Annotated in this window: 91 protein-coding genes, 2 tRNA genes, 1 other RNA gene and 1 pseudogene (3 of these 95 cut by a window edge); 62 read left to right on the top strand and 33 right to left on the bottom strand. The window is 61.2% G+C overall.

All coding sequences use genetic code 11. The features are described from left to right. On the bottom strand, positions 1 to 9 hold the beginning of the coding sequence (locus VJS90_RS10645) for a GNAT family N-acetyltransferase (RefSeq protein ID WP_324121614.1). Its footprint begins 444 nt before the window's first position; 9 of the gene's 453 nt are visible here — the first part of the coding sequence; the start codon lies at positions 7 to 9; its stop codon lies beyond the left edge, outside the window. Next, a protein-coding gene (locus tag VJS90_RS10650; RefSeq protein ID WP_324121615.1) for an MFS transporter crosses the window boundary here: on the bottom strand, positions 1 to 1213 show its 5' portion. It extends 8 nt beyond the left edge of the window; the window shows 1213 of its 1221 coding nt (coding positions 1-1213); it begins with the start codon at positions 1211 to 1213; its stop codon lies beyond the left edge, outside the window. The genes VJS90_RS10645 and VJS90_RS10650 overlap by 17 nt, the downstream gene beginning before the upstream one ends. Then, complete coding sequence (locus VJS90_RS10655; RefSeq protein WP_324121616.1) at positions 1210 to 2361, bottom strand: ATP-grasp domain-containing protein; 1152 nt, start codon at positions 2359 to 2361, stop codon at positions 1210 to 1212. The genes VJS90_RS10650 and VJS90_RS10655 overlap by 4 nt, the downstream gene beginning before the upstream one ends. A 3-nt stretch (positions 2362 to 2364) precedes the next feature. Then, positions 2365 to 3615 carry an aminotransferase class III-fold pyridoxal phosphate-dependent enzyme gene (locus tag VJS90_RS10660; RefSeq protein ID WP_324121617.1) on the bottom strand — a complete coding sequence of 417 codons (1251 nt, stop codon included), beginning with the start codon at positions 3613 to 3615 and terminating at the stop codon, positions 2365 to 2367. Further along, positions 3612 to 5021 (bottom strand): hypothetical protein, encoded by a 1410-nt coding sequence (locus VJS90_RS10665; RefSeq protein ID WP_324121618.1) that lies wholly within the window; start codon positions 5019 to 5021, stop codon positions 3612 to 3614. Before VJS90_RS10665 ends, VJS90_RS10660 begins: the two co-directional genes overlap by 4 nt. Before the next feature lie 10 nt (positions 5022 to 5031). Further along, entirely contained in the window at positions 5032 to 6021 is a 990-nt protein-coding gene (locus tag VJS90_RS10670) for an iron-containing redox enzyme family protein (protein WP_324121619.1), read from the bottom strand. Positions 6022 to 6032: 11 nt separating this feature from the next. Beyond that, positions 6033 to 7010 carry an iron-containing redox enzyme family protein gene (locus VJS90_RS10675; RefSeq protein WP_324121620.1) on the bottom strand — a complete coding sequence of 326 codons (978 nt, stop codon included), beginning with the start codon at positions 7008 to 7010 and terminating at the stop codon, positions 6033 to 6035. 866 nt (positions 7011 to 7876) lie between these two features. Between VJS90_RS10675 and VJS90_RS10680 the strand changes: the two genes are divergently transcribed. Genes VJS90_RS10680 through VJS90_RS10695 form a run of 4 tightly spaced genes read left to right on the top strand, consistent with a single transcriptional unit; the run spans position 7877 to position 13780 of the window. Next, positions 7877 to 9238, top strand: a complete 1362-nt coding sequence (locus tag VJS90_RS10680) for an NtaA/DmoA family FMN-dependent monooxygenase (RefSeq protein WP_324121621.1) — start codon at positions 7877 to 7879, stop codon at positions 9236 to 9238. A 9-nt stretch (positions 9239 to 9247) separates the two neighbouring features. After that, on the top strand, positions 9248 to 11353 hold the full coding sequence (locus tag VJS90_RS10685; RefSeq protein WP_324121622.1) for a TonB-dependent receptor: 2106 nt from the start codon (positions 9248 to 9250) through the stop codon (positions 11351 to 11353). A 10-nt stretch (positions 11354 to 11363) separates the two neighbouring features. Further along, positions 11364 to 12710 carry an LLM class flavin-dependent oxidoreductase gene (locus VJS90_RS10690; RefSeq protein ID WP_324121623.1) on the top strand — a complete coding sequence of 449 codons (1347 nt, stop codon included), beginning with the start codon at positions 11364 to 11366 and terminating at the stop codon, positions 12708 to 12710. Beyond that, entirely contained in the window at positions 12707 to 13780 is a 1074-nt protein-coding gene (locus tag VJS90_RS10695; RefSeq protein ID WP_324121624.1) for an ABC transporter substrate-binding protein, read from the top strand. Before VJS90_RS10690 ends, VJS90_RS10695 begins: the two co-directional genes overlap by 4 nt. Before the next feature lie 7 nt (positions 13781 to 13787). On the opposite strand, the gene VJS90_RS10700 is transcribed toward VJS90_RS10695, so the two are convergent. Together VJS90_RS10700 and VJS90_RS10705 are read right to left on the bottom strand one after the other, a co-directional pair. Beyond that, a complete protein-coding gene (locus VJS90_RS10700) occupies positions 13788 to 14867 on the bottom strand; it encodes an endonuclease/exonuclease/phosphatase family protein (protein ID WP_324121625.1) in 1080 nt (359 codons plus the stop codon). A 60-nt stretch (positions 14868 to 14927) separates the two neighbouring features. Then, a complete protein-coding gene (locus VJS90_RS10705) occupies positions 14928 to 15584 on the bottom strand; it encodes a hypothetical protein (RefSeq protein ID WP_324121626.1) in 657 nt (218 codons plus the stop codon). A 155-nt stretch (positions 15585 to 15739) separates the two neighbouring features. On the opposite strand from VJS90_RS10705, the gene VJS90_RS10710 reads away from it, so the two are divergent. The 3 genes from VJS90_RS10710 (at position 15740) to VJS90_RS10720 (ending at position 18506) form a co-directional block, all read left to right on the top strand. After that, complete coding sequence (locus VJS90_RS10710; RefSeq protein WP_324121627.1) at positions 15740 to 16477, top strand: DUF2076 domain-containing protein; 738 nt, start codon at positions 15740 to 15742, stop codon at positions 16475 to 16477. Positions 16478 to 16566: 89 nt separating this feature from the next. Continuing rightward, the gene (locus tag VJS90_RS10715; RefSeq protein WP_324121628.1) at positions 16567 to 17046 is read left to right on the top strand and encodes an NYN domain-containing protein; all 480 of its coding nucleotides are present in this window, start codon (positions 16567 to 16569) and stop codon (positions 17044 to 17046) included. A 131-nt stretch (positions 17047 to 17177) separates the two neighbouring features. Then, complete coding sequence (locus tag VJS90_RS10720; protein ID WP_324121629.1) at positions 17178 to 18506, top strand: DEAD/DEAH box helicase; 1329 nt, start codon at positions 17178 to 17180, stop codon at positions 18504 to 18506. A gap of 120 nt (positions 18507 to 18626) precedes the next feature. Here VJS90_RS10720 and VJS90_RS10725 read toward each other — a convergent pair whose 3' ends face one another. After that, positions 18627 to 19874, bottom strand: a complete 1248-nt coding sequence (locus tag VJS90_RS10725) for a TIGR03862 family flavoprotein (RefSeq protein ID WP_324121630.1) — start codon at positions 19872 to 19874, stop codon at positions 18627 to 18629. Positions 19875 to 20023: 149 nt separating this feature from the next. Next, entirely contained in the window at positions 20024 to 20938 is a 915-nt protein-coding gene (locus VJS90_RS10730; RefSeq protein ID WP_324121631.1) for a histone deacetylase, read from the bottom strand. Between the two features lie 121 nt (positions 20939 to 21059). On the opposite strand from VJS90_RS10730, the gene VJS90_RS10735 reads away from it, so the two are divergent. From VJS90_RS10735 to VJS90_RS10745, 3 genes are all read left to right on the top strand, one after another. Continuing rightward, the gene (locus VJS90_RS10735) at positions 21060 to 21629 is read left to right on the top strand and encodes a GNAT family N-acetyltransferase (RefSeq protein WP_324121632.1); all 570 of its coding nucleotides are present in this window, start codon (positions 21060 to 21062) and stop codon (positions 21627 to 21629) included. 102 nt (positions 21630 to 21731) lie between these two features. After that, positions 21732 to 22601: an acyl-CoA thioesterase II gene (tesB, locus tag VJS90_RS10740; RefSeq protein ID WP_324121633.1), complete on the top strand. Its 870-nt coding sequence runs from the start codon at positions 21732 to 21734 to the stop codon at positions 22599 to 22601. After that, positions 22598 to 23188 (top strand): HAD family hydrolase, encoded by a 591-nt coding sequence (locus VJS90_RS10745; RefSeq protein WP_324121634.1) that lies wholly within the window; start codon positions 22598 to 22600, stop codon positions 23186 to 23188. Before tesB ends, VJS90_RS10745 begins: the two co-directional genes overlap by 4 nt. 227 nt (positions 23189 to 23415) lie before the next feature. Here the strand turns inward: VJS90_RS10745 and VJS90_RS10750 are convergent, their stop codons facing one another. Next, positions 23416 to 24138, bottom strand: a complete 723-nt coding sequence (locus VJS90_RS10750; protein WP_324121635.1) for a FadR/GntR family transcriptional regulator — start codon at positions 24136 to 24138, stop codon at positions 23416 to 23418. Between the two features lie 430 nt (positions 24139 to 24568). Between VJS90_RS10750 and VJS90_RS10755 the strand changes: the two genes are divergently transcribed. Together VJS90_RS10755 and gudD are read left to right on the top strand one after the other, a co-directional pair. Continuing rightward, a complete protein-coding gene (locus tag VJS90_RS10755; protein ID WP_324121714.1) occupies positions 24569 to 25822 on the top strand; it encodes an MFS transporter in 1254 nt (417 codons plus the stop codon). Positions 25823 to 25848: 26 nt separating this feature from the next. Beyond that, complete coding sequence (gene gudD, locus VJS90_RS10760) at positions 25849 to 27216, top strand: glucarate dehydratase (RefSeq protein ID WP_324121636.1); 1368 nt, start codon at positions 25849 to 25851, stop codon at positions 27214 to 27216. A 298-nt stretch (positions 27217 to 27514) separates the two neighbouring features. Here gudD and VJS90_RS10765 read toward each other — a convergent pair whose 3' ends face one another. After that, complete coding sequence (locus VJS90_RS10765; RefSeq protein WP_324121637.1) at positions 27515 to 28396, bottom strand: LysR substrate-binding domain-containing protein; 882 nt, start codon at positions 28394 to 28396, stop codon at positions 27515 to 27517. Positions 28397 to 28497: 101 nt separating this feature from the next. On the opposite strand from VJS90_RS10765, the gene VJS90_RS10770 reads away from it, so the two are divergent. The 3 genes from VJS90_RS10770 (at position 28498) to VJS90_RS10780 (ending at position 32858) form a co-directional block, all read left to right on the top strand. Further along, positions 28498 to 29448, top strand: coding sequence for a 2-hydroxyacid dehydrogenase (locus VJS90_RS10770; RefSeq protein ID WP_324121638.1), 951 nt, complete (start codon positions 28498 to 28500; stop codon positions 29446 to 29448). A gap of 63 nt (positions 29449 to 29511) precedes the next feature. Continuing rightward, entirely contained in the window at positions 29512 to 30855 is a 1344-nt protein-coding gene (locus tag VJS90_RS10775; protein ID WP_324121639.1) for an MFS transporter, read from the top strand. Between the two features lie 602 nt (positions 30856 to 31457). Continuing rightward, entirely contained in the window at positions 31458 to 32858 is a 1401-nt protein-coding gene (locus VJS90_RS10780; RefSeq protein ID WP_324121640.1) for an amino acid permease, read from the top strand. A 239-nt stretch (positions 32859 to 33097) separates the two neighbouring features. Here the strand turns inward: VJS90_RS10780 and VJS90_RS10785 are convergent, their stop codons facing one another. Further along, positions 33098 to 33646 (bottom strand): lipocalin family protein, encoded by a 549-nt coding sequence (locus VJS90_RS10785; protein ID WP_324121641.1) that lies wholly within the window; start codon positions 33644 to 33646, stop codon positions 33098 to 33100. 206 nt (positions 33647 to 33852) lie between these two features. Between VJS90_RS10785 and VJS90_RS10790 the strand changes: the two genes are divergently transcribed. Beyond that, complete coding sequence (locus VJS90_RS10790; RefSeq protein WP_414704930.1) at positions 33853 to 34158, top strand: DUF6482 family protein; 306 nt, start codon at positions 33853 to 33855, stop codon at positions 34156 to 34158. A 259-nt stretch (positions 34159 to 34417) separates the two neighbouring features. After that, the gene (locus VJS90_RS10795; RefSeq protein WP_324121643.1) at positions 34418 to 36181 is read left to right on the top strand and encodes a sensor domain-containing diguanylate cyclase; all 1764 of its coding nucleotides are present in this window, start codon (positions 34418 to 34420) and stop codon (positions 36179 to 36181) included. Between the two features lie 15 nt (positions 36182 to 36196). Here VJS90_RS10795 and VJS90_RS10800 read toward each other — a convergent pair whose 3' ends face one another. From VJS90_RS10800 to VJS90_RS10810, 3 genes are read right to left on the bottom strand one after another with little or no spacing between them, the layout of a single operon-like run. Continuing rightward, positions 36197 to 37603, bottom strand: coding sequence for a TolC family protein (locus VJS90_RS10800; protein ID WP_324121644.1), 1407 nt, complete (start codon positions 37601 to 37603; stop codon positions 36197 to 36199). After that, the gene (locus tag VJS90_RS10805; protein ID WP_324121645.1) at positions 37600 to 39762 is read right to left on the bottom strand and encodes a peptidase domain-containing ABC transporter; all 2163 of its coding nucleotides are present in this window, start codon (positions 39760 to 39762) and stop codon (positions 37600 to 37602) included. The genes VJS90_RS10800 and VJS90_RS10805 overlap by 4 nt, the downstream gene beginning before the upstream one ends. Beyond that, positions 39759 to 41027, bottom strand: coding sequence for an HlyD family secretion protein (locus tag VJS90_RS10810; protein ID WP_414704931.1), 1269 nt, complete (start codon positions 41025 to 41027; stop codon positions 39759 to 39761). Before VJS90_RS10810 ends, VJS90_RS10805 begins: the two co-directional genes overlap by 4 nt. Before the next feature lie 501 nt (positions 41028 to 41528). Between VJS90_RS10810 and VJS90_RS10815 the strand changes: the two genes are divergently transcribed. The 8 genes from VJS90_RS10815 to VJS90_RS10850 all read left to right on the top strand — a co-directional run bounded on the left by VJS90_RS10815 (position 41529) and on the right by VJS90_RS10850 (position 50162). Continuing rightward, entirely contained in the window at positions 41529 to 43130 is a 1602-nt protein-coding gene (locus tag VJS90_RS10815) for a (2,3-dihydroxybenzoyl)adenylate synthase (RefSeq protein WP_324121646.1), read from the top strand. Beyond that, a complete protein-coding gene (locus VJS90_RS10820) occupies positions 43127 to 43411 on the top strand; it encodes a phosphopantetheine-binding protein (protein WP_324121647.1) in 285 nt (94 codons plus the stop codon). The genes VJS90_RS10815 and VJS90_RS10820 overlap by 4 nt, the downstream gene beginning before the upstream one ends. A 65-nt stretch (positions 43412 to 43476) precedes the next feature. Next, positions 43477 to 47457, top strand: a complete 3981-nt coding sequence (locus VJS90_RS10825) for an amino acid adenylation domain-containing protein (protein ID WP_324121648.1) — start codon at positions 43477 to 43479, stop codon at positions 47455 to 47457. After that, positions 47454 to 48980: a hypothetical protein gene (locus VJS90_RS10830; RefSeq protein WP_324121649.1), complete on the top strand. Its 1527-nt coding sequence runs from the start codon at positions 47454 to 47456 to the stop codon at positions 48978 to 48980. The genes VJS90_RS10825 and VJS90_RS10830 overlap by 4 nt, the downstream gene beginning before the upstream one ends. Next, a complete protein-coding gene (locus tag VJS90_RS10835; protein ID WP_324121650.1) occupies positions 48977 to 49441 on the top strand; it encodes a hypothetical protein in 465 nt (154 codons plus the stop codon). Before VJS90_RS10830 ends, VJS90_RS10835 begins: the two co-directional genes overlap by 4 nt. Then, entirely contained in the window at positions 49438 to 49623 is a 186-nt protein-coding gene (locus tag VJS90_RS10840) for a response regulator transcription factor (RefSeq protein ID WP_324121651.1), read from the top strand. The genes VJS90_RS10835 and VJS90_RS10840 overlap by 4 nt, the downstream gene beginning before the upstream one ends. A gap of 64 nt (positions 49624 to 49687) precedes the next feature. Further along, on the top strand, positions 49688 to 49945 hold the full coding sequence (locus tag VJS90_RS10845) for a hypothetical protein (protein ID WP_324121652.1): 258 nt from the start codon (positions 49688 to 49690) through the stop codon (positions 49943 to 49945). 22 nt (positions 49946 to 49967) lie between these two features. Continuing rightward, positions 49968 to 50162: a hypothetical protein gene (locus VJS90_RS10850; protein ID WP_324121653.1), complete on the top strand. Its 195-nt coding sequence runs from the start codon at positions 49968 to 49970 to the stop codon at positions 50160 to 50162. 268 nt (positions 50163 to 50430) lie between these two features. On the opposite strand, the gene VJS90_RS10855 is transcribed toward VJS90_RS10850, so the two are convergent. Beyond that, positions 50431 to 50757 carry a DUF2388 domain-containing protein gene (locus tag VJS90_RS10855; RefSeq protein WP_324121654.1) on the bottom strand — a complete coding sequence of 109 codons (327 nt, stop codon included), beginning with the start codon at positions 50755 to 50757 and terminating at the stop codon, positions 50431 to 50433. A 589-nt stretch (positions 50758 to 51346) separates the two neighbouring features. On the opposite strand from VJS90_RS10855, the gene VJS90_RS10860 reads away from it, so the two are divergent. Further along, complete coding sequence (locus VJS90_RS10860) at positions 51347 to 53758, top strand: TonB-dependent siderophore receptor (protein ID WP_324121655.1); 2412 nt, start codon at positions 51347 to 51349, stop codon at positions 53756 to 53758. Between the two features lie 214 nt (positions 53759 to 53972). Here the strand turns inward: VJS90_RS10860 and VJS90_RS10865 are convergent, their stop codons facing one another. Together VJS90_RS10865 and VJS90_RS10870 are read right to left on the bottom strand one after the other, a co-directional pair. Continuing rightward, complete coding sequence (locus VJS90_RS10865; RefSeq protein WP_324121656.1) at positions 53973 to 54218, bottom strand: hypothetical protein; 246 nt, start codon at positions 54216 to 54218, stop codon at positions 53973 to 53975. A gap of 208 nt (positions 54219 to 54426) precedes the next feature. Continuing rightward, positions 54427 to 54735, bottom strand: coding sequence for a chorismate mutase (locus VJS90_RS10870; protein ID WP_324121657.1), 309 nt, complete (start codon positions 54733 to 54735; stop codon positions 54427 to 54429). A gap of 786 nt (positions 54736 to 55521) precedes the next feature. Between VJS90_RS10870 and VJS90_RS10875 the strand changes: the two genes are divergently transcribed. The 3 genes from VJS90_RS10875 to VJS90_RS10885 all read left to right on the top strand — a co-directional run bounded on the left by VJS90_RS10875 (position 55522) and on the right by VJS90_RS10885 (position 59731). Then, complete coding sequence (locus VJS90_RS10875; protein ID WP_324121658.1) at positions 55522 to 55779, top strand: hypothetical protein; 258 nt, start codon at positions 55522 to 55524, stop codon at positions 55777 to 55779. A gap of 106 nt (positions 55780 to 55885) precedes the next feature. Further along, on the top strand, positions 55886 to 58144 hold the full coding sequence (locus VJS90_RS10880) for a hypothetical protein (protein WP_324121659.1): 2259 nt from the start codon (positions 55886 to 55888) through the stop codon (positions 58142 to 58144). Positions 58145 to 58147: 3 nt separating this feature from the next. After that, positions 58148 to 59731 carry a DUF2357 domain-containing protein gene (locus tag VJS90_RS10885; RefSeq protein ID WP_324121660.1) on the top strand — a complete coding sequence of 528 codons (1584 nt, stop codon included), beginning with the start codon at positions 58148 to 58150 and terminating at the stop codon, positions 59729 to 59731. Positions 59732 to 59757: 26 nt separating this feature from the next. Here the strand turns inward: VJS90_RS10885 and VJS90_RS10890 are convergent, their stop codons facing one another. After that, a complete protein-coding gene (locus VJS90_RS10890) occupies positions 59758 to 60633 on the bottom strand; it encodes a helix-turn-helix transcriptional regulator (RefSeq protein WP_324121661.1) in 876 nt (291 codons plus the stop codon). A gap of 201 nt (positions 60634 to 60834) precedes the next feature. Here VJS90_RS10890 and VJS90_RS10895 point away from each other — a divergent pair, with 201 nt between their 5' ends. The 6 genes from VJS90_RS10895 (at position 60835) to zorD (ending at position 71136) form a co-directional block, all read left to right on the top strand. Continuing rightward, positions 60835 to 61887: an ADP-ribosylglycohydrolase family protein gene (locus VJS90_RS10895; RefSeq protein WP_324121662.1), complete on the top strand. Its 1053-nt coding sequence runs from the start codon at positions 60835 to 60837 to the stop codon at positions 61885 to 61887. Between the two features lie 228 nt (positions 61888 to 62115). After that, a complete protein-coding gene (locus VJS90_RS10900; RefSeq protein WP_324121663.1) occupies positions 62116 to 62853 on the top strand; it encodes a hypothetical protein in 738 nt (245 codons plus the stop codon). A gap of 460 nt (positions 62854 to 63313) precedes the next feature. After that, the gene (zorA1, locus tag VJS90_RS10905) at positions 63314 to 65506 is read left to right on the top strand and encodes a type I Zorya anti-phage system protein ZorA1 (RefSeq protein ID WP_324121664.1); all 2193 of its coding nucleotides are present in this window, start codon (positions 63314 to 63316) and stop codon (positions 65504 to 65506) included. 13 nt (positions 65507 to 65519) lie between these two features. Beyond that, positions 65520 to 66263: a type I Zorya anti-phage system protein ZorB1 gene (gene zorB1, locus VJS90_RS10910; RefSeq protein ID WP_324121665.1), complete on the top strand. Its 744-nt coding sequence runs from the start codon at positions 65520 to 65522 to the stop codon at positions 66261 to 66263. Then, positions 66260 to 67888: a type I Zorya anti-phage system protein ZorC gene (zorC, locus tag VJS90_RS10915; RefSeq protein WP_324121666.1), complete on the top strand. Its 1629-nt coding sequence runs from the start codon at positions 66260 to 66262 to the stop codon at positions 67886 to 67888. Before zorB1 ends, zorC begins: the two co-directional genes overlap by 4 nt. Next, positions 67888 to 71136: a type I Zorya anti-phage system protein ZorD gene (gene zorD, locus VJS90_RS10920; protein WP_324121667.1), complete on the top strand. Its 3249-nt coding sequence runs from the start codon at positions 67888 to 67890 to the stop codon at positions 71134 to 71136. Before zorC ends, zorD begins: the two co-directional genes overlap by 1 nt. Positions 71137 to 71268: 132 nt before the next feature. Here zorD and VJS90_RS10925 read toward each other — a convergent pair whose 3' ends face one another. Beyond that, positions 71269 to 71571, bottom strand: coding sequence for a hypothetical protein (locus VJS90_RS10925; protein ID WP_324121668.1), 303 nt, complete (start codon positions 71569 to 71571; stop codon positions 71269 to 71271). Positions 71572 to 72719: 1148 nt separating this feature from the next. Between VJS90_RS10925 and VJS90_RS10930 the strand changes: the two genes are divergently transcribed. The 6 genes from VJS90_RS10930 (at position 72720) to VJS90_RS10955 (ending at position 82570) form a co-directional block, all read left to right on the top strand. Then, the gene (locus VJS90_RS10930) at positions 72720 to 72974 is read left to right on the top strand and encodes a DUF4258 domain-containing protein (RefSeq protein ID WP_324121669.1); all 255 of its coding nucleotides are present in this window, start codon (positions 72720 to 72722) and stop codon (positions 72972 to 72974) included. Positions 72975 to 73004: 30 nt separating this feature from the next. Then, positions 73005 to 74765, top strand: a complete 1761-nt coding sequence (locus VJS90_RS10935; RefSeq protein WP_324121670.1) for an N-6 DNA methylase — start codon at positions 73005 to 73007, stop codon at positions 74763 to 74765. Between the two features lie 94 nt (positions 74766 to 74859). Further along, on the top strand, positions 74860 to 77259 hold the full coding sequence (locus tag VJS90_RS10940) for a type I restriction-modification system subunit M (protein ID WP_324121671.1): 2400 nt from the start codon (positions 74860 to 74862) through the stop codon (positions 77257 to 77259). Further along, positions 77256 to 78452 (top strand): restriction endonuclease subunit S, encoded by a 1197-nt coding sequence (locus VJS90_RS10945; RefSeq protein WP_324121672.1) that lies wholly within the window; start codon positions 77256 to 77258, stop codon positions 78450 to 78452. The genes VJS90_RS10940 and VJS90_RS10945 overlap by 4 nt, the downstream gene beginning before the upstream one ends. A gap of 298 nt (positions 78453 to 78750) precedes the next feature. After that, on the top strand, positions 78751 to 81858 hold the full coding sequence (locus tag VJS90_RS10950; RefSeq protein ID WP_324121673.1) for an HsdR family type I site-specific deoxyribonuclease: 3108 nt from the start codon (positions 78751 to 78753) through the stop codon (positions 81856 to 81858). Next, complete coding sequence (locus VJS90_RS10955; protein WP_324121674.1) at positions 81848 to 82570, top strand: SprT family zinc-dependent metalloprotease; 723 nt, start codon at positions 81848 to 81850, stop codon at positions 82568 to 82570. The genes VJS90_RS10950 and VJS90_RS10955 overlap by 11 nt, the downstream gene beginning before the upstream one ends. A gap of 138 nt (positions 82571 to 82708) precedes the next feature. Here the strand turns inward: VJS90_RS10955 and VJS90_RS10960 are convergent, their stop codons facing one another. Further along, a complete protein-coding gene (locus VJS90_RS10960; RefSeq protein ID WP_324121675.1) occupies positions 82709 to 83008 on the bottom strand; it encodes a hypothetical protein in 300 nt (99 codons plus the stop codon). 19 nt (positions 83009 to 83027) lie between these two features. Next, positions 83028 to 83999 (bottom strand): annotated as a pseudogene (locus VJS90_RS10965) (integrase domain-containing protein); the annotation flags it as partial. 938 nt (positions 84000 to 84937) lie between these two features. Here VJS90_RS10965 and VJS90_RS10970 point away from each other — a divergent pair. Next, entirely contained in the window at positions 84938 to 85195 is a 258-nt protein-coding gene (locus tag VJS90_RS10970) for a hypothetical protein (RefSeq protein WP_324121676.1), read from the top strand. 2 nt (positions 85196 to 85197) lie between these two features. Further along, entirely contained in the window at positions 85198 to 85470 is a 273-nt protein-coding gene (locus tag VJS90_RS10975) for a DUF3077 domain-containing protein (RefSeq protein ID WP_324121677.1), read from the top strand. Between the two features lie 387 nt (positions 85471 to 85857). Here the strand turns inward: VJS90_RS10975 and ssrA are convergent. The 5 genes from ssrA to VJS90_RS11000 form a co-directional block, all read right to left on the bottom strand. After that, positions 85858 to 86249: a transfer-messenger RNA gene (gene ssrA / locus VJS90_RS10980) on the bottom strand. 98 nt (positions 86250 to 86347) lie between these two features. Beyond that, complete coding sequence (locus tag VJS90_RS10985) at positions 86348 to 86644, bottom strand: hypothetical protein (RefSeq protein ID WP_324121678.1); 297 nt, start codon at positions 86642 to 86644, stop codon at positions 86348 to 86350. A gap of 110 nt (positions 86645 to 86754) precedes the next feature. Then, entirely contained in the window at positions 86755 to 89565 is a 2811-nt protein-coding gene (locus tag VJS90_RS10990; RefSeq protein WP_324121679.1) for an FAD-binding and (Fe-S)-binding domain-containing protein, read from the bottom strand. A gap of 83 nt (positions 89566 to 89648) precedes the next feature. Next, a complete protein-coding gene (lldD, locus tag VJS90_RS10995; RefSeq protein ID WP_324121680.1) occupies positions 89649 to 90794 on the bottom strand; it encodes an FMN-dependent L-lactate dehydrogenase LldD in 1146 nt (381 codons plus the stop codon). A 67-nt stretch (positions 90795 to 90861) separates the two neighbouring features. Continuing rightward, a complete protein-coding gene (locus VJS90_RS11000) occupies positions 90862 to 92526 on the bottom strand; it encodes a lactate permease LctP family transporter (protein WP_324121681.1) in 1665 nt (554 codons plus the stop codon). A 252-nt stretch (positions 92527 to 92778) separates the two neighbouring features. Here VJS90_RS11000 and VJS90_RS11005 point away from each other — a divergent pair, with 252 nt between their 5' ends. Next, complete coding sequence (locus tag VJS90_RS11005) at positions 92779 to 93546, top strand: GntR family transcriptional regulator (protein ID WP_324121682.1); 768 nt, start codon at positions 92779 to 92781, stop codon at positions 93544 to 93546. 425 nt (positions 93547 to 93971) lie between these two features. Here VJS90_RS11005 and smpB read toward each other — a convergent pair whose 3' ends face one another. Continuing rightward, positions 93972 to 94454, bottom strand: coding sequence for an SsrA-binding protein SmpB (gene smpB / locus VJS90_RS11010; RefSeq protein WP_324121683.1), 483 nt, complete (start codon positions 94452 to 94454; stop codon positions 93972 to 93974). A gap of 172 nt (positions 94455 to 94626) precedes the next feature. Here smpB and VJS90_RS11015 point away from each other — a divergent pair, with 172 nt between their 5' ends. Then, a complete protein-coding gene (locus VJS90_RS11015; protein ID WP_324121684.1) occupies positions 94627 to 95061 on the top strand; it encodes a type II toxin-antitoxin system RatA family toxin in 435 nt (144 codons plus the stop codon). A 70-nt stretch (positions 95062 to 95131) separates the two neighbouring features. On the opposite strand, the gene VJS90_RS11020 is transcribed toward VJS90_RS11015, so the two are convergent. Beyond that, positions 95132 to 95656 carry an outer membrane protein assembly factor BamE gene (locus VJS90_RS11020; RefSeq protein ID WP_324121685.1) on the bottom strand — a complete coding sequence of 175 codons (525 nt, stop codon included), beginning with the start codon at positions 95654 to 95656 and terminating at the stop codon, positions 95132 to 95134. 97 nt (positions 95657 to 95753) lie between these two features. Between VJS90_RS11020 and fur the strand changes: the two genes are divergently transcribed. Beyond that, on the top strand, positions 95754 to 96158 hold the full coding sequence (gene fur / locus VJS90_RS11025) for a ferric iron uptake transcriptional regulator (protein ID WP_324121686.1): 405 nt from the start codon (positions 95754 to 95756) through the stop codon (positions 96156 to 96158). 67 nt (positions 96159 to 96225) lie between these two features. Here fur and recN read toward each other — a convergent pair whose 3' ends face one another. Next, positions 96226 to 97899: a DNA repair protein RecN gene (gene recN / locus VJS90_RS11030; RefSeq protein WP_324121687.1), complete on the bottom strand. Its 1674-nt coding sequence runs from the start codon at positions 97897 to 97899 to the stop codon at positions 96226 to 96228. 213 nt (positions 97900 to 98112) lie between these two features. Between recN and grpE the strand changes: the two genes are divergently transcribed. From grpE to VJS90_RS11070, 8 genes are all read left to right on the top strand, one after another. After that, on the top strand, positions 98113 to 98667 hold the full coding sequence (grpE, locus tag VJS90_RS11035) for a nucleotide exchange factor GrpE (RefSeq protein WP_324121688.1): 555 nt from the start codon (positions 98113 to 98115) through the stop codon (positions 98665 to 98667). A gap of 101 nt (positions 98668 to 98768) precedes the next feature. Further along, entirely contained in the window at positions 98769 to 100691 is a 1923-nt protein-coding gene (gene dnaK, locus VJS90_RS11040; protein ID WP_324121689.1) for a molecular chaperone DnaK, read from the top strand. A gap of 209 nt (positions 100692 to 100900) precedes the next feature. After that, a complete protein-coding gene (dnaJ, locus tag VJS90_RS11045) occupies positions 100901 to 102028 on the top strand; it encodes a molecular chaperone DnaJ (RefSeq protein WP_324121690.1) in 1128 nt (375 codons plus the stop codon). A gap of 12 nt (positions 102029 to 102040) precedes the next feature. Continuing rightward, positions 102041 to 102844 (top strand): 4-hydroxy-tetrahydrodipicolinate reductase, encoded by an 804-nt coding sequence (gene dapB, locus VJS90_RS11050; protein ID WP_324121691.1) that lies wholly within the window; start codon positions 102041 to 102043, stop codon positions 102842 to 102844. 261 nt (positions 102845 to 103105) lie between these two features. Further along, positions 103106 to 104242: a glutamine-hydrolyzing carbamoyl-phosphate synthase small subunit gene (carA, locus tag VJS90_RS11055; RefSeq protein ID WP_324121692.1), complete on the top strand. Its 1137-nt coding sequence runs from the start codon at positions 103106 to 103108 to the stop codon at positions 104240 to 104242. Positions 104243 to 104349: 107 nt separating this feature from the next. Next, positions 104350 to 107571 carry a carbamoyl-phosphate synthase large subunit gene (gene carB / locus VJS90_RS11060; protein WP_324121693.1) on the top strand — a complete coding sequence of 1074 codons (3222 nt, stop codon included), beginning with the start codon at positions 104350 to 104352 and terminating at the stop codon, positions 107569 to 107571. Continuing rightward, complete coding sequence (gene greA, locus VJS90_RS11065; protein WP_324121694.1) at positions 107568 to 108044, top strand: transcription elongation factor GreA; 477 nt, start codon at positions 107568 to 107570, stop codon at positions 108042 to 108044. Before carB ends, greA begins: the two co-directional genes overlap by 4 nt. After that, the gene (locus tag VJS90_RS11070) at positions 108022 to 108468 is read left to right on the top strand and encodes an MFS transporter (RefSeq protein WP_324121695.1); all 447 of its coding nucleotides are present in this window, start codon (positions 108022 to 108024) and stop codon (positions 108466 to 108468) included. Before greA ends, VJS90_RS11070 begins: the two co-directional genes overlap by 23 nt. Positions 108469 to 108480: 12 nt before the next feature. On the opposite strand, the gene VJS90_RS11075 is transcribed toward VJS90_RS11070, so the two are convergent. Further along, on the bottom strand, positions 108481 to 108789 hold the full coding sequence (locus VJS90_RS11075) for a YhbY family RNA-binding protein (protein WP_324121696.1): 309 nt from the start codon (positions 108787 to 108789) through the stop codon (positions 108481 to 108483). A gap of 103 nt (positions 108790 to 108892) precedes the next feature. Here VJS90_RS11075 and rlmE point away from each other — a divergent pair, with 103 nt between their 5' ends. From rlmE to VJS90_RS11115, 8 genes are all read left to right on the top strand, one after another. Then, positions 108893 to 109516: a 23S rRNA (uridine(2552)-2'-O)-methyltransferase RlmE gene (gene rlmE / locus VJS90_RS11080; RefSeq protein ID WP_324121697.1), complete on the top strand. Its 624-nt coding sequence runs from the start codon at positions 108893 to 108895 to the stop codon at positions 109514 to 109516. A 211-nt stretch (positions 109517 to 109727) separates the two neighbouring features. After that, entirely contained in the window at positions 109728 to 111632 is a 1905-nt protein-coding gene (gene ftsH / locus VJS90_RS11085; RefSeq protein ID WP_324121698.1) for an ATP-dependent zinc metalloprotease FtsH, read from the top strand. 8 nt (positions 111633 to 111640) lie between these two features. Continuing rightward, positions 111641 to 112492: a dihydropteroate synthase gene (folP, locus tag VJS90_RS11090; protein WP_324121699.1), complete on the top strand. Its 852-nt coding sequence runs from the start codon at positions 111641 to 111643 to the stop codon at positions 112490 to 112492. Positions 112493 to 112509: 17 nt separating this feature from the next. Continuing rightward, positions 112510 to 113850 (top strand): phosphoglucosamine mutase, encoded by a 1341-nt coding sequence (glmM, locus tag VJS90_RS11095; protein WP_324121700.1) that lies wholly within the window; start codon positions 112510 to 112512, stop codon positions 113848 to 113850. Between the two features lie 65 nt (positions 113851 to 113915). Further along, positions 113916 to 114671, top strand: a complete 756-nt coding sequence (gene tpiA / locus VJS90_RS11100) for a triose-phosphate isomerase (RefSeq protein ID WP_324121701.1) — start codon at positions 113916 to 113918, stop codon at positions 114669 to 114671. 3 nt (positions 114672 to 114674) lie between these two features. Continuing rightward, positions 114675 to 115067 (top strand): preprotein translocase subunit SecG, encoded by a 393-nt coding sequence (gene secG, locus VJS90_RS11105; protein WP_324121702.1) that lies wholly within the window; start codon positions 114675 to 114677, stop codon positions 115065 to 115067. A gap of 20 nt (positions 115068 to 115087) precedes the next feature. Continuing rightward, positions 115088 to 115173: transfer RNA gene (locus tag VJS90_RS11110), tRNA-Leu, on the top strand. Between the two features lie 98 nt (positions 115174 to 115271). Beyond that, a tRNA-Met gene (locus tag VJS90_RS11115) sits at positions 115272 to 115343 on the top strand (it continues 5 nt past the right edge of the window).

The following is a 115343-nucleotide window of genomic DNA, read 5'->3' on the forward strand; positions in this document are numbered from 1 at the left end:
GGTGTCCATGAAGCCCTTCCTTAAGTGCGGGATCGTCTTGCCTGCGATAGAGGGCCACCAGGGCCACCGCCAGTGCCGCGAGCGCGCAGTTGATATACCAGAACAGGGTGAAGTCGCCCGACGCGGCGAAGCGGCTGGCGATCCCATTACCTGCCACTGCGCCCAGCAGCCCCATCAGGCCCAGCACACCGAAGCCCGCGGGGAGCAGATCTACCGACAGGCCTTTGCTGAGCAAAGCATCGATCGCAGGATCAATGGTGATTTCGCCGAGCGTAAATAGCAGCACGCTGATCAGGAACAGTGGCTGGACGGAGGATTCGGCCAAAAGCCAAAACGCCATCAACATCAAGCCGAAGCCTAGGGCCAGGGTGAGATACACCGACAGTTGCTGCGACAGCCACTTATTGAGGGGAATCTGCAGCGCCAGCACTGCAGCGGCGTTCACCCAGAATACATGGGCCACGGCATCCGTACCCCACGCGCTATCGGCGACCAGGGGAAACGCATACTCCAGCTGAATGTAGTGGAATTGGTAGCACAGGGTGACGATCATCAGGGTCATGGTTAGTGGCATGCCTACGACGGCACGTACGGCCTTGCCGAAGCCGGGCTTCGGCAAGTCAATGCGTTCGGGGGACGTCGATGGAGCGCGTACGCCCCGGAGGACCCACAGCGCCACGACCTGAATGCATGCTGCGAACGCGAAGAACGCAAATGCTGTTTGGTCGATGAGCGCGGCCCCAAGGGAGCTGCCCAACGCTACACCGAGGTTGTTGACCGTACTTCTGAAGGAAAATAGCAGGTAGTGGTTGTCACCCGGCGTCAGCGCAACGAGGGCGGCCTTCGCCGCGGGAGTGAAGAACGCTTTGCTCATGCCCAGCGCCAGGCTTAGCGCGCAAAGGGCAGGCACTGAGGACACTCCGGTGGCGAACAGGACGTAGGTGGCGATCTGCAAGACCAAGCCGACCTTCATCGTGAGTAAGGGGTTTGTTCGGTGGCTCAGGTAGGCCCCCGCAAACGATGCCACGTATTGTCCCGTCAGAAATAGCGTGAGCTGCCCCGCGGCGAAGGCCGGGGATTGCCCAAGTACCTTGACTAGGTACACCACGAAGAAGGGAATGACCGAAAAGTAACCCAGTGCGGTGAGGAACTGGACCAGTACGACGCGCCGTGCGTCGCTCGGCATGGAGACCAGCAGGGAGCGCAGACTCATGGGGCTGCTATGACCTGGATGTGGTCGATTTCCAGATTCAGGCGTTCCTCCAGTAGATGCCGGTTGGGCGCCGAGACGATGATGCCGCCATGACGATGGAACGAGTCGGTCATGTCCTCGATTCTGTCACCGGGCGCAAGGTTCATCTCGAGCCAATGAATGTACTCGGCACTGTTCTCAGGCAGGTGGATCGACTGTATGGTGCCTGCTGGGAAGTCGAAATAGCCGATGGCGGCGCAGCCTCGGCGGGCGAGTGTCACTTGCATCGTCTCCCCGAGCAGTAGCCGGGCGTGGGCGGTTATCATGTCGAAACCCGTCGCTATCTCCACTAGATTCCAGATACGGTCGCCTCCCGGGCGGTTATGGCATTCGATGATCTCGATCGCCTCGCCGTCGACCTTGAATTCCAGGTGGCCCGGGCCGTCGGTAAGGCCGATAACATCCAGGCAGCGGTCGATATAATCCCGTTGGTTTTCGGACAGCCCGGGTGATTCGGGATCGACCAGGTGCCCGAGCTCCACCAGCCCGCTTACCCCACCCAGGCGCTTCTCTGTCACGGCCAGTAAATGGTGTACCCCATTGATGCTAAAGGTCTCGCAACTGAATTCCTCTCCTGGTACCCAGGTTTCGACGATGTAGCGTCGGTTTGCTGCGAGGGTCACGGTGGCGCCGGGCTCGACGCGCTGCACGTCGCGGCTGCCGGTCCCATCCACAGGCTTGACCACTAGGGTACCGTCGCCTTCATTGTGCAGCCTGGTATCGGATGCGCTGGTCCGTCGCTCGAAGAAGGCGACCTTGGTGAGCCCGTGGCGGCGCAAAGCCTCGCGCGTCAATAGCTTGTTCCGGGAAACCAGTGAGACGTTTAGCGACGGGGCCGCGATATCCAGGACCCGCCCGATGATCGCCGCCGGGACGGTGCCAAGTTCGGTGAACGACAGCACCGCCCGCAACGGCGTTGATGCGTCGATAGCGATGGCCCTGAACAGCAGGCCAGGGAGGTCGTCGAAATCCGCTAGGTGGATTTCGCACGGTGCCATACGTTGCCAAGGAGTCAGTCGGTTCGTTTCAGTTAGCACAATGACCGATGGCGCCACGGCCATGACTTTATGCAGGTAGTCGTCTGTGGGGCCGAGCAATAGCAGGCTCATCGATCATCCTTGCAAGTCGAGGGTCAGTTCGGAAAACACGTACGAGAACTCGTCTAGCGCGTCCTGGCTGACGTTCAGCGGCACGATCAGTTTCAGAACAGCGGGATCATGCTGGCAGATCGTGGTACAGACCTGATTGAGAAAAAGCGAGTGCCACAGGTTGAAGCAGGTCTCGGTATCCCGCATGCGGATGAAGAAGCAAGCGCCGAGTACGGTTACATCCTCGATCACGTCCGGACAACGTGTCGCGCAAGCGCGGAGTTGCCCGCCAAAGCGCTCCAGTGGCGCCAGCGCATCGTCAGGTCGAAGGTAATCGTCGAGCAGGTCCAAGACAGCGCTGGCTAGGTTCAGCGCCAAGTTGTTGTTCGCGAAGGTACTGCCGAGGATCTTCTGGCAACCGGCCCGGGCGAAGAGTTTGTCGAACAGCAGCGTCCGTAGCATCAATTGGGCACTGGGTATCATGCTCCCGGTCAGCGCTTTGGCCAGCAACAGCACGTCGGGCCGTTCACGCCAGCCCAGCGCCTGCATCGCCGAATAGGCGCCGCAGCGACCCAACCCAGAGAACACTTCGTCGACGATGCTGACTGTGCCGAACTCCCGGCACGCCCGGAGCAATTGGTCCGCTTCGTCGGCAGCGCAGGTACGACCGCCGCCCATGGTCTGGACGGGTTCGATAAGCAGGGCGGCGATGTCCTTATGGGAGACCAGCGCCAACGCCTGGTCGATCTCCTCGAAGAACACCACCTCCAGGTCGGGGCGCAGCATCTCGAAATCCACTTGATGGGCCGGCTGATCGCTAAGGTGAAGGGTCAAAGCACTGTTGCCATGGAAGCAGCCCCGCCGGACCAGTACCCTTCGCCGTGAGGTGTGTAACAGCGCGGCCTTGACCGCTCCTTCCACCGCTTCGGTGCCCGTGGTCAAGGTGCACAGCTTCCACGAGCCGTGCAGTTCGATACGGTCAACCAGGCGCTCCGCCAGTAAGGCGGCCCCGGTGCAGATACCCAGTGGCGCCCCGGTGGGCAGGTCCTGCTGGATCAGTGCCACCAGTCGCTGCTGGACCGCTTCATTGTTATGCCCGAGGATCGAAGTGCCGTAGTGCCCGACGAAGTCCAGCCAGCGTTTGTCTTCGTTGTCGTACAGGAACTCGCCTTTAGCCCGAAGGAATACCGGGGCCCCGCCCAGTTGCTGCAATTGGGCGACCCAGTGCGGGTTCACCAGTGCCTGGTATCGTTCCAGTGCGGTCGACGGGATCACAGGAAATCTTCCATAGCGAAATTGAGGGGCGGGCGGCGGTTGACGACGTGGAGGCGGTGCAATTCTTCCCAGGCACGGTGAGTCAGCTCTAACAGCAGGGCGTAGGCCGTGGCGGTGGACCGTTGCTGTGCCACGCTCAGTTCGCCCACTTCGCACAGCATGATCCTCGAGATGTACTGGTGGGCCAGTTTGTCGTTCAACTGCTCATGCTTGCGTGATGGGCGGTTGTTGAAGGCAGGGGTGCTGCTGAATTCCGCGGAGAGGGCGTTAAGCAGGTTTTCCTGACCTGGCAGCCCTTCGGTAATGGTGGCTGCTGCGAAGTACGACACCACGTCGCAGGTCGCGAAATAGGTATAGAAGTCGCACAACAACTGGGCGAAAGGTGTCGGTAGTGCCGTGTGCAATGCCTCTTCGCTCATGCCCAACGATTTGCAGGTTTTGAGCTCATAAAGCTCATGTCCGGCCTCTTCCATGTAGTAGCGGCGCGCAAGCTTCTTCAGCGGCCGGGGCAGTCGCTGGGCGATGGCCGGGCAGATCAGGTCGATAAACCGGTCGGTTATGTAGTACTCCTGGGCGTAGCTTGCGGCGATCAGGGCGTCGCGGCGATCGTTCTCGTCGTTGAACGAGGCACGGTATTGGTTGCTGCTTTGCTCGGCTAGGAAATCCAGCCCCCAACGTTCCAGACGGATGGCTAGGTTCAGACCCGAATCCTCAGCATGGATAGGCAACACGCTCACGCAGAGCTTCTGCGCACCCGGCTGTTGGCTGCGCACTAGCAGCCAGGTTAGTACCGACAGGCATTTGCGCACTTCGCCCACCCAGAACGCGCTGAGTTCCACGGTAACCTCGCGCGGCGGCTCGCCCAGTAGCCGCTCAAGCAGCAGGGTGGCTGCGGAAACTGCGGGCGGACAGATGACCGTCCAGCTCTGTAGAGATACGCGGGCATAGACCAGGTAGACGTTCGGGCTACTGGTGTACAAAGCATCGAAAGGGCGCGGCGAGCTGTCGGCAATTAGGTCCAGTAATTCACGTGCAACTTCGGGGTTGGTGAAGCCGTGCCGTTGCAAGGCCAGCCCGGCTTCCTCAAGGGCCTGCCGCAACAGTTCGTGTTTCGTCGCGAGGGTGTGTTCGGGAGCCGATTCCCTGATCAAACCGGCATCGTCGAGCACCGAAACAATGTCCTGGAGCTGCGGGTCAGCCATTTTCTGCTGCAGTGCCTGCCAGTGCTCGCTGTCTCCACGCATCAGACCCTTCAATGTCACGTCGAGCAACGCCATGGATTCGGAAGACAATGCGAACTCGGAATCTTTTTCCCCAATCTCAACCGTTCCTCTTTCCGGGTTTGAATGAAAATAGCCGACGTTGAGGAACGGTTTGCGGTAATTGCCAATGGACCACTTTTCCATGTCGGCTTCCTCAAGTGAACAAGCGAAGTGTTACGACCGACTTGTAGTGCGAGCAGATCTGGCTGTCCCAGCGTCCCATCAGTTCGAGCAGCGAACAGGTGTGGACCAGCGTCACTCGGGCTTCCTCCTCAGAGATCGCCGGGAAGTGGCACAGTAATTCATTGGTGATGTTGCCGTGGCCTCCGGATTCGTTGACGTTGGAGTGCCCAATAATCGGGCCCCAGAACGCCTTGGGAACGTCTAGGCGCTGGCAGGATTCGATGAACAGTTCGTTGAATTCCGGATAGGGCTCTTCAAACAGAAACAGCGCGCTGATGAACGACAACAGATGCTGGCGGGCATATACACCGAGCGAAGAATAGATCGAGAAGGTTGAATCCAGAGGCGTCAACTGCCCGAGCTTGTGCTTGTCGATCCCCACCGCGTGCAGAGCATCGGCTAGCAGCGATTCATGATCATGCTCTTCCAGGAACAGCTTTTTGACCCCTTGGTACACCTCAGAGCTCGTGTGGTGGGCCATCGCCGGCGAGATGACTTTCGGTGCTTGCTTGACGATGTGGTAGTACTCGATGGCGAAGCCGATGAGTTGAGAGCGCGTGACACTCTGGTCCCTCATGCGGGTATACAGCGGCGAGTCGCCCTGTTTCCGGTGGAAGCTGGCGATAGTGGCGTTGAGTTTGCGCGTGAACTCCTTACCTGAAAGTACCCCGACAGGCTTGGGGTAGCGGCTTTCAGTCAGCAAATAGTGCTTGTCCAGGTCGACGATAAGCGCGGCTACCGACTCCGCCTCGAAGCGTGCTTCGTGCTTGCGGTAGAGCTCGTCGGTGCTGAGGCAACCCGTTTTCAGGTCGGTCAGCAGCTCCATCAAGCTTGCTTCCTGCGGATCCTGCAGCACTACGCTCTGCAGCCGGTAGTCCAAATGATGGCTGTTACCTACCTGAGTATGCAGGACGCCTGCCCGGAACTTGGGATAACGAAATCGTTGGCTATGGGTTTGCATCCGGGCGCTCCTTATGGGTTGACTGGTCGGAGAAGGGTGTCGGTGGTCGAATAAAAATCCCAAACGGCGGAGTGGAAGTTGTTGTACAGCTCCACGAACACATGGGTGTTGGATTTCATGCTGCGCAACTGGTCTGCGGTCACCACGGGTATTTCGGCGAACAGCTCCCGAGTAAGTACGCCGTGCTCGGCGCTGATATTGATGTTGGCGTGGGCCAGGATCGGGTCAATGAACGCTTTGTCGATCTTTCCGCTGGCCTGCATTGCCAGGATGTAGCTGTCGACCTCGATGTCCTTGCCCTCGAGAATGCCCATGGTGGTGAAGAAGAACAGCGGATCGGTCGCTGCCCAATAGGCCAGTGCATTGCACAGAGCCAGGGTTTCCGGCAGTGGCACCGATGCGCGTATCTGCTGCCGGGTGAGACCGAGCGTACTCAGCGCTTCGAAGATGAGTTCATCGTGCCCATACTCCTCACCGTAGAACTCGTTCATCTTCAATCGGGCTTTTTCCGACGCCACATAATTGAGTACCGGGGAGTCGAACCAACTTTCCCGATAGAGAAAGTTAAAATTCTCGATGGCCATGCCGTAATAAACGTTCGCCGACACGTGCTCCGGCGTCTGCAATGCGTGCCAGAACTTGTTTGTATAGAGCATCTTGTAAAGCAACTCGGCCTGAAGGTCCTCGATGATGAGTATGGCTTCATCACCGGTCATATACCGTTCGCCGGAGTTGACTCGGTAGGCCAGGTTGCTCTCGGCAAGCGACTCCAGCAAATCCCCCACTTCTTGGCTAGGTAAGGCGCGGTTGAGCGCACAGACTTCGTCCAGTGTCCTGGATCCGTCGCATAGTGCGAGCACTTGGTTCCACTGGGCGGTGTCTCCTGTCAAACCGCTTATTTCATGCTCGTTGTCTGAGAACGAAAACGTTCTCGCCGCGGGGTCATGACCCTCTTTGAACCGGCCAAATGCGACAAAGTTATCGCTCATTCCAATGCTCCTCGTCGAAAAGGAAAGCCGGGCATTGTGCCCGGCCAGTGACGTCCTGTTACAGATGAGCGGCCATAAGGATCGGGCGCTGAGTTTTGGCCTTGATCACAATTTTCTTGCTGGAGGTAGCAACTTTCTTTTCCGATTTGGCAACGGTAGTCGACATGGTTATATCCCTTAATTAGTGGTAGTGCCGGTCCGGTCCGATACATGGCGGGCATATAGTCAAACATCGAGATTTCTAATACCGGCGCAACTATTTAAGCACTAGGTGAAGAAAATAAAATTGCTTTTATGAAAGCTTTCTGACACAAGATTTGGAAAATTCTTCCAAACCTTGCGGCGCCCAATCCAGCGGCGACAGGTATTGCAGCAGTTCTCCGGCTAAAGCCTTGCCGGTTTCGCCCGGCGCCTCGGTGGCTTGCTCTTCGTGGCGCCGTCGTCAATGTTTCCGCCCAAACCAGCGTGGGATGATTGGATGACTGTCAAACATGGGCGGAAATAAACCGAAATCAGTCAATGTTGCTCGTGCAGGTTGGCTGTCGATGCTACTTGAGCGTGGCGACCGTAACCTTCAATGAAATGGGAGCCTATAGCTTGTCAATGTGTCGGAGTGTCAGGTGATACCAAGCATTACTGGCCCGAAGATCCTCTTGTCGCCGAGGCAACCGCACGGGCCAAACCGCGAGGAACGTAGCCTGGAACGATGCGCTAATCGCATAAAGGCAATTGATAGTTATGCGTTTTGTTGAATTAGCTTATGCCTGATAGGTCTTTTACATGATCTGGATATCCTTTTAGCTTCTAACGCGACCCGACCCCATTCCTGGCGGAGGTGACACACCCACCACCAGGAAAGCGCACTCATGGCTTCGCAAAACCAGTTGCATCTTGGCCTGTTGTTCAATTCACCAGGCAGCGATTCCGGTATCGCCCAGGTCGATAGCAGTGGCCAATCGACCTTCAGTAGCCTGTCCGGTTACCTCGAGACCACGCGCCAGCTGGAGCAGGCCTGCTTCGATTTCGTGATGGTTGCCGACCAGGCCTATCAGGACAGCGCCCACCCTCAACCACCGCGTCCCGAGCCGATTACCCTGTTCTCGGCGCTGGCAGCCGTGACCACCCACATCGGCCTGGTGCCGACGGTGTCGAGCACCTTCACCGCGCCGTTCAACCTGGCGCGGCAGATTCTTTCGCTGGATCAGCTCAGCAATGGCCGCGCAGCGTGGAACGTGGTGACGTCGAGCATTGGTGAAGCCAACTTCGGCGACACCCCGCTGCCTGGGCATACGGAGCGGTATCGACGAGCGCTGGAGCATGTCCAGGTAGTGCGCAAGCTCTGGGCGTCGTGGCAAGACGACGCCATCAGCACCAACTCCTCCGGCAAGCTCAGCGTCGATCCTTCGCGGGTGCATCGTATTGATCATCGCGGCGAGTACTATCAGGTTGCCGGCCCGTTGAACGTGGCGCGCTCCGCCCAAGGTGAGCCAGTGCTGTTCCAGGCCGGTTCATCGACCGACGGCAAGGCTTTCGCAGCACATTTCGCCGAGGCGGTGTACACCGCCCAGCACCACATCGGGCAGGCTCGGCAGTTGCGCGACGATATCCGCGACCAGGCCAGGCTGCTGGGCCGCAACCCCGCCCACGTGAAGATCCTGCCCGGGCTGAGCACGGTCATCGCCGACAGTGACGAGGCCGCTCGCCGGCTCAATGACACCATCGTCGAGGCGTTCGGCGCCGAAATCTGGTCGGCGCTGGAAAAACAGCTTGGCGGCATCGACCTGGGCGGTTTTGATCTTGACCGGCCGCTGCCGATCGATCGACTGCCGCCGGTGCTTTCGATCGAGGGCCGGCAAAGCCGATATGACGTGTTCCGCCAGTTCGCCGTGGAACAGCGCTGGACCTTGCGCCAATTGCTGGAACTGCAAGGCGGTTCGGCAGGCCATGGACGCATCGTAGGCAGTCCGAAGCGGGTCGCCGACCATATTCAGCAGTGGTTTGCCGAAGGTGCCTGCGATGGCTTCATCGTGATGCCCGGCCATGGCCCCGACGGCGCGCAGCTGTTCGCTGAGCAGGTAGTGCCGCTGCTACGCCAACGCGGGCTGTTCCGCCACCAATACACCAGCGACACCCTGCGCGGGCATCTCGGTCTGCCTTTCCCGCGTAGCCGCTATGGCGCGCAACTCGCCGCAAACGCCGTCTACAGCCATTCATCCCTCTCACGCTGAAGAGTCCTCATGCCCAACCATTCTTTGACCCTCCTGACCCTGGCCGTGGGGCTGGGTTCGCTGGACGGTGTGCTTGCCGCGACCGTCGCCGCCGAACCCGATACCAGACTCCAGACCGTTGTGGTCCAGCGCGAACGACTTTCCAGCACCGACGAGGCCGAGCAGAAAGTCCGAGCGATTCCTGGGGGAGCCAGCGTCGTCACCGCGGCAGAAACCGAGCAAGGTACCGCATCGGCGCAAAACATCCTCGCTTACCAGCCGGGGGTATTCGTGCAAAGCGTGGGAGGAAATGACGGCATTCACGTGTCCATCCGGGGATCGGGGATTCTGTCCAACGTCGGCAACATGCCGCTGGGGGTGAAATACCTGATGGACGGCTTGCCACTCACCGGACCCGGCGGTGCCTCGTATGAGCTGTTCGAGCCGCTGGGCCTGGCGCACACCGAAGTGCTGCGCGGTGCCAACGCTTTCGAATATGGCGCGCTGAGCCTGGGAGGGGCGATCAACTTCGTCAGCAAGACCGGCCTGAGCAACCCCGGCACTCGCCTGCACCTGGAAGGGGGCAGTTTCGACTATCACAAAAGCCAGTTCTCCACCGGTGGCACGCTGGGCAATGCCGACTACTACATCAACCTGACGGAGTCGCGCCGCGACGGTTTCCAGGACCAGACTTTCAAGAAGTCTAAGGGCTTGAGCTCGAATTTCGGCTACCGCTTCAGCCCGGAACTCGATACCCGGGTGTTCCTGCGCTACCGCGAGGAGTATCACCAAGCCTCTGGCGCCCTGACCAAGGCGCAGTTGCGCAACAACCCGGAGCAGAACAACGCCGCCGTGCTCGCCAGCCGTAACCTGGTGGACAAGTACGGCTCGTTCCAGATCGGCAGCAATACCACCTGGCGGATTGATGACGACGCCCGCCTGGAAGTCGGCCTTGGCTACTACAAACTGCCCCAGCGCCTGAACGTGTACAGCACCACCCCAAGCAGTTCGGACTACCGCGACACCAGCCTGAGCCTTCGCTACACCCGCTACGACAGCGTGTTCGGGCTGGACAGCGAGTCCACCGCGGGCTGGTTCTTCACCGACCAGACCACCGGACGCACAGATACCTACGCACGCAATGCCGACGGCACGCTCAGGCGTACCAAGTACAACCGCTACAAAGGCTCGTACGACAATGTGTTCAGCCTCGGCAACACCCTCGACCTGACGCCGCAGGTCAGGCTGTTCAGTGGCCTGTCAGCGGTCAATGTCCGACGCAATATCGCCATCGAGCAGTCGGCGGCGCCGATCAACGCAGGTCAGCAGGGCGATCTGGATGACAACGACTGGAGCCTCGCACCACGCCTGGGAATTACCTGGCAGGTCATCCCGGAACTGCAGCTGTTCGCCAACGTAAGCCGTTCGTTGAATCCGGCGGCCACCTGGCAGTATTCGCCGTCCACCTTCAGCACCTCGCTCAATTACGTCAAACCACTGGTCAACCAGAAAGCCAACACCGCCGAGATCGGCTTGCGTGCCACGGGCAAAACCTATGACGCCAGCCTGGCCGTCTACCGCTCATGGGTTCGCGACGAGTTGCTGACCGTGGAGCTGGCGGCCCAGACGGCCACGACGGCGGCATTGACCAGTGCGTTCAACGCCAGCCCAACGATTCATCAAGGCATTGAGGCAGGGCTGACCAACACCTTGTGGGAGCGCGGCGGCAACCGGGTCACCCTGCGTCAGGCGTACACCTTCAGCGATTTCCACTATCGACACGATGATACTTTCGGCGACAACCAGCTGCCCGGCGTGCCACGCCACTTCTACCAGGCCGAACTGCGCTACCAGCAGCCCACCGGTTTCTACGCCGGCCTCAACCTGACGGCGGCGTCCAGCTACTACGTCGATTTCGCCAACACCTACAAGTCCGATGGCTACGGCATTCTCGGCGCGCGCCTGGGTTACGACACCGGCCGACACTGGTCGGTGTTCCTTGACCTGACCAACCTCGCCGACAAGGCCTACGCCTCGGCCAACACCACGGTGTACAACGCCGCCGGCAGGGATGTAGCGGCGTTTTACCCGGGCGATGGACGTTCGGCGGTGGCCGGTATCACTTACGATTTCTGAGGTCTTGAGCATGAGCAGACAACTGAAACTGGGCGCATTCCTGTTCGCGCCAGGCAACCATGCAGGCGGCTGGCGTCACCCTTTGGCCCGCCCTGAGACGGACATGGATTTCGATGCCTATGTGCATCTGACCCGTACCGCCGAGCGCGGTCTGTTCGACACGGTGTTTTTCCAGGACACCGCTGCCGTGCCCAGCGATGCCTTGAGCGATGGCGGGCGCACCGGCTTTGGCCGGGCGGCGTATCTCGAACCGGTTTCGCTGATCGCGGCGCTTGCAGCCGTGACCCGCCATATCGGCCTGATCTCCACGGTCACCACCAGTTACAACGAGCCCTATAACGTGGCGCGGCGCATCGCCACGATCGACCACATCAGCGGCGGCCGCGCGGGTTGGAACCTGGTTACCTCGCAGATCGAGGATGAAGCAGGCAATTTTGGCCTCGACCACCATCCGCGGCACGCTGATCGTTACGCCCGCGCCGAGGAATTTCACGATGTCGTGCGTGGCCTCTGGGACAGTTGGGAAGACGACGCGTTGGAGCGAAACAAAGAGGACCGTTATTTCGATCCGCAGAAGGTCCACCGGCTGGATCATGAGGGCGAGTATTTTCGCGTTCGCGGCCCGCTCAATGTCGCTCGCACACCGCAAGGCCACCCGGTGGTATCCCAGGCAGGCGCTTCCGAGGCCGGTCGCGAGCTGGCGGCGCGCACGGCTGACCTGGTGTTCACCGCTGCGCTGACCCTGGAAGAAGCCCAAGCCTTCTACCGTGATGTGAAGGACCGCGCCCGCAAGCATGGCCGCGATCCGGAGCAGATCAAGATTCTGCCGGGGCTGTTGCCAATTGTCGGCCGCACCGAGGAGGACGCCAGGGCCAAGTACCAGGAGCTGCTCGACCTGCTGCCTGCCGACCTGGGCATCAAGCCCATCGCCCGCCTGGCCGGTACGCTGGATCTGTCGGAATTTCCACTGGACGGCCCGCTGCCGGAGCTGCCGCCCAACAACTCGGCCCACGGGCGGCAGAAGTTGCTGGTCGACCTGGCGCGCCGCGAAAACCTGAGCATCCGTCAACTGGCCCAGCACTTTGCCTGCGCTGGTGGCCATCAGGTGGTGTACGGCACCGCGGCAACCATTGCCGACCGTATGCAGGAATGGCTGGAGCACGAGGGAGCAGACGGCTTCATTATCCAGTTTCCTTATTTTCCGGCGCCGCTGGAGGACTTTGTCGACCTGGTGGTTCCAGAGCTGCAACGACGAGGCATTTATCGGCATGACTACGAGGGCAACACGCTCCGGGACAGTCTCGGGCTGGAGCGTCCCTCGCACCCGGCGCAGCGTGCTCAGCAGGTTCCATCATGAAGCCCGTCGGCTGGTGGCTGGCGATGGTCGTTCTCGGCCTGCTCGGCGGCTGCGAGAAACCCCCGGAAAAGACGGCGGCGAATGGCGCACCGGATCTTTCGGGCGTGGTATTGCGCGTGGGTGCGCCGAACAAGATCGGCAGCAAGCCCTACCTTGAAGCCGCAGGCCAGTTGAAGGATGTGCCCTATCAGATCGAGTGGTCGGAATTCTCCGCCACGCCCGCACTGCTGGAATCTCTGCGCAGCGGCCATATCGATCTGGGCGGCAACGGTGGCGCGACGGGGATCATTTTCGAGGCCGGCAATGGCAATGCCGATGGTGTCAAGGTGATTGCCTCAGGCCGGCCGCTTGATGCGACACAGGAGGACGGCAGCGCCGCGCTGCTGGTGCGTGCCGATTCGCCCTACCGCTCGATGACTGACCTCAAGGGGGCGCGTGTCTCGGTGATGCGAGGGTCTGGTACCCAGTACCTGCTGGGCCAGGTGCTGGACAAGGCGCACTTGGGCTTCAATGACATCCAGCTTCTCAACCTGACCAACGACGCTGCACTGGCGGCATTGGTATCGGGACATATCGATGCCTGGGGCATCTGGGATCCGCAGTTGACGGCTTTGCTGCGTAGCCGCTCCGATGTGCGTCTGCTGGGGTGGGTAGGCACCCGCGGCGACAGCTACGCCATCCAGTACGTATCGACTCAGTCGCTGGCCGACCCGCTGAAAAGCGCTGCCATCGAAGACTTCCTCAAGCGCCTGGCGCGCTCGACAGTGGCAGTCGGCACCAATCCTGAACAGTGGGCAGCGCTAAGCGCCAGGCAAGTGCGGGTCGATGTGCCGGTGATGAAGGAAATCGCGGAGCGCACCAAGACCCGTTACGGTCTGGATGAAGAGCAACAGAGGAACCTGGAAGCGGCATTTGCCCGCGAGGCCGATTACTGGCTGGCGCAAGGTGTGATCCAGCAACGGCCGGATATCGGGCAGCTGTTCGATCTGCGCTTCAATGCGGCGATGCGTGAAGCAACCGGGCAGCAGGTGAGCAAGGAGGCTACTCAGGCTGTCAGCAAGGCGCCCTGAGGTTGGCTCACGGCCGCGCGGGCAGCACCAGCCGCGCGCTCACGGGCAGGTGATCGGAGATCTGCAGCGTATCCTCCTGCAGCACCCGCGCCCCGAGTCGCTGCAGCTTGGGGCTGTGAAACAGGTAGTCGAGCGTGCGGTCCGGGCCGTTCACGGCGGGATCGTTGGGATAGTGCGTCAGCCACGCCTCGCGCTCGGCGCCGCTGGCCTCGGCATTGCTGGGGATCATGGGGTATTTGTCCCACAGCTGGTGCAGGTCGCTGTCGGCGGGATAGCGGGCGTGCAGTTCGGCCGGCAGGCGTCGGTGCTGGCCCAGCGGCAGGAGGTTCAGGTCGCCGCCAAGCAGCCAGGGTGTGCCCTGGCCTTCCAGGCGATCGAGCACCTTGGCCACGTGCGCCACCTGCCGGAGCTGCACGTCGCTACCGGGCTGGTAGGGCGACAGCCGGGTGTTGATCACGGCCAGGCGGCTGCCATCGCTAAAGGGCAGGTAGCTGACCAGCATGGCCGGCTGCGGCTGCAGCAGGCGCGACAGGGCGTTGTCGGCGGTGTTGGGCAGTTGCAGGCGTTCGGCCTTGTCGATGGGGTAGCGGCTGAGGGTCGCAAGGGTACGGCCTGCGCTGCCGAACACACGCGGGTCCGGGACGAATCCGGCTTTCCAGTCGTAGGCCTGCGCCGTGCACGGGTACAGGTCGGCCAGGCGTCCGCGCAACAGGGCCAGCTGATCCTGGTGATCGGTGGCCCTGGCGTTGTTGTCGAGCTCCTGGAGCATCACCACGTCGGGGTGCTCGGCGCGGATCACCCGGGCGACCTCATCAAGGTTGTAGGCCAGGTCTTCGTGGGTGGGGCGGGTGTCTTCGCCGCGGCCCTGGTCGTACCAGAACACGTAGCGCTTGCCGGCCAGGTACTGGACGTTCCAGGTCATCACCTTGAGTACCTGGCCGGGCAGCAGGGGCTTGGCCGCGCCCTTGCAGGCGACGGCAACGGCCTCGCGGGCTTCGGGGCGCCAGCCCAGCTGGCTGGCCAGCAGCCAGAGCAGGGCGAACAGCAGAAGGAGGATCAGCAGGACGTTGCGCAGTAGTCGGGTCATCGGCTCGGCTTGTCGGTGCAAAGGCCCCAGCATAGCCGAGCCGTTCGTCGTCCGGCCAGGTCAGGCGCCGTCCTGGGCCTCGCGCAGCATGAACAGCCGGTACAGCACCACGCTGCTGAACAGTTGCAGGAAACCGCTGAGGCTGTCCATGGCCAGTTGCACCGCGGGCCCGGGCTCGGGGAACAGGGTCAGCAGCAGGGCGTCGATCAGCCACAGTGGCGCCAGCACGGCGAGCACGCACACCAGGATCTGCCAGAAGTGCCCGGTGGTCATCCGCGCGCTTTCGCGCATCGAGGCCACCACCGGCAAGCCGCGCAGCACCAGCAGGTACTCGGCGAACACCAGGTTGATCATCACCCAGATGCCCGGCAGCACGAACAGCGCCAGGCCCGCCATGATCAGCAGCGAGCTGATCAGGATCATCAGCGCCAGGGTCGGCCAGAGCTGCACGGCGCGGGCGAACAGGTCACGCTTGGGCGTCTCCAGGCCGTTGCTGCGGGTGTCCAGGTAAAGGATCAGCGCCGCGCTGTACAACGGGTAGAACAGCAGGCTGACCAGCAGGCCGTAGGTGGGCGATGCGGCCTCACCCAGCTGGCGGTAGAGCACCTGGGTGCCCAGGGCCTCGAGCACCACCAGTGGCAGGCACAGCTGCAGGATGCCGATCAGGTGGCAGCGGAAGAAATACAGGGAGTCGCGCAGAACACTCAGCGGATTCATCAGGTCAACATCGCATGGCAGTAAAAGCAGGGCGTCACTTTAGCCCAGGCGTTGGCCGAGCTGAAAAAACTTTCATGCGCCCGGTGATTGAATCGGGCAGCCCGGCCCCCATCTTTTAACCTGTCCGATGTCCCGGTTCTTGTACGAGGTAACCCATGAACACTGAAGAGCAAACCCTGATCGACGGCCTGTTTACCCGGCTCAAGCAGGCCGAGGACCCTAAACAGCCACGTGATGCCCAGGCCCAGTCGCGCATCGACGAGCATGTGCGCCAGCAGCCGGGCGCGCCGTACTACATGGCCCAGGCGATCCTGGTGCAGGAGGCCGCGCTCAAGCGTCTGGACGAGCAGAACAGGCAGCTGGAGGCCGAGCTCAAGCAGGCCCGTGCGCAGGCGCAATCCCAGGCCGCGGCGCCTGGACAAGGGGGTGGATTTCTTTCGAGCATCTTCGGCGCTGGCAGCCGTACGCCGGCCCCTGAGCCGCAGCGCCCGGCCTCTGCGGCGCCGGCGGGGGGTGGCGGCTGGCGCGAGCCGGCGCGTGGGTTCAGCCAGCAGCAGCCGCCTGCGTATGGTGCTGCTCCGGCGGCGGCAGGCCGTGCGGGGGCGGGCAGCTTCCTGGGTGGTGCGCTGCAGACGGCTGCGGGCGTGGCCGGTGGCGTGATGCTGGCGCACGGCATCAGCAGCCTGTTCGAACACGGAGGGCAGCCTGAAGAGATCGTCGAAGTGATCAAGGAAGAACCCGCGCCGGCCAGCGACAGCGGTGGCTGGAACCAGGACGACCAGCAGCATGTGGCGGACCAGGGCGGCTATGGCGGTGACCAGGGCGGGTTTGCCGATGGCGATCAGGGCAATGATGACGGTGGGTTCTTCTCGGATGACGATACGTTTGTCTGAGGGTTAGGGCATACTGCGGCCGCGGCCTGGCCCCACAGGATTCACAGGACCCACACGGTCCGAACCCATCACCTCATGAGGAACACCCGGTGAAAAAGATCGCGGTATTCGCCGACGTGCAGAACCTCTACTACACCGTGCGCCAGGCCTATGGCTGCCACTTCAACTACGCCGCGCTATGGGCCGATATCAGCCAGCAGGGCGAGATCGTCGAGGCGGTGGCCTATGCCATCGACCGCGGCGACAGCAAGCAGCAGCAGTTCCAGCAGATCCTGCGCAATCTCGGTTTCACGGTCCGGCTCAAGCCCTACATCCAGCGCAGCGATGGTTCGGCCAAGGGCGACTGGGACGTGGGCATCACCCTGGATGTGATCGACGCCGCCGCGCGGGTGGACCAGGTGGTGCTGGCCTCCGGAGATGGCGACTTCGACCTGCTGCTGGAGCGGGTCATCCAGCGCTATGGCATCGAGACGGTCGCCTATGGCGTGCCCGGTCTGACCGCCAACTCCCTGATCCGCGCCGCTGACCGCTATGTGCCCATCGAAGGCAAGCTGCTGCTGCGCCACTGATACCGGCCCGCCGCAAGGCGCCGAAGGTCCGAAACGGACGAACCGCCGAAGCACCAGGCATGCAAGTGATGGGGCAGGGCAGGGCTTTGCGGTAGACTGCCGCCTTTGCTGAACCCCCTGACGGTATTGCCATGACTTTCGCCAAACTCGGCCTGATCGAACCCTTGCTGCGCGCCTTGCAGCACCTGGACTACAACACCCCGACCCCGGTCCAGGCCCAAGCCATTCCTGCCGTGCTGGCCGGCCGCGACCTGATGGCCGCGGCCCAGACCGGCACCGGCAAGACCGCGGGCTTCGCCCTGCCGGTGCTGCAGCGCCTGACCATGGAAGGCGCCAAGGTGGCGAGCAATTCGATCCGCGCGCTGGTGCTGGTGCCGACCCGCGAGCTGGCCGAGCAGGTGCATGCCAATATCCGCGAGTACGCCGAGCACCTGCCGCTCAGCACCTACGCGGTCTACGGGGGCGTCAGCATCAATCCGCAGATGATGCAGCTGCGCCGTGGCGTAGACCTGCTGGTCGCGACGCCCGGCCGTCTGCTCGACCTGTACCGGCAGAACGCCGTGAAGTTCGGTCAGGTGCAGATGCTGGTGCTCGATGAAGCCGACCGCATGCTCGACCTGGGCTTTGCCGAAGAGCTGCAGGCGGTGTACGCCGCGTTGCCGCGCAAGCGCCAGACCCTGCTGTTCTCGGCCACCTTCTCCGACGAGATTCGCGTGCTGGCGGGGCTGGCGCTGATCGATCCGGTCAGCGTCCAGGTCAGCCCGCGCAACACCGCCGCCACGACGGTCAAGCAGTGGGTCGTGCCGGTCGACAAGAAGCGCAAGCCCGAGCTGTTCATGCATCTGCTGCGCAAGCAGCGCTGGTCGCAGGTGCTGGTGTTCGCCAAGACCCGTAACGGTGTCGACCAACTGGTCGAGCGCCTGCGCGAAGAAGGGGTGAATGCTGACGGGATCCATGGCGATCGTCCCCAGGCCACCCGCCAGCGTGCGCTGGACAGTTTCAAGGCGCGTGAAGTGCAGATCCTGGTCGCCACCGACGTCGCGGCCCGTGGCCTGGACATCGACGACCTGCCGCTGGTGGTCAACTTCGACCTGCCGATCGTGGCCGAGGACTACATTCACCGCATCGGCCGTACTGGCCGGGCTGGCAACACGGGCGAGGCGATCTCGCTGGTGTGCGCGGACGAGGTGAACATGCTCGCGGCGATCGAGACGCTGACCCGCAAGGTGCTCCCGCGCCATGAAGAGCCCGACTTCGTGCCTGATCACCGGGTGCCGGAGACCGATGCCAATGGCCAGGTGGTGAAGAAGCCGAAAAAGCCCAAGAAGCCCAAGGAAAGCAGCGCCAAGCGTGGCCTCGGACGGTGGATGGACAGTGCCGAGAACATCACCGAGCCGTTGGTGAAGCCGGTGCGTCGCGTGCCGACGTTCAATGGCGGCCCGAAAAAGCGCAAGCCCTGAATCGGTTCTGGCAGGTGCAGAAGATACGGTGAGCCCCAAGTGCTGCTGTGCTGGCGCAGCCTGGCACTTGGGTGGAGCAACTGTCTGTGTTCCCTGCCGACATCGCACAACGCACCCGGCTCAGGATTGCACCTGCTCCAATGACCACTTCGCCGCAGCCAGCCCCGCACGCCGGCCGCTGGCGAAGCAGCCGGTGAGCAGGTAGCCGCCGGTTGGGGCTTCCCAGTCGAGCATCTCGCCGGCACAGAATACGCCGGGCAGCTGCCTGACCATCAGGCCCGCATCCAGCGCCTCGAAACGCACCCCGCCAGCACTGCTGATCGCTTCATCAAGCGGTCGAGCCCGCACCAGGGTGATCGGCAATGCCTTGATCGCCTGCGCCAGCAGGGCTGGACTGGCGAACGTCTCGCGGTCCGTCAGCTCACGCAGCAACGCGGCCTTGACACCGTCTATCCCCAACTGCCCGTGCAGGTGCCTGGCCATGGACCGCGAGCCGCGGGGCTTGGCCAGGGCCTGTTCGATCTTGTCCACAGGCCGGTCTGGCAGCAGGTCCAGCAGTAGCGTCGCGTGCCCGTCCCGGTTGATTGCATCACGCACCGGCGCCGACCAGGCATAAACCAGGCTGCCCTCAACCCCTTGCGCGGTCAGGATGAACTCACCCTTGCGCGCCACGCTGCCGGGCATGCTCAGGGCGATGTTCTTGAGCGGCGCGCCGGCGAACTTGTCCTTCAGCAGATCACTCCAGCCCGCGGCCTCGAAACCGCAGTTGCTGGCCTGCAACGGCGAGATATCCACACCCCGCGCAGCCAGCAGCGGCACCCAGGCACCGTCCGACCCCAACCGCGCCCAGCTTCCACCACCCAACGCCAGCACCACGGCGTCGGCCTGTACCAGCAGTTCACCCTGTGGATAAGCTAGCCGCAACGCGCCATGGCCGTCCCACCCCAGCCACCGGTGACGGGTGTGGATAACCACGCCGCTGTCGCGCAGCCGCTTGAGCCACGCGCGCAGCAGCGGCGCGGCTTTCATGTCGGTGGGGAATACCCGGCCGGAGCTACCGACAAAGGTTTCGATGCCCAGCCCGTGAATCCACTCACGCAAAGCGGTGGCATCGAAGTCCTGAAGGAGCCCGTCGAGCGCATCACTGCGCTCGGCATAGCGTGAGACAAAGGCGGGGTAGGGCTCGGAATGGGTGATGTTCATGCCCCCCACCCCCGCCAGCAGGAACTTGCGGCCCACGGACGGCATGGCATCGAACACCTGCACCGCAACACCCGCCTCGGTCAGGGCTTCGGCGGCCATCAACCCGGCAGGGCCGGCGCCGATTACAGCGACGAGGGGACGGGCAGGGGAGGAATGGTCGGTCATGGCGGGCTGCAGGCTGTGGAAAAGAGCCGGCATTCTAGCGCAGCACAGCCCCCGCAAGCACTGATCAAAAAACGTACAGAGCCTTGTACGTCAGGCAGTTAAAGGCCTGGAGCCTGTTTCGCTCAGGTTATCCACAGGCGGTTCCACAGTCATTGTGTGTAACCCAGTACCCGGCTGGCGCTGTGGTGCAGGATGCCATGGCGTTGCGCCAGGGCCTGGCGGTCCTTGCTGTAGCCGCCGCCGATCACCCCCACCACCGGAATATCACGCCCCAGGCAATGGCGCAGCACGCACTCGTCGCGGGCCGCCACGCCGTCGTCGGTAAGTTGCAGGTAGCCCAGGGCGTCATCCTTGTGCACGTCCACGCCGGCGTCGTACAGCACCAGGTCCGGCTGGTACAGCGGCAACAGGTAGTTGAGCGCATCGTCCACCACCTTGAGGTACGCTGCGTCGCCCATGCCGCGGGGCAGGGGAATGTCCCAGTCGCTGTGGGCCTTGCGCGCGGGGAAATTCTGCTCGCAGTGCAGCGACACGGTGATGGCATCCGCTGTGTCCTGGAGAATACGCGCGGTGCCATCGCCCTGGTGCACATCGCAATCGAAGATCAGCACCCGATGCACGCGCCCCGCTTCGAGCAGGTAGCGGGCGATCACCGCCAGGTCGTTGAAGATGCAAAAGCCCGCGGGATGATCGTAGTGGGCGTGATGCGTGCCACCGGCGAGATGACAGGCGATACCGTGCTCGAGCGCAAGCTCCGCCGTCAGCAACGAGCCGCCGACGGCGCGCACGGTGCGCCGGGCCAGCGCCTCGCTCCAGGGCAGGCCAAGGCGGCGCTGGTCCTCGCGTGACAGTTCGCCGTTCATGTAGCGCTCGATGTAGCCGCGGTCATGGGCCAGGGCGAGGATGTCGTTGGGGCACACCTGCGGGCGCAGCAGCGCCTGGTCGGTGGTCAGCCCGCTGTCGATCAGGTGGTCGCGCAGCAGGCGGAACTTGTCCATGGGAAAACGGTGGTCCGGGGGGAAGTCCGGGCTGTAGTCATCGTGGTAGATCAGCGGCAACGGCATGGCGGTTTCACAATCAGGGCATGCCTGGATCTTGCCAGCAGTGGGCGCCCGTGCGCCATCCTTTGGGTCGTCGGCCGGGCCATCAGCGCTTACACTTGCAAGGACGATGAGGAGCGGTCGCATGAAGCCCATTCTGAAGCTGGAAAGTGCCCGGCTGGTACTGCGCCAGTGGCGTGACGATGACCTGGACGAGTTCGCCGCCATGAGCGCCGATCCCCAGGTGATGCGCTATTTCCCGGCGCCGCTGACGCGCCTCGAAAGCGCCGCGCTGATCGGCCGGATTCGTGGGCACTTCAATGAATACGGCTACGGCCTGTGGGCACTGGAACGTACCGACAGCGGCGCCTTCATCGGCATGACCGGCCTGCTCAACGTGAACTTCGACGCGGCCTTTGTCCCGGCCGTGGAGATCGGCTGGCGCCTGGCGCGCCGTCACTGGGGCCTGGGCTATGCCAGCGAGGCCGCCTGGACCTGCCTGCGCTGCGCCTTCGCCCAGTTGCACCTGGACGAGGTGGTGTCGTTCACCAGCGACAGCAACCTGCCGTCGCAAAAGGTCATGCAGGCCATCGGCATGCAGCAGGACCTGGCCGGCAGCTTCGAGCATCCGCGCCTGCCCCCTGGCCATCCGCTGCGCCCCCACGTGCTCTACCGCATCGACCGTGACCATTGGCAAGCCACCCTGCGCCCGTGAATTGGTCGAACAGGCGGGGCGGCACCGACAAACCCTGTATCATTTGCGCCCATAATTCACGCAGAACCGCTGCGCTGTCGTGCCTTGCTAGGAGAACCCTGAATGAGCCATGTGTTGGACGACCTGGTCGAGCTGTTGAGTCTTGAATCCATCGAGGAAAACCTGTTCCGCGGGCGCAGCCAGGACCTGGGTTTCCGTCAGCTGTACGGCGGGCAGGTGCTCGGCCAGTCGCTGTCGGCTGCCAGCCAGACGGTCGAGGCAGACCGCCACGTGCACTCGCTGCATGGCTACTTCCTGCGTCCAGGCGATGCCAGCATGCCGGTCGTGTACTCGGTGGACCGTGTGCGCGATGGTGGCAGCTTCAGCACCCGGCGGGTGACGGCGATCCAGAAGGGCAAGCCGATCTTCACTTGCAGCGCCTCGTTCCAGTACGACGAGGAAGGTTTCGAGCACCAGGCGCAGATGCCTGAAGTGGTCGGCCCGGAGAACCTCGCCACCGAGGTGGAGCTGGCCCGCAGCCTGGCCGACCAGCTGCCTGAGCGCATTCGGGACAAGGTGCTGTGCGACAAGCCCATCGAGATCCGCCCGGTCACCGAGCGTGACCCGTACAACCCCAAGGCGGGCGATCCGGTGAAGTACGTGTGGTTCCGGGCCGACGGCACGCTTCCCGACGTTCCTGCCTTGCACAAGTACCTGCTGGCCTACGCCTCTGACTTCGGCCTGCTGACCACCTCGCTGCTGCCCCATGGCAAATCGGTGTGGCAGCGCGACATGCAGATCGCCAGCCTCGACCACTCGCTGTGGTTCCACCGCAACCTGCGCGCGGACGAGTGGCTGCTGTACGCCACCGACAGCCCGTGGGCCGGCAACGCGCGCGGCTTCAACCGCGGCAGCATCTTCAACCGTGCCGGCCAGCTGGTGGCCTCCTCGACCCAGGAAGGCCTGATCCGTCACCGCAAGGACTGGGCATGAGTCTCTCGCAGATGCGCAACTGGGTGTTCGACATGGACGGCACCCTGACGGTTGCCGTGCATGACTTCGCCGCCATCCGCGTGGCGCTGGGGATCCCGGCCGAGGATGACATCCTCACCCATCTGGCCGCGTTGCCCTCGGATGAGGCCGCGGCCAAGCATGCGTGGTTGCTGGAGCACGAGCGCGATCTGGCGGTGGCGTCCACGGCGGCGGCGGGGGCGGTCGAGCTGGTGCGGGAACTTGCGCAGCGCGGGTGCCGGCTGGGGATTCTGACGCGCAATGCCCGGGAGCTGGCGCATGTGACGCTGGAGGCGATCGGGCTTGCGGATTGTTTTCCGGTCGAGCATATCCTGGGTCGTGACGAAGCCGCGCCCAAGCCGAGCCCTGATGGCTTGCTGAAGATTGCCCAGGCCTGGGGCGTGGCGCCGGATGAACTGGTGATGGTTGGGGATTACCGCTTCGACCTGGATTGCGGGCGCGCTGCGGGAGCCAGGACGGTGCTGGTGAACCTGCCGGACAACCCCTGGCCTGAGCTGGCGGACTGGCATGCGGCGGATTGTGGGGCGTTGCGGGCGTTGTTGGCCTGAGGGTCGGTGGTTGCGTTCGGTGTTCCCTGCGGTTGTCGCCTAACCCGGTAATCATGTGCCCCGGTGAGGGCGCAGCCCTCACCGGGGCGCAGGATTACAAGTTCGTGCGATGCTGGCAGGGGACAAGGAAAGTTGCTTCCAAAGCGCCCTGCTGCGCAAGACAAAGAAGCGTCAGGGCCGACTTGTCGGACCGCCGAACCCCAGCGAAACGGCCGCTACCGACACGACTACCCACCCTCCGGCAACAACCGGTCCCGGCTATTGGACAAATGCAAACAGATCGCGGCGCGCGCGGCATCCGGGTCCTGGCGGCGAATGGCATTCAAGATGGCCTCATGCTCAAGGTTGGCCAGATACGCCTGGCGCGCCAGGTTCGCCCCCGAGCGCTCCACCTGGCCCATCCGGTTGCGCGGGATCAGCGCATTCCCCAACTGCATCATCATCTCGGTGAAGTACACATTCCCTGTCGCTTCGGCGATCAGCAGGTGAAACCGCCGGTCGGCCTCGATGCAGCTGTCGCCCGCGGCAGCGAGATCCTGATAGTCGTCCAGCGCCTGACGCATCTGCAGCAGATGCTGCTCGCCCCGGCGCAGCGCGGCGAGGGCGGCGGCCTGGCCTTCGAGGCCGATGCGCAGCTCCAGCAGGTCGCGCACGCTGCCGGCGCTCTCGGCGCCCACCCGCAAGCCCGCCTGGGCCTGGCGTTCGATGACGAAGGTGCCGATCCCGTGCCGGGCCTCCACCAGCCCTGACGCCTGCAGCTTGGACAGCGCTTCGCGGACCACCGTGCGGCTGACGCCATGCTCGCGGACAAGGGTATTTTCGGACGGCAGCCTGTCACCCGGCTTGTACGTGCCCAGCAGGATCCGCTGGGTCAGGCTGGACACCAGATCGTGGGCGCGGCTGTGGCCGCGCTTGCGCGAGGGCGATGGGTTCAGGGCAGGTATGTCCATGTCAGACGCTCCGGAGATCAGACAAGCAGGGCGGCATGAAGAGGATGCTAGCAACACAGCTTGTACGACAACCTATTTTTTCAAATTATTTTTCGTGGCGATTTCGATGGTGCGATAAGAATGTAGCAACTTGTTTCGTCGGTGATTGACGATTTTGCATGATTTATCAGCTTGTATAACGCTACATCCTGACCGTTCGGCATCTTGTCGTACAACTCGCCTGCACATATTCTTTCCGCCAAGCATGTCAGACAACTCACGGCTACTGCCTCCAGCCTTTGATCTGAACCTGCACTGACCCGCACAAAAACAATTAGTGGGAGATACGCCAGTGAACGACCCCCTCGTTTCGCCTGCGCAGCGTGGTGATGACACGCTCGCCAGCGCCGTAGCCAAGGTCAAGCGCCATGTGCTGCCGCTGTTCGTCATCATGTTCATCGTCAACTACCTGGACCGCGTCAACATCGGCTTCATCCGTCCGCACCTCGAAAGCGACCTGGGCATCAGTGCCGCGGCCTACGGCTTTGGCGCCGGGCTGTTCTTCATCGGCTATGCCTTGTTCGAAGTGCCGTCGAACATGCTGCTGCAAAAGGTCGGTGCCCGCATCTGGCTGACGCGCATCATGTTCACCTGGGGCCTGGTGGCCACCGCCATGGCGTTCGTGCAGAACGAAACCCAGTTCTATGTGCTGCGGTTCTTGCTGGGCGTTGCCGAAGCCGGCTTCTTCCCGGGCGTGATCTACTACTTCACCCGCTGGCTGCCTGGCGCCGAGCGCGGCAAGGCGATCGCCATCTTCCTCAGCGGCTCGGCGTTTGCCTCGCTGATCTCCGGGCCACTGGCCGGAGCGCTGATGCAGGTCGAGGGCCTGGGCATGCACGGTTGGCAGTGGATGCTGTTCATCGAAGGCATGGCCTCGGTGGCGCTGTGCTTCTTCGTCTGGTTCTGGCTCGACTCCAAGCCGCACGATGCCAAGTGGCTGACCCGCGCCGAGCAGGACGCACTGGTCGACACCATCGACCGCGAGCAGCGTGAGCGTGAGGCACAGGGCGCGGTCAGGCCATCGATGTGGACCCTGCTCAAGGACCGCCAGATCGTGCTGTTCTGCGTGATCTACTTCTGCATCCAGCTGACCATCTACGCCGCGACCTTCTGGCTGCCGAGCATCATCAAGCGCATGGGCGACCTGAGCGATCTGCAGGTGGGCTTCTTCAACTCGATCCCCTGGCTGATCTCGATCATCGCCATGTACGCCTTCGCCGCCGGCTCCGCGCGCTGGAAATTCCAGCAGGCCTGGGTGGCCGCCGCGCTCATCGTCGCAGCCACGGGCATGTTCATGTCCACCACCGGCGGGCCGGTCTTCGCCTTCGTCGCGGTGTGCTTCGCGGCCATCGGTTTCAAGTCGGCCTCGGCGCTGTTCTGGCCCATTCCACAAGCCTACCTGGATGCGCGCATCGCTGCCGCGGTCATTGCGCTGATCAACTCGGTGGGCAACCTGGGCGGCTTCGTCGCGCCAACCACCTTCGGCCTGCTCGAGCAGCACACCGGCTCGATCCAGGGCGGGCTGTACGGTCTGGCCGTGACCTCGGTACTGGCGGCCATCGTGGTGTTCTTCGCCCGCACAGGTCCCAAGTCGTCTTCTTCCAATGACATCAAGCCGCGCTCGACCCTGAGCCAGTCCCACTGAACCTGCAGGAGAACAAGACCTTGAACATGCAGACTCAACCCCAGTCCCTCGGCAGCACCCAGGTCCACACCGGCACGCCGGTGGTCACAGAACTGCGCGTGGTGCCAGTGGCCGGCCATGACAGCATGCTGCTCAACCTCAGTGGCGCCCATGGCCCGTACTTCACCCGCAACATCGTGGTGCTGCGTGACAGCGCCGGCAACACCGGCGTGGGCGAAGTGCCGGGCGGCGAGAGCATCCGCCAGACCCTCGAAGATGCCCGTCCCCTGGTGATCGGCCAGCCGATCGGTCATTACCAGCGCGTGCTCAACAGCATGCGCAACACCTTCGCCAACCGCGACGTCGCCGGGCGGGGCCTGCAGACCTTCGACCTGCGCATCACCGTGCACGCGGTCACCGCCATCGAGGCCGCGTTGCTCGACCTGCTCGGCCAGCACCTGGGCGTGCCCGTGGCGGCATTGCTGGGTGAAGGCCAGCAGCGCGACGCGGTGAAGATGCTCGGCTACCTCTTCTATATTGGTGACCGCAGCCGTACCGACCTGGCCTACCGCGGCGAAGCCGAAGCCGACAACGACTGGTTCCGCCTGCGCCATGAAGAGGCCCTGACCCCCGAGGCCGTGGTGCGCCTGGCCCAGGCCGCGAAGGACCGCTACGGCTTCAGCGACTTCAAGCTCAAGGGTGGCGTGCTGCGCGGCGAAGAGGAAATGGAAGCGGTGACGGCCCTGGCCGAGCACTTCCCCGAAGCGCGCATCACCCTCGACCCCAATGGCGCCTGGTCACTGCGCGAGGCGATTGCCCTGTGCCGCGACAAGCATCATGTCTTGGCTTATGCCGAGGATCCTTGCGGTGCCGAGAACGGCTACTCGGGCCGTGAAGTGATGGCCGAGTTCCGCCGTGCCACCGGGCTGCCGACCGCCACCAACATGATTGCCACCGACTGGCGGCAGATGGGGCATGCGATCCAGCTGCAGTCCGTGGACATCCCGCTGGCCGACCCGCATTTCTGGACCATGCAAGGTTCGGTGCGCGTGGCGCAGATGTGCAACGACTGGGGCCTGACCTGGGGCTCGCATTCGAACAATCACTTCGACATTTCCCTGGCCATGTTCACCCAGGTCGCGGCGGCGGCGCCGGGCGAGATCACGGCCATCGACACCCACTGGATCTGGCAGGACGGCCAACGCCTGACCCGCGAGCCGCTGCGCATCGTCGATGGCCATGTGCGTGTGCCGGAGCGTCCGGGGCTGGGGGTGGAGCTGGATGAAGACCAGCTGGCCAAGGCTCATGAGTGCTACCGCAACATGGGGCTCGGCGCGCGGGATGACAGCGTGGCGATGCAGTTTCTGGTGTCCGGGTGGGCGTTTGATAACAAGCGGCCTTGCCTGGTGCGGTGACTGATCGGGGCTCTTCTCTGGCACGTTGGAGCGCCCGCTCCCACAGGTGCTCGGCTGCGCCGGGCACTGCTGCGTCTGGGACTGCGAGGCAGTCCATTGTGGGAGCGCGCCTTGTGCCGGAACGCCGGACCGCGCGATCGAGGGCGTAGCCCTCGCCGGGGCACAGGATCACAAGATTGTGCGATGCCGGCAGGTTACAAGACAGTTGCTGCCACAGGGCCCGGTGAGCCGGGCCGCTGACCTTTAGCAGAAGATAGTTGCCGCAGGTCGAGAGCCGTCCAGTCAGCAGGCCCATGGGCTAGCTAAAGAAACCCTGGGTCATCTCCACAAAAGCCCCCAACACCGGATTCGGACTGTCCCTGCAATACGCCAGAAAGATCTCCGCCTGCTGCTCCGTTTCCAGCAGCGGCCGGAACACCACCTGCTCCATCCGCAACGCCTGGGCCGACGCTGGCACCACCGCGCACCCAAGCCCCACATTCACCAGCCCGATGATCGAATGCGTCTGCCCCATTTGATGCACATAGCGCGGTTGCACCCGATGCCGGGCAAACAGGTTGGCAATACGGTCATGGAAATAACGACCCTCACTGTCGGTGTACATCACGAACGGCTGGCCGTCGAAGTCGCCCGGGCTCAACTGTGCACGCCGCGCCAGCGGGTGATCAGCGGGGAGGGCGGCCACGAAAGGCTCGCTCTTGATCGGCACGTACTCGACCCGCGCGCTGGGCACCACCTGACGCACGAACCCGATATCGATCAGCCCGGTTTCCAGCGCATGCACCTGGCTGCTCGACACGCGTTCGCTCAACACCAGGTCGATGTCCGGCAGCTGCGTGGCGGCGTGCACCAGCAACCGGGGAATCATGCTGTAGGCCCCGACCGCGGTGAACCCGAGCGTCAGACGCCCGGCTTCGCCATGGGCAATGCGGCGTGCCGACTGCGCGGCCAGTTCGGCGGTTTGCAACACGCGCCGGGCATCTTCAAGAAAACTCTGCCCGGCCGGCGTCAGCCGCGCCTGGCGGTTGTTGCGCTCGAGCAGCAGCACGCCCAGGTCATGTTCCAGCAGCTGGATCTGCCGGCTCAGCGGTGGCTGGGTCATGTGCAGGCGAGTCGCCGCGCGGCCGAAATGCAGCTCCTCGGCGACGGCAACAAAACAACGCAGTTGGTGAAGTTCCATGATTCAAAACCTGAATTATTCGATCCAGTATCTATATTAGACCTGTATCGATTGCCGTCCTAGCATCGGAATAACCCACTCGAACCGCCGGACACCATGCAATGAACAATCACAAGAACGACGTGCTGCTCACCCAACCCGTGCCGGACGCCATCGATCAGGCACTGGTGCAGGATTACACGGTGCATCGCCTGTACCAGCACAACGACCCGCAAGCCCTGCTGGCCGAAGTCGGTCCGCGCGTTCGGGGCGTGGTCACCGGCGGCGCCAAGGGGCTGTCGAACGCCCTGATGGACCAGCTGCCAGCACTCGAGATCATCGCCATCGCCGGCATCGGCACCGACGCGGTCGACCTGCCGAAGGCCGCCGGCCGCAACATCTACGTCACCACGACCCCGGGTGTGCTGACCGACGACGTCGCCGACATGGCCATCGGCCTGATCATCTCGACCCTGCGCCGCCTGGGCGAGGGCGAGCGGCTGGTGCGCAACGGCCAATGGGGCCAGGTCAACCTGCCACTGGCGCGCAAGGTCAGCGGTATCAACCTGGGCATCGTCGGGCTCGGCCGGGTCGGCGACGCCATCGCCCGGCGCGCCGCGGCGTTCGACATGCGCATCGCCTACACCGACCTGCAGGAACAACCCGCCAGCGGCTATCGCTTTGTCGGCGACCTCACCGAACTGGCGCGCTCGGTGGACGTGCTGGTGCTGGCCGCCTCGGCCGACGACGGCAAGGCCATCGTCACCGCCGAGGTGCTCGAAGCCCTGGGTCCGGACGGTTACCTGATCAACGTCGCCCGCGGCAAGCTGGTCGATGAAGACGCCCTGGTCGAGGCCCTGCGCGAGCGGCGTATCGCCGGTGCCGGCCTGGATGTGTTCGTCGACGAACCCAACGTGCCGCCCGCGCTGCACGACCTGGACCACGTCAGCCTGCAGCCGCACCGCGCCAGCGCCACCTTGCAGACCCGCCTGGAGATGGGCCGCATGGTGCTGATCAACCTGGCCGCCTGCTTTGCCGGCGAGCGGCCCCCGCACCGGGTGACCCGAGACTAGCCGAGCGCGCCACCTTCCTCCTGACAAGAACAATCGCTTCCAGCGAGAAGCAAGAGGGTCATCATGAATACCAAGTCCGCCATTGCCACGCCGGTCGAGCAAAGCACCGTGGGACGCCACCGCTTTCTGGTCCTGGCACTGATTTTCGTCATCACCGTCATCAACTATGCCGACCGCGCCACCTTGTCGATCACCGGCACCGAGGTGCTGGCCGACTTGAGCCTGGACCCGGTCATGCTTGGCCTGATCTTCTCGGCGTTCGCCTGGGCCTACGCGCTGGGGCAGGTGCCCGGCGGCTGGCTGCTGGACCGCTACGGCGCGCGGCGGGTGTATGGCATCAGCCTGATCCTCTGGTCGCTGTTCACCCTGATGCAAGGCACGGTGGGCTGGATGGGCCTGGCCGGGGCATCGGCGGCGGTGGCGCTGTTCTCGATGCGCTTCATGCTTGGCCTGGTCGAGTCGCCGGCGTTCCCCGCCAACTCGCGCATCGTCAGCTGCTGGTTCCCGACCCGCGAGCGCGGCACCGCTTCGGCGCTGTTCAACTCGGCGCAGTACATGGCGGTGGTGGTGTTCGCCCCGCTGATGGCGTGGATGACCCATGCCCTGAGCTGGGAGCAGGTGTTCGTCTGGATGGGCGTGCTGGGGCTGGTGCTGAGCGTGGTGTGGTTCCGCCTGTATCACGAGCCGCTCAGCGCACCCGGGCTTTCCAGCCGCGAGCTGGAATACATGCGTGAAGGCGGCGCCCTGGTCGATCTCGAACAGGATCGCAAGCTGGCCAAGAGCAAGCCGACCCGTGACGAAGTGATGCAGCTGTTCACCAGCCGCAACCTGTGGGCGGTGTACCTGGGCCAGTACTGCATCACCGCGCTGACCTACTTCTTTATCACCTGGTTCCCGATCTACCTGATCAAAGGCCGCGGCATGACCATCATGGAAGCCGGCTGGGTGGCCGCGTTGCCGGCGATCTGCGGGTTCACCGGGGGGATTCTGGGCGGGTTGCTGTCAGACTGGCTGATCAGCCGCGGCGTGCACCCTTCAAAAGCCCGCAAGACACCGTTCGTGATCGGCATGGGCTTGTCCACCGTGCTGGTGCTGGCCAACTACGTCGATGCCAACGCCGCGGTGATCATGCTCATGGCTCTGGCCTTCTTTGGCAAAGGTTTCGCGGCGGTGGGCTGGGCCGTGTTGTCCGATGTGGCGCCGAAGAAAATGGTCGGCCTGTGTGGCGGCGTGTTCAACGGCATCGGCAACATCGCCGGCATCGTCACCCCGCTGGTGATTGGTTATGTGGTCGCCACCACCGGCTCGTTCCACAACGCACTTTGGTTCGTCGCCGCCCATGGCGTGCTGGCGATCTTCGCTTACCTGTTGCTGGCCAGGCGCTTCGAGCGTACCGGGCAGGCGTAGGCAGACGCCTGGCAACAGGGCCCCGGTCATGACCGGGGCTTTTTTTTGGTTGTTCATGAAGTCGAGCGCCGCAACATATGGGGAGGCAGCAGTCTTCGTACCCTGCCGCCATCGCATGATCCGTTGAACTTTCGCCCCGGCAAGGGCTTCGCCCTTGTTTCGCGGCACAAGGCACGCCCACAGGGCCCGGCGCTGCCGGGCCGGGGGTGTGAGGTCCCTGCTCCGCGTAGCAGTCCTCCAAAACCGCTGCGCAGGTTTTGTATCCGGGATCGCGAAGCGATCCCTTGTGGGAGCGGGCTTGTCCCGCGATGCGCCGCGCGGGCGGCGCTCGATCTCAACGGCGACACAAGTCTTTCTTCACGCATGACGCCCTCAGACAACCCTTGTCGTGATCAAACAGCCCCGTGGCGTTTTCAAGTAATTTCCGTACGGGGCGCACGGCTTAAAGTGGACCCCGCATTTCATCCACGCGCCGCTCTGAAACGTGATCAGGTCAACAACAGAGCGTGAGCGGCCGTGTCTATCATCCGTTCTTTCCAAGGAGGCCCTTTCGCCTACGCCTGCCCGTCCTTTCCTGTGTCAGCAAAAAGAGAACAAGATCAATGAACACCGTGGGATCTGATGGTAGTAACCTTGCGCAAGGTTTCAAACCACGTCATGTGACGATGCTGTCGATTGCCGGCATCATCGGCGCGGGACTGTTCGTAGGCTCCGGGCACGCCATCGCGGCGGCGGGGCCAGCCACCATAATCGCCTACCTCGTCGCCGGGACCCTGGTCGTCCTGGTCATGCGCATGCTCGGCGAAATGGCCGTTGCCAACCCCGACACCGGCTCGTTTTCCACCTATGCCGAACAGGCCATCGGCCGCTGGGCCGGGTTTACCATCGGCTGGCTGTACTGGTGGTTCTGGGTGCTGGTGATCCCCATCGAGGCGCTGGCCGCCGGGCATGTGCTGAACAACTGGTTCCCGGAGGTCGGCAGCTGGTTCTTCGCCCTGCTTTCGGTCGTGCTGCTGGCGGGCACCAACCTGTTCAGCGTGGCCAAGTACGGCGAGTTCGAGTTCTGGTTCGCCATTCTCAAGGTCGCGGCGATCATCGGCTTCATCGGGCTGGGCTTCAGCGCCCTGATGGGCTGGCTGCCCGACCGCGAAGTCAGCGGCCTGAGCACGCTGATGCAAGACTACGGCGGCTTTGCCCCCAACGGCGCGTCGGCCGTGGTCGGCGCCTTCATCACCGTGATGTTCAGCTTCATCGGCACCGAAGCCGTGACCATCGCCGCCGCCGAGTCCAACAACCCGGCACGCAACATCGCCAAGGCCACGCGCTCGGTGATCTGGCGGATCAGCACCTTCTACCTGCTGTCGATCTTCGTGATCATCTCCATCGTCCCGTGGAATGACCCGCAACTGGCCGTGGTGGGTTCGTACCAGCGTGCGCTGGAACTGATGAACATTCCCTACGCCGCGTTCCTTGTCGACTTCGTGGTGCTGGTCGCCGTTGCCAGCTGCATGAACTCCTCGATCTACATCGCCTCGCGGATGATGTACTCGCTGGCCAAGCGCGGCGAAGCCCCGGCGATGTTGAACAAGACCTCCCGCGTCGGCGTGCCCCGCGCCGCGGTGTTCGGCAGCACCCTGATCGGCGCCGCCATCGCCATCCTCAACTTCTTCGCGCCCAAGGGCGTGTTCGAGTTCTTGCTGGCGAGTTCGGGCGCCATCGCCTTGCTGGTGTACCTGGTGATCGCCATCTCGCAGTTGCGCCTGCGTAACCGCATGCAGCGCCAGAACATCGAGATCCCCTTCAGGATGTGGCTGTTCCCCTGGCTGACCTGGGCGGTAATCGTGTTCATCAGCTGCGCGCTCGGGGTGATGATGTTTACTGAAGAGCACCGCGCCGAAGTGACCTCGACCATTGGGTTGGCGCTGGTGATCTCGTTCCTCGGCATTGTTTCATCGCGCCGGCATCAGGGCAGGGAGGCGGTGGGGGCGCGGTCGATGGGGTGACGAAGGCGTGGTGTTTTTTTACAAAGAACTCAGGGGTCTGACAAACCACTAGGTGATCTGAAACAGCATCCGGAGGTGTGACAAAGTAGTCAGAGGCCTTGGAAAGCCTCCATAGGCCGGATAAAGCATCCATGGGCCTGAGAAGGCCCCTGGATGCCGGACAAAGCATCCATGGGCCTGAGAAAACTGTGGGAGCGGGGACGCAGGACTGTCGTGTTATCCGATCCCGGCAGGGAACCCTAATCCGCCTCCCGCCAGATCAACTTGCTGGTGTCATACCCTTGCTTGCGCGCCTGCGCCAACAACTCATGCCGAGTCTGATCATTCACGATCGGCGTGCGCGACAGCAGCCACAAATACTCACGATTCGGATGCCCCACCAGCGCCACCCGATAATCGTCATCATGGAACAACACCCAATACTCACCCTTGGTCACCGAAGGCAGCAGCCGGCTGAACCAGTTATCAAACTGCACCCACAGCTTGTCAGTTCTGCCCGGCACTTGCGGCTCTGCGATCCCCTTGGCCTCAGTCCACTCCCCATCCTCATCACGGCAACGGTTGTCGACATCCACCCGGCCATCCTCACGCACGCCATACCGCGCCTCGGACTGCACGCAATTGCGCTGGAAGAACATCGGCAACCGCGCCAACTCGTACCAGGTGCCCTGGTAGCGCTGCAGGTCCACCTGCATCGTCGTCGGAGCGGACTCAGGGTCATCGCCAGAATTCACACACCCAGCCAACGCCAGGGTCAGGCAGGAAAGCAGCAGCAGCGGACGCTTCACCTTGGATTCCTCCTCGGGTTATCGGACCAGGACCACCTCCGTCGGAGGAGGGGGTTTCAGATTCGATGCCGGTCCGGCTGGAAAGTTGAGTTTTGATGACACGCACACACACCGGCGCTACGGCTTGCCAGCGAACAGGCCAGCCCTGACACTGCAAATCTCCGCACCGGGAACCAACGCCCCAGGAGCAATCCATGACCACAGCGATCACACTGAAAACCCTGATCCAGCATGCCACGCAGGGCACAGTCCGCGAACTGGAGCTGCTATCAATGGAAGGCGGCTTCTACCTGCTCCGCGCGCAGCTGACCCACGAAACCTGTAGTGTAGTGACCGAGCAAGGACACCCCCTCAAGCTCCGATCCACCACCGAACTCCGCGACCATCTCCACGCCTTCCCAGCCCTACCGTGCGTACTCGTTCAACAGGTAGCACACGACGAAATGTGCGGTCATCGCGAAGACGATGTAGCGCCCCTGCGTATCCCTTTCACCCTCGGGCAACAATTTTGATCACTAAAAGCACGCCCGAGTCCCAGATTGATAGATTGAGTAAATCACCACCTCCTTTGCCGTTCGTCGGCTGATCCCCGATCGTCCTACGCCAGCACAGAAAAAGGCGCGCGCAATCGCATCAAACCCGACCAATGGTGCTGCCTGACCATCCACCCCCCAGTAAGTTTCATATAAAAGTTTGATGGCTAAATAATGGCTCTCCCGCGCGCTTTCTGAGATTCTTCCCAACCAAGACTCGATGAATTCCAGGTTCCGCATGGCCAGCAGCGCTCCGATTCCCTTCAATGAAAAAGACCGGCTGGCCCGCGTGACCGAGATGTGCGTCATGGCACAGGAAAGCGACGCCGAGCTCGACGCCCTCGTCTCCATGGTGTCCCAGCGCTTTTCGATGCCCATTTGCCTGATCTCGATCGTCAGCGCCCGCCAGCAGTGGTTCAAGGCCAAGGTCGGCGTCGACAGCGACAGCACCTCGCGGGACGTGTCGTTCTGCGCCCATACCATCCTCGGCGACGCGCCGCTTGAAATCACCGACGCCACCCTTGATTCGCGGTTCACCGCCAACCCGCTGGTGACCGGCACCCCCGGCATCCGCTATTACTGTGGCGCCCCGCTGATCACCGAAGACGGCTTCGCCATCGGCAGCCTCTGTCTCATCGACACCGTCCCGCGTCCGGCCATGAGCCAGCAGGACCTCGCCGCGCTCGTCGGCTTCGCCGCCCTGGCCATGAAAATGCTCACCGGCATCCGCCTGCGGAATTTCCTCGACCAGCCCACCGGCCTGTGGAACCGCGTGCGCCTGGAATACGATGTGGCCAACCACCTCGCGCAAAAGGGCGACTTCGTCCTGCTGGCAGTCGACATCATGCCGGTCAAGACCCTCAACGACATCGTCAAGGCCCTGGGCTACAACTACGCCCACGACCTCACCCTGCGGGTGAAAAGCCTGATCGTCGGCGAGCTCGGCAGCGGCATCCAGCTCTACAAGATCAGCCCGACACGCTTCGGCATCATCCTCCCCGGCACGGTCGACATCAGGCGCGTCTGCGGCGAGCTCGTGCAGGCTCTGCTGCCACCCGTCGAATGCCACGGCATTCCCGTCTCGCTGGATGCCGGCATCGGCGTGCTGCCCGTTTCAAGCAACGGCAGCCATGACCTGGAATGGTTGCGCTGGGTGGTCAACGCCGCGGAAGACGCCCGCCACAGCGCCCGCCGCTGGTCCTACTACGACCCCGAAGTCGACGCCACACAGCGCCGCGCGTTTCTCCTGCTCAGTTCACTGTCCCAGGCCCTGGCAAGCCCCGACCAGTTCCGCCTGGCGTTCCAGCCCCGGATCGACCTCGCGTCGGGCGAATGCCGCTCCGCCGAAGCGCTGCTGCGCTGGCGGCACCCGGAGCTTGGCGACATTTCCCCGGCCGAATTCATACCCCTGGCGGAGAAAACCGCGCTCATCACCGACATCAGCCTGTGGGTCATGGCCTCGGTGGTTCGTTATCTCAAGCAGTGTCCCGTGCGTGATTTGGTGGTCAGCATGAACGTGACCGCCCGCGACCTGGAAAGCTGCGCCTTCATCGACAGATTGCTTGAAGAGCTGGCCACCCACGGCGTCGACCCCACCCGCATCGAGCTGGAGTTCACCGAAAGCGTGCTGATCGAGCACCCCGAGGTGGTCGACCAGCAACTGCAGCGTGCCCGGCGCGTGGGCATCAGCGTGGCGATCGATGACTTCGGCACGGGGTACAGCAACTGGGCGTACCTGAGCCGGATTCCGGCGGCGGTGGTGAAGCTGGACAAGACGCTGATCCAGAAGATCTTTGCCAGTGAGAAGGATGCGTTGCTGGTGAGGACGCTGATCGATCTGGCGGGGGAGCTTGGGTATCGGGTGGCGGCGGAGGGGATCGAGACGGTGGAGGTGCTGGAGCAGGTGAAGGCGTGGGGGTGTGCGGAGGCGCAGGGCTTCTACCTGGCACGGCCGATGGCGGTGAGTGACTTCGAGCGCTGGCATCGGGCGCAGGTGCCCTGAGCCCCGTGGTTGGTGTCACGGCTCCTCTGCCTCAGGGACATGCTGGAGCCTCCCGAGTGCGGCCGCAAGCCGGATTCGGGCGATCTGCCAGCCACTCCAGGACTGGTTGTACTGGGTCTGAGCGGAGGCGTAGGCAGAAAGCGCGTTGAGAACTTCGACCATGCTGCCGACTCCGGCCTGATAGCGGCCTTGGACAACATCGAGGGTCTGCCGGGATTGTTCGAGCAACTGACGCGTCAACACGGTCGAGCGGGTCTGGACTGATAGCGCCTGGTATTGCTCCCAGGCATCCAGGGTCACCTGCTGTTGAGTGTCGGCCAGTTGCGCATTCGCGGCTTCCACGCGGCTTTGCGCCGAGCGGATCCGGTAGGTTCTGTCGAAACCGTCGAAAATCGGTATTTCCAGCTGCAGGCCGATGCTGTTGTCGCGCTCCGCCGTATTGCCATTGTAGGCCGCTGCCTGGCGCGTATGGCTCCGGTTCAGGCCTGCGGTCAGCGACAGGCTCGGCCGGCCGTCGGCCTTGCTTTGGGCGAGCCCAGCCCGGGCGGCTTGCAGGCGTGCCTGGGCTGCGATGACCTGTGGATGATCGCGTTGGGCTATCTGCAGGAGTTCATCGATACGGTCCGCGAATCTTGCCTCCAGTGACATTCGGACCGGATCGAGGCTCGCCAGCTGCAGCCTGGCCTGAGGCCCGTAGCCCATGCGCAAGGCCAGGGTTCCCAGCAGGCTGCTCAAGCTGCCGGCGTCCTGGGTGGACTGGAGCCTGGCCTGGGTAAGCGCGGTCTCGGCTTGCAAGCGGTCTGCCAGCGCCGCTGCCCCTCCACGGTACTTGGCGTCGGCCGCCTCAAGGTTGCGCGAGGCGGCCTCAACCACGCGTTGCGAGGCCTCGGCGCTGTGCTGCGCGGCCTGCGCCTGGAAGTACAGCTGCGCGGCCTCGACGCTACGGGCCTGGACAACCGAATCGCGGCTGGCCTGCGCCGCGACCAGCAACTGATCGGCGTTGCGCAGGGCGGCTTCGCGCCGGCCGAAGTCGACCAGCAGCCAGGTCAGGGTGAGGCCTGCGTTCTGTCGCTTGCGCGTACCTTCGCCAGACATGTACGGAAGCTGCCGGTCAATCCGGCTGCGGCCGGTGCTGCTGTCCACGCTGGCGCTGAGTCGAGGCAGGTAGGCTGCGCGGGCAATGCCGGTGGCGGCGGCTTCAGATTTGATATCGGCCCAGGCCACGCGGCCTTGGGGATCACGGCAGACAATGGCATCCACCACCATGGACAGCGTCAGCGGATGCCCAAGGTCGATGGGGCTGCAGGCGGCGTTTCGATCGATGCCGTCGAGTGTGCGCAGTACATCGGCGCCGTGTGCCGAGGCGATGATCCCGCATCCGGGCAAAAGCAGGCAGAGTACCGGTATCCCGAACCGCCTCATACGGACTCTTGAAGATGCTTGGCCTGACGCCGCTGAACATAGTTTTGGGCTGACTCGTCGATGGCGATGCGGCCCGCGCGCAGCATGATCACCCGGTCGGCCGTCGCGATGGTTTCGGGGCGATGGGCAATCATCAGGCGAGTGATGTTGAGTGCGCGAATGGCCAGATTGACGCGATGTTCGTTGCGAGTGTCGAGATGGCTGGTCGCCTCGTCGAGCAGCAGTATCGCCGGCTTCTTGTAGAGCGCGCGCGCAAGCAGCACGCGCTGCTTCTGTCCCCCGGACAACGCCGAGCCCAGCTCACCGATCAGTGCGTGATAGCCCATCGGCATGGCTGCGATATCGTCGTGCACGGCGGCGATCCTGGCGCACTCCATCAACCAGTCCATGTCCGGTTGCGGGTCGAACATGCAGATGTTGTCCGCGATGGAGCCGGCGAACAGCATGTCGTCTTGCGAGACCGTGCCAATCAGGCCGCGAACGGCGCCTGGCCCCATCTGCAGGGTGTCGATACCGCCCAGGAGTATCCGTCCTTCCTCGAGCTTGAGCAGGCTCAACAGAAGATTGAAGAGCGTGCTCTTGCCGCAGCCGGAAGGGCCGATGAACACCACCGATTGCCCCGCCTCGATGCGCAGGTCGATCCCGTCGAGGATCCAGGGCTCTTGCGGTGAGTAGCGGAAACGAACCTGCTCCAGGCAAACGTGCAGGTCTTTGCGTTCAGGCTGGACCTGGCGAGGCTGCGCTGGCTCGGCCTCCACGGGATGCAGGGCGATGTCAGCCAGGCGCTCTGCATGCAAGTGCAGCATCCTGATCTCGAAGTAGCGGTCCACCAGGCTGCCGACACGGTTGTCGAACTGCATCTTGTAGGCGGTGAAGGCCATCAGTGCGCCAACGGTGAACTGGCTGTCCATGACCAGCGAGGCGCCCAGCCAGATCACCAGGACGTGTTCGATCCCGAACAGCAGTCCATTGATTTGCTGATAGACCAGCTGCAGCTTCTGGGTGCGAATACCCGCGTTGATCTGCTCGACCAGCAGGGCCAGCCACGCGGACCGGCGCTCCGGTTCGCGCTGGAACAGTTTGAGCGGGCCGATGCCGCGAATGGTCTCCAGCATATGGCTCTGTTGCCGGGCGGCATGCACGATCTGCTGCTCGCTGGCGTCTTTCAACGGGCGATACCAGATCCAGCGGCCAATCGCGTAGAGCACCATCGCGCCGATCGCCACGGCAGCCAGCATGGGGCTGTACAGCAGCATCAGGCCCAGGGTCGCCACGGACATCAATCCGTCCAGCACCGCGGCGATGAAAGCACTGGTCAGTGTCTGCTGTATCGCGTCCAGCGAGCCGAAGCGGGAGGCCACATCACCCAGGTTGCGACGGGCAAAATAGTCGCTTGGCAGCTTGAGCAGATGAGTAAAGATGTTGGCTTTCCACTGCACCGCGACCTGTGTGCCCATGTGAAGCAGCACCCAGGCGCGAACCGCGCTGGTAGCCTGCTGCATCAGCAGCAACGCACCGAATCCCAGTGCCAGTGTCGTCAGCAGTTGCCGGTCTTCGCTGACGATCACCTGGTCGATTGTCCATTGCAGAAACAGCGGACTGACCAGCGCGAAGACTTCCAGCACAAGGGCCAAGGAGAGGATCTGCAGCAGGGACCGGTACAGTCCGCTGATCTGCCCGACCATTGCCGAGATGGCCACCTTGGGGGGCGCCTTTCTGGTTTCGAAGCCTTGATCGGGCCAGAACTCGACCGCCACGCCGGTGAAGCGCCTGGAGGCCTCGGCCATGTCCACGCGGCGTAGTCCCCAGGCAGGGTCGTGCAAGACCAGGGCATCGGCCTCCACCGACTTGAGGACCACGAAGTGGTTGAAGTCCCAATGCAGCACGCACGGCGTGCGCAGGTGCGAGAGCTCCTCCAGCTCCAGGCGCATGGCCCGGGCATTGAGCTTCAGCCGTTGGCCATGATCCATCAGTTGGCGAAGCGAAGCGCCCTTGGGGGACACGCCCAGATCGAGCCGCAAGTGGCGTAGGTCGACGTGATGGCCATGATACCCGGCCACCATCGCCAGGCAGGCAATTGCGCATTCGCTGGTCTCGGTCTGCAGCACCACCGGCAATTGGCGCCCTAGCCGAAGCGCCAGGCGATCAGTCAGCTTCATGATGCCCCCTTGAGTTTGCCGGTCAGGCTCAGCAGCGGGTCCAGCACCCATTCATACAGCCGCCGCGTGTCCCGAAGCACGTCGGCTTCAAGCAGCATGCCGCTCTGCAAGCCATGCTGCTGCCCATAAGCGAACATCATCTGCTGCGCCAGGCGCACCCGGATGCGATAGTGCTGTTCGCCATCCTGGCCGCTGCCAGGCACGCTGCCGACCATGGTCGCAAGATCGTTGAAGGCCACGCTGGCGCGCGATATCGACAGCACCGTTCCTCGCTGCTGGCCGAATTTCTGATAGGGGAAGGCCTCGAAGCGCATCAGCACCTGATCGCCAGGCTCGATGAAACCGATGGTACGGCTGGGGGCGTACAGTTCTGCCTCGAGCGCGGCGCCGGCGGGCACGATGCTCATGAGGTTGCGGGTGCTGTCGACGGACATGCCCACCTCGGCAAACACCGCGGTGGCGATGCCGCTTTCCGGCGCCTTGATCACGATGTCGCGCCTGGATTCACTTTCGACCCGTTCCTGCCTGAGGGCGGCGACTTGCTGGTCGAGATCGTTGAGGGCGTTGGCCTGCCGATCCGCCAGGGCGTCGAGCTCTCTGCTGCTTTCGCCTAGCTGTTGCGCGAGCCCCAGGCGATCCCGGGTCAAACCGTGCAGGGCTTGGCGCTGCGCCAGCAAATCAGCTTCACGTTGCTGGAGTTGGTCGGTGGAGATGTACCCCTTGTCCACCAGTTCGCGATAACGCCTCACAGCATCAAGCGCCAAGGCTACGCGCTGTTGCTGTTGGCCTTGCTGCTCGTCCAGGACGGCGATTTGCCGACGCTGGCTGGCCAGCTTGGACGCCAGCACCTCCCGTTCGCTTGCCTGCAGCCGCTGAAGACTGGCGCTCTGGGCACTCAGGCCAGCCAGACGCTGGTCGAGCTGGCGGGTGATGCCCGCCTGGACGGCCCCCAGGTCAGTGACATAGCGTTCGCTGCTCAGGGCCAGCAGGGGCTGGCCACGCTGCACCGGCTCGCCCTCCTGGACATAGCGCTCCAGGACTACCCCGGCTTGCGGCGCATAGACCTTCACTTGCCCCGTCGCGGGCACCAGTTGACCGGCAACGGTGCTGCGCTGCGTGTAGGAACCGAGACAAAGAAAGGCGATGACGATGGTCGCCATGGCGAGCGCCAGAGCGGTGAATACGGCGAAGGACAAGGGCCTGACCAGAATGATCATTCCCAGGCCGTCGTGGCCCTGCCGGGCGAGCGCCGCAGGGCGAAACAAAGAGCTGTTATCGGCCATGGAGAGCTGCTCCACGAACAGCCCGCCGGTCATGTAGCCCACGACCGGATACAGCGAGATGCCAAATCAAATTCCACTCCGTGGATTAAACAAATCTTCCCTGGTCCCGTTGGCCGTTCCACTTTCTGCTGGCCGGGCTAATAGCGGGGCGGATACTACCCGTACGTCCATGATCATTTCAAGCATTGTCATGAAGACTGAACTAGTGACAATTAATTGGTCGGGTTGACAATTGGTTTTCGACTACCAATACTTGCGAAAAAACGAAAACCGGATTGCCTGAATAAATGGACTTTCAAATACCCAGGCGCTCGACAAGGATTGTCGGAGCGGGCGCAGTTGCATCTTTCGAATTTCACTTCTCACCCCGGCGTCAAACAGGGGTGCGTGCATGAAACGGTTTACTCAAGTATTCGTCCGCAGGTCGCGGCGGGCTGATTCAAGTGCAGGGTCTGCGCCACTGAGTTCAATGGCGGTGTGCAAATGAATATTCCATTTACACCCTGGCCTGCCGCCGTGGCGCAGCACTATCGAGACAAAGGCTATTGGGCGGGCGTGCCGCTGTTCGAGATACTCTCGCGGCAGAGCCAGGCGCAGCCCGATGCATTGGCAATTATCGATGGCGATAACCACCTGAGCTATGCCCAGCTGAAGACGGCCAGCGAGAGACTGGCGGCTCATCTGGAGCAACACGGTATAAGCGCGGGCGATACCGCGTTGATTCAACTGCCTAATCAGGCAATGTTCTACATTGTTTTCTTTGCCTTGCTGCGAATTGGCGTGGTGCCGGTCAACGCGCTCTACAGTCATCAGCGCCTGGAACTCGAAGCGTTCGCCAAACAGATCCAGCCCAGACTTCTGATCGCTTCACATGGGCATCCGCTGTTTCGCGATACTGTATTCATCGACACACTTTCCAGCCGTCACCAAGGCCTGGTCGCGCTGCTGTGCGACCTGCCCGGCGGTGGCGGTCTCGAGGCCTTGATCGATCAGCCCGCGCCGCCCCCGCGACAGCAGCCGAGCCCTGCCTCGGAAGTCGCGTTCTTTCAGCTTTCCGGGGGCAGCACGGGCACGCCAAAGCTGATTCCGCGTACCCACGATGATTACTTCTACAGCGTGCGCCGCAGTGCCGAAATCTGCCGCCTGAACGCCAGCCATCGATTCTTGTGCGCATTGCCCGCGGCACATAATTACCCGCTCAGTTCTCCCGGCGCGCTGGGTTTTTTCCATTGCGGCGCGGCGGTGGTGCTTGCTCCCAGCCCGGAACCCTTGAACTGCATGGCCCTGATCGAACAGCACCAGGTCACCCACGTGGCCTTGGTGCCATCGGCGCTCGCGCTCTGGCTGGACGCGGCGGAGGTGAGCTCGAGCCAGCTGCACTCGCTGGAGCTGGTGCAGGTGGGCGGCGCCAGTCTGAGCGAAGCCTTGGCGCGTCGCGTGCCTGCCGAGCTGGGTTGCGCGCTTCAGCAGGTATTCGGCATGGCCGAAGGCATGGTGGCCTATACCTCGCTGGACGACGGCGAGCTGCGCTATGCCAGCCAGGGCTATCCAATGAGCGATGACGACGAAGTCCGGGTCTATGACGCGTTCGACCAGCCTGTGGCGCATGGGCAGGTCGGCATGCTGGCGACCCGTGGACCGTACACGATCAGGGGATACTTCCAAAGCCCCGAGCACAACGCTCGTGTATTCGACTCGGAGGGTTTCTATCACACCGGCGATCTGGTCAGGCGCGAGGCAGACGGCCGTCTTACCGTGGTCGGGCGCACCAAGGACCAGATCAACCGGGGCGGTGAGAAGATCGCGGCCGAGGAAGTCGAGCACCTGATCTGCAGCCACCCGCAGGTCCGGCAGGCTGCCCTGATGGCCTACGCCGACGCGCTGATGGGCGAGAAGAGCTGCGCGGTGCTTGTCGGTAGCGTGCCGCTGACCTTGGTGCAGCTGCGGCGTTATCTTCGTGAACAGGGGATCGCCGAGTACAAGCTGCCTGACCGGGTCGAATACACCCATCAGTTGCCGCTGACGCCGGTTGGCAAGATCGACAAGCGAGCACTGAGACAGCAACTCGCCGAGGCCTTGTCATGAGCTTCGCGCAGGGTAACTCCATGCCCAGGGCAGGCGGCATCTGCCATGCCCAGCTCAAGGGCGAGCTCGAGCAGTTGCTCTGCCCCACCGGAGAGCACATCGATGAGGATGAAAACCTGTTCGACTATGGGCTCGATTCCTTGCAGATCATGAAATTCCTGCAGCAGTGGCGGGGCGCCGGGGTGTCGGTGAAATTTGAGCAACTGGTGTTGCAGCCCACGCTGCACGGTTGGCGCAAGGTTATTGACGAGGCCAGTCGCCACTGTGAGACGGTGGCATGAGCGCATGCGAGCACGGACAGGCTTGCATCTGAAGCAACAGGGACACGGAACGCGCGGAACTCGAAATGGACTTCATTCAGAACCAGCCCTTGCTCAATGACGCTCAGCAGGGGATCTGGTACGCATCATTGGCGCGCAACAGCTCGACGCTCTATTCCACCGCGCAGGCGCTGGAGTTGCGTGGGGCGCTCGAGCTGGATCGGTTGGCAACCGCCATCGACAGCGCGCTCGAAGAGTGCCAGACACTGCATTACGCCAGTTTCAGTGTCACCGAGTCGCGCAGCGCGACCCATGAGGGCGCCGCGCCGCGCGTGCGGGTGCTGGACTTGCGGGCCCGCCGGCAGCCGGCGCGCCTGGCCCAGCGGCTCATGCGCAAGGCGCTCGAGCAGGCTGATGACCCGCTGCAGCCTCACCACCAGCTGCATTGTCTGCTGATTGCCAGTGATAGCCATGCGTGGTGGTTCTCAAGGGTTCACCATCTGGCGTTCGACGCCTATGCCTATCACCTGATGCACCGGCGCGCTGCCGAGCATTACCAGGCGGAGATCATGGACAGTACGGTTGGCCCCTCGTGGTTCACCACCGCCAAGGAGGTGCACGACAGTGGAAAGGCCTACCGCGAGAGCGAGCGTTACGCCCAGGACCGGGTTTTCTGGCTGGACCGGCTGGGTAATGCCCCCGCGCCTACCTTCATCGAAGCCGCCGGTACCAGGAGCAGCGGTCGATGCCACAGCGTGAGCGGGGAAATCGAGCCGGCGCTCGCGAATCTTCTGCACACCTGCGCCAGCGACATGAGCCTTCCTCTGCCCGATGTGCTGCTTGGCGCGATCGTCACCTATCTGGCGCGCCTCAATGGCGTCAGCGACATTGTCGTAGGGCTTCCGGTCAGTGGACGGCGTGACCCGGCCACCATTCGCGCGCCGCTCACATGCAGCAACGTCATGCCCCTGGTCTTGCACCTGGGTGAACGTCCCACCCTGCTTGGCTGCTGCACGGCTACCCGGGACGCGCGGCGCATGGCGCTCAAACACCAGCGCTACCGCGGCGAGTGGATCGCCCGGGAGCTCAACCGCGTCGGCGATGCGGCGCCCCTGCATGGCATCGAGATCAACCTGGTCACGGCGCAGCCGCTGGTGGAGCTCGGTCCGGTTCAGCATGAGGTCCATCACCTTCGCACCGGGCCGGCGCGTGACCTGAATGTTCATCTGGAGCTCGACGCCGAGCAGCGACTGTCCAGGATTCGTCTTTTCGGCAATTGCCTTGTGCACACCGAGGCTGATCTGCGGCTTCATCTCGAACGGATTACAGGGTGGCTCGCCCTGGTCGCACGCTCTGCGCATGTTTGTTTGCCGGAGCTGCCTGTGACCACCCCCGCGGAGCTGCGCAGGATCGAGCAGTGGAACCGTACCGGCCGACCGCTGGGCAGCGAAAGCATCACGCAGCTGTTTGAACGGCAAGCCCTCGTCGCTCCCAGGCAGCCCTGCGTGGAGGACGAGCGGCAGGTACTGGATTTCGCCGAGGTCGAGCAGCGCTCTCGAGCCCTGGCGCACGTGCTGGCGCGGCAGATTCCCGGCATCGAGGGCAAGGTGATAGGCGTCGCCATCGACCGCTCGGTCGAGCTGCTGCTGGTAGCGCTCGCGGTACTGAGGGCAGGGGCAGTGTTTCTCCCGCTCAATCGCGACTACCCGGCCAAGCGCCTGGAAAAAATGCTCGAGCGCGCCGAGGCAGTTGCGGTCATCGCCGACCTCGCCAATACCGGGGAGGTCGGCCACTCGCGGGTACTCCCGTTAACATCGCTGCTCGAGCAGTCCCGATCACTGCCTGCCGACGCGCCCGCGCTGGCGCAGATCAGCGGCGACAGCATCGCCTATGTGCTCTTTACCTCTGGAACCAGCGGCGAACCCAAAGGGGTGATGATCAATCACCGGGCCCTGGCCAATCGTCTCTGCTGGATGCAGGCAGCTTATGGCCATACAGGGGCGGACCGCGTCCTGCAGAAGACGCCGGTAAGCTTCGACGTCTGTATCTGGGAGCTGTTCTGGCCGTTGATCAGCGGTGCCACCCTGGTCATGGCCCGGCCAGGTGGCCATGCCGACCCCGCGTACCTGGCATCAACCATCGAGAGCCGGCGCATCACCGCCGTGCACTTCGTCCCCTCCATGCTGGCGCTGTTTCTCGATGCGCTGGAGCGGCGTCCGCGGGCTGTGCCCCTGAGGCAGGTGTTTGCCAGCGGAGAGGCGTTGAATGTCCCGCTTGCCGCACGCTGCAAGGCCATGATCGCGGCGCACGTGTTCAACCTCTATGGGCCCACGGAGGCGGCAATCGATGTCACCTCATACCGGGTGCCTGATCACCCGGCAGGGTCCATCCCTATCGGGCAACCGATCTGGAACACGCAGATCCACATACTTGATGGGCGCATGCGCAGGTGTCCGATCGGCGTGGCCGGAGAGCTTTTCATTGGCGGCTGCGGCCTGGCGGATGGATACATTGGCCAACCCGCGCTTACCTCGCAACGGTTCATCGCCCATGAAGCGGGCCGGCTCTACCGGACCGGCGACCTCGCCCGCTGGAGGCACGATGGCCAGATCGAGTACCTGGGCCGCCTCGATGACCAGGTCAAGCTCAATGGCGTGCGCATCGAGCTGGACGAGATCGCTGCGGTGCTGCTTGAGCACCCGCGCGTCAGCGCAGCCTGCGCGGTGCTTCGAGGCGAGCAACTGCTTGCCTACGCCGTGCACGCCGGAGTAACGGTCGAGGAAAGCGTGCTGAGCAGCCACTTACGGCAGTACCTGCCCGAACACATGGTGCCCAGGCGCATCATGCTACTCGACCGCTTCGCGCTTACCGCCAACGGCAAGCTCGACCGCAAGGCGCTGCCGCTGCCCGTGGCCACCCACGACGAGAAGTACCGGTCGGCGGCCAATCTGCTGGAACAGCGTATTTGCGAGATCTTTGGCGACGTGCTGGGGCTGGATTCCACGGACCCTCATGCAAGCTTTTTCGAGCTTGGCGGTCATTCCCTGAGCGCCATCGATGCCGCTGCCCGGATCAATGCAGCGCTAGGCTGGCACCTCTCGATCGCCGACCTGTTTGCCCACCCCAGTGCCCGGGCCCTGGCAAGTCGCGATGCAGTGGACTCGGCGGACATGCTCGCGCCGACACTCCTCCTGCGTCCAGGCCAGTCGCCGGACTCGCCGCTGCCGACGCTTTTCTGCATTCATCCGGCAGGAGGCATCGCCTGGTGTTACAGCGGGCTGGCGCGTTTTCTCAAAACACCCTGCGAGATCGTAGGGATCCAGGCACGAGGGCTTACACCCGATCGCAAGGTGGTGTCCTCGATGGAGGAGATGGCGCATGACTACGCCGCGCAGATCCGGGCCCACCAGCCGCAGGGGCCTTATTGGCTGATTGGCTGGTCTGTCGGCGGCATGATCGCCCAAGGGGTCGGCGCTTGCCTGCGGGACGCAGGTGAAGAGATAGGTTTGCTGGCGATGATGGATGCCTACCCAAGCGACCTGTGGCGCCGGTTCGCGTTTGACGAACAAAGCGCGAAGGAAGAAGAGAGCATGGCCCTGGCCGCGCTGTTGTTCATCGCCGGCATCCGGCTTCCTTCCAAGGGTGGCCTGGCCTCCATGACCCTGGCCAAGGGACAGACGCTGGAGCGTGCGGAGGTGATCTCGCTGCTGCGCCAGCGTGGTAATGCCCTGGCAAGCCTGGACAACGATACGCTCGACCGTCTGATCAACGTCGTGATCAACAGCCGACAGCTGGTTGGGCGGTCGAGTCATCGGCACTTCGCCGGCGACCTGCTGTTTTTCACCGCTGCCCGCCCTCGCGCCGAGGCGTGGCTGAAAGTCGAGGCATGGCGGCCTCACATCGGCGGCAACATCATCAATCTGGACATCGACTGCGACCATCCCGGCATGGCTCGCAGCGAGGCGCTGCGAGCGATATCCGCGCACCTCGATGACCATCTGGCCCAACGCGTGGCGAGCGCCGCACCGCGATTCTCTGGCATTCCCAGGCAACAGGTGGCGTCATGAACTCCACACCTTCACTGTGCGACCTGGCAGGTAACCTGGTGCCGTTCGAAGCCGAACGTGTCCCTGCCACCTTGATCTGGAGCGGTGTGGAAGACGAGGTGATCCCACACCTGCTCGATGAGTGCGCTTATCTTGTACCCGAGCCTGCCAGCCCTGGCGCCCCCTCGCTGAAAACGTTTTACGCGGAGCGTTACGGGGGCAGTCGCATCGGCCACAACGGAGGGGGCGCGCGGTGTGGATTCGATGGCCGGTACCAGGTCAAGGGCATCGGCGCAAACCCGCTGGTGGGCGAGGGGACCGACAGGCATCACCGTAACGGCGCACTGGCGACGGATCATGCGGTTTATGAAGCGATCTGGAGCCGTGTGCTTGGCCAGCTGCTCCCTTTCGGGGCCGTGCGCGCGCAGGCAGTCCTGCTGACCGACCGCTACATCGAACTCGACTTCGAGCGTCACCAGCGCAGGGCCCGGCGTGCATTGCTGGTGCGCGATCCATCGGTCCGCCCTGCGCATTTCGAGCGGGCCCCGTATTTCCGGCCCCACCCTGACCATGCGCCCGGCCTCGCCCATGATGCTGATCGGGTCAGGCAGGCCGTGCAGTCGCTGCCCCATGCCCTTGGCGCCCGGGACGATAGCGCCCAGGCCTGTATCGACGCCTTTGCAGAGCTTGCCTGCCGCTTGGCTCACCAGATGGCGTTCTGCCGGACACGCTGGCTGATTGTGACCACCTCGCCCTCGAACGTGACAACAGATGGCCGCCTGCTGGATTTCAATGGCCTTTATCTGCTTTCGCCTGGCGATCACCGGGTCGACTTCGACTACCACGTCAAGCTCCGTCAGCTGATGGCCGAGCCTGGCGTTCTGCTGGAGGGGCTGACCAACCTGTGTGTGCATCTGGGCAAGTACCGCTATGGGCAAGCGTTTGTCCAGCCTGCCCAGCACGCGATCATCCAGCGCTTCGAAAGCGCCTTCGAAGCCGGTTGCATTCGCGGGTACATCCAGTGGCTGGGGCTTCCCGTGGATGCGCTCGCCGACCCATTGCCCGAACCCTGGCAGCGGTTGGGCGGGCACATTCGGGAGCTCTCCGGCCATTATCTGCGTCTTGCTTCCAGGCCAGGTCCGGAAAACCACCCGCCGTGCCTCGATACGCTCTTGCTCGCGGTCGTCAACGGCTGCCAGCCAGACAAGCAGCCGTTTGCGAGCGATCCCCGGTTGCTCGCCTGCTGGCGCGGCGCCGCGGCAGCCTTCGCCGACAGCCGAGCCTTGTGGCAGGCCTGCGGACACGGCGGCCCCGGGGCGCGCGACCTGATCCAGGTCGCGGCCGAGCACATCCATTCGGCCAGGCTGCACCGGCCCTTGCTGGCCAAGCAGGCGCAGCTGGACCAGATCAACACGCTGCTTGCCGCGCATGCACACAGCCCTGACGTGCTCAGGAAGCTGCTCAAGGACCTGGAAAACGCCACGGCCTCTGCGGCGCAGAGCGTATTCGGCACCCCCTTCGCGACCACGGCCAGGACACCATGACGATCTATATCAAGAGCACCAGCGACGATGCCGAACTGAGCGCCAAGCACGAGCAACTCGGTCAAGCCCTGGCCTGCATGCTGTACAACCGAAACTACAGCCTGTATCCGATACTGACGCTGCAGTACTGGACCGAAAATGCCATCGCGCACCGCCAGATCAGATTCCTCTTCGACAATCGCGGCCTTGCCCTTGCCTACATCACCTGGGCCTATCTGTTACCGGACACCGTCGGCCGACTACGCAGCGACCCCGAGTTCAGGCTGCATCCCAGCGAGTGGGATGAGGCGGGTGAGCCCTGGATCCTGGATTTTTGCTGCAAGCCTGGCTACGGGTACAAGGCAGCCGAGCGATTTCGCCAGCTGCGGCCCTGGGGCCCGCAACGCGCTCATTGGCTTTCGCGCCGCAAGCACGTCATTACCTGCCGGATGTCCGGACAGGCCAAGCCGTCCTGCCCATGAAACTGACCCCTCGAGAGCTCGAAATCGTTCGGTTGCTCGCACGCGGCCTGACCAACAAACAGATTGCCGCCGCGCTGGCGATCAGCGATTTCACCGTGCGAGACCATCTCACGCGGGTGTTTCGCAAGGCGCAGGTGTCGAGCCGACTGGAGCTGATCACCCGGCTCCCCCTACATCTGTAGGCTTGCGGACACGGAAGAAAACCATAAGCTGATCCACGTCCCCCCTTTCAAAGGAGAATGAAAAATGCGGGCTTTGACAATCACTGAAATCGAACAGGTATCTGGCGCAGGAGAATTCAGCTACGCGGAGCTGGCCGGCGCGGTTGCCGGCGGCGCCGTCGGAGGCGCCATGATGGGCTCGCTGGCGGCAGGCGTCGGCGCAGCCCCGGGAGCGCTCGCGGGTGGCCTGGTGGGAGGCGCGACCTACACCGCCGCCAGCCTGACATCGTCGTTTTTCTCGTCTTCCAGCGGCGCGACCGGCTCGTCGAGCTCTAGCGGCTGAACCCGTAGCAGGAGGACGCCTCATGCAACCACTTGGCCTGGCCCGGCTTTTCATCGGGTTATTCTGTGTGTTCTATACCTTCCTGGACATCCTCCAGCACCTCACCACGCTGCACTACGGCAGTTTCGAGAAGCTGGGGATGATGTCGTTCGTGTATGCGCTGATCATGACAGCAACGCTGACGATGATAAGAGTGTGGCGCAGCAAAAGGGCATGATGAGGCGGGCTGGAGTGCCTGGCATGCTGGCACACCTGACCTGCTGACCAGGACCGCTGTGCGCTGGCTGCGTGCTGGCCCCAGCAAAAAGGCGTCTTAGGGCGTCTTTTTGCTGGATTGGCGAGACGGATGATCCAACTCCCGGCCAGGCGCTGAACCGCGCAAGAATCGCGTGTCGCTATTATTCGATTCTGGCGACATGTCATGGAGTCATGTCGCTGGTGGCGACATGTAAACCGCTTCAGCGAACGGAGCGGCGACAGGGCGGCTATTGCGCGACCGCAATCGCCTTCGCAAGCTGGGCATCTGACATGTAAGGCGGAGCGTAGCTGCTGCGGTATACCCTCACAGCCTGCTCAAACTGCGCACCACGGATGTCTCCATCCGAGCCGATGAACGCCAGGGCGTCGCTCTTGGCCGTCTTGAACGCCGAGGGCCCCTCGCTGGTGAACAGGGTTGTCCCGGCGGTGAGGGTGGTGGGGAACACGGTTATCCGCGCACTGGCCCTCTCCCACGGATCCTTGATTTCGCCGGCAGTGGTCTGGAGGCTGAGCGCTGCCAGTGCCGTGATCACCAGGGGTTTCCAAGCATCCATTCTGTATTGCTTCCAGTGCAGTGGTGGGATGCCACCATAGCAGAGGTGGGTGGTGGATGGTCGGGGGTAGGCTGCACGTAGCCCGGAATGCCAGCGTTCCCTCGTACCCTGCGGCAATCGCGCAGCCCGCTCAATAGGTGCCCCGGCGAGGGCTTTGCCCTCGATCGCGCGGTCCGGCGTCCCGGCACATGGCCCGCTCCCACAAATGCCCTGGCTGCGCCGGGCAGGGCATCAATCCCGAGCTGGCCGCGTCAGCTCTTGTGGGAGATTCTGTGGTGTTGGAGCCCTGGGAAGATTCTGTGGTGCATGGCAACCCTGTGGAAGATTCTGTGGTGCTGGCAGCCCTATGGAAGATTCTGTGGTGCATACCCCCCTGTGGGAGCTGGCTTGCCAGCGAACCCGGCAAAGCCGGGCCATCCACCCCCAGTCCCCTGTCTAGCCACGCCCCCCCATCCCAAATGTAACCAATCATTTGACAACCACAATACCCAAAGCCCACCATCGCGCCCGCCTTATAAGAGAGATTATCGTTATCGATAAGATTCTTATTAAGAAGAATCGCTTGCCCCCATGGAACAGGAGTCACTTGATGCCCGCGTGTTTTTCTCCCCTAGCCATCAACATTCGCCAGGCCGCGCTCGCGGTAAGCCTTTCCGGCTCGCTACTGGCGAGTGCCAATGTCTGGGCCGAGCCTGTCAGCTACAGCATCTCGGCGGGGTCTCTGGCGAACGCCATCAACCAGTTCGCCAAAGCCAGCGGAGTGGTTGTCAGCTTCAGCGGTGAGGACACCGCCGGGCTGACCAGTGCAGGGCTCCAGGGCAGTTACGAGCTGGACCAAGGCCTCGCGCACCTGCTCCAAGGCACCGGCCTGCAGGTACAACAAACGGGAGACAAGCACTACATGCTGGCCCGCCCCAGCCAGGAAGGCCTGATGGAGCTAGGCGCAACCACCGTATCCAGCGTGCAGCTAGGTGCCACCACCGAAGGCACCGGCAGCTACACCACCGGCTCCGCCAACACCGCGACCGGTCTGCGCCTCTCGGCGCGCGAAACCCCGCAATCCGTCAGCGTCGTCACCCGCCAGCAGATCCAGGACCAGAACCTGAACGACGTTGCCCAAGTACTCGAACAGACCCCCGGCGTGGTCGTCGACAGCATGGGCCCCGCCGGTAGCGACGCCAATCACATCTATGTCCGCGGCTTCGAAGTCGGCAGCATCCAGGTCGACGGCGTCAACCGCCCCGATACCTTCGGCTTCAGCGACGACCTCGCCGACATGGCGACCTATGACCGTGTCGAAGTGGTCCGCGGCGCCACAGGCTTAATGTCGGGCACCGGCGACCCCGGCGCGACCGTCAACCTGATTCGCAAGAAGCCAACGATCGAAACACAACGCTCGCTGACCCTCAAAGCAGGCTCGTGGGACAGCTACCGCACCGAGCTGGACGTCTCCGGCAAGTTGTCGGAGAGTGGCAATGTGCGCGGTCGCTTCGTCGCATCAAAGAGCGACAGCAAAAGCCACATCGACCGCCAGTCCCTGGAAAAGGAAGTCGCCTATGGCGTGCTGGAATGGGACGTCACCGACAGCACGATGCTGACAGTCGGGGCGGAATACCAGGAGATGGACAACCAAGGCTCGGGCAACCACGGCTTCCCGATGTTCAAGTCCGACGGCAGCCACTTCAAGCCTTCCCGCTCGTTCAACTCCGCCTCGGACTGGAGCTATCACAAGCGCCGAACCAAGTCGGTGTTCACCACCCTGGATCACGACCTGGACAACGGCTGGCACGTCAAACTGAATGCCGAACACAACCGCCGCAGCTATGACGACGCCTTCGCCACCGCCGCCAGCGGCACCGTAAAACCCGACGGCAGCGGCATCAGCACCTGGACTGGCCGCTGGGCGGGCGAACCCCGGCAGACCTCGTTCGACCTGTCCGCCACCGGGCCATTCGAATTCCTTTCCCGCGAGCACCAGCTCTACCTCGGGGCCAGCCACTACAACGCCTACTACCGCAACGACGGTTACACGCTGTGGACGAGCCAGAAGATCGACAACATCTACACCTGGGACGGCTCGCTGGCGAAACCGGACGCCCTTCATGACAAGACTTCGCAAGATGCGCTGGATGAAACCCAGACCGGCCTGGTGGCGTCCGCCCGCTGGAGCCTGACCGATGACCTGTCGCTGATCACCGGCGCGCGGGTGATCGACTGGAAGCGTGACGAGGTGTCTCACACCCTGTCGAACGGAGAATCCAGCCGCACTTCGCGCAGCGAGAGCGGAGTTGTCACCCCTTACTTCGGGCTGGTGTATGACCTGAATGAAAACTGGTCGGCCTACGCCAGCTATACCACCATCTTCAAGCCGCAAGATAACGAGACCGTCAGTGGCAGCTACCTTGATCCGGAAGAGGGCGTGAACTACGAGCTGGGGATCAAGAGCGAGTTCTGGGACAAACGCCTGACCGCAGCTTTAAGCGTGTTCGAGGTGCGCCAAGACAACCTGGCGGTGGCCGATGGCGATAAGCTGGCGCCGAACGGCGACCAGGCCTACCGCGCCGAGTCCGGCACGAAAACCCGCGGTTTCGAAATGGAAATGGCGGGAGAGATTCTGCCAGATTGGCAGGTGTCGGCTAGCTATACCTATGCCCAGATCGAGGATTCGGATGGGGATCGTCTGCTTACCGAAGTACCGCGGGATACCCTGAAACTGTTCACCAGCTATCGCCTGCAGTCCTTGCCGCAGTTGAAAGTGGGCGGCGGGGTGCGCTGGCAAGGGGCGGAGTATTACAAAGGTGCGGGGCCTAACAAAGAGACCTTCGAGCAGGATGCCTACAGCGTCGTGGATCTGATGGCGCAGTACGCGTTCACGCCGCAGACCAGTGTGTCGGTGAATATGAATAACGTGTTCGACAAGACGTACTACACCGCGATCGGCGCGCGCGGGTGGTATGGGACGCCGCGCAGTGCTACGGCTACGTTGGTTTATGCGTTTTGAGGTAGATGCATTGCGACCGCTGATTCTCAGTCGTTAATTGAGTCTCAGGAACTTGTCTAACTGAACACCAAGACAGCGCGGCCTTCGGCTGCAATGTCAGTGCCAGCCTCTTCGCTGGCAAGCCAGCTCCCACAGGTACCGCGCTGATCCCAAGTGCGGCGCCGTGCTTGTGGGAGCTGGCTTGCCAGCGGAGAGGCCAGCACTGACGTAGCAGTTATTTGGCAACTTCCACAAAGCGACGCCTGGTCAGGAACAACACCACACCCATCGGCACCGCAACGACCGACAGCAACTCCAGATCGAGACCCAGCACCTGACCGTTTCCGACTGTGACGCAGCCGATCACCCCAGTCAGCAGCAGCGTCACCCCGAGCCACTTGCGCAGCAGGTATGACTTCAAGAACCGATCCAGTAGAAAGGCCAGCACCACGAGAACGATTGTTTGAGTAATGTCCGGCATCTGCAGCTCCCCTCAGACCTTGATGACCAGTGATTCGGCAGTGCGCTGTGGGCCAATCCCACCATGGACTTCTGCCTAGATGCTGACGATGATGTCGCCAGCATGGAAGGGCGGCAGAAGACCATTGGCGTACGTGCGCATTCCCGCCGATGCAGCCGCACTAGCGCCTCCTCATTGGGGCCCGCCAGTTCAGGGGTGTAGACATGCGTCAGCTGGGTGAAGGCTCGTTGGCCAGCTTCGCATGGGTGGTCAGCTCTTCAGCGATGAAGGCCGAGATCATCGCTCGGTAGACCTGTTCCACGACCTCAGCCGGGGCACCCGTTTCGTCAGCCATTTCACGCACCTTCTTGATGACTTGCTCTACTCGAGCAGGCGCGCGCACGTCATCAGAGGTTTTCTTGAAGCCCGCCGCTTGCGTCACGAGCTTTCCACGTTTGGCGAGAAGAGAAACGAGACTGCGATCGATTTCATCGATCTGTTGGCGGACTTCGTCCAGAGAGGTGCAACATGCATCCATTTGCTTGACTTCCTTTTCATGAGCCTGGGATTGATTGGGACAGGCAGTGGCTGGTGGCTCAGGCCTGCATTGTAGCCTTGGTGTTCGTCCGCTTTGCACTGATAGCGGTCAGCTGGCCAATGCCTAGCCACGCGCGCCGAGTGAGCGTGATCTCCTTACATCAAGGCGTAGGACGATGACCCCATCCGAGATTGAGCAGCTTTCAGGGCTATGAAAGGCTGAGGCTCTGCGCTAGGGAGTAGAGCGATCACTTGGTCCGGGTTTGTGAAATGGGGGTGGGCGGGTTGAAATCAAGTTTGGTTAAGTTTTCTGACAATTGTGGGTGATTAGATTTCCTCCGGAATCACCTCCAACAGGCGTTTGAGCCCTACCTCGAAGCCCTGGACCGAGATGAACGCAAGCCCCGCGAGAATCCCGTCATTGGCGAGCGGCTCAGTGCCAGCAAGTCTGAGGGACTAACGTGTCGCTGTTTTTCGATTTTGGCGACACGTTATCGGCTCATGTCGCTGGCGGCGACATGAGCCGATAACGTGTACTCGAAATGGGTTTTTGGCGACATGACAACTGAGAGCTGACCGTCAACGCGCAAGACGCGGAGTCATATGTAAAGTTTATAGGCCCATGCCTCCTCACTTTCCATCCAGATCCTGCAGAAGCCCGCTCTCACGCCCTACCATGTGCACGAGTTCTTTACCTGTACAAGTCTACAATCTAGACCTGTCGTGAAACGCTACATACCATCACCCCATCTTCTTTTGCCGATTCGGCTCACCTTGGGGAAGGATAATGAGTATGTCTGAAGCAGTCGCGACAGGAGCCATAGGGCTGATGGGCATCATTCTGCTGATACTTGTGCACCAGTGTTTCAGGCTGCACGAGCTCTGGAGAATGGCCCTGGCCTGTCAGAAGAATTCGCGGTGGGCGCGGATTTGCAAAGCCGAGAACCGCGAGCTGCGCTCGGCGTTGCGTGCTGAAAAAGCCCATATTGAACAGCTGCAACGCAAGCTGGTGAACCTGCAGGCATTGATCCCGGCAGAGGGATGAGGCACCCGGACATCAATAGGCTTGGGCGCGTCGAATGTCGAAGCCAGATTAGAATGAGCACCATCGTGGGCACGGTCGCCCAAACACGTTTTCAGGAGTACGAGTCGTGGCGGTAGATTTGAAGAATGATGTAGCTCTCAAGGCAGCTTGTGAATCGGTACTGGCTCACCACCGTCCCTTGCCCTGGTATGAAAAATGGCTGACAAATCTGTCGCACTTCCTGAAGAAGATTCAGGACGCCGACCAAGCTGAATTCTGCAGTCCCACTTTCCAGGACCTGTTATGGGAAAGCGAGGTCATCACGACAACGGGCATGGGCACGATCAATGTGTCGGCAGTGATCAGCGACCCCGACGTCGCTCACTCTCTCTGGACCCTGCGTGAATCGCTCAAGGCTTCCGACCCTCACCAGCGTGAGCAGGTGATCAGGGAAGGCTGGCGGGAACTGAACCAGCGGGTCGCCGCGCCTCGGGTAAAACGCAATCCCCGGTTGAAAAAGTATCGTCTGTTCGCCGCGCTGTGCCCGGCGGAGTTCACCACCATCGCTCACTTTCCGAAGTTGCGTACCTTGGCGTCGTTGATGGGTGTCGGCGGGGGAGAGCGTGACTTCACTCTGCACCACTCTGTGCTGGCGCGTCTGGACGATGTCTTGGGTGAGCAGGATCAAGGGCCGACGCCACTGGAGCGCATGACGCTGCCTTGGCTGTTGTACATGAAGTTCGTATTGGAGCAGGAAGCGGAGGCGACTGAAATCGCTGACCCCACCACAGGCGAAGAACGCCTCAATCCCTTACCAGCCGAGCGCCGCCGCCGTGGGATGCTCGCCATTGGTGGGGGCGTCGCGACCATCCGGACCATCATCGAATTCGCCAAAGAGGGATGCAAACGCGAAGATCTGATGGAGCACATGCGCTCCATCAACCCCAGTCACGCCACGTCCAGTATTCGCACGCAGCTCAATTCTCTGGTTGCCGAATGGGGTGTACTGCGGGCCCAGGGTGATGAGATCCACCTGACCGCGCGCGGTGAAGGACTGCTGGAAACCGGCGAGCCTGATGAGGTATCGGACTGGCTGCTGACCCGCATCCTGGGCTTCGACCACATGCTCCACGCCTTGCGCGGCACCTCGCTGTCCGTCAGCGAACTGAATGACGTCTTGAGAAAAGTGAATTCTGGGTGGACCAGCGATCGGGCGTTGACCAGCCTGACGTTCTGGCTGCGAGCTCTGCAACTGGTCGAAACCCGCGCAGATAAGCTGCTGTACCTGACCGAGCTAGGTGAAGCCTGGGCAGCTCAAATCTATTGGGAGCCACAATCGCTCGCCCCCGAGGCTGGCAACGTCACGGTCGACGAGGCGTCATCTGGTGAGCAGTCTGTACTGTCAGAGCGCCCCTCGCTTGACGCGATCCAGCGCAGCTTCCCCTCCGACATCGCTTTCCCGCTTGATCTTGTCGCTCGCCTTGACGCGGGATTGTGGAGCCACCCACGCCGACACTTCGCCGTGCTCACAGGCCTCAGCGGCGCAGGTAAAACGGTGCTGGCGCGGGGGTATGCGCTTGCATTGCACATGGGCCAAACCAACCCATCGGAAGGCTTGCTGACGGTTCCCGTGCAACCGGGCTGGCACGACCCTTCGTGTTTGCTGGGGTACCTCAATCCATTAAACAGCGAGATCTACGTACGTACGGCATTCGTCGATTTCCTGCTCAAGGCTGCGGCCGACCCCGGGCGTGCTTACACGGTCGTGCTGGACGAGATGAACCTGTCGCATCCAGAGCAATACCTGGCACCGCTGCTCTCGGCCATGGAGACCGGTGACCAGATCGAGTTCCACGCCCAGAAAAACGACGTCAGCGACGTACCAGCGTCCATCGCCTACCCAAGTAACCTGGTGATCATTGGTACGGTCAACATGGATGAAACGACGCATGGCCTGAGCGACAAGGTGCTGGATCGGGCGTCGGTGATCGAGTTCTGGGACATCGATGTGGACGCCTTCCCGGGATGGCAAACGAGTACTTTGGCAGAGGCTCGGATTGCCAAAGTCCGCGATACCCTCAAGGGCCTGGTCAAGGCCTTGCGCCCAGCCCGCCTGCACTTCGGTTGGCGAACTATCCACGACGTCATCGGCTACATCGAGCAAGCCGAGCGGGGCGGTGTCATCGACTTCGACAGCGCATTGGACCAGGCCATCTACGCCAAAGTCCTGCCCAAACTGCGCGGGGAAGATACGCCACGCGTTCAAGCCGCCTTCGCCAACACCGGCACGTTGTTGCGGGATATGAACCTTGAGGATTCGGCAGCGAAAGTTTCAGAGTTGCACGATGACCTCCGCTCCTTGGGCTCTGCCCGATTCTGGCGTTGAAACATGGCGATTATCCGATGCGTCGATAAACACGGCAGTGCGTTCAGCATAAACCCCGAAGGCGTAATCTCGGGGTTCATGGAGCGCGGTACTTATTTCTTCGAAGCTATCCCTGAGCGGCGGCTATTTGTCGACGACGAGCCGTTGCAGAACTTGCAGCACTCAGCGTTCGACGCGTGGCACTGGCAGCCGGGTTTCTATGCAGGCAAGGTCGTCGCCGAGTTGATCGATGCCAATGGCAACATCGAGGCAACCTACCACCTCGATGTAGCACCCGATCAAACCAAGCTCGGCGAGGCGACGTTTGCCGCTATGCTCGACGAGCTCCTCGCCTTTGATATGCGCTTGCTGCTGGGCAACGAATACGCCCAGCAGGAGGTCGGCCGCGAGGGACGAATCAGTAATCCGCACCTGCAATACGCCCGGCTCAAGCGTTATGGCCCCCAGCTGATATCGGCATTCACGGAAGTGTTGCGCAAGCCGCTTACCCGCTTGCACCGCGAGCGCACATTACGGCCAGCGCATCAGTTGCGCCGAGTTGATCGCCAGACGTTGCGCCGCGCGCTTCAAGATCCTGCAGCCACGGCGTTGCTCTACAACCGCGAACCGATACAGGCCAGTGGTGAGGTGCTGCAGTTCGACGTGCCCAGCGTTTTTGAGAATCTCGACAACCCCGCTAACCAGGCATTGGCGGTTGTCCTGGGGGAAACCTTGAGACGAAGCCGGCAGGTCATTGGTGAACTGCACAAGATCATTGAAAGCGAGCGAGAAGCGGGAGCGCGCTCCGCCCTGGCCCCTCGACTTGGAAGACGTATCGAGTTTCTCGAGGGTTTGCACGGCGCGCTCCGCAAGATTCAACGCAGGGAGCCTTTCTGTTCCATGCGCCAACCTCGGATCACGTCTGCGGGGCTCAACGCGATTTCAGCCCATCCCGCCTACGCCCGTGCTTACCGTTACAGCTGGTACCTGCTGCGTCCCGGTATTGACGGCAGTAGCGCAGGAGAGCGCTTGTGGATAAGTCCGACGTGGGAGATTTACGAGCGTTGGTGCTATCTCCAGGTCGTCAGCATGATGCAGTCGCTGTATCCCGATTTGCAGTGGCGATATCAGTGGCCTGGGGCACGCGTGGATGTCATACGGTGTGAAGGCAGAAGTGCCGACACGCAGGTGGATGTCTGGCTACAGGTCTGCTGCCCGGCGGTTGACCGAGCAACGAGCGGCGTGTTTTCCAGCATCTCCGGCGAGCGCCGCCCGGACATCGTTGTCACCGTGAACAGCCCGGAAGGTCGCAGGTTTATCGTGATGGACGCCAAGTACCGGGTGGAACGTCCGAATGTACTGGACGCCATGACATCCGCGCACCTGTACCGTGACTCGCTACGCTGGGAAGGGCATAGGCCGGACTTGGCCCTGCTGCTGATCCCCCGCGGAGGGGGCGTGCCGGTACTGGAGGGGATGGAGTATCGGGAAGCCAATGGTGTGGGTGTGGCAGTGTTGAGCGTTGAGCACGACGGTTTGCAGGAGGTGCTGGCGCGCTATGGCAGGCTTGCGGCCGAGTCAGGCTTTGCGGCTGTACAACAGCCGTAAACCCAGCACCAACCACATGCCTTCGTTCAGTCGTACAACCAGGCCTTCAACTCTTTCAGATTCTTCACCCAGATCTGCTGCGCTTCCGGTTTGGGATCGAGCTTCTTCGGATCGATCTGGTAGCGCTGCAGCACGTACTTCACCAGCGCCTGGCGAGTGGTAATCTCCAGCACACCCTCCACCATGCCGAAGTCGGTCTCGATGATCGTCTTTTGCGACGGTGTCAGGCGCTCGTCCGGCGCGATAAGCACTGGCACTTCCGTGTTCCACTCCCGGTCGCCTTCAATACCATTCTCGGTCACGTCATCCATCAACTCCGGGATGCCGCGCAGTCGGCTGAGCACGAAATCACGGTAGGCCTGGTTCTTTTCACAAAACGCCCGAACATGCCAACGCATGCCGGTGTAGATCAGGGTGTGCGGCGCGATCAAACGCACTTCCGGCTCGGGATTCGCCAGCGAAACGTATTCGATCTCAAGCCGCAGGCGCTCACGGCATGCTTTCAGAAGCGGCCGCAGAATCTCCGCCTTGATGGAGCGGTCAGGCACCTCCAGCACCAGCGTATGTGCATACGCCAACGCCAGTCCCTCGATATGTGGCGCTCGTGCATTGTTCTGATAAAGCAGGTGCAAATACGCGCTGGCGCTCTCATCGATGAACAGCGGTTTGAAGTGCTTGCTCGGTACGTAGCCCTTCAGCTGCTTGTCATATGTAAGGTTTTTAGGCGCATGCTCGGTGATGTAGGTATTGATGTCCTTGGACGCCTGCTGTCGACTGATGCCAAAGCTCTGGATCAGATGCACCGTGGTCAGTCGGCCTTCCCACCAGGCCACCGTTTCAATCAACCGATAGCGTAATGCCAGGTCCCAGCGAACCTGCTCTACAGCTTGCTTGCGCTTCATCCCGTCTCCATCTGTGCGAATACTTTACCTGTACAAGTCTACAGAATGGACGTGTAGTGTAAAGCGACATATCGTGTGCATCACAAGCAAACCAGCTCGGCGTGAAGCGGGCACTGCGGGCGGGAAAGCCCACGGGTGACAGCCGGTGCGCAACGTCGAAATTCAGCAAGCCATGGTGCCGGCAGTGAGAGGGAGAATCACATGAACAGATTGGATCGTATCAAAGGCTGCCTGCTCGGTGGCGCGGTGGGCGACGCGCTCGGTGCCCCGGTGGAGTTTATGGGGTGGGCCGAGATCCAGGACAAATTCGGCGCCGATGGAATCACCGATTTTGCCCCGGCCTATGGCCTCAAGGGCGCGGTGACAGATGACACGCAGATGATGCTGTTTACAGCCGAAGGCCTGCTACGCGCATTCGTACGTGGCAGCTCTCGCGGGATCTGCCATGTGCCGTCGGTCATCCACCATGCGTTGCTGCGTTGGCTGCTGACTCAAGACTATGCGCCGAAGCTTGATATCAAAAGCAACGGTTGGCTTATCGCTAACCAAGCGCTGTGGTCCCGGCGAGCGCCGGGTAACACGTGCCTTCAGTCGCTGCGTGCGGCTAAGAACTTTGGTGAGCCCGCGCAGAACGACAGCAAAGGCTGTGGAGCGGTTATGCGGGTGGCGCCCTGTGCGTTCTTCGGGAAAGCGTTTGAATATGCCAGCGAATCGGGGCGGCTGACCCATGGTCATCCCTCGGGGTATCTGGCTGCGGGGATCTTTGCCGATATCCTGCAGCGCATGGTCGACCAGTCCGACAGCCTGGAGCATGCTTTGACCTCAAGCCTGGCGCGGTATGGGAGCGTTACTGGCATGGATGAGGTGCGGAGTGCGCTTGAGCGGGTGCTGTTTTATTTCTACGAAGGTTACCGGCCGACGCCGGAACGTATCGCCAGCTTCGGCGGCGGGTGGGTCGCGGAGGAGGCGCTGGCGATTGGTGTGTGGTGTGCGCTGTTTGCCGAGAGCTTGGAGCAGGGCGTGGTTATGGCGGTTAACCATGATGGGGACAGTGATAGTACTGGGTTGATCGCCGGGCATTTGCTGGGTGTTCAGTATGGGGTCGCGGGAATTCCGAGGGCTTGGTACGAGGCGCTTGAGTTGCGGGAAGTGATTGAGCGTGTGGCGGAGGATATCGAGCGGGTGCCGAGGGATTTTTGTGGGATGTATGGGGAGTTCGATGAGCAGATTGCGAGGGATTATCCGGGGAGTTGAGTGTAAACGATGTGAGATTGCTTCTGCAGGCTACTGGCTTGGATATCAGTCATAGGAATCGAACTGTTTGTTCACCTGTGGTGCTTGTCATGCGGAGTGGCCATTGAGATGACGCGCTGGGGTTGGAAAATACGGTAATATCAGGCAATTTGCCATCATGCGCTTGGTTGCTTGGCCAAGCGTTCCCGCAACCGCTGCAGGCCACTAGATATTCCCAAGGAAGAAGAAATGCGTACACAAGTCATTATTGAGGATCATGTTCTACCGCAACTGCTGACCTCGGCGATTGAAGCCTATGAGGTGTCGCACAAAGCTCATGAGCGAGGGCGGAACAACAGGAATCTCGAAACGTTCGGCTTGTTGTGGGGATATGCATTACCCGTGCGCAAGGGGCTTCCTGCCCGCCTGGTAGCGGTCGTTGCCACGGTGGAGACTTCGGCCCTGAGACATACCAACTGGGTGCGCCCCGATTTTGAATCCATTGCGATGAAGCGAGATTTCTTCGGGGAATACTGGCCGCAACTGGAGCTGATCGGCACGTTCCACTCACACCCGTATGAGGACCTCACGGAGGTCAATGATAACAAGGGGTGGCGAGCCTCTGACGAGGATAAGGAGTTCTGGCCTGCCTTCCATGAGTTTGTATGCCCGGACATGGAAGAGCTGGCACACCTGGTTATCGCAATCACTGCGCTCAGCCGAAAAGGCACTGCAGAACCTATGCGCTTGGCGGGCGCTGAATACACCTCCGGCTATGTGATCAGTGCCGAGAAACGCAAGCTGTGGATAAAGGGATACACCTCGTCGCTGTATGAAGAGATTGATGAAGACGCTCCGCTGGATGATGATTTTATGGTGGGCATCATCGATACGGAGCGATCTTATGATGTTTGGGAAGACGAAAATGTGCTGCTAGAAATACCGTCGCTCGAGGCAAGATTCAGACACGAACTGCTGCGTAAGTAAGGCATCAAGGCCTCAAGGCATTTCAGATTGCAGGCACTGTGACAACGGGTTCGTTGCTACCAGCTGATAGCGCGCGCAGTTGGTCGGGGGCATCTGGCCGAGATTGGACAAGGATGTCGTGGACCTTTCGGCCTAGGGCGCAGGGCTCAAGCAGTGAGGGTCGCGGATTGCAGAGGATTGGCGGACCTTTCAAACCAGCGGCCCATTAGTCGTTCCCAGCTTTACGACCGTTACCGCTCAGGCTAATGTGCTGGCACAAGGACATGACTGTCTGTCATGGTCTACGGAAGGTTCTTGGGTAGCCGTGATGCGCCCATCCACTCCGAGTATGTTGTGCTCCGGAAAACGCGCGCTTAGCAAGGTTGCTGTCATTCATCCCAGCGCTATCGGCGATTGCTGCATCAGTGTGGGTGATGCGGACTTATTGAACATCAAAAATGCTTAATTGAAGGCGGGAAATATGGATTTTTCGACGGTGTTGCACCTGTGGGGTGCAGCAAGCTCCGAGCAGTTGATCGCACCCATAGGGGTCGTTGGTCTCGTTTTCTGTCTATGCGCTTGGTATTTTTTCCGTTATTTTTGCAAGTCTTTCACGCTTAGCGCTCAGCTGAAGCGTCTTACCAAAAGCTTGCAGAGCGTGAAAACCCTCGCTCCAACTCTTCGGCGCTCGGAGCTGGAGCGTTTATTCAATAGCACCAAGCTCGAGCATTCCTGGCGCGAGTATTCTGAAACACTGCATGATCAGTTCGAACTCAAAGAAGGCGAGCAGGTGCTTGTCCGATCGCGAGCCACCGCCGGAGCTGCGCACTTTTTCTCTCCTCAAAGCGTGGTTGATACCCCACTGGGTACCGAGTTCTATAAACACCTCCCCGGTATTTTGACCGGTATCGGTATCGTTGGAACCTTCTTCGGCTTAATGCTCGGCCTTCAGCACTTTGACCCGAGCACACCTGAGCAGGTCAACGCTAGCGTCGATAAACTGTTGAAAGACGTGCTGTTCGCTTTCATCGGCTCCTTCATTTCAATCATGGCCTCTATTGCCGTCACGCTCACTGAAAAGTGGCGCCTGGGACATTGTTACAGGCTGCTTGAGGGATTCAACGAAACCATCGACGGGCTTTTTGACAGCGGTGTCGGCGAGGAGTATCTGGCTGAGCTCGTACGCTCAAGTGCTGAAAGCTCAATACAAACTCGTCAGCTAAAAGACAGCCTGGTTACTGATCTGCGGGAAATGTTACAGAACCTTGTTGATACCCAAGTCCGTGAAAGCCTCAAATTGGCAGATACCTTGTCAACGACCTACCGTGACTCTGGGCAGCTGTTGGCTGATCAGGTGAGCGGTGCGATCGAGAACAGCCTCAAGTCCCCTCTTGAAGCGATCGCGGGTGCGGTGCAGTCTGCCAGTGGCGATCAGGCCGGACAAGTACAGAACATTCTTCAGGATGTTCTGGTTGCCTTTATGAACAAGCTGGAAGGTACCTTCGGCCAACAGTTCAATGGCCTCCACGAATTGATGGGTCAGTCAGTTGCTGCCATGCAGTCGATGCAGCAGGGCTTCTCGACGCTGATCCAGGATATGCGTTCGGCTAGCGAGTCATCGAATCAAAGCAGCTCGACCATGATCGCCCAGCTATTGGCCGATATGCAGGCCGGACAAAACGCCATGCAAGCGGGAATGAACGCGATGCTCGCCAATCTTCAGGCTTCGGTTGCCCGTATCGGCAACGAAGGGGAGGGGGCTGGCGCTCGAATGGCTGAGCAATTGGAGAAGCTGTTCGCTCAAAGCGAGGCTCGCCAACAGGCAATGGCTGAGAATCTCCAGGCTTTTGTCGAGTCGATCAAACAGAGCATCGGCCAAGGCCAACAGGAAACCATGACCAAGATAGCGGGCTCCGTTGAGGTGCTGGGTGAGCAGCTCTCAGCAGTCTTCAAGCAACTGGAGCATGGTCAGCAGCAGATGGATCAATCCACCCGTGCCGCACAGGCTGATCTGCACCAAGGAACCCGCGACCTAGTGGGCGGCCTCGATGAGCAGGTCAAGGCTTTGCTGCAGACGGTTTCTGAGCAGCAGAAATCTGCTCAGGACACTGTCAACGCATTGAGCACCCAGACAGAGCAGCATCTGCAAAGTATGCAGCTAGGCGCGGACAAGATGCGGGCGGCGGCTGAGCGGTTTGAAACTGCCGGACAAAGCGTTGCGCGAGCCAGTGAGTCGACTGCGGGGCTGATGGGTACAGTTCAAGGCGCAGGTGCTGAGCTTGCACAGGCTTCGCGTGAGCTGAATACCGTTGTCGCGGACTACCGGAACAATCGTGAAGCGTTAGCGAAAACGCTCGCGGTCATCGAAGGGGTGGTTGCCAGTGCTCAAGGGGAAGCCAGCGGTCGCAGCCAGTACCTTCAGGATCTGAAGGTTCAGAGTGAGCGGATGCAGGCGCTTAACCGTGAAGTGTATGAATACCTCGAAAACATCAGTGGTGTGCTGGGTAACGGCTTCAAGGAATTCGGTGATGGTATGGATCGGGTGCTGAGACAAACTCTGGGTAGCCTTGACACCGAGCTCGATAAAGCAGTCAAGAGCCTCGCTGGCGGTGTGGAAGGGGTCAAGGATAGCCTCGAAGACTTCAGCGACATCATGGAACGCGTCAGGCGGTAACGGAGACTAGTCGATGTTTGGTAAGCAAATGCCTTCGGCTGCCCGTTCAAAAGACGAGGGAGAGAAACCTTTCTGGATCTCCTTCGCTGATTTGATGACCGCAATGATGATTCTGTTTCTCGTGGTCATGGTGGCGGCTTTGAGTTCTGTGACGCAGCGTATTAACCAGGCTGAGCAGGGAGAGAAACAGCGTAGCAAGGACATCAATCAGATTTGCGAGCATCTGAGCCTCCAGGCGAAAACTGCCAGCAAGACCATCGTCGTGGACTGCAAGGACAACCGGATCAGCTTCGGCGATGCTGGACGCTTTGGGCATAACCAGTATGCGCTGAGCAACGACGGCCAATCGGCACTTCAGGAGGTCGTACCGATGATTCTGGACGCGGCTAACAGTGAAGCGGGGCGTAAGTGGTTCAAACAGGTTGTGATCGAGGGATCGACCGACACCGACGGTTCCTACCTGTACAACTTACACCTTTCATTGCAGCGTTCGGAGTGGGTGATGTGCAGCCTGCTCGATAGTCGCAGCCCGCTCCAGGTCGGATTGTCGCCGGAGCACCAGCAGCAGATCAGATCGATGTTTCTGGCGGGTGGCGTGTCCTTCAACAATGCAAAGGACACCAAGGAAGAAAGTCGGCGAGTGGAGTTGCGTATGCAGTTCTTTGGCTTGAAGGAGAAGGAAGACAATCTCAAGCCAGATGTGCCGGTGTTCTCGAACACTGATGTGGAAAAATGTCAGTTGGCTATGAATCGATGACCAGTTCAATCGCGAGGCTTTCCGCCGCCATTAGCCACAGTCTGTCAGCAAATCGCACGGGGCAGGCCCCTGAGCTATTGGAGCGATTTCCCCGTCTGGCAGCTGCGGGAGTCGATCTTTACGAGCGATTCGAACGCGCTGAGAAGGCCTTGCCGCCACCCGAAAAAAAGCGCCGTGAAGCAATAAGCAAGTTTCGAAATGTATTGCCACTCAACGGCTCGGAATGGCGCTTAGTGTTCGCCGGCCTTTCAGACAAGAGTGAGCGAGTCGGGCCGATACTGGACGATGACCAGCTTTACGCCCGAGTGCATAAAGAAGTTCATCAGCGTATCGAAAGTCGAAAGCTGAGCCGACGGGACTGGTTGGCGCTGTGCTTCAGCTACTTTGGGTACGAGGCCGCCACGCCTGCTCAGAACGCCAATTGGTGTCTGTTGCGTGAAGACGTTCAGCTTGGTTTTGAGTGCGTCAGAGGCCAGCAAAAACGCGAGAAGGAATGGGTGCAAATCGTTCAGCAACATCAGGAGCTTTTCTCCGAGCAGGCAGGTGCCAGGTTGGGAGACCAGATGTTCAAGGGAGAGATCAGCGACCTTTCGGCATTGCAGACGATTGCGCAGATCCCTGACAACAGTTGGCTGTGGCGCAGGATCTTCAACGTACTGATTTCTCGTATTTTTATGCTGGATGATGCCGAGTTTTCGCAACGCTTGGCCGACCTTGTCGACATCGGCCGGCAGCATCCGCGGTACATGAACGACATCCTGAGTGCATGCCTGTCGCGTTACCACCTGGCAGCTTATCGAGAGAAGCCGTCTTCGCTGCTCAAACAGCTCGCGCTCGACAATTGGGGTAGCCCACAGATCCGCTCCAGACAAAACAGCTGGCTCCAGTATGTAGAAAAAAATGTCTGTGCGATGGTCGTGGCGTGGTTTGCGAAGGAGGACCTAGAGCACTTCTTCAACCTGCTCAAAGGGGAAGCGGAGGTCGATCAATCACGTCTGCATTATTGGCTGCGTTTTGCTAACCAGATGAGTTACACGCGGATTGTCATGGGTTCGGATGCCTGGCATGACAGTGGGCGAGACTTTGTACATTTTCGAGAGAAGAATAAAGGACGGCTTAGCCGCTTGGTAGGCGGCCCCGGTCATAACAATGCCGTCATCATGCAGATCGGGAACTATTTTTTCGTGGAGTTCTCCGGGACGGGTAATGCTTGCTATGTGTATCAAGCAGACAAGTCGCCTTTCAATCCAGACAAGTCACAGCTCGAATTGGCGAGCGAACTGAAGCAGCCTAGTCGTGCACTGGATCGAATGCGGCACTCACCCGCGCCTAGTCGCCCGGATCGCATAGAGGGCTGGCTCAGCAAATTCGATGATGCCCTTGAGCGATTGGGTATTCATGTGCAGAGTCAGGTCGCAGCGGCAGGTTCAGTCAAACCGTCGTCTTTCGAAGACCAAGTCCGTGACGCTCTGAAGTCGGTCAGACACAAGGTCTATGATCAGCGCGAGCGCGGCGGTGCGATTCAGGTCCAGCTTGATGACCATGATCTGGTCGCCGTAACTGCGCTGCAGCGCCTGGGCTTCAGGCCCGTCAATCACCAGCCACTCCGGTTTTGGAGACAGTAATGCTCAAGCGTTTCCTCAAAGGCTTTGGCCTGCAGCCAAATTCGGCAGTAGAAAATACTGAGCCTGTTTTTTCCATTGAGGAGCAGGGCATTTGTTATCCCCTGAGCTTGGCGGAAAATACAGAGTCCTGGTCGCTGGCGAGTTATCTTGATCAGCTTGAAGAAGAGGAGTTCGTCTCCCAGCTGAGCGATCGCTGGCTGCTTACGTGGGATGAACTCTATCGGCTGCTGGATGAGCCGGAGCATTTAACAAGCCTGCCGCTATTAGGGTTGCCGACGCAGACAGCCCTCATCCCTCAATTGAGCAGCCAAGGCAGTCTTGCCTCTGACGATTTCAAAGTTTCCATCAGTGGCTGGCGTGATCCGCAATCCAATGCCAATGTGCAAGTGCAGCGTACGGGGGCCCTCGTTCAGTATCACGGAATCACAGAAATTCTGCCTGAGGCATCCTGGAAACTTACCGGTGCCGTACGACAGCTGTATCTAGCGCAGCAAAATGAGCCAAGTGAAATAACCAACCAGATCGGCTGGGCCAGCATTAGAAAACTGGCGCGCAAGGCTGGCGCTGGTATGGATGGCTTCCTTGATAAGACCGTCGTAATCAAGCCTGAAAGTCTGCGACTCAACCCACGAAAATCCACACTAGGCGACACACCGGTCATCGAGTTGCAACCAAGCTTTGAAGGCCAGCCGTCCAACTGGCTTGAGAGTTTTGACGGTGCCAAGCAGGTCCAGGATCGATATCGGGTGACCGGTGATGATGGATCGCTGACCCACGTCCTGATTGAGCCTGAAGTTAAATCAGTATTGGATTATGTGCGCTCCTTGCCCGGGCGTCGGATCGCTGGCGACGATGCCCTTTCATTCGTCCGCAACCCCTACAGCGCACTCGGCGAAAGTGCCGCGCATGTGCTGGATGCCGAGACCTATGAAGACGAACTCGCCGAGGCGGGTATTTTCTTTCACCGCTTTCATCTGGAGCCTACACTCGATGAAGCAGGGCAGCGCATCGAGCAGGTAAAACTGACCCTCGAACCCATCTCGCCAACCCCGCAAGCACCCATCGAGATTGAGTTCAAAGCGGCCCATGAATTCGCGCCGCTCGTGCATGAACTGCAACTGAAGTTGGCCGCCGGCATGCCTGCCGGCTTCTGGCAGGGCTATGAGCTGGAGCTCAGCGATTTTGATTTGCGCCAATTGGCAGGAATCAATGACCTGCTTAGACGTTGGCAAAACGAAGCGGCCGGTATCGAGTTTGACTCGGTCCTGGACCTGTCTCTCTACGGCGACCGTGTGACTGGCATTGGGGAAGCGGAAAGAATTACTTCGCCTTTCCTGGTCAAAGAAGCAACCGAGAACTGGTTGCCAAAGGATGTGGCGGCGCTTGGCATCGACGCAGAAATCCTTGGGCGTTGGGATCCTTCCGACCGTGCTCAATTTGAAGCGTTTGAGCAGCGGCTGGATGAAGCTCGCGCGGCCGGTGATGAAACGGTCTGTCTGCCAGAGTCCGAAACGCCACTCTCGATTGCCGCTGCCGAGCAACTGTTTGATGCTTGGTCGAAGAAGATCGCACCTGTCGAGACCGGCCAGGGCGAGCAACGGGAAAAAGTTGGGCGCGCCGTGCTGCAAATCGGGCACAACATTGATGAGCCGACCTACGTTCAGGTGCGTCAAGCAGCCTTGCGCGCCGCTTTGGACGCAACGCCAGAGTTGCCTGGCCTGCTTAAGCCAGAAGTCGTTCTGCGCGAGCATCAGCTCCAAGGCGTAGCGTGGTTGCAGCATTTGTTCCGTTTGTCCCCCACGGACGTGTCCGGTTGCTTGCTCGCCGATGACATGGGGCTTGGGAAGACGATCCAACTGCTCACCTTCCTGGTCTGGTACCTGGAACAGTACCCAAAAGATCAGCCAACCCTGATCGTTGCTCCCGTCTCGTTGCTCGATAACTGGGAGCGAGAGCTTCACCGCTTTTTCTTTGCTGAAGCGCTGCCCGTATTGAAGCTGTATGGCTCAGCCTTGAGTGCAGTGAAGTTCAAGAAAGAAGAAATCCCAGCGGACTTGAAAGCCAAAGGCATCAAAAATCTGCTGCGCCCAGGTTGGATGGGCGATGCCCGAATCGTCCTGACGACTTACGAGACACTGCGCGATCAGGAGTTTTCCCTCGCCCGCCAGCAATGGTCCATCGTCGTGTGTGACGAAGCTCAGAAACTGAAGAACCCGGCGGCACTGGTGACTCAGGCAATCAAAGCCATCCCCGCACGGTTCCGAGTGGCGTGTACTGGTACGCCGGTCGAGAACACCTTGATCGATCTCTGGTGTCTGTTCGACTTCATTCAACCGGGATTCCTGGGCGGCTTGAACCAGTTCGGTCGCGACTATCAGCGCCCAATCGAAGCTGCACTGGAGCGGGATACGGTTGCCCTGGAGCGCCTGCGTGGGCTTATCGATCCGCAAACATTGCGGCGTACCAAGCAGGACATTGCGAAAGACCTGCCTGCCAAGATCGAAGACACAGCATGTCGTTCACTCAGCATGCATGTCCTGCAGCGTAATCTGTACATGTCCGAAATATCCGCATACAGCCAGAAGCAGCAGATCGAAGAGCAGCTCGATCAAAAGACTTCCGGCATGCTTGGGTTGCTGCACAAGCTCAAACTGATTTGTGCCCATCCTTATAGTGTTCAGCCAGACACGAGGTTGCGCGACAACTCGCCGAAGCTGCAGTGGTTGATGCAGACCCTCGAGTCGATCAAAAGGGCCGGCAACGGCGACAAGGTCATCGTCTTTACCGAGTTGCGTGATATTCAGCGGGAATTGCAGCACGCGATTCAGCAGCATTTCGGGTTTCGGGCGACGGTCATCAACGGTGACACCAGTACCAGCAGTCAGAGTGCCAATAGCCGGCAGAGGCTGATCGATCAATTTCAGAAGCTGCCAGGTTTCGCTGTCATCATCCTGTCCACTATCGCCGTCGGATTCGGGGTGAACGTGCAGGCCGCCAACCATGTCATTCATTTCACGCGTTGCTGGAACCCGGCTAAGGAAGATCAAGCGACGGATCGGGCCTATCGGATTGGGCAGCAGAAGGATGTGTATGTGTACTACCCAACGGTTCGGGATGCGGCGATGCCGACATTTGAGGCGACGTTGGATGAGCTGTTGAGTAAGCGGCGCGCGTTGGCGCGAGATATGTTGAGTGGGGCTTCGGAACTTCAGGCTTCGGATTTTGAGGCGGTATTGAACGCGCAATGATATGTCGGGGGTCTCATGGGCTTACATACGTTCTGACAGAGCTGACGCAGCACCTCAGCTCTGCTTTGCCTGCAACCGCACTTGAAGGCAGGTGCAGTATTCAGGAACACGAACCAACCTAACGACCCCGGATCAGACCGCGCCCGCTTCGCCTTCATGACTGGTTTCAAGTGACTCGGTCAAGGACATCACGATAGCCCTCGCCGCGTCGAGCGTGTACTTGGCCAGCCACGCGTCCTTGGCGCCCATGACTCGCTCACCCATGACTGTCGCGTAGAGGGGCTCATCCAGGTTGCTCAATAGCTCGGAAAGAATGTTGAAGGCATTCAGGATGGGAACCCCCGGAAGCACAGCAAAGAGCGGTCGGGATCCCAGCATTTCGCCAGTCGGACAAAAGCCATGCCCTTCCTTCGTGGTGACACGAGAAAGGCTCATGCATGCCTCCAGATACCGGACCGGTAAATCGAGCCCAGGACGGCGACGTGAGATCGGTTGCAAGACGCTGGAGGGGGTGAGGGGTGCGAAGCAATTTTCATCGGTCATCTCCTTGTACTGATGGACCGACACCCGCTGCCGCCAAGCAGTGAGGGTGGCGGATTGCACAGGATTGGCGGACCGGCGTACAAGGAAACCGGCGCACCCGAGGGTGCTCCTGCGCAACCCGCCATGACACAGGAATGCAGACGCAAAAAAGCGCCGGCAATCGTGTTGGGGGCGCTGTTGCGCCTTGTACGGTTCAGGCCGCCAAGCCTGGTCGCTGAATTTGCAGCGACTGGGCAACCATACCTAGGGATGATGGTGGTGGCAAGGATGGGTACAGCGCCCGCAGCGATGGAGGGCTGCGGAAACGGCTCGTGTCAGTGACTTACCCAATGACGGGCACAATCAAGGCCTCCGGAGGCGTCTCCATTCTGGGTTGGGGAGCCGGGTTGAGTTGAATTGATTTCTTATATCATTGATATTTCTATCTAAAATTAATTTTATGTTGGCGCTGGAGTACCAGCTGGAATGCCGTCCGGCTGAGAAATACCGCGAATGTGGTTCTCGTTAAGGCTCAATCGACGAGTCGCAAAATGCTGCAGGGGAGTTGACGTCGAATACCTGCGCGTAATTTGACGTTGCCTGGGTACTGGTTGGGCGCGAGCGCAGGGGATCAACATGAAACGAGCCGTCGTACAGGAGACGTTGCAGGCGTTGGTCGAGACTGGGGCTGCGTGGGGGTTTAGGGTTCTGCGGGAAGGGGAAGCCTAGAGGCTGGAATTGAGCCTCGGGGCCAAGTGGTTGCCAATTCGGTCGCGACGGGAAGCGGTGCGAGAGTAGCGCTCGCTGACCGCCGTCGGACGATTTTACGAAGGTGTAGGCATCCAAGTGCTGACGGACGAGTTGTAAAGAATGGCGCCCGTGTATTTTTGACGCATTGCATATTCCTGTGCTTACAAAACCGGTGACGTTTTCAGCCGGCTCAAAAATGTTCCGCACTGGAATACGCAATGCAATAAACAAAAAAGCATGCAGTGCTTTATTGACACACAAAAAGCTTTCCTATACATTTGGCTCATGATCAGCCGCCAGGAGCACATTGCATGCACGCCACTCACCACTGCAAAGCCCGCAAAACCCAGCGCGGCATCCCGCTCAAAATGATCGACTACGTGCGTGCACACGGCACTGTGGATCAGGATAAATTCATCATCGGTGCCAAGGAAGCCAAGCAACGCCTGGCTGATTTAGAAAGGGAAAAGAGCTTACTGATGAAGATCCAAGATAAGGGAGGTGTCGTAGTCGTGGCGGAAGGAGATGTGCTGATTACCACCTACAACCGCACACAGCGCGCTTAATCGCCTACTCGCCATCTTTCAGGATGCCGCATGAACGAAAAAATTTTCTTCCAGCTCATGGATTCGATACGTGGAATCGCGCCGCCCCATACCTCTCTATCGCTGATTCTTCAGCTGCTGTGTTGGCAGAAGCTGTCCAAAGACTTGAGTGTTCCAGTGGAACTCCGTTTCGAAACGGTGGCGGATCAGGGGCTGGCAGAGCAAGTTGTGGCACTGCGTCAGTTGCAGCCATATGCGATGTTTCCGTTCATCGATGAAGGGGTATGGCAAAGCCTCCATGGCGTGCGAGGCCTTTCTCCTCTCATGCAAAAGATTCGTGATTTGGATACCCAAGGTTTACTAGACACCCTGACTGTAGACGATACCTGCTTCTGGGCAGCTGACTTTAGCCAAGGTGTTTTTGGGTACGCCCCAACTTTGTGTAACTTGCTGGTCTCTCTTGCAGAAATCACCCCTGAGCAAAAAGTGTATGTTCCTTGGGAAGGCTCTGGACAAATTGCGGCGAGGGCTTTACGCAGCAATGCAAAGGTATGGGTTGAATCCCAAACTCCCACAACACCTGCGCAAATTCTTAACCTGATCAATCCAGCTGACTGGGAACTGCACCCTACCAATTCAGTACAAGCGCCTGCTGCTCTTGAAAAAGGCCAGCTGATCCAGTTTGATGCGGCAGTCTGTACTCCCCCGATGGGTGTCCGCTACTCTCCGGAAATCTCAGGAAATGACCTTTGGGGGCGGTTTGAAGAGAAAACGCCGGTTGGTAACGTTCTTCATATCCAGCACCTCTTGGCTCAGACCAAGGGCCGAATCGTGGTCACTGTTCCAAATTCCGTGCTGTTCGGTAAAGGTGCGGAAAAACAACTGCGCGAGTATCTGCTCAAGCATGGCTATCTGGACGCCGTCATCGCATTGCCTGCCGGCCTCTGTAGCCATACCGCAATCCCACTAACCATTCTGGTTATGAGTAAAAGCCGTCGGACTGACGTCATACGCTTCGTCAATGCGGACACTGACGAGTTCCGTGAGCTTTCGGCGAAAAAGCGTTGTGCGCTGAAGAATATCCCCGATCTGCTGGCATTGATCGCGAACAAAAATACTTCTGCTGTTGCGGCCAGTATTCCGATCAGGCAGATTGCTGATAATGACTTCAGCCTTGAGGTCAACCGTTACGTATTAGATGAGTCGGCGCGCAAGCTAAACGAGACGCTGACTCGTTATGAAACCCGTAAATTGGGCGAGCTGTTTGACATCATCCGCCCGCGCCAGCACACGACTGCTTCACGCGGTGTGCAGGTGTGGGAAGTACAGGCTCAAGACATCCCGCAGTACGGCTATATCCAACACGCCAGCAAAGAGACGCAATTTGATCTCGATTCCCCCAAAGCAAATTTGTATTTCATTAGGCCTAATGATGTCTTGATGACATTCAAGGGAGTCGTTGGCAAAACAGGCATCGCAGGCTTTGTCCCAAACTCAGGGAAGGATGGCTGGATAACAGGTCAGTCTCTGGTAATTTTGCGTAGCCGATTCCCCGAAATCTATCCCCCCAAGGCACTGTTAATTTATCTGCGGTCAGCCATGGGCCAAGGACTACTGAGCCGGATGGCCGTCGGCGCTTCGATTCCATCACTCCAGCTGTCGGCACTCAAGGAATTGGAAATTCCCATGCCCTCAATTGAGGGGATGCAACCCATGGTTCGGGCGTTCGACGAAGAGGCTCAAATCCAGGCTGAAATCGAGCGGCTGCGCAACCGGCAGGCAAAACTATCCAACGACTTTTGGTCACTCTGATTCACTCCTCACGAGCAGGAATATTCTTCCTACTGCGGAGCAGTCGAGTGCCTAACCTACAAATTTGTAATTAAAAACGGACACAACGAACCACATGGCCATCAAAAAATCCGAACTCTATTCCTCTCTGTGGAAATCCTGCGACGAGCTGCGTGGCGGGATGGATGCCTCGCAGTACAAGGATTACGTCCTGGTGCTGCTGTTCGTGAAGTACGTGTCGGACAAGTACGCCGGCGACCCCAACTCGCTGATCGAGGTGCCTGAGGGAGGCAGCTTTGCCGACATGGTGGCGCTCAAGGGCGACAAGGAGATCGGCGACAAGATCAACCAGATCATCGCCCGCCTGGCTGAGGCCAATAACCTCACCGGTGTCATCGACGTGGCCGATTTCAACGACCAGGAGAAGCTCGGCAAGGGCAAGGAGATGGTCGACCGCCTATCCAACCTGGTAAGCATCTTCAACACGCCGGGTCTGGATTTTCGCAGTAACCGTGCTCAGGGCGACGACATACTCGGCGATGCCTACGAATACCTGATGCGCCACTTTGCCACTGAATCCGGCAAGAGCAAGGGGCAGTTTTACACCCCAGCAGAAGTCTCGCGGATCATGGCTCAGGTCATTGGCCTAGGCGGTGCTACCGACAGCAAGCAGAGCATCTACGACCCGACCTGCGGCTCGGGCTCGTTGCTGCTTAAGGCCCACGACGAAGCCAAGAGCATCACCGGCCTCGACTTGGCCATCTACGGCCAGGAAATGGACAACGCCACCAGCGCCTTGGCCAAGATGAACATGATCCTGCACGACTGCCCGACGGCGGAAATCTGGAAGGACAACACCCTGTCCGCGCCATATTTCAAAGACCCAATGGGCAACCTTAAGCTGTTTGACTTTATCGTCGCCAACCCACCGTTCTCCACCAAGGCCTGGAGCAATGGCTTCAACCCAGCCGAGGACGACTACAACCGCTTCAGCTACGGCATTCCACCGGATAAGAACGGCGACTATGCCTTCCTTCTGCACATGCTCACCTCGCTAAAGAGCACCGGCAAAGCAGCGGTGATTCTTCCGCACGGCGTGTTGTTCCGTGGCGGCGCCGAGGGGGTTATCCGCAAGCGCATCCTCCAGCAGGGCTATATCCAAGCCATCATCGGTCTACCGGCCAACCTTTTCTTCGGTACAGGTATCCCCGCCTGCATCATCGTTCTGGACAAAGCTGGCAGTGCAGGGCGCAAGGGCCTATTCTTGATCGACGCCAGCAAAGGCTTTATCAAGGACGGCAACAAGAACCGCCTGCGCGAGCAGGACATCCACAAGATCGTCGATGCCTGCTCCCAGCAGCGCGAGCTGCCCAAGTTCTCACGCTTGGTACCGCTGGCCGAGATTGAGGCCAACGACTTCAACCTGAATATCCCGCGCTATATCGACACCAGCGAAGCGGAAGACCTGCAAGACATAGACGCCCACCTGCACGGTGGCATCCCCGAGCGTGATGTAGATGCCCTGCAAGCCTTTTGGGATGTGATGCCCAACCTGCGCGGGTCACTGTTCGCCCCGCAACGCCCCGGCTACCTGCAACTTAAGGTGCCGCAGGCCGAGATTAAGCTCAGCATCTTTGCTCATCCCGAGTTCACTGCTTTTAACCAGACCATCAGCTTCCTGTTCGAAGACTGGCGCAACGACCACCGCCCATGCCTGCAAGGCATCACCATCGGTGATCGGCCCAAGGCACTGCTGAATACCCTGGCCGAAGATCTGCTGCACCGCTTCAAGTCCGCACCGCTGCTGGACGCCTACGACGTGTACCAGCACCTTCAGGACTACTGGTATACCATCTTCCAGGATGACGTGTATCAACTGGTGATTGACGGCTGGCAGGCGCTGATCACCAGCGGCCCGACCAATGGAGAACCTAATACCGACTTGCTGCCGCCCGAACTGATCGTGCGCCGCTATTACGCTGCCGATGCCTCAGCTATCACTGAGCTGGAAGCCAAACGTGATTCCCTCAGCCGCGAGCTGGAAGAGCTGGACGAGGAGCAAGGCGGCGAAGACCGCCCACTGGCTGAAGGCAAAACAGACAAAGGCAAGCTCACCGCCGCCAGCGTCAAGGCACGCCTGAAAACCATCAAAAATGACCTCGACGCCAATGAGGAACGCCAGGCCCTGGAACAGTGCCTGGCATTAATCGAGCACGAAGCCGCGGCCAGCAAAAAGGTCAAGGCCGCGCAGAAAACTTTGGACGCTAAGGTGCATGCCCACTATGCCCAACTCAATGAAGGCGAGCTGAAATCTCTGGTGGTGGACGACAAATGGCTGGCCACCCTGCAAGCCGATGTGCAGACTGAATTGGATCGGGTATCCCAAGCACTCAGTGGTCGTATCCGCCAATTGGCCGAACGTTATGCTATGCCCCTGCCGGCGTTGAGTGCAGAGACGGAAGCGCTGGCTGCCAAGGTCGATGCTCATCTGGTGAAGATGGGGTTTGTAGTATGAGTGCGGAGGTAAAACCAGGATTCAAGCAGACTGAAGTTGGTGTCTTGCCAGTGGACTGGGAGGCAAAAAAGCTCGGTGAGGTGGCAAGCTTCCGCACTGGCCCATTTGGCAGTGCACTCCATAAATCCGACTACACCAATGATGGCATTCCTGTTGTTAATCCGATGCATATCTTAGATGGCAGGATAGTTCCGACTACCTCTATGACAATTACTGAAGAGGCGGCGGAGAGCCTTGATGAATTTCGGCTAAGCCCTGGCGAAGTTATCATTGGTCGACGTGGTGATATGGGGCGCTGCGCGGTTGTGTCTGAACGCGAAAAAGGGTGGCTCTGTGGTACGGGCTCGATGATTGTTAGACCATTTGCGTCGGTAAATGCGTACTTTCTTCAACGAGTTCTCTCGACCCCCTCTGTTATCAAGGCGATTGAAGACTCCTCTGTCGGCTCTACCATGATCAATTTAAACCAAGGCACTCTAAGTAGCTTGGTCGTTCAGGTACCTTCAGTCGAAGAGCAGCGATCCGTAGCTTCCAGTCTAGCCGATATGGACGCCCTGATAAGAAAATTGGATCAGCTAGTTACCAAGAAGCGCGACATCCATCAAGCGGCTATGCAGCAACTCCTCAGCGGACAGCGCCGCTTACCAGGATATAGTGGGAATTGGGAGGTGAGGCCCCTGGAGGAAATCGCGCACATAAAAACTGGCAGTAAGAACAACCAAGACAAAGTTGAGAGCGGTGACTATCCATTCTTCGTTCGATCCGCAAACGTTGAGCGAATAAATAGTTATTCACATGATTGCGAGGCGATTCTTGTCCCTGGAGAAGGCGGAATTGGTAGCATTTTTCATTATGTCAATGGGAAATTTGATGTCCATCAGCGTGTATATGCTATTTCTCAGTTCGTAGAGAACGTATCGGGAATGTATGTCTATCTCTACATGAGTGTTCGCTTTGGTGCTCATGCCATGCAGAACTCTGTAAAGGCAACCGTAGACTCGCTTCGGCTACCCACATTCCAAGTGTTCGAGGTCCTGCTTCCTCCGACGAAAGAAGAGCAGACAGCTATTGCGCAAGTTTTAACCGACATGAGCAGCGAGCTCGCCAGCCTTGAAGCGCGCTGCGCCAAGGTTCGCCAGCTAAAGCAGGGTATGATGCAGGAGCTTTTGACCGGCCGAATTCGACTTGTTTGATACAGGTTGTGCGATGTTGAATCTGCTCGCTAAAGGGTTGCTTTATCTACACTATGGCCCCAATCTCGGGGCCGTAGCAGTCAACCTGGTGCCCGGAATCTGCGGTGCATCCACTGGGCGTCCTGACTAGCAAGGGCGCATCGTATTTCCCGCGGACGAGACACCAGCCAAAAAGCTGCTTCAGTTCCTCAACAGGAAACTATCTGGGGAGCCAGTATGGGGCGGCTATTTGAGACCAACTCGAAGCGCATTGTGGATAAATTGAGCTAACTCTCACTAGGAAAAGGAAACGGCCTCAATGAGTACCGTTGGCCAGATCGAAAAAAGGACCCAGCGGCGCGTTGCCAAGCTGTTTCAGCACACGCTGGGCTATGAACACCTTGGTGACTGGGCCGATCGCCCGAACAACGCCAATATCGAGCCGGAGTTGTTACGCACCTGGCTGATAGATCAGGGCACGGAGGTCAATCTGGCCAGCCGAGCCTTTTTCGAGCTAAACAAGGCCGCCAATGATGCCAGTAAGGGCCTGTATGATCGAAACAAGGCGGTGTACGAGCTGCTGCGCTACGGGGTGAAGATCAAGCCGGAAGTCGGGGAAAATACCCAGACCGTCTGGCTGATCGACTGGAAGCATCCTGAGCGCAACCACTTCGCCATTGCAGAGGAAGTCACCGTCAAGGGTGCTGATGTCAAGGCAAATACCAAGCGCCCGGATATCGTGCTCTATGTGAATGGCGTTGCGCTCGGCGTGTTGGAGCTAAAGCGCTCCATGGTGGCGGTGAACGAGGGCATCCGTCAGAACCTGGATAACCAGAAGCCCGAATTTATCCAACCGTTCTTCTCCACCATGCAATACGTGATGGCCGGCAACGATACTCAGGGCTTGCGTTACGGCACCATCCAAACCGGAGAGAAGTACTACCTGACCTGGAAAGAGGAAAGCGCAGACGGCACCGCTGCCGATAATCTGCTGGATAGCCATTTGCTTCAGCTGTGCAATAAAACGCGGTTTCTGGAGCTGATTCACGACTATATCGTGTTCGACAGCGGAGTAAAAAAGCTCTGCCGGCACAACCAGTACTTTGGTATCCGCGAAGCGCAACGCTACCTGCGTCGACGTGAAGGCGGGATTATCTGGCACACCCAGGGTTCGGGCAAATCTTTAACCATGGTCTGGCTGACCAAGTGGATTCGGGAAAATATCCAGGACTCGCGGGTGCTGGTCATCACCGACAGGACTGAGCTGGATGAGCAGATCGAGAAGGTGTTTGGCGGCGTCAACGAGCAGATTTACCGCACCACCAGCGGTGCCGATCTGATCGACAAAATCAACCAGCCCTCGCCTTGGCTACTTTGCTCGCTGATCCACAAGTTCGGTGCTCGCGAAGATGCCGATGTAGAAGGCTTTGTGGAGGAGCTGCGTAAGAGCCTGCCTCAAGACTTCCGTGCTAAGGGCGATCTCTATGTATTCGTCGATGAGTGTCACCGCACCCAATCAGGCGAGCTGCACAAAGTCATGAAGATGATTCTGCCTAATGCGGTGTTTATCGGCTTTACCGGTACGCCGCTGCTTAAGGTCGACAAACAGAAGAGCATCGAGGTGTTTGGTCGCTACATCCATACCTACAAGTTTAATGAAGCCGTGGCCGATGGTGTGGTGCTCGACCTGCGCTACGAAGCCCGCGATATCGATCAGAACATCACATCACAGAAGAAGATCGATCAATGGTTTGAGGCCAAGACCAAAGGCCTGAACGACCTAGCCAAGGCTCAGCTAAAGCAGCGTTGGGGCACCTTGCAAAAAGTGCTGTCAAGCCAGTCACGGCTGGAGAAAATTGTCGCCGACATCCTTCTGGATATGGCTACCAAGCAACGCCTGGCCGATGGCCGAGGCAATGCCATGTTGGTAACCAGCAGCATCTTTGAAGCCTGTAAGTGCTACGAGCTGTTCAGCAAAGCGGGAATGGGTGACAAGTGCGCCATCGTCACCAGCTACAAGCCATCGCCTGCCGACATTAAGGGAGAGTCAACCGGTGAAGGGCTGACCGAGAAGCTGCGTCAGTACTCCATCTACAACCAGATGCTCGGCGACAGAGATCCGGAGACCTTCGAGAAGGAAGTGAAGCAGCGTTTCATCAAGGAGCCAGGGCAGATGCGCCTGCTCATCGTGGTGGACAAGCTGCTGACCGGCTTCGACGCGCCTTCCGCGACCTACCTCTACATCGACAAGCAGATGCGCGACCATGGCCTGTTCCAGGCCATCTGCCGGGTCAACCGCCTCGATGGCGAGGACAAGCAGTACGGCTACATCATCGATTACAAGGACTTGTTCAAGCAGCTGGAGGGCGCCATTGGCGACTACACCAGCGGTGCGCTGGACGGCTATGACGAGGCCGATGTGGCTGGTCTTTTGGGAGACCGCCTAAGCAAAGCACAGGAAGACCTGGAAGATGCCCGCGAGGCGATCAAGGCCCTGTGCGAACCGGTGGAACAACCGAAGGATACGCCAGCTTATCTACGCTTCTTCTGCGGCAGCGAGTCGGGCAACGCCGAGCAGCTCAAAGCTAATGAGCCCAAGCGCCTGAACCTATACAAGATGACCTCAGCGCTGATCCGCTGCTTCGGCAATATCGCCAATGAGCTGGAAGAGGCGGGTTACAGCAACAAGGAAATCGCCGAGATCCAGACCGAAGTCGATCACTTCTCCAAGGTTCGTGATGAGGTAAAGCTCGCCAGCGGCGACTACATTGACCTCAAAGCCTACGAGCCGGACATGCGCTTTTTGATCGACACCTACATCCGTGCTGAAGATAGCGAGAAGATTTCTGCCTTCGACGATATGTCGCTGATTGAGTTGATCGTTGAGCGCGGTGTGGGTGCAATCGACGCGCTGCCCAAGGGCATCCGCGAAAGCCAGGAGGCAGTGGCCGAGACCATCGAAAACAACGTGCGCAAGTTGATCATCGACGAGTCGCCGATCAACCCGAAGTACTACGAGACCATGTCCTCGTTGCTCGATGCGCTGATCGCCAAGCGCAAGGAAGACGCCATCAGCTATCAGGAATATCTGGCAGAGGTGATGGAGCTGACCAAGCAGGCGAAGAATCCCACCAGCGCCAACAGCTACCCTGGCTCGATCAACAGCAATGCCCGCAAGGCGCTGTATGACAACCTGGGGCAGAACGCCGGCCTCGCATTGGCCGTGGACGCTGCCGTGCTGGATAGCCGGCAGGACGACTGGCGCGGCAATGCCATGAAGATCAAACGTGTGCGCCTAGCGATCAAGAACGTGCTGGATCAGTGGGGCAAAGACTGCGCTGAAACCCAGGGCGACTACACAGCAGGAGAGGACAGCGAGTGGCTGGTAGCCTTGCTGGAACTGGTCAAGCATCAGCATGAATACTGAGTCGCGCAACCTCACGGTCAGCGGTTTGATCGTGGAGGTCGTGCGCAAGCCGATCAAAAATCTGCACCTGGGCGTATACCCACCGCAGGGGCGTGTGCGCGTGGCGGCACCGTTGACGGTAGATGACGAAGCTGTACGCTTGGCAGTGGTCAGTAAGCTCGGCTGGATCAAACGCCAGCGCGCAAAGTTTCAGGCCCAGCCCCGACAATCAGAACGGCTGATGGTGAGTGGTGAAAGCCATTACTTCCTAGGCCGTCGCTACCGCCTGCGCGTTCACGAAACTACTGGGTCTCTGCGCATAGCTCTGCGCGGTAAGGCCACCATGGATCTGTTCGTGCGCACCGATACCACAGTCGAACGCCGTGAGCAGGTGCTACAGGATTTCTACCGTGCCGAACTGAAACGTCTGGTGCCGGAACTTCTGGAGAAATGGCAGACGAAGTTAGGAGTTGAAGCGCGCGCTTGGGGCATCAAGCGGATGAAGACGAAGTGGGGCACCTGCAACATTGAAGCCCGGCGCATCTGGCTCAACCTGGAGCTAGCCAAGAAGCCGGTGCAGTGCCTAGAGTACATTTTGGTGCACGAACTGGCTCATCTGCATGAACGCCACCACAACGACCGATTCATCGGCCTGCTAGATCAGCATCTCCCTCAATGGCACCTGTTGAGAGAGCAGCTCAACAGCTCTCACCTTGCTGACGAACGCTGGTAACTCCTACACCCTTGAAACGAAAAGCCCCAAGTGGATCAATCCACCGGGGGCTTTTCGTTTCAGATAACTTTGTCCCAGACGTTTAACTTTTTCCACCTACAACAACCCGACACCTACAGCAGCCTAGCAAGAGTGGGGTTAGTTTCGATGAAAGCACGATGATGTTCCAATGCACCGCCCATAGTGTCCAAATACCCATGGTTTTTCTAGTCGGCGAGCGAGGAGGTGCACTGTCAGCAAGTAGTAGTAGCGCGTCGACTCACTGCGCGAGTCTAGGTGACGCTCGAGAAACCAAGCCAAATTCTTTCCTTGCCAGGTCCAAGGGGTCTCTCGCTGCCAGCGATCTGCAATTTCAGCTTGGATAAGCGTCGCCTGCCGCAAATAGCGTTGCCGCGTCGCGTTCGATCCGGTAAGCACGCCATCCAAGAGCAACTCCATATCGAGTGGCTGCTCGTGTCTGTCCTCCAATGTAGGCAGCTGTCACGTCGATCCGGCCGTGCCCAAGTTCGTAGCTTATTTGCCTCCGGGCCTCACGATCAAGGTTCCTATCTAGCTGATAACATTGGCCGCCGTTGATAGGCGCGGGGTGTTGAGTGATTTGCTCATAACGTTCACACGCGAACGCCGCTCGCAGCTCATGGAAACCATTGAGATTATATGCATGCAGGATGTCCCGTGCCGGGCGGACAATTGTTTGCAGCAGATTCAGGTAGCTTTCGTGCGGTGCAGTTAGGTTGCGGCTACCCGCAGGCGACACCTGCTCCACCAATGCAAGCGCGTCACGCACATAGTCATCCACCGCAATCCAGCGTGATGCAGAGGCTCGGGCCCGGCCGCCTTTGGTGCCGTCCTGGATATTGATCTTGCCAATATCTCTAGCCTCACGACTTAGCCGTGGCAGGTCAGCCAAGATGGCCTCACGCATGCGCATACCAGTGGCTCGCGCCAACAGAACGATCGCGGCAGCTTGTTGCTGATCTCGATTACAAAACGCATAGACGACTTGCTTCATCTGTTCACGGTCTTGACCCTGAGGCACCGAGTGTTGAACCCCGGTGCGCATACCCAATGCCTTGCTCGGACTGGGCAATTTCACATACTGATCACCGCGAAGCGCCGCCATGATCCTGTTAACGCTGGAGAGCCGATTTTGTGCGGTGCTGATTGCGAGATCACCGCGTATAACCATGTCGCGCAGCTGCGCCACATAATCGGCCACTACTTTCCGATCAATCTGCCGCGCATCGTTGATACCGGGCCCTTGTTCGGAGCGGTACCACTTCACGAATGCCCGCCACCGACCAGATTGCGCCTAGACCGTGCCGTAGTGGCCACCGCCAAACCTGTCTTTCAGTGCCTGCGGCCCTGCATAGCTCAATTGTCTGCCGTAGCCGAAATTGCGCCCATCGCGTCTACCCACCAATGCCATGTCAGTCACCTCATCATCCGATCTCCAATCTTCGCCCCACGTCATCCCGCCAAGAATGCTGTGTGTTATCAGGGATCAAGGCCCCAGCGAGCTGTGGGGGTGTCCTCTAAAGCGGGACTGGCGGCTCCTTACGACCGGGAGCAAGGGCAGCTCATGATCTTGCCTCCTGACCACCGTTACCGGTGGTGGACGGGTGCAGGCTGCATTGGCTGACGAGACCAGTGCCGCGAGATCCTTAGCCAGGTGTACGCAGCAATGCGATGACCGGGGCATGCCTGACTGTCAGTCAGGTGCAGTCCATTCCCTGGTCTGCAGCACCATCATCTACATGGCTGTTGCTCGTGACAATCGGCGTTTGTCACGCCGATTGTCACGAGGGGGATTGCCACAAAGCCAAGTGCAATCAGATCTGCAGTGATGGTCTGGTCTGTCTATCTTCTGGGCTGGGACGAGCACGAGTGAATGTTTCGGCTAAGCGAATTGTCAGCTCAGTTTTGGCTGACCCCCTTCCACAACCTGTGGCCACTGGCCGGAATTCGCTTACGGTTATCGATCCATACAGTGCAGTCCGAGGAATAACTTCAAACGCTTTGTTTATTCACAGCCCCAAAATTACCTCAAAACCCGCCAGACCCCCCGCCAAAACTTCAGACTTTCCCTCTTCCCTGTAGTCCATTTCCCAAAGATACTGCCTCAGCCTCAAAGCCGTTGCAGTGGTCGCCAACAGCGGTCTAGTCTCGCCAGGTCGTTGCCCATCAACGACCGGTCTCGACGGACCGTGCATTGCTGACCACATGTTTCACCGCTATGGCGGTTGTACGTGGGGCACCTTGTGTGCGCCGAGTGCCAGCAATCTCGGTCCGTCGACCCGCGTACAGCTGCCACCCTCATGCTCGACGGCATGTAAGTGGTAGCTCCACCATTGCTGGAGAGAGACCATGCTAAAGATCGTTCCAGATCCACCGCTTTCCGGTTTCAGAAAATCCCCTCAATCCCTAGAAGACACTCTGGTCCAAGCCTCGGAGTACCTCGTCTGTGCGCTAACGGTCGCGCAACAGGCGGTGCTGCAGCAGACAAAGCCAGGCGAGCAGGTGCTCACGCTCGCAGTGATACACGAGATCGATGCCGCTCACAGCTTGGTCGAGTTGGCGTTGGGGCAGGTGCAGTCACGTCATAGTGCGCAGGGGGAGGGTTGATCATGAGTGAAGAAAGCAAAAAGAAAGTCACGCCAGGGCTCGCGAAATTTGCTGAGGGCGAGGGGACGCCGGATTTGTTTCAGGTGGCGCAGGGGGTTTCTCTGGATTACGCGCTGGAGCAGGCGTCGGTGATGATGGGGTGTGTGCATCGGTTGTCGTTTGTGGGGGTGATGGATAAGGACGATACGTTGGTTTGGGCGGCGCATTTGTTGTCGGGGATGGGGAGGGCGTTGGTGGAGGATGTGAGGGTGGCGCTTGGTCGGGCGCAGGAGTAGCGGTGGGAGGTTTGGGTGATTGGTTGATGATCATCCTGGTGGGTTTGGGGTGAGGCCTTCGCTGGCAAGCCAGCTCCCACAGGTGTGGCGTGGATCTTTGGGTCTGGGTTGTGTCTGGGGGGGCTGGGGGCGGCGGGGGCTTTGCCTTTGTTTCGCCATGGGCGGCACGCTTTACAGCCGCGGGGCTGGGCGGGCGGGGGTGGGGTTTCCTGCTGAGGTTGGGGGAGGATGGGGGAGTTGTGGTTCGGCGAGGGCTTTTGCCCTCGATCGCGACACGAGGCCTGCTCCTACAACCGCGCCGCTGCGCGGGCGGGAAGGGCGGGCGGGTGGGAGTGGGGAATTTTGGGTATAAAAAAAGACGTCCGGGGACGTCTTTTTTTTTGGATTTGGTGGAGCCGGGGGGATTTGAACCCCCGTCCGCCAGTACTCCGCTGTCGGTACTACATGCGTAGCCATCTCTATTAAGTTAATCCGCAGCGGCCCGAGTGGCAGGGTGCTTTGGACGAGTTGTGTAAGTTTTAGTCGCTTTGCCCACAACGTGCTACACGACGATCCTGTTCTGTATGACAATCACTTCGGGTTTACAGGCATCCCCTAGTGATTGCTGGAGCCGAAGCTACCAGGAGAGCGGGCTCAGCTGCTTACGCAGCGAGAGCGTAACCCTCGTAGTTTTCGTCATTGGCAACTATAGAAAGTTGCAACAGTGGATTTACGAGTTCTGTTACCAACTCGGCATGCACCTAAAGTTTCATCACCGGCGTCGAATCCTAATCGGCCCCTTTGCTGCTTTAGATCACGCGTTTTTCAACGCGATGGTCGGAGTATACGCCAATGTGCGGGCGACGTCGACAGCCGGTCCCGTCGCCCGGGTCATCGCTTAGGCGCCGCCTGCACCGCCGCTGGTGCCGCTGCCTTTTTCGGTCTTGTTCAGGCGTTCCAGCACCTTGCTGGTGATCGCGATGCATTCCTTGGTATCGCCCGAGGCCTGGGCGGCCTTGGCTTTGTCGACATGCTCGGTGAGCGCCTTGTCCAGGCCTTCGGACGTGGTGCCGGTGGTGGCCATCTGATCGTTGATCTTCTGCAGGTTGATGGCGCAGAGATCGTCGGCCGCGAATACTGGCGAGGCCAGCAGGGTGGCGGCAGCGAAGAGGGCGGAAAGCGCAGTACCTTTCATGGATGTCTCCTTGGGCTGAAGGCCGCTGGAAGGTGGGCCTACAAGCATTGACTGCGCCGCTTGAGCAGGGGTTCCATCCCGTTGATGGCACCATCGCATCGCAAAATGTTTCAGAGCGCCCGCGCGCGTGTCACTCGGTCCACCAGGTACACCAGGCCGTGATAGTCGATACCGCTGTGGGTCGACAGGCCGATTTCGCACGTGCGGCTGGTGGAAATCCCTTCGTCGCAGTACTGCACCGCGTCCTTGAGCGTGCGCAGGGAGTGGGCGTTGAGCTCGGGGGTGGTGAAGCCTTTGTCGCCGGCGAAGCCGCAGCAGTGAATGCCTTCGGGTATCACCACCTGTTTGCTGCACAGCCGGGCGAGGTCGATTAGCGCCTGGCTTTCGCCGAGGTGCTGGGTGCTGCAGGTTACGTGGACGGCGATGGGCGCGTCCTGGGGGGTGAACTCCAGGCGATCGAGCAGGTGGGTGCGGATGAAGCGCACGGGGTCGTAGAGGTCGAGGCGGGATTCGCCCAGGTCCTGGACCAGGCGCAGGGTGCACGGGCTGGTGTCGCAGTAGACGGGGTCGAGGCCGCCGCGGCTGGCGTGGAGCAGGGCGGTGATCAGCTCCTGGCGCTTGTGCTCGGCCTGCTCGGGGTAGCCCTTGGAGGCGAACGGCTGGCCGCAGCAGAGGCTGTCGGCGTTGTCGGGGAAGACGACTTGGTAACCAGCCTTTTCGAGCAGGGCGCGGGTCTTGTCGAGCAGCGAGCTCTGTTCGCGGTCGGCGGCGGCGGGGCCCATGACGCGGGAGACGCAGGCGGCCAGGTAGACCACGCGCGGGCGGGCATCGTGGCTGGCGGGGTGGAGGGCGAGAGCTCGCAGAGGCTGCGGCATGGCGGGGGTCCACTGCGGCAGGCGGCCGTGGCTGGCCTTGGTCAGGGAGGCACTGAGCCGGGCGAGGCGTGGGGCGCCGAGGAGTTTGCGCGCGCTGTTGGCGGCCAGGAGGGTCAGGCGGGCACCGCGCAGGGCGCCGTGAAAATGCTCGGCGAGCCAGTCGGCGGTCTTGGGGTGATCGGCGTGCTGGCTGCGCAGCTTTTTCACCAGCTCGCCGGTGTTGATGCCGACCGGGCAGCGCTGGGCGCACAGGCCGGTGGCGGCGCAGGTGTCGATGCCCTGGTACTGGTAGTCGCGCTCGAGCTGGCGGGTGTCGAGCCCGGCGCGGCGCTTGGCCTGGATGTCGCGCCACAGGACGATGCGCTGGCGTGGGCTGAGGGTCAGGCCTTTGGACGGGCAGACCGGCTCGCAGAAACCGCATTCGATGCACTTGTCGACGATTTCGTCGGCGGCGGGCAGGGGCTTGAGGTTTTTCAGGTGCAGCTGCGGATCGTTGGTCAGCACCACGTCGGGGTTGAGGATGCCGGTGGGGTCGAGCAGGCGCTTGAGCTGCCACATCAGCTGGTAGGCGTCCTTGCCCCACTCCAGTTCGACGAAGGGCGCCATGTTGCGGCCGGTGCCGTGCTCGGCCTTGAGCGAGCCGCCGTACTCGACGGCCACCAGGTGCGCGACGTCGTCCATGAACGCCGAATACCGGGCAATCTGTTCGGGCGTGTCGAAGCCTTGAGTGAAGACGAAGTGCAGGTTGCCCTCCAGGGCATGGCCGAACAGGATCGCTTCGTCGTAACCATGCGTCTCGAAGAGGGCGATCAGGCGGTTGACGCCTGCCGCCAGCTGCTCGATGGGAAAAGTGACGTCTTCGATGATGACCGTGGTGCCGGTCTCGCGCACGGCGCCGACGGCGGGGAAGGTGTCCTTGCGGATGCGCCAGAGCTGGTTGTAGACGATCGGGTCTTCACTGAAATCGACCTGCTTCTCGACCGGGAAGCCGGCGATGGAGGCGCTGATCTGCGCGAGTTGCTCGTGCAGCAGCGACTGGCTGGCGGCGCGCGATTCGATGAGCAGGGCGCAGGCGCCGAGCGACAAGGTCTTCACCCACAGCGGCATGCCTAGCATGTTTTCCACCGAGCGCAGGCTGCGGCGGTCGAGCAGTTCGACGGCCGAGACCGGTTGCTGCTTGAGCACCGTGACGGCGGTGCAGCAGGTCTCGACGTCGGGGAAGACCACCAGGGCGCTGGCCTTGTGCGGGTGGTCGGGCACGGTGTCGTAGGTGACGGCGCTGATGAAGCCGAGCGTGCCCTCGGAGCCGACCATCAGGTGGGTGAGGATATCCAAGGGTTGGTCGTAGTCGACCAGGGCGTTGAGCGACAGGCCGGTGGTGTTTTTCAGACGGTACTTGTGGCGGATGCGCGCGGCCAGTTCGGGGTTGGCGCGGGTTTGCCGGCCGAGTTCGCCGAGCTGGTCGAGCAGGGCGCCGTGGCGGGCCTGGAAGTCGGCGACGCTGTCGGGCAGCTCAGTGTCGAGCAGGGTGCCGTCGGCGAGCAGCAGGCGCATGCCGGCGAGGGTGTTGTAGGTGTTCTGCGCGGTGCCGCAGCACATGCCGCTGGCGTTGTTGGCGACGATGCCGCCGATCTTGCAGGCGTTGATCGAGGCCGGGTCCGGGCCGATCTTGCGGCCGAAGGGGGCGAGCCAGGCGTTGGCCTGGGCGCCGATGACGCCGGGCTGCAGGCGGATCTGCGCGCCGTCGCCGCGGATGTCGCGGCCGTTCCAGTTGTCACCCAGCACCAGCAGCACCGAGTCGCTCACCGCCTGGCCGGACAGGCTGGTGCCGGCGGCGCGGAAGGTGATCGCCACGTGGTGGCTGTGCGCGGCCCGGAGCAGGGTGGCGACCTCGGCCTCGCTTTCGACGCGGATCACCAGCTTGGGGATCAGCCGGTAGAAGCTGGCGTCGGTGCCGAAGGCCAGGGTCGAGAGCGGATCGTCGAAGCGTCGCTCGCGGGGGATCAGGTGGTGGACCGTGTCGAGGAACGCGGCGGGCAGGCTCATGCAATCTCCTCGCGGGGCCGCGGCGTCTGGTGCGCCGCGTGCCCCGCGTCATCAGGCTTTTCTTGTGTGGGCGGGCGCGCGAGTCAGGCGCCCAGCTCGCGCACCAGCGAGTCGCGGGTGATCTCGCTGATCGACTTGGCGCCGGTGAGCACCATGGCCACGCGCATCTCCTTTTCGAACAGGTCGAGCAGGTTTTTCACCCCGGCTTCGCCAGCGGTGGCGAGGGCATAGAGGAAGGCGCGGCCGATGAGCACGCTGTCGGCGCCGAGGGCGATCATGCGCACCACGTCCAGGCCGCTGCGAATGCCGGAGTCGGCGAGAATCTTGATATCGCCTTTGACCGCGTCGGCAATCGCCGGCAAGGCGCGGGCGCTGGACAGCACGCCGTCGAGCTGGCGGCCGCCGTGGTTGGAGACGACGATGCCGTCGGCGCCGAACCTGACCGCGTCGCGGGCGTCGTCGGCGTCGAGGATGCCCTTGATCACCATCGGGCCGTCCCAGAAGTCACGAATCCACTCCAGGTCTTTCCAGGAAATCGACGGGTCGAAGTTGGCGCCGAGCCAGCCGATGTAGTCGGCCAGGCCCGTGGGGCTGCCGAGGTAGGTGGAGATGTTGCCCAGGTCATGGGGCCTGCCGTGGACGCCTACATCCCAGGCCCATTGGGGGTGGGTCATGGCTTGCCAGACGCGGCGCATCGCGGCATTGGCGCCGCTCATGCCTGCGTGGGCATCGCGGTAACGGGCGCCGGGCACCGGCATGTCGACGGTGAAGATCAGGGTTTTCACGCCGGCGGCCTTGGCGCGCTCCAAGGCGTTGCGCATGAAGCCGCGGTCCTTGAGCACGTACAGCTGGAACCAGATGGGCCGGTTGATCGCCGGGGCGACTTCTTCGATGGCGCAGACCGAGACGGTCGACAGCGTCAAGGGGATGCCCTTGGCGTCGGCGGCGCGGGCTGCCTGGATTTCACCGCGCCGGGCATACATGCCGCACAGGCCGATCGGCGCCAAGGCCACGGGCATGCTCAGGGTTTCGTTGAACAGCTGGGTCTCGAGGCTGAGCTCGGACATGTTTTTCAGCACGCGCTGGCGCAGGGCGATGCTGGCGAGGTCTTCCACGTTGTGGCGCAGCGTGTGCTCGGCGTAGGCGCCGCCGTCGGCGTAGTGGAACAGGAACGGCGGCAGCTTGCGCTGGGCGGCGGTGCGGTAGTCGGTAGAGGCGGAAATGATCATGGGCTCTCGCAGCTTGAGTTGAAGGGCGGCTGCCGGGCGCGCCGAATCGCGCCCGGCCTCTATGACTCTAGTGAACCAGCATGCCGGTCAGCCAGTAAGCCTGGATCAAGGTGATCAGGCCGACGATGGTGGCGAAGAACAGGCTGTGCTTGAGGGTGAAGCGGAACAGGTCCGATTCCTTGCCGACCAGGCCGGTGGCGGCGCACGCCACGGCGATGGACTGCGGCGAGATCATCTTGCCGGTCACGCCGCCGCTGGTGTTGGCGGCCACCAGCAGGGTGTCGCTGACCCTGATCTGGTGGGCGGTGGTGGCCTGCAGCGAGCTGAACAGGGCATTGGAGGAGGTGTCGGAGCCGGTCAGGAACACCCCCAGCCATCCCAGGAACGGCGAGAAGAACGGGAACATCGCGCCGGTGCCGGCCAGCACCAGGGCCATGGTCGAGGACATGCCCGAGTAGTTGGTGACGAAGGCGAAGGCCAGCACCATGCCGATCGACAGGATCGGCCAGCGCAGCTCGTAGAAGGTGTCGCGCAAAGTGGTCAGACCAGTTTTGAGGTTGATCTTCAGGACCAGCATCGAGATCAGGGCCGACAGGAAGATCGCCGTGCCGGTGGCCGAGATCGGGTCGAGCTTGAATACCGCTGGGATGGCCGTCGGGGCCGCGACGATGGGTGCGGTCTTGATCACCAGCTGGTCGAGGTGCGGGATGGCGAAGTTGAATACCCAGCTGTACATCGATCCGCCGGCGGCGAAGGCGGCCTTGAAGGGCTTGAGGGTCCAGATCGTTACCAGCACGGTGAGGATCAGGAATGGCGACCAGGCCTTGAAGATTTCGCCCAGGCTGTACGGCGACGGCTGGCCGCCGCCTTGCACGACCGCGGCGCCAACGCTGCCCTTGGCGCCGGCGAACGATCGTTTGGGCTGCCAGACTTTGAGGAACAGGGTGAGGGCAATCAGGCTGGCCAGGGCCGAGGTGATGTCTGGCAGCTCCGGGCCGATGAAGTTGGAGGTGAAGTACTGGGTGACGGCGAAGCTCAGGCCGGCGACCAGGGCGGCGGGCCAGGTTTCTTTCACGCCGCGCAGGCCATCCATCATGAACACCAGCCAGAACGGCACGAACAGCGACAGCAGCGGCAGCTGGCGGCCGGTCATGGCGCCGATCTTGAAGGCGTCGATACCGGTCACCTGGCCGGCGACGATGATCGGGATGCCGAGGGCGCCGAAGGCTACCGGGGCGGTGTTGGCGATCAGGCACAGGCCGGCGGCGTACAGGGGGTTGAAGCCCAGGCCCACAAGCAGCGCGGCGGTGATCGCCACGGGTGCGCCAAAGCCGGCGGCGCCTTCGAGGAACGCGCCGAAGCAGAAGCCGATCAGCAGGACTTGCAGGCGCTGGTCGTCGGTGATCGACAGCACCGAGCTGCGGATGACCTCGAACTGGCCGCTCTTGACCGTGAGCTTGTAGAGGAACACGGCGGCGACGATGATCCAGGCGATGGGCCACAGGCCATAGGCAAAGCCGTAGCCGGCAGCGGCCAGGGCCATGTCCGCGGGCATCTGGAAGGCGAAGATCGCTACCAGGATCGACAGGGCGAGGGTGATGCTGCCCGCGACGTGGCCCTTGAGGCGGAACACGGCCAGGGCCAGGAAGAAGAAGACGATGGGGATGACCGCCGCCAGGGCGGACAGGCCGAGACTGCCAAGCGGGCTATAGAGTTGTTGCCAGGTTTGCATATGGGGTGGCCCCTAATTGTTGTTGGTCAGGCGCTGGCATTGGATAATTGGTAATACCAATTTACAATGTCTGGGAGCTAGGTTAAAAGTCTTCCGGTGGGTGTGTCAATTTGTCCCAGGCGAAACTTTGGTCGCATGTCGACGCAAGGTAATGAGTGGCGGGTGCGCGCTGGTGTCCGATCAAAGATGTGAGCGGGTGGCGAATGGGCGAGAATGGCGTCCCGGAACGGCGGGAAATGTGGAGAGCATGTGATGGTTTTTGATCAGGTCCGCCAGCGTCGGCTGTCCGATGACATTGTCGAGCGGCTGGAGGGGATGATTCTCGAGGGGACGCTGACTTCTGGTGAGCGCTTGCCGGCCGAGCGGGCGTTGGCGGAGCAGTTCGGGGTGTCGCGTCCTTCGTTGCGCGAGGCGATCCAGAGGCTGGTGGCCAAGGGGTTGCTGGTGAGTCGTCAGGGCGGGGGCAACTATGTGGCGCAGTCGTTGGGTTCGACGTTCAGTGATCCGCTGCTGCAGCTGCTGGAGCACAATCCGGGGGCCCAGCATGATTTGCTCGAGTTTCGTCATACGTTGGAGGCGTCGTGTGCGTACTACGCGGCGATGCGGGCTACCGAGCCTGATCGGGAACGGCTGAAGGTGGCGTTCGACGCGTTGCAGGATTGTTATGCGCGCGCGGATGAAGTCAGCCGGGCGGAGGAGGGGGTTGCGGATGCGCGCTTTCACCTGGCCATTGCTGAAGCCAGCCACAATGCGGTGTTGTTACATACCATTCGCGGGCTGTTTGATCTGCTCAAGCGCAATGTGGTGACCAATATTGGTGGCATGTATCAGCAGCGCAGCGAGACGCGGGACATGCTGATCAGTCAGCACCGGGCGCTGTATCAGGCGATTGTTGATGGGCGGGCGGAGGAGGCGAGGGAGATTTCTAGTCGGCATATCCTGTATGTGCAGGAGGTGCTGGAAGAGGCGCAGGAGGAAGCACAGCGCGTGGCGCGGGCGGAGCGGCGGAGTGGGCGGTGAGGGGGTGATTCACGTGGAGACTGAGTGCATGCGAGGTTCCCTGCCATCACCGTGCAGTCCTTGAGTCCTGCGCCCCGGCGAGGGCTCCGCCCTCGTTTCGCGGCACAAGGCACGCTCCCACAGGGCCCGGCGTTGCCGGGCCGGGGATGTGGAATACCTCGGTAGAAGACAGCTGCCCACAGGTGCTCGCCTGCGCCGGCACTGCTGCGCCCGGGACTGCGAAGCAGTCCCTTGTGGGAGCGCGCCTTGTGCCGCGATCGAGGGCGAAGCCCTCGCCGGGGCGCATCACTATCGCGTTGTGCGATGTCGGCAGGGAACAAAGCCAGTTGCTTCCTCAATGCCCGGCTACGCCGGGCAGGGGAATGTGCAATACAGCAGTGGCTCGGCTTCAAGAGCGATCTCTGCGCAACAGCACAAAGCCGCTGTCAGTCGTCCTTGCCCTTGCTACGCACCGCGCGCTGCAACTCGCGATTGGAGTCACGCTCTTTCAGCGTCTCGCGCTTGTCGTACTCCTTCTTGCCCTTGCCCAGAGCAATCTCGCACTTGATCAGGTGCTTGCTCCAGTAAATCGACAAGGCCACGGCGGTGTAGCCTTTCTGCTGCACCGAGGATTCCAGGCGCTCCAGTTCACGCCGGTTCAGTAGCAGCTTGCGCGTGCGAATCGGGTCGGCGATGACGTGGGTGCTGGCGGTGGTCAGCGGGGTGATATGACTGCCCATCAGCCAGGCTTCCCCGTCCTTGAGCAGCACATAGCTGTCAACCAGGTGGGCCTTGCCGGCACGCAGGCTCTTTACTTCCCAACCGGACAGGACCAGCCCGGCCTCGAACTTGTGTTCGATGAAGTAATCGTGTCGCGCTTTCTTGTTCTGCGCGATGGTCCCGGTCGGATGTTTCTTTTGTTTAGCCATAGGGGCAGCATTATAAGCAGTCTCCCGCGCTGTCGGCTACGGGGTAGCGGTGTGCTTGAGCCTTCGCGATGATTCCCGGACAATGCCCGTTGTGTTTTTTGTTTCCGATGCGCTGTGAAGCGCTCCTCGGCAGGCTCCTGGCTTGCCGCCCAGCTTTGGAAGTGACGCCTGGATGACTACCCATATTCAACGTTCCGCCCTGCTGCCATACCCTGCCCAGGCGCTCTACGATCTGGTCAACGATGTAGCCAGCTATCCGGAATTCCTGCCTTGGTGCTCGGCGTCGACGGTGCTCGAGTCCAGCGACACGGCAATGCGGGCCAGGCTCGAGGTGGCCAAGGGGGGGATGAGTCAGCAGTTCGTGACGAGCAATGTGCTGGTGCCGGGGCAGTCCATCGAGATGAACCTGGTGGAAGGGCCGTTCAGCCAGCTGCATGGCGTGTGGGTGTTCAAGCCACTGGGCGAGAAGGCCTGCAAGATCAGCCTCGACCTGTCGTTCGACTACGCCGGTCCCCTGGTGCGCGCCACATTGGGCCCGCTGTTCAACCAGGCCGCCAACACCCTGGTCGACGCTTTTTGCCAGCGCGCCAAGCAGCTCTACTCCTGATTCAGTAACAAGCGGCCACAAAAAAGCCCGGAGATGATCCGGGCTTTTTTTATACAGGCCTGCCGCGCGATTATTGCGGCGAGGTTTCCAGCGGGGCCGGGGTCGGCACCGGGATCGATTCGATGGTGTCGATATCGCGCTGGATCGACTCTTCCGTCGAGCCTGGCTTGGCCGGGGCTTCGGCAGGCTGCTGGGCAGGCGTGGATTCCGGGGTGACCGAGGTGTCGCCGCTGCCACCGAGGATTTCCTGGTCGCGGCTGACGCCCGGCATGAAGTCGCCGGACAGGCTGGCCAGCTGGTCGTTGTCATTGAAGATTACGCTCATGCGCTCCTGTTGGCGTTGGCCGCCACCAGGCTGCAGGCTGTAGAGATAATCCCAGCGATTGGTGTTGAAGGTATCCTGAATCAGGGGGTTACCCATGATAAACCTTACTTGCCGACGGGTCATTCCAGGGCGCAATTGGTCTATCATGTCTTGTGTAACGACATTGCCCTGCTGGATGTCGATTTTGTAAACCCCGGGAAACGAGCAACCGGCGAGTGCGAGCAGTCCCACGAAGGTGAGGCTGGTTAGCAAGAGCTTGGTGTTTTGCATCGGTGGGCGACTTCCACTATCTTGGCTGGACAACGTAAACCCCGATCATACCCGTATTCAGAGAAGCTGCGAAGCAGCATCGGCGAGAAAGCTGACCATGGTTGAAAATAGCGAATTACGCAAAGCCGGTCTCAAGGTGACCCTGCCTCGAGTCAAGATTCTACAGATGCTCGACTCAAACCAGCAGCGTCACATGAGTGCCGAAGATGTTTACAAGGCGCTGATGGAAGCTGGCGAGGACGTCGGTCTGGCGACCGTCTACCGCGTACTGACCCAGTTCGAAGCAGCGGGTCTGGTGGTTCGCCACAACTTCGACGGCGGCCATGCGGTCTTCGAACTGGCCGACGGTGGCCACCACGACCATATGGTCAACGTGGACACCAGCGAAGTAATCGAATTCATGGATGCCGAAATCGAGCGTCGTCAAAAGGAGATCGTGGCCGAGCACGGCTACGAGCTGGTGGACCACAACCTGGTCCTGTATGTACGCAAGAAAAAGTAACGATTTGATCGTCACTTGAACAACAAAGGCGGCCTCAGGGCCGCCTTTGTTGTTTCTGCGCAACGCCTCAGGCCTTGCTGGTCACGACCATCTTGCGGGCATGGGCCAGCGATTCCTTGGTGAGGTCGATGCCGCCAAGCATCCGCGCCACTTCTTCCACGCGCTCGCGCTTGCCCAGGCTGGCCACCGCGGTGTGGGTGGTGTCGCTGTTGCGCACCTTGTGCACGAACAGGTGGTGATGGCCTTGCGCGGCCACCTGCGGCAAGTGGGTAACGGTCAATACCTGGCCGCGCTCGCCAAGACGGCGCAGCAACTGGCCGACGATCTCCGCGGTCGGCCCGCCGATACCAACGTCCACTTCATCGAACACCAGGGTCGGAATGCGCGAGGTCTGCGCGGTGATCACCTGGATCGCCAGGCTGATACGCGACAGCTCGCCGCCAGAGGCGACCTTGGCCAGGCCCTTGAGGGGCAGGCCGGGGTTGGCGCTGACCAGCAGCTCGACCACTTCGAGGCCGAACGGCGACAGCTCGCTGGTGGTGACCGGGTTCAGCTCGATGCAGAAACGCCCGCCCGGCATGCCCAGGCGCTGGATTTCCACCTCCACCGCGCTCGCAAGCTGCTTGGCCGCCTGCTGGCGCAAGGCGCTCAATTCCTGGGCCTTGGCCTGGTAGTGCTTGGCGTAGGCGGTAAGCTCTTCTCCCAGCCGCTCGACTGACTCGTCGCTGGCGTTGAGCCCTTCGATTTCTTCCATCAGCCGTTGCTGCAGGTGCGGCAGCTCGGTCGGGTGCACCCGGTGCTTGCGCGCCAGGGTATAGATGGTGTCGAGGCGCTCTTCGAGGGTTTGCAGGCGCATCGGGTCGGCATCGAAGTTGTCGAGGAAGCGGTTGAGCTCGCCGACAGCCTCCTCGACCTGGATCTGCGCGCTGGCGATCATGTTGGCGGCCTCGCCCAGTGCTTTTGGCGCGCTGGCCACCGCGGTCAGGCGGTGCAGGCTGGCCGTCAGCGCATTGAGCACGTTGCCCGAGTCGCTCTCGCTGCACTGGTCGATCACCTGGCGGCAGATGCCGAACAGCGCTTCTGCGTTGGTCAGGCTCTTGTGCTCCTGCTCCAGCTGCTCCAGCTCGTTCTCGCCCAGTCCGAGGTTGTCGAGCTCTTCGAGCTGGTAGCTCAGTAGCTGGTGACGGGCGCGCTGCTCGTCACCGGAATTGGACAGGCGCTCGAGTTCCACGCGTGTCTGGCGCCAGCGCTGGGCGGCCAGCTGCACCTGGCGGGCAAGGTCGGTGGCGCCGGCATACTCGTCAAGCAGGCGCCGGTGCGTGTCGCTCTTGAGCAGCGACTGGTGCTCGTGCTGGCTGTGGATGTCGATCAGCAGCTCGCCCATGGCCTTGAGGTCGCCCAGGGTGCAGGGCGTGCCGTTGATGTAGCCACGGCTGCGCCCTTCGGCGGTGATCACCCGGCGCAAGATGCACGGGCTGTCGCCGTCCAGGTCGCGCTCGGCGAGCCAGGCGCGCGCCTCGGGGATGTCGGCCAGGTCGAAGGTGGCGAGGATATCCGCCTTGTCGGCACCGGGGCGCACCACACCGCTGTCGGCACGGTCGCCCAGGGCAAGGCCCAGGGCATCGAGCATGATCGATTTGCCGGCCCCGGTCTCACCGGTGATGACGCTCATCCCGCGAGCAAGCTCGAGGTCCAGGTGTTCGACAATTGCGTAGTTGTGTACGGACAGGTGCACCAGCATGGGGCGGCTCCCGAAAGGTCAGGTCTGGTTATTTATACAGTGTTTTTGATTTGCCTGACAATGCCCCGCGCGACAGTCGGGTGCCGTGACGTGAGAGCAAAAATGACCCCATGGAAAGTATTGGTGCCCCTTGAAGCCTTCGTTTGAGCCCCCATATAGCTCGCAGACAAGGCGAGCATGGCTCGCGAACCCTGAATTTCGGAGGAGAGCCCCATGGCTGACGAACAGCTGGATGAACAGAATCTGAACACCGAAGAAGCGGGCACTACCGATCTCGGCGCTCGCGTGCAGGTGCTGGAAGAGCAGCTGGCCGCCGCCCAGGACCAGTCCCTGCGTACCGCCGCCGACCTGCAGAACGTCCGCCGCCGTGCCGAACAGGACGTGGACAAGGCGCGCAAGTTCGCCCTGGAAAAGTTTTCCGCCGACCTGCTGCCGGTGATCGACAGCCTGGAGCGCGGTCTTGAGCTGTCCAGCGCCGAGGACGAGAACATCAAGCCGATGCGCGAAGGCATCGAGCTGACCCTGAAGATGTTCCACGACACCCTCAAGCGCTACAACCTCGAAGCGGTCGATCCGCATGGCGAACCGTTCAACGCCGAGCACCACCAGGCGATGGCCATGCAGGAAAGCGCCGAGGTCGAGCCCAACAGCGTGCTCAAGGTGTTCCAGAAGGGCTACCTGCTGCATGGCCGCCTGCTGCGTCCGGCAATGGTCGTGGTCAGCAAGGCGCCTGCAGAGGCCCAGCCGTCGATCGACGAGAAGGCTTGAAATCCTCTCGGGTGTCCCCATTTAGTTGTCAAGCATTCAAGTATTGCCGCAGCAGGCCCCAGTAGCCGCTGCTACAAAATTCAAGTTTCGGGAGAGTTAACATGGGCAAAATCATCGGCATCGACCTGGGGACCACCAACTCGTGCGTTTCCATCCTCGAAAACGGTAACGTCAAGGTCATCGAGAACGCTGAAGGCGCGCGCACCACGCCGTCGATCATCGCCTACGCCAACGATGGCGAGATCCTGGTCGGCCAGTCGGCCAAGCGTCAGGCGGTCACCAACCCGCACAACACCCTGTACGCGGTAAAGCGTCTGATCGGTCGCCGCTTCGACGAAGAAGTCGTGCAGAAAGACATCCAGATGGTCCCGTACAAGATCGTCAAGGCTGACAACAGCGACGCCTGGGTTGAAGTGAACGGCCAGAAAATGGCACCGCCACAGATCTCGGCCGAAATCCTCAAGAAGATGAAGAAGACCGCCGAAGACTACCTCGGCGAGCCAGTCACCGAAGCGGTCATCACCGTTCCGGCCTACTTCAACGACAGCCAGCGTCAGGCCACCAAGGATGCCGGCCGCATCGCCGGTCTGGACGTCAAGCGCATCATCAACGAGCCAACCGCGGCCGCGCTGGCCTACGGCATGGACAAGGCCAAGGGCGACCACACCGTGATCGTCTATGACCTGGGTGGTGGTACCTTCGACGTTTCGGTCATCGAAATCGCCGAAGTCGATGGCGAGCACCAGTTCGAAGTACTGGCCACCAACGGCGACACCTTCCTGGGTGGTGAAGACTTCGACATCCGCCTGATCGACTACCTCGTCGACGAGTTCAAGAAAGAAAGCGGCATGAACCTCAAGGGTGACCCGCTGGCCATGCAGCGCCTGAAAGAAGCCGCTGAAAAAGCCAAGATCGAGCTGTCCTCGAGCCAGCAGACCGACGTCAACCTGCCGTACATCACCGCAGACGCGACCGGTCCGAAGCACCTGAACGTGAAGATCTCCCGCGCCAAGCTGGAATCGCTGGTCGAAGACCTGGTTACCCGTACCATCGAGCCATGCCGCATCGCGCTGAAAGACGCCGGTATCGACATCGCCAAGATCGACGACGTGATCCTGGTCGGCGGCCAGACCCGCATGCCGCTGGTGCAGAAAGCCGTTGCCGACTTCTTCAACAAGGAAGCGCGCAAGGACGTCAACCCTGACGAAGCCGTCGCCATGGGTGCTGCCATCCAGGGCGCGGTCCTGGCCGGTGACGTCAAGGACGTCCTGCTGCTCGACGTCAGCCCGCTGACCCTGGGTATCGAAACCATGGGCGGCGTGATGACTCCGCTGATCGAGAAGAACACCACCATCCCGACCAAGAAGTCGCAGGTGTTCTCGACCGCCGATGACAACCAGGGCGCCGTGACCATCCACGTGCTGCAGGGCGAGCGCAAGCAAGCCGGTCAGAACAAGTCGCTGGGCAAGTTCGACCTGGCCGACATCCCGCCGGCTCCACGCGGTGTTCCACAGATCGAAGTGACCTTCGACATCGACGCCAACGGCATCCTGCACGTCGGCGCGAAAGACAAGGCCACCGGCAAGACTCAGTCCATCGTGATCAAGGCCAACTCCGGCCTGTCCGAGGAAGAAATTGCCCAGATGGTTCGCGACGCCGAAGTCAACGCCGAAGAAGACCGCAAGTTCGCCGAGCTGGCCGGTGCCCGTAACCAGGGTGACGCGCTGGTGCACTCGACTCGCAAGATGGTCGTCGACGCCGGTGACAAGGTGACCGCTGACGAGAAGACCGCGATCGAAGCTGCCGTGGTTGCGCTGGAAACTGCCGTCAAGGGCGACGACAAGGCTGCCATCGAAGCCATGATCGAAGAGCTGTCCAAGGTCTCCGCTCCTGTCGCGCAGAAGATGTACGCCGAGCAGGGCGAGCAGCCTCAGGGTGGTGCTCAGCAGCAACAGGCCGAGCCTGAAGCCAAGCACGACGACGTGGTTGACGCCGAGTTCGAAGAAGTCAAAGACAACAAGTAATCGTTACAGGTTGTCGGCCGGTTGGCCGCTCTAGGGCGGCGACTGGTAGGATGTCGCCGCGCGGGGGCTTGCTCCCGCGTTGGCGTGTCTGGAATACGCGAATTTTTACAGCATCTGTCAGGGCTCGTTCGACTGAGGCGGCAGGTGCTGGCGGCACGGCGCGGAACGCGCAGAGGTTTGCCGAACGCCCTCAAGAGTGCAAATGACTTATGGCAAAGCGTGATTTTTATGAGGTCCTGGGTGTCGAGCGTGGCGCCAGCGAAGGCGACCTCAAGAAGGCTTATCGCCGCCTGGCGATGAAATACCACCCGGACCGCAATCCGGGCGACAAAGAGTCGGAAGACATGTTCAAGGAGGCCAACGAGGCCTACGAAGTGTTGTCCGATGCCAGCAAGCGCGCGGCCTACGACCAGTATGGCCATGCCGGCGTCGACCCGAGCATGGGTGGCGGCGGTGCGGGCTTCGGTGGCGCCAACTTCTCCGACATCTTCGGTGATGTGTTCAGCGATTTCTTCGGTGGCGGCGGCCGTGGCGGCTCGCGTGGCGGCGCTGCGCGTGGCAGCGACCTGCGCTACACCCTCGAGCTGAACCTCGAAGAGGCGGTGCGTGGCACCACGGTCAATATCCGTGTGCCGACGCTGGTCAACTGCACGCCATGCGATGGCTCGGGCGCCAAGAAGGGCTCGACCCCGTCGACCTGCCCGACCTGTGGCGGCATCGGCCAGGTGCGCATGCAGCAAGGCTTCTTCTCGGTGCAGCAGACCTGCCCGCGTTGCCATGGCCAAGGCAAGATCATCACCGACCCGTGCTCGTCCTGCCATGGCGAAGGCCGTGTCGAAGAGTACAAGACCCTGTCGGTCAAGGTGCCGCCTGGCGTCGATACCGGTGACCGCATTCGCCTGTCCGGCGAAGGCGAGGCGGGTGCCCAGGGCGGCCCGACTGGTGATCTCTACGTGGTCATCAGCGTGCGTGAGCACGCGATCTTCCAGCGTGACGGCAAGCACCTGTACTGCGAAGTGCCGATCAGCTACACCGACGCTGCCCTGGGTGGCGAGCTTGAAGTGCCGACCCTCGATGGCCGGGTCAAGCTGAAGATCCCTGAAGGCACCCAGACCGGCAAGCAGTTCCGCCTGCGCGGCAAGGGCGTGGCCCCGGTGCGTGGTGGTGGCGCGGGTGACCTGATGTGCCGCGTGGCGGTCGAAACCCCGGTAAACCTCAGCCGTCGCCAGCGCGAGCTGCTTGAAGAGTTTCGCGACTCGCTCGAGGGCGACAGCTCCCACTCGCCCAAGGCCAATGGCTGGTTCGAAGGCGTGAAGCGCTTCTTCGGCGATTTGTAAAAGGAACGGCTTATGCGACGTATCGCGGTAATGGGCGCGGCAGGACGAATGGGCAAGACCCTGGTCGAGGCCGTGCAGCAGGCTCCAGGTGCAGGTCTCACGGCAGCCATCGATCGTCCGGACAGCACCCTGGTGGGCGCTGACGCTGGTGAGCTGGCGGCCCTCGGCCGTATCGGCGTGCCACTGTCGGGCGACCTGGCCAAGGTGGCCGAAGAGTTCGACGTGCTGATCGACTTCACGCACCCCTCGGTGACGCTGAAGAACCTGGCGTTCTGCCGCAAGGCGGGCAAGGCCATGATCATCGGCACCACCGGCTTCACCGCCGATGAAAAGCAGCTGCTGGCCGAGGCGGGCAAGGACATTCCGATCGTCTTCGCCGCCAACTTCAGCGTCGGCGTCAACCTGTCGCTCAAGCTGCTGGATACCGCTGCACGAGTGCTGGGTGACGATGTGGACATCGAGATCATCGAGGCCCACCACCGCCACAAGGTCGATGCGCCGTCAGGTACCGCGCTGCGCATGGGTGAAGTGGTTGCCCAGGCGCTCGGGCGTGACCTGCAGGAAGTGGCCGTCTACGGCCGCGAAGGGCAGACCGGCGCGCGTGACCGCAAGACCATCGGTTTCGCCACCGTGCGTGCTGGTGATGTGGTTGGTGACCATACCGTGCTGTTCGCCGCCGATGGCGAGCGCCTGGAGATCACCCACAAGGCCTCCAGCCGCATGACCTTCGCCAAGGGCGCGGTACGTGCCGCGCTGTGGCTCGATGGCCGGGCGCCGGGGTTGTATGACATGCAGGATGTGCTGGATCTGCGTTAACACGCTGCATCCGTGGTGAGCTCTTCGCTGGCTTGCCAGCGAAGGCTGCACCACCGATCTCACAGGATTGTCGCAATCCTGTGTTTTAAGGGCACATACACGGTAGACCAAAAAATGGGTTTCCTGTAAGCTACAGCTTTAGTGTGTCCACTAAAAGCGCGCAGATTATTCAGCATATAAAAGCGGGGTGACGTTCATACGTCATTCCGCTTTTTTGCAACCTGCGATCGCCCCTTCAGGCTTGATTTACGGGAGGTCTTCTTGACTAAGCCAGCCATACTCGCCCTTGCCGATGGCAGCATTTTTCGCGGTGAAGCCATCGGAGCCGACGGATCGACCGTTGGTGAGGTGGTGTTCAACACCGCAATGACCGGCTACCAGGAAATCCTGACCGACCCTTCCTACGCCCAGCAAATCGTTACCCTGACTTACCCGCACATCGGCAACACCGGCACCACCGCCGAAGACGCCGAATCCGACCGCGTCTGGTCGGCGGGCCTGGTGATCCGCGACCTGCCGCTGCTGGCCAGCAACTGGCGCAACACCCTCCCGCTGGATGAATACCTCAAGGCCAACAACGTCGTGGCGATCGCCGGTATCGATACCCGCCGCCTGACCCGCATCCTGCGTGAGAAGGGCGCGCAGAATGGCTGCATCCTGGCCGGCGACAACATCAGCGAAGAAGCGGCCATCGCCGCGGCGCGCGGCTTCCCTGGCCTCAAGGGCATGGACCTGGCCAAGGAAGTCAGCACCAAGAAGCCTTACGAGTGGCGCTCCAGCGTCTGGGACCTGAAGTCCGACAGCCACCCGACCGTCGAAGCGGCCGAGCTGCCGTACCACGTGGTCGCCTACGACTACGGCGTGAAGGTGAACATCCTGCGCATGCTGGTCGCCCGTGGCTGCCGCCTGACCGTGGTGCCTGCCCAGACCCCGGCCAGCGAAGTGCTGGCGCTCAATCCCGATGGCGTGTTCCTGTCCAACGGCCCTGGTGATCCGGCGCCCTGCGACTACGCGATCAAGGCGATCAAGGACGTGCTCGAGACCGAGATCCCGGTGTTCGGCATCTGCCTCGGTCACCAGCTGCTGGCCTTGGCCGCCGGTGCCACCACCGTCAAGATGGGCCACGGCCACCACGGTGCCAACCACCCGGTCCAGGACCTGGATTCGGGCGTGGTCATGATCACCAGCCAGAACCACGGTTTCGCCGTCGACGAAGCCACCCTCCCGGGCAATGTCCGCGCCATCCACAAGTCGCTGTTCGACGGCACCCTGCAGGGTATCGAGCTCACCGACAAGAGCGCGTTCAGCTTCCAGGGCCACCCTGAAGCGAGCCCAGGCCCGACCGACGTCGCGCCACTGTTCGATCGTTTCATCGATGCCATGGCCAAGCGCCGCTGAGCATCCTGCGACAAGGCCCCGGACCGGCACTGCCCGCGTCCGGATGCGCCTGACCAAGAATGTTCTAGACGGCTAGCCGACTGACCTGCGGATTTGAGTGACAACCCATGCCAAAACGTACAGACATAAAAAGCATCCTGATTCTTGGCGCTGGCCCGATCGTGATCGGCCAGGCCTGTGAATTCGACTACTCCGGCGCCCAGGCCTGCAAGGCCCTGCGCGAGGAAGGTTTCCGCGTCATCCTGGTGAACTCCAACCCGGCCACCATCATGACCGACCCGTCGATGGCCGACGCCACCTACATCGAGCCGATCAAATGGCAATCGGTGGCCAAGATCATCGAGAAGGAGCGCCCGGACGCGGTGCTGCCGACCATGGGCGGCCAGACCGCGCTGAACTGCGCCCTGGACCTTGAGCGCCATGGCGTGCTCGAGAAATTCGGCGTGGAAATGATCGGTGCCAACGCCGACACCATCGACAAGGCCGAAGACCGCTCGCGCTTCGACAAGGCCATGAAGTCGATCGGCCTGGCGTGCCCGCGCTCCGGTATCGCCCACAGCATGGACGAAGCCTACGCGGTGCTCGAAACCCTGGGCTTCCCGTGCATCATCCGTCCGTCCTTCACCATGGGCGGCACCGGTGGCGGCATCGCCTACAACCGTGAAGAATTCGAAGAAATCTGCGCCCGTGGCCTGGACCTGTCGCCGACCAAGGAACTGCTGATCGACGAATCGCTGATCGGCTGGAAAGAGTACGAGATGGAAGTGGTCCGCGACAAAAAGGACAACTGCATCATCGTCTGCTCCATCGAGAACTTCGACCCGATGGGCGTGCACACCGGCGACTCCATCACCGTTGCCCCCGCGCAGACCCTGACCGACAAGGAATACCAGATCCTGCGCAACGCCTCCCTGGCGGTGCTGCGTGAGATCGGCGTCGAGACCGGCGGTTCCAACGTGCAGTTCGGCATCTGTCCGAACACTGGCCGCATGGTCGTGATCGAGATGAACCCGCGCGTATCGCGCTCCTCGGCCCTGGCCTCGAAAGCCACCGGCTTCCCGATCGCCAAGATCGCCGCCAAGCTGGCAGTGGGCTACACCCTCGACGAGCTGCAGAACGACATCACCGGTGGTCGCACCCCTGCGTCCTTCGAGCCGTCGATCGACTACGTCGTCACCAAGCTGCCACGCTTCGCCTTCGAGAAATTCCCGAAGGCCGACGCCCGCCTGACCACCCAGATGAAATCCGTCGGTGAAGTCATGGCCATCGGCCGGACCTTCCAGGAGTCGCTGCAGAAAGCCCTGCGCGGCCTGGAAGTCGGCGTTTGCGGCCTCGACCCCAAGGTCGACCTGGCAAGCCCTGAAGCCGCCAGCATCCTCAAGCGCGAGCTGACCGTGCCGGGCGCCGAGCGTATCTGGTACGTCGCCGATGCCATGCGTTCGGGCATGAGCGTCGACGAAATCTTCGACCTGACCATGATCGACCGCTGGTTCCTGGTGCAGATGGAAGACCTGATCAAGGAAGAGGAGAAGGTCAAGACCCTCGCCCTGACCGCGATCGACAAGGGCATGATGCTGCGCCTCAAGCGCAAGGGCTTCTCGGACCAGCGCCTGGCCAAGCTGCTCGGCATCACCGACAAGAACCTGCGCCGCCACCGTCACAAGCTCGAGATCTTCCCGGTCTACAAGCGCGTCGACACCTGCGCCGCCGAGTTCGCCACCGACACCGCCTACCTGTATTCGACCTACGAGGAAGAGTGCGAGGCCAACCCGTCGACCCGCGACAAGATCATGATCCTCGGCGGTGGCCCGAACCGTATCGGCCAAGGCATCGAGTTCGACTACTGCTGCGTGCACGCGGCGCTGGCGCTGCGTGAGGACGGTTACGAGACCATCATGGTCAACTGCAACCCGGAAACCGTCTCCACCGACTACGACACCTCCGACCGCCTGTACTTCGAGCCGCTGACCCTCGAGGACGTGCTGGAAGTGGTGCGTGTCGAGAAGCCCAAAGGCGTTATCGTCCAGTACGGCGGCCAGACCCCGCTGAAACTGGCTCGCGCCCTGGAAGAAGCCGGCGTGCCGATCATCGGCACCAGCCCTGACGCCATCGACCGCGCCGAAGACCGTGAGCGCTTCCAGCAGATGGTGCAGCGCCTGAACCTGCTGCAGCCGCCAAACGCCACCGTGCGCAGCGAAGAAGAAGCGATCCGCGCCGCGGGCCAGATCGGCTACCCGCTGGTCGTGCGTCCATCGTACGTGCTGGGCGGCCGCGCCATGGAGATCGTCTACGAGCTGGACGAACTCAAGCGCTACCTGCGTGAAGCGGTGCAAGTGTCCAACGACAGCCCGGTGCTGCTCGACCACTTCCTCAACTGCGCCATCGAGATGGACGTGGACGCGGTCTGCGACGGCACCGACGTGGTGATCGGCGCGATCATGCAGCACATCGAACAGGCGGGCGTGCACTCCGGTGACTCGGCCTGCTCGCTGCCGCCGTACTCGCTGCCTGCGCATGTGCAGGACGAAGTCCGCGACCAGGTGCGCAAGATGGCCCTGGAGCTGGGCGTGATCGGCCTGATGAACGTGCAGCTGGCGCTGCAGGGCGACAAGATCTACGTGATCGAAGTCAACCCGCGTGCCTCGCGTACCGTGCCGTTCGTGTCCAAGTGCATCGGCACTTCGCTGGCGATGATCGCGGCCCGTGTCATGGCCGGCAAGACCCTCAAGGAGCTGGGCTTCACCAAGGAAATCATCCCGAACTTCTACAGCGTCAAGGAAGCCGTCTTCCCGTTCGCCAAGTTCCCAGGGGTTGACCCGATCCTCGGCCCTGAGATGAAATCGACCGGTGAAGTCATGGGTGTCGGCGACAGCTTCGGCGAAGCCTTCGCCAAGGCCCAGATGGGCGCCAGCGAAGTGCTGCCGACCGGCGGTACCGCGTTCATCAGTGTGCGCGACGACGACAAGCCACAAGTGGCTGGCGTTGCCCGCGACCTGATCGCCCTGGGCTTCGAAGTGGTTGCAACGGTGGGCACCGCCAAGGTCATCGAGGCAGCCGGCCTGAAAGTGCGCCGTGTGAACAAGGTGACCGAGGGTCGTCCGCACGTGGTCGACATGATCAAGAACGACGAAGTGTCGCTGATCATCAACACCACCGAAGGCCGCCAGTCGATCGCCGATTCCTACTCGATTCGTCGCAATGCGCTGCAGCACAAGATCTACTGCACGACTACCATTGCGGCTGGTGAAGCCATCTGTGAAGCGTTGAAATTCGGTCCTGAAAAGACCGTGCGCCGCTTGCAGGATCTGCATGCAGGACTCAAGGCATGATCAAATACCCGATGACCGTCCAGGGCGCGCGCGCCCTGGAAGACGAGCTGACCTTTTTGAGCAAGACCGAGCGCCCGCGCCTGAGCCAGGCGATTGGCGAGGCGCGCGAGCTGGGCGACCTCAAGGAGAACGCCGAGTACCACGCCGCCCGCGAGGAGCAGGGCATGGTCGAGGCGCGTATCCGTGACATCGAAGGCCGCCTGCAGAACTCGGTGGTGATCGATGTGACCTCCATCGCCCACACCGGCAAGGTGATCTTCGGCACGACCGTCGAGCTGGCCAACACCGAGACCGATGAGAGCGTCACCTACCAGATCGTTGGCGAGGACGAGGCCGATATCAAGCGTGGCAAGCTGTCGGCCAGCGCGCCGATCGCCCGTGCCATCATCGGCAAGGAAGAAGGTGATGTCGTCGTGGTCAAGACGCCAAACGGCACGGTCGAGTACGAGATTGTCGAAGTCAAGCATCTCTGACAGGCGCCTTCGGGCGCCGGCCCTCGAGGGCATCCTCTGGCAGCTGGCCCAGGTTTTCTGGGTTGGCGGCCTGTGGGTATTCCACGTAGGGTTGGTGCCAGCGCTCAAGGTGAGTGGCCTGGCGCCGTTGCTGGTCCAGGACGTGGCCGCGCAGATCGACCGCTGGTTGATAGGCGTGGCTTTGCTTGGGCTGATGACCCAGCTGGCGGTGCTGGCGAGGGTGGACGGGCTGGAAGCCTGGTGGCGGCAGTTTCGCGGCCAGATGCTGCTGCTCGGCTTTGGCGCCTGCGTCAGCTACTACACGCTACGCTACGGCATATCCGTGGGGGAGCGTTGGCAGATGTTCTGTTTTCTGGTGCTGGGTTTTTCCGGCATCGTGCTGGTGGCCCAGCCTGTACCGGTCAGGGCGCGCATGCGCCGCTGACCGGATCCGCTATTACTTGTAGCGGTGGATGTTGGACAGTTGCTTGTTCGGCTGTGGGTTCTTGCGGTAGATCAGCGCTTTCTTGCCGATGGTCTGCACCAGCTCGGCACGGCCGGCCGTGCACAGCGCGGCGATCGCGGCGGCGCGTTCCTCACGATCTTCGGAGCGGATTTCGACCTTGATCAGTTCATGGTCGGCCAAGGCGCGTTCCAGTTCGGCGACGACGCCCTCGGTCAAACCGTTGCCCGCGACGATCAGGACCGGCTTCAGGTCGTGACCAATGGACTTGTATTGCTTCTTCTGCTCGTTATTGAGCGGCATAATCTGACCCTTTTCGTCTGATTCTGTAAAATTGGCGGCTATTTTACCCGAGGGCTCGTGACTCCGCCCAGTCAATCACGACCCCTAATCATCGAGGTGCCCAATGGCGCGTTCCAAAACAAGCCTTGGTTGGCTGAAAGAACACTTCAACGATCCTTACGTCAAGAAGGCGCAAAAGGATGGTTATCGCTCGCGAGCGAGTTACAAACTGCTCGAAATCCAGGAGAAGTACCGGATCATCCGCCCAGGCATGAGCGTGATCGACCTCGGCGCGGCGCCAGGTGGCTGGTCGCAGGTGACCAGCCGGCTGATCGGTGGCCAAGGCCGCCTGATCGCATCCGATATCCTGGAAATGGACAGCATCCCGGACGTCAACTTCATCCAGGGTGACTTCACCCAGGACGAAGTGCTCGCCCAGATCCTTGAAGCGGTCGGCGACACCCACGTGGACCTTGTGATTTCCGATATGGCCCCCAATATGAGTGGTACGCCTGAAGTGGATATCCCCAAGGCCATGTTCCTGTGCGAACTGGCGCTCGATCTCGCGACCCGCGTGCTCAAGCCGGGTGGCGATTTCGTGATCAAGATCTTCCAGGGCGAAGGGTTTGATGTGTACCTGAAGGACGCGCGCAAGAAGTTCGAGAAGGTCACCATGATCAAGCCCGACTCCTCGCGTGGCCGCTCGCGCGAGCAGTACCTGATGGCGCGGGGATATCGCGGCGAGTAAGGCGGTGGATCGACGGCTTTCGCGGCATCCGATAGTTTATTCCAATCGGGTGTCCTGTCTGACTTGACTGAACATCGTGTAGTCTAGGTTCACAAAGGGTTACAGACGGCGCCTGCGTATGCGTAGGTAATGTAGTAAGTTAGGCCGGTGAATATCATGCGAGGCACGGCTGCGTCGTGCGCCGACCTCAGAGGGTAGCTAATTGAACGACATGGCAAAGAATCTGATCCTGTGGTTGATCATCGCGGCCGTCCTGGTGACGGTGATGAACAACTTCTCCAGCCCGAACGAGCCGCAGACCCTCAACTATTCCGACTTCATCCAGCAGGTGAAGGAAGGGAAGGTCGAGCGCGTGGCGGTCGACGGCTATGTCATCACCGGCAAGCGCAGCGACGGCGACTCGTTCAAGACCATTCGCCCGGCGATTACCGACAACGGCCTGATCGGCGACCTGGTCGACAACAATGTTGTCGTCGAGGGCAAGCAGCCTGAGCAGCAGAGCATCTGGACGCAGCTGCTGGTGGCGAGCTTCCCGATCCTGGTGATCATCGCCGTGTTCATGTTCTTCATGCGCCAGATGCAAGGTGGCGCGGGAGGCAAGGGCGGCCCGATGAGCTTTGGCAAGAGCAAGGCGCGCCTGCTTTCCGAAGACCAGGTCAAGACCACCCTGGCTGACGTCGCGGGCTGCGATGAGGCCAAGGAAGAAGTGGGCGAGCTGGTCGAGTTCCTGCGTGACCCGGGCAAGTTCCAGCGCCTGGGTGGCCGCATCCCGCGTGGCGTGCTGATGGTCGGCCCGCCAGGTACCGGTAAAACTCTGCTGGCCAAGGCCATCGCGGGCGAAGCCAAGGTGCCGTTCTTCACCATTTCCGGTTCCGACTTCGTCGAGATGTTCGTCGGCGTAGGCGCGAGCCGTGTCCGTGACATGTTCGAGCAGGCCAAGAAACACGCGCCTTGCATCATCTTCATCGACGAGATCGACGCCGTTGGCCGCCACCGTGGCGCCGGCATGGGCGGTGGTCACGACGAGCGCGAGCAGACCCTCAACCAGTTGCTGGTGGAGATGGACGGCTTCGAGATGAACGATGGCATCATCGTCATCGCGGCGACCAACCGTCCGGACGTGCTTGACCCCGCGCTGCTGCGTCCGGGCCGCTTCGACCGCCAGGTGGTGGTCGGCCTGCCCGACATCCGTGGCCGCGAGCAGATCCTCAAGGTGCACATGCGCAAGGTGCCGGTCGGCGAGAACGTCAACGCCGCGGTCATCGCCCGTGGTACGCCGGGCTTCTCCGGTGCCGACCTGGCCAACCTGGTCAACGAGGCATCGCTGTTCGCCGCCCGTGGTGGCAAGCGCCTGGTCGAGATGAAGGAATTCGAGCTGGCCAAGGACAAGATCATGATGGGCGCCGAGCGCAAGACCATGGTCATGTCCGAGAAAGAGAAACGCAACACGGCCTTCCACGAGGCGGGTCACGCGATCGTCGGCCGTATCGTGCCTGAGCACGATCCGGTCTACAAAGTGTCGATCATCCCGCGTGGCCGTGCCCTCGGCGTGACGATGTTCCTGCCCGAGGAAGACCGCTACAGCCTGTCCAAGCGTGCCCTGATCAGCCAGATCTGCTCGCTGTACGGCGGCCGTATCGCCGAGGAGATGACGCTGGGCTTCGATGGCGTGACCACCGGCGCGTCCAACGACATCATGCGTGCCAGCCAGATCGCCCGGAACATGGTCACCAAGTGGGGCCTGTCCGAGAAGCTGGGGCCGCTGATGTACGCCGAGGAAGAAGGCGAGGTGTTCCTGGGCCGTAGCGCTGGCAGCCAGCATGCGAGCCTGTCTGGCGAAACCGCCAAGATGATCGACGTCGAGGTGCGCAGCATCATCGACGGCTGCTACGCCACGGCCAAGCAGATCCTCACCGATAACCGCGACAAGCTGGACGCCATGGCCGATGCCTTGATGAAGTACGAAACCATCGATGCCGACCAGATCGACGACATCATGGCGGGCCGTACGCCTCGCGAGCCGCGTGACTGGGATGACAATTCCGCCTCCGGCACGCCAGCGGCGCAAGGTGATCGTCCGGAGACGCCGATCGGCGGTCCAGCAGCTCAAATTTAAGGGCACCCATGAGCTCACAGCAGTACCTGACCCGGTTGCCTTGCGGCAACCGGGTTCTTGATTTATCGCGTACCCATGTCATGGGTATTCTCAATATCACCCCGGATTCCTTCTCCGACGGCGGCCGGTTCAACCAGCGCGACGCGGCGTTGCGTCATGCCGAGGCCATGGTGGCCGCGGGCGCGACGCTGATCGACGTGGGTGGCGAGTCCACCCGCCCCGGCGCGCGCGTGGTGCCGCCGGTCGAGGAGCTCGAGCGCGTGGCGCCGATCGTCGAGGCCATCAACGCCAGCCTCGATGTGATCATCTCGGTCGACACCTCGACCCCTGCGGTCATGCGCGAGGTGGCCCGCCTGGGCGCCGGCCTGATCAACGACGTGCGCGGCCTGGAGCGCGATGGCGCCCTGGATGCCGCTGCCGCCACGGGTTTGCCGGTGTGCCTCATGCACATGCGCGGCGAGCCAGGAAATATGCAGGACGATCCGCATTACGAGGATGTCGCCGTCGATGTGACGCGCTATCTTGAAAGTCGTATGGCTGCCTGCGCGGCAGCGGGTATCGACGCACAACGGATCATCCTTGATCCAGGTTTCGGTTTCGCCAAGACCCTGGCGCACAACCTGAGCCTGTTCAAGCACATGGAAGCACTCTATCGCCTGGGGCGCCCACTGCTGGTGGGGGTTTCACGCAAGAGCATGATCGGCCTGACGCTGGATCGTCCGGTCGAAGAGCGGCTTTACGGCAGCCTGGCGCTGGCGGCACTGGCCATGACCAAGGGTGCGAGCATTCTTCGCGTTCACGATGTGGCCGAAACCGTCGATGTGGTGCGCATGATCGCTGCGGTACAAGACGCCGAATAAAAAAGATTGGAGCCCCTATGAGCAGAAAATATTTTGGTACCGATGGTATTCGTGGGCGTGTGGGCGAGTTCCCCATCACGCCTGACTTCATGCTCAAGCTCGGCTGGGCGGCAGGCATGGCCTTCCGCAAGCAGGGCACTTGCCGCGTGCTGGTAGGCAAGGACACGCGGATCTCGGGGTACATGTTCGAATCGGCGCTCGAGGCCGGCCTGTCGGCCGCAGGCGCGGACGTGATGCTCCTGGGGCCGATGCCGACACCGGCCATCGCCTACCTGACCCGCACGTTCCACGCCGAGGCGGGCATCGTCATCAGCGCCTCGCACAATCCGCACGACGACAACGGCATCAAGTTTTTCTCGGGCCAGGGCACCAAGCTGCCTGACGAGATCGAGCTGATGATCGAGGAGCTGCTCGACCAGCCCATGACCGTGGTCGAGTCGAGCAAGCTGGGCAAGGTCTCGCGGATCAACGACGCCGCTGGCCGCTATATCGAATTCTGCAAGAGCAGCGTGCCCACCAGCACCGACTTCGCCGGCCTCAAGCTGGTGATCGACTGCGCCCATGGCGCCACCTACAAGGTAGCGCCCAGCGTGTTCCGCGAGCTGGGCGCCGAGGTGACCGTGCTGCACGCCCAGCCCGATGGCCTGAACATCAACGAAAGTTGCGGCTCGACCCACATCGAATCGTTGCAGGCTGCCGTGCTGGTCGGGCATGCCGATCTTGGCATCGCGTTCGACGGCGATGGCGACCGTGTGCTGATGGTCGACCATACAGGCGCCATCGTCGACGGTGACGAGCTGCTCTACGTCATTGCCCGCGACCTGCATGAGCGCGACAAGCTGCAGGGCGGGGTGGTCGGTACGCTGATGAGCAACCTGGGGCTCGAGCTGGCGCTCAAGGACCTGGACATCCCGTTCGTGCGGGCCAAGGTCGGCGACCGCTACGTCATGGCCGAGCTGATCGAGCGCAACTGGCAGCTCGGTGGTGAGAACTCGGGCCATGTGGTGTGCTGCAACCACACCACCACGGGCGATGCGATCATTGCCGCGCTGCAGGTGCTGATGGCCCTCAAGCGCCGTGGCGAGACGCTGGCGCAGGCCCGCCAGGCTCTTCGCAAGTGCCCTCAGGTGCTGATCAACGTGCGCTACGGCGCCAGCACGGTCGATCCGCTGGAGCATCCGTCGGTGCAGGAGGCGAGCGCCCAGGTGACCGAGGCCATGGCCGGTCGTGGACGGGTGCTGCTGCGCAAGTCCGGTACCGAGCCACTGGTGCGCGTGATGGTCGAAGGTGACGATGAAAACCAGGTGCGCGGCCATGCCGAGGCCCTGGCAAAACTCGTTGGTGAAGTTTGCGTTTGAATACGCTTGCCAGCGCCGCTTGGGTTGGGTAAGATCTGCGCCCACTTTGACCGACGAGGTAAAGCATGCGTCGCACCATGGTAGCTGGTAACTGGAAGATGCACGGTACCCGCGCCAGCGTCGCTGAGCTGATCCAGGGCTTGAGTAATCTTGCTCTCCCAGGCGGTGTTGAAGTTGCGGTATTTCCGCCGGCCTTGTTCATCAATCAAGTTGTTGATGGGTTGCAAGGCAAGCAGATTATCGTAGGTGGCCAGAATTCTGCTGTAACGCCCGAGCAGGGCGCGCTGACCGGCGAGATTGCGCCGAGCCAGCTGGCTGAAGCAGGTTGCAAGTTGGTGTTGGTTGGGCACTCCGAACGCCGCCAGATCATTGGCGAGAACGACGAAGTGCTTAACCGCAAGTTTGCAGCCGCCCAGGCAAGTGGTTTGAAGCCGGTGCTCTGTGTAGGGGAAACCCTGGAAGAGCGCGAGGCTGGCAAGACGCTCGAAGTTGTAGGGCGTCAACTAAGCAGCATCATCGAAGCTTTCGGTGTTGATGCCTTCGCCAATGCGGTAATCGCCTATGAGCCTGTATGGGCCATCGGCACCGGCCTTACGGCCACGCCACAGCAGGCCCAGGATGTGCACGCCGCCATCCGGGCCCAGCTGGCGGCAGAGAATGCTGAAGTTGCTCGTAACGTGCAGCTTCTATACGGCGGCAGCGTGAAGGCGGCCAATGCGGTCGAGCTGTTCGGCATGCCGGATATCGATGGGGGGCTCATTGGTGGAGCTTCCTTGAACGCAGACGAATTCGGTGCAATTTGTCGCGCCGCAGGAAACTGAACCATGCTGGAAACAGTCGTAGTTGTTCTTCATCTGTTGGGCGCGCTCGGTGTTATCGTGCTGGTGTTGCTGCAACAGGGTAAAGGTGCGGAAGCAGGTGCATCTTTCGGCGCAGGTGCTTCAAATACTGTGTTCGGAAGCCAAGGTTCTGCTACCTTCCTGAGTAAGTTTACTGCTATACTAGCTGCCTCTTTCTTCTTGACCGCACTTGGGTTAGGATACTTCGCCAAGGAGCAGGCTAAACAGCTGACTCAAGCAGGTTTGCCAGATCCAGCGGTACTTGAAGTAAAAGAGCAGAAGCCGGCGGTAAATGATGATGTACCGGTGCTCCAGCAACAGAAGAGCGAAACTGCCCCAACGGGTGATGTACCTCCTCCAGCGCAAGAGCAGAAGTAACGGGTTTCAAATGTAGTATTGCCGAGGTGGTGGAATTGGTAGACACGCAACCTTGAGGTGGTTGTGCCCATAGGGTGTAGGGGTTCGAGTCCCCTTCTCGGTACCAATTAAAGCATGAGAGCCCGCTTTAGCGGGCTTTCTTGTAGGTGGAGGTTGGATTGACCCCTTCAGGGGTTCGGTCTTATACTTTTGCCCCAGCTTTGACGCGGGGTGGAGCAGTCTGGTAGCTCGTCGGGCTCATAACCCGAAGGTCGTTGGTTCAAATCCAGCCCCCGC

The organism is Pseudomonas sp. (genome assembly GCF_035277045.1).
Classification (GTDB): domain Bacteria; phylum Pseudomonadota; class Gammaproteobacteria; order Pseudomonadales; family Pseudomonadaceae; genus Aquipseudomonas.

Excerpts from the sequence above, each read along its gene's own strand:
- VJS90_RS10765 (WP_324121637.1), bottom strand. The coding sequence starts at position 28,396 with ATGGAACTTCACCAACTGCGTTGTTTTGTTGCCGTCGCCGAGGAGCTG.
- VJS90_RS10655 (WP_324121616.1), bottom strand. The coding sequence starts at position 2,361 with ATGAGCCTGCTATTGCTCGGCCCCACAGACGACTACCTGCATAAAGTC.
- VJS90_RS10800 (WP_324121644.1), bottom strand. The coding sequence starts at position 37,603 with ATGAGGCGGTTCGGGATACCGGTACTCTGCCTGCTTTTGCCCGGATGC.
- VJS90_RS10945 (WP_324121672.1), top strand. The coding sequence starts at position 77,256 with ATGAGTGCGGAGGTAAAACCAGGATTCAAGCAGACTGAAGTTGGTGTC.
- VJS90_RS11005 (WP_324121682.1), top strand. The coding sequence starts at position 92,779 with ATGGTTTTTGATCAGGTCCGCCAGCGTCGGCTGTCCGATGACATTGTC.
- VJS90_RS10870 (WP_324121657.1), bottom strand. The coding sequence starts at position 54,735 with ATGGATGCATGTTGCACCTCTCTGGACGAAGTCCGCCAACAGATCGAT.
- tesB (WP_324121633.1), top strand. The coding sequence starts at position 21,732 with ATGAGCCATGTGTTGGACGACCTGGTCGAGCTGTTGAGTCTTGAATCC.
- VJS90_RS10940 (WP_324121671.1), top strand. The coding sequence starts at position 74,860 with ATGGCCATCAAAAAATCCGAACTCTATTCCTCTCTGTGGAAATCCTGC.
- dnaK (WP_324121689.1), top strand. The coding sequence starts at position 98,769 with ATGGGCAAAATCATCGGCATCGACCTGGGGACCACCAACTCGTGCGTT.
- VJS90_RS10815 (WP_324121646.1), top strand. The coding sequence starts at position 41,529 with ATGAATATTCCATTTACACCCTGGCCTGCCGCCGTGGCGCAGCACTAT.
- VJS90_RS10670 (WP_324121619.1), bottom strand. The coding sequence starts at position 6,021 with ATGCAAACCCATAGCCAACGATTTCGTTATCCCAAGTTCCGGGCAGGC.
- VJS90_RS10885 (WP_324121660.1), top strand. The coding sequence starts at position 58,148 with ATGGCGATTATCCGATGCGTCGATAAACACGGCAGTGCGTTCAGCATA.
- VJS90_RS10780 (WP_324121640.1), top strand. The coding sequence starts at position 31,458 with ATGAACACCGTGGGATCTGATGGTAGTAACCTTGCGCAAGGTTTCAAA.
- VJS90_RS10665 (WP_324121618.1), bottom strand. The coding sequence starts at position 5,021 with ATGGAAAAGTGGTCCATTGGCAATTACCGCAAACCGTTCCTCAACGTC.
- VJS90_RS10750 (WP_324121635.1), bottom strand. The coding sequence starts at position 24,138 with ATGGACATACCTGCCCTGAACCCATCGCCCTCGCGCAAGCGCGGCCAC.
- VJS90_RS10850 (WP_324121653.1), top strand. The coding sequence starts at position 49,968 with ATGCAACCACTTGGCCTGGCCCGGCTTTTCATCGGGTTATTCTGTGTG.
- VJS90_RS10960 (WP_324121675.1), bottom strand. The coding sequence starts at position 83,008 with ATGGAGTTGCTCTTGGATGGCGTGCTTACCGGATCGAACGCGACGCGG.
- VJS90_RS10860 (WP_324121655.1), top strand. The coding sequence starts at position 51,347 with ATGCCCGCGTGTTTTTCTCCCCTAGCCATCAACATTCGCCAGGCCGCG.
- VJS90_RS11000 (WP_324121681.1), bottom strand. The coding sequence starts at position 92,526 with ATGCAAACCTGGCAACAACTCTATAGCCCGCTTGGCAGTCTCGGCCTG.
- VJS90_RS10875 (WP_324121658.1), top strand. The coding sequence starts at position 55,522 with ATGAGTATGTCTGAAGCAGTCGCGACAGGAGCCATAGGGCTGATGGGC.
- VJS90_RS10890 (WP_324121661.1), bottom strand. The coding sequence starts at position 60,633 with ATGAAGCGCAAGCAAGCTGTAGAGCAGGTTCGCTGGGACCTGGCATTA.
- VJS90_RS10935 (WP_324121670.1), top strand. The coding sequence starts at position 73,005 with ATGAACGAAAAAATTTTCTTCCAGCTCATGGATTCGATACGTGGAATC.
- VJS90_RS10855 (WP_324121654.1), bottom strand. The coding sequence starts at position 50,757 with ATGGATGCTTGGAAACCCCTGGTGATCACGGCACTGGCAGCGCTCAGC.
- VJS90_RS10990 (WP_324121679.1), bottom strand. The coding sequence starts at position 89,565 with ATGAGCCTGCCCGCCGCGTTCCTCGACACGGTCCACCACCTGATCCCC.
- VJS90_RS10675 (WP_324121620.1), bottom strand. The coding sequence starts at position 7,010 with ATGAGCGATAACTTTGTCGCATTTGGCCGGTTCAAAGAGGGTCATGAC.
- VJS90_RS10775 (WP_324121639.1), top strand. The coding sequence starts at position 29,512 with ATGAATACCAAGTCCGCCATTGCCACGCCGGTCGAGCAAAGCACCGTG.
- VJS90_RS10845 (WP_324121652.1), top strand. The coding sequence starts at position 49,688 with ATGCGGGCTTTGACAATCACTGAAATCGAACAGGTATCTGGCGCAGGA.
- VJS90_RS10705 (WP_324121626.1), bottom strand. The coding sequence starts at position 15,584 with ATGAATCCGCTGAGTGTTCTGCGCGACTCCCTGTATTTCTTCCGCTGC.
- dapB (WP_324121691.1), top strand. The coding sequence starts at position 102,041 with ATGCGACGTATCGCGGTAATGGGCGCGGCAGGACGAATGGGCAAGACC.
- fur (WP_324121686.1), top strand. The coding sequence starts at position 95,754 with ATGGTTGAAAATAGCGAATTACGCAAAGCCGGTCTCAAGGTGACCCTG.
- lldD (WP_324121680.1), bottom strand. The coding sequence starts at position 90,794 with ATGATCATTTCCGCCTCTACCGACTACCGCACCGCCGCCCAGCGCAAG.
- zorA1 (WP_324121664.1), top strand. The coding sequence starts at position 63,314 with ATGGATTTTTCGACGGTGTTGCACCTGTGGGGTGCAGCAAGCTCCGAG.
- VJS90_RS10895 (WP_324121662.1), top strand. The coding sequence starts at position 60,835 with ATGAACAGATTGGATCGTATCAAAGGCTGCCTGCTCGGTGGCGCGGTG.
- tpiA (WP_324121701.1), top strand. The coding sequence starts at position 113,916 with ATGCGTCGCACCATGGTAGCTGGTAACTGGAAGATGCACGGTACCCGC.
- VJS90_RS10725 (WP_324121630.1), bottom strand. The coding sequence starts at position 19,874 with ATGACCGACCATTCCTCCCCTGCCCGTCCCCTCGTCGCTGTAATCGGC.
- VJS90_RS11075 (WP_324121696.1), bottom strand. The coding sequence starts at position 108,789 with ATGCCGCTCAATAACGAGCAGAAGAAGCAATACAAGTCCATTGGTCAC.
- VJS90_RS10865 (WP_324121656.1), bottom strand. The coding sequence starts at position 54,218 with ATGCCGGACATTACTCAAACAATCGTTCTCGTGGTGCTGGCCTTTCTA.
- ftsH (WP_324121698.1), top strand. The coding sequence starts at position 109,728 with ATGGCAAAGAATCTGATCCTGTGGTTGATCATCGCGGCCGTCCTGGTG.
- VJS90_RS10720 (WP_324121629.1), top strand. The coding sequence starts at position 17,178 with ATGACTTTCGCCAAACTCGGCCTGATCGAACCCTTGCTGCGCGCCTTG.
- VJS90_RS10795 (WP_324121643.1), top strand. The coding sequence starts at position 34,418 with ATGGCCAGCAGCGCTCCGATTCCCTTCAATGAAAAAGACCGGCTGGCC.
- VJS90_RS10805 (WP_324121645.1), bottom strand. The coding sequence starts at position 39,762 with ATGAAGCTGACTGATCGCCTGGCGCTTCGGCTAGGGCGCCAATTGCCG.
- dnaJ (WP_324121690.1), top strand. The coding sequence starts at position 100,901 with ATGGCAAAGCGTGATTTTTATGAGGTCCTGGGTGTCGAGCGTGGCGCC.
- VJS90_RS10700 (WP_324121625.1), bottom strand. The coding sequence starts at position 14,867 with ATGACCCGACTACTGCGCAACGTCCTGCTGATCCTCCTTCTGCTGTTC.
- VJS90_RS10835 (WP_324121650.1), top strand. The coding sequence starts at position 48,977 with ATGACGATCTATATCAAGAGCACCAGCGACGATGCCGAACTGAGCGCC.
- VJS90_RS10695 (WP_324121624.1), top strand. The coding sequence starts at position 12,707 with ATGAAGCCCGTCGGCTGGTGGCTGGCGATGGTCGTTCTCGGCCTGCTC.
- VJS90_RS10985 (WP_324121678.1), bottom strand. The coding sequence starts at position 86,644 with ATGAAAGGTACTGCGCTTTCCGCCCTCTTCGCTGCCGCCACCCTGCTG.
- VJS90_RS10930 (WP_324121669.1), top strand. The coding sequence starts at position 72,720 with ATGCACGCCACTCACCACTGCAAAGCCCGCAAAACCCAGCGCGGCATC.
- smpB (WP_324121683.1), bottom strand. The coding sequence starts at position 94,454 with ATGGCTAAACAAAAGAAACATCCGACCGGGACCATCGCGCAGAACAAG.
- VJS90_RS10970 (WP_324121676.1), top strand. The coding sequence starts at position 84,938 with ATGCTAAAGATCGTTCCAGATCCACCGCTTTCCGGTTTCAGAAAATCC.
- zorD (WP_324121667.1), top strand. The coding sequence starts at position 67,888 with ATGCTCAAGCGTTTCCTCAAAGGCTTTGGCCTGCAGCCAAATTCGGCA.
- rlmE (WP_324121697.1), top strand. The coding sequence starts at position 108,893 with ATGGCGCGTTCCAAAACAAGCCTTGGTTGGCTGAAAGAACACTTCAAC.
- secG (WP_324121702.1), top strand. The coding sequence starts at position 114,675 with ATGCTGGAAACAGTCGTAGTTGTTCTTCATCTGTTGGGCGCGCTCGGT.
- VJS90_RS10950 (WP_324121673.1), top strand. The coding sequence starts at position 78,751 with ATGAGTACCGTTGGCCAGATCGAAAAAAGGACCCAGCGGCGCGTTGCC.
- zorC (WP_324121666.1), top strand. The coding sequence starts at position 66,260 with ATGACCAGTTCAATCGCGAGGCTTTCCGCCGCCATTAGCCACAGTCTG.
- grpE (WP_324121688.1), top strand. The coding sequence starts at position 98,113 with ATGGCTGACGAACAGCTGGATGAACAGAATCTGAACACCGAAGAAGCG.
- VJS90_RS10730 (WP_324121631.1), bottom strand. The coding sequence starts at position 20,938 with ATGCCGTTGCCGCTGATCTACCACGATGACTACAGCCCGGACTTCCCC.
- VJS90_RS10680 (WP_324121621.1), top strand. The coding sequence starts at position 7,877 with ATGGCTTCGCAAAACCAGTTGCATCTTGGCCTGTTGTTCAATTCACCA.
- VJS90_RS11015 (WP_324121684.1), top strand. The coding sequence starts at position 94,627 with ATGACTACCCATATTCAACGTTCCGCCCTGCTGCCATACCCTGCCCAG.
- VJS90_RS10830 (WP_324121649.1), top strand. The coding sequence starts at position 47,454 with ATGAACTCCACACCTTCACTGTGCGACCTGGCAGGTAACCTGGTGCCG.
- VJS90_RS10685 (WP_324121622.1), top strand. The coding sequence starts at position 9,248 with ATGCCCAACCATTCTTTGACCCTCCTGACCCTGGCCGTGGGGCTGGGT.
- VJS90_RS10710 (WP_324121627.1), top strand. The coding sequence starts at position 15,740 with ATGAACACTGAAGAGCAAACCCTGATCGACGGCCTGTTTACCCGGCTC.
- zorB1 (WP_324121665.1), top strand. The coding sequence starts at position 65,520 with ATGTTTGGTAAGCAAATGCCTTCGGCTGCCCGTTCAAAAGACGAGGGA.
- VJS90_RS10755 (WP_324121714.1), top strand. The coding sequence starts at position 24,569 with ATGTTCATCGTCAACTACCTGGACCGCGTCAACATCGGCTTCATCCGT.
- VJS90_RS10745 (WP_324121634.1), top strand. The coding sequence starts at position 22,598 with ATGAGTCTCTCGCAGATGCGCAACTGGGTGTTCGACATGGACGGCACC.
- gudD (WP_324121636.1), top strand. The coding sequence starts at position 25,849 with ATGCAGACTCAACCCCAGTCCCTCGGCAGCACCCAGGTCCACACCGGC.
- folP (WP_324121699.1), top strand. The coding sequence starts at position 111,641 with ATGAGCTCACAGCAGTACCTGACCCGGTTGCCTTGCGGCAACCGGGTT.
- VJS90_RS10840 (WP_324121651.1), top strand. The coding sequence starts at position 49,438 with ATGAAACTGACCCCTCGAGAGCTCGAAATCGTTCGGTTGCTCGCACGC.
- VJS90_RS10900 (WP_324121663.1), top strand. The coding sequence starts at position 62,116 with ATGCGTACACAAGTCATTATTGAGGATCATGTTCTACCGCAACTGCTG.
- VJS90_RS10690 (WP_324121623.1), top strand. The coding sequence starts at position 11,364 with ATGAGCAGACAACTGAAACTGGGCGCATTCCTGTTCGCGCCAGGCAAC.
- carB (WP_324121693.1), top strand. The coding sequence starts at position 104,350 with ATGCCAAAACGTACAGACATAAAAAGCATCCTGATTCTTGGCGCTGGC.
- recN (WP_324121687.1), bottom strand. The coding sequence starts at position 97,899 with ATGCTGGTGCACCTGTCCGTACACAACTACGCAATTGTCGAACACCTG.
- VJS90_RS10975 (WP_324121677.1), top strand. The coding sequence starts at position 85,198 with ATGAGTGAAGAAAGCAAAAAGAAAGTCACGCCAGGGCTCGCGAAATTT.
- VJS90_RS10735 (WP_324121632.1), top strand. The coding sequence starts at position 21,060 with ATGAAGCCCATTCTGAAGCTGGAAAGTGCCCGGCTGGTACTGCGCCAG.
- VJS90_RS10770 (WP_324121638.1), top strand. The coding sequence starts at position 28,498 with ATGAACAATCACAAGAACGACGTGCTGCTCACCCAACCCGTGCCGGAC.
- VJS90_RS10925 (WP_324121668.1), bottom strand. The coding sequence starts at position 71,571 with ATGAGCCTTTCTCGTGTCACCACGAAGGAAGGGCATGGCTTTTGTCCG.
- VJS90_RS10825 (WP_324121648.1), top strand. The coding sequence starts at position 43,477 with ATGGACTTCATTCAGAACCAGCCCTTGCTCAATGACGCTCAGCAGGGG.
- greA (WP_324121694.1), top strand. The coding sequence starts at position 107,568 with ATGATCAAATACCCGATGACCGTCCAGGGCGCGCGCGCCCTGGAAGAC.
- VJS90_RS10820 (WP_324121647.1), top strand. The coding sequence starts at position 43,127 with ATGAGCTTCGCGCAGGGTAACTCCATGCCCAGGGCAGGCGGCATCTGC.
- glmM (WP_324121700.1), top strand. The coding sequence starts at position 112,510 with ATGAGCAGAAAATATTTTGGTACCGATGGTATTCGTGGGCGTGTGGGC.
- VJS90_RS11020 (WP_324121685.1), bottom strand. The coding sequence starts at position 95,656 with ATGCAAAACACCAAGCTCTTGCTAACCAGCCTCACCTTCGTGGGACTG.
- VJS90_RS10955 (WP_324121674.1), top strand. The coding sequence starts at position 81,848 with ATGAATACTGAGTCGCGCAACCTCACGGTCAGCGGTTTGATCGTGGAG.